The organism is Geobacillus sp. FJAT-46040 (assembly GCF_002335725.1).
GTDB classification, from domain to species: domain Bacteria; phylum Bacillota; class Bacilli; order Bacillales; family Anoxybacillaceae; genus Geobacillus; species Geobacillus thermoleovorans.
Window position 1 is genome coordinate 2,896,447 of the sequence record NZ_NISS01000001.1, and the last position, 95,317, is coordinate 2,991,763.

Annotated in this window: 80 protein-coding genes, 4 tRNA genes, 5 rRNA genes, 1 other RNA gene, 1 pseudogene and 1 other annotated feature; of the genes and pseudogenes, 51 read left to right on the plus strand and 40 right to left on the minus strand. The window is 51.8% G+C overall.

The genetic code is table 11. The features are described from left to right. Window positions 1–210: 210 nt before the first annotated feature. The 11 genes from rrf (CD000_RS15505) to tadA form a co-directional block, all read right to left on the minus strand. Window positions 211–327 (minus strand): 5S ribosomal RNA (rrf, locus tag CD000_RS15505). 551 nt (window positions 328–878) lie between these two features. Next, window positions 879–954, minus strand: a tRNA-Ala gene (locus CD000_RS15515). A 6-nt stretch (window positions 955–960) separates the two neighbouring features. After that, window positions 961–1,034: transfer RNA gene (locus CD000_RS15520), tRNA-Ile, on the minus strand. Between the two features lie 347 nt (window positions 1,035–1,381). Further along, window positions 1,382–2,939: ribosomal RNA gene (locus CD000_RS15525) — 16S ribosomal RNA — on the minus strand. A gap of 246 nt (window positions 2,940–3,185) precedes the next feature. Continuing rightward, complete coding sequence (locus CD000_RS15530; RefSeq protein WP_011229537.1) at window positions 3,186–3,449, minus strand: pro-sigmaK processing inhibitor BofA family protein; 264 nt, start codon at window positions 3,447–3,449, stop codon at window positions 3,186–3,188. A 78-nt stretch (window positions 3,450–3,527) separates the two neighbouring features. Then, on the minus strand, window positions 3,528–3,752 hold the full coding sequence (locus tag CD000_RS15535) for a YaaL family protein (RefSeq protein WP_012820427.1): 225 nt from the start codon (window positions 3,750–3,752) through the stop codon (window positions 3,528–3,530). 23 nt (window positions 3,753–3,775) lie between these two features. After that, window positions 3,776–4,372 carry a recombination mediator RecR gene (gene recR, locus CD000_RS15540; RefSeq protein ID WP_011229535.1) on the minus strand — a complete coding sequence of 199 codons (597 nt, stop codon included), beginning with the start codon at window positions 4,370–4,372 and terminating at the stop codon, window positions 3,776–3,778. Between the two features lie 8 nt (window positions 4,373–4,380). Further along, window positions 4,381–4,704 carry a YbaB/EbfC family nucleoid-associated protein gene (locus tag CD000_RS15545; protein WP_020279743.1) on the minus strand — a complete coding sequence of 108 codons (324 nt, stop codon included), beginning with the start codon at window positions 4,702–4,704 and terminating at the stop codon, window positions 4,381–4,383. 26 nt (window positions 4,705–4,730) lie between these two features. Then, window positions 4,731–6,410: a DNA polymerase III subunit gamma/tau gene (gene dnaX / locus CD000_RS15550; RefSeq protein ID WP_096225983.1), complete on the minus strand. Its 1,680-nt coding sequence runs from the start codon at window positions 6,408–6,410 to the stop codon at window positions 4,731–4,733. A gap of 117 nt (window positions 6,411–6,527) precedes the next feature. After that, an RNA gene (gene ffs / locus CD000_RS15555) (signal recognition particle sRNA large type) lies at window positions 6,528–6,792 on the minus strand. A 38-nt stretch (window positions 6,793–6,830) separates the two neighbouring features. Next, window positions 6,831–7,328, minus strand: coding sequence for a tRNA adenosine(34) deaminase TadA (gene tadA / locus CD000_RS15560; protein WP_011229532.1), 498 nt, complete (start codon window positions 7,326–7,328; stop codon window positions 6,831–6,833). An 85-nt stretch (window positions 7,329–7,413) separates the two neighbouring features. Here tadA and CD000_RS15565 point away from each other — a divergent pair, with 85 nt between their 5' ends. Continuing rightward, the gene (locus CD000_RS15565; protein WP_014194557.1) at window positions 7,414–8,700 is read left to right on the plus strand and encodes a glycoside hydrolase family 18 protein; all 1,287 of its coding nucleotides are present in this window, start codon (window positions 7,414–7,416) and stop codon (window positions 8,698–8,700) included. A 221-nt stretch (window positions 8,701–8,921) separates the two neighbouring features. Here CD000_RS15565 and serS read toward each other — a convergent pair whose 3' ends face one another. The 5 genes from serS to guaB all read right to left on the minus strand — a co-directional run bounded on the left by serS (window position 8,922) and on the right by guaB (window position 15,040). Further along, complete coding sequence (gene serS, locus CD000_RS15570; RefSeq protein ID WP_096225984.1) at window positions 8,922–10,196, minus strand: serine--tRNA ligase; 1,275 nt, start codon at window positions 10,194–10,196, stop codon at window positions 8,922–8,924. A gap of 54 nt (window positions 10,197–10,250) precedes the next feature. Continuing rightward, window positions 10,251–10,471 (minus strand) — a binding site (T-box leader). A 9-nt stretch (window positions 10,472–10,480) separates the two neighbouring features. Beyond that, window positions 10,481–11,071 carry a pyridoxal 5'-phosphate synthase glutaminase subunit PdxT gene (gene pdxT / locus CD000_RS15575; protein ID WP_096225985.1) on the minus strand — a complete coding sequence of 197 codons (591 nt, stop codon included), beginning with the start codon at window positions 11,069–11,071 and terminating at the stop codon, window positions 10,481–10,483. Between the two features lie 24 nt (window positions 11,072–11,095). Further along, a complete protein-coding gene (gene pdxS / locus CD000_RS15580) occupies window positions 11,096–11,980 on the minus strand; it encodes a pyridoxal 5'-phosphate synthase lyase subunit PdxS (protein ID WP_011229527.1) in 885 nt (294 codons plus the stop codon). Between the two features lie 130 nt (window positions 11,981–12,110). Continuing rightward, window positions 12,111–13,469 carry a serine hydrolase gene (locus CD000_RS15585; RefSeq protein ID WP_096225986.1) on the minus strand — a complete coding sequence of 453 codons (1,359 nt, stop codon included), beginning with the start codon at window positions 13,467–13,469 and terminating at the stop codon, window positions 12,111–12,113. Window positions 13,470–13,573: 104 nt separating this feature from the next. After that, a complete protein-coding gene (guaB, locus tag CD000_RS15590) occupies window positions 13,574–15,040 on the minus strand; it encodes an IMP dehydrogenase (protein ID WP_011229525.1) in 1,467 nt (488 codons plus the stop codon). A gap of 125 nt (window positions 15,041–15,165) precedes the next feature. Between guaB and CD000_RS15595 the strand changes: the two genes are divergently transcribed. Next, window positions 15,166–16,143, plus strand: a complete 978-nt coding sequence (locus CD000_RS15595) for a YaaC family protein (protein WP_012820422.1) — start codon at window positions 15,166–15,168, stop codon at window positions 16,141–16,143. 44 nt (window positions 16,144–16,187) lie between these two features. Here CD000_RS15595 and rrf (CD000_RS15600) read toward each other — a convergent pair. The 12 genes from rrf (CD000_RS15600) to dnaA form a co-directional block, all read right to left on the minus strand. Next, window positions 16,188–16,304, minus strand: a 5S ribosomal RNA gene (gene rrf, locus CD000_RS15600). A gap of 351 nt (window positions 16,305–16,655) precedes the next feature. Beyond that, window positions 16,656–19,584: ribosomal RNA gene (locus CD000_RS15610) — 23S ribosomal RNA — on the minus strand. A gap of 248 nt (window positions 19,585–19,832) precedes the next feature. Then, window positions 19,833–19,908: transfer RNA gene (locus CD000_RS15615), tRNA-Ala, on the minus strand. Window positions 19,909–19,914: 6 nt separating this feature from the next. After that, a tRNA-Ile gene (locus CD000_RS15620) sits at window positions 19,915–19,988 on the minus strand. 219 nt (window positions 19,989–20,207) lie between these two features. Continuing rightward, window positions 20,208–21,765, minus strand: a 16S ribosomal RNA gene (locus CD000_RS15625). Together the 16S, 23S and 5S rRNA genes with 2 tRNA genes alongside form the textbook arrangement of a ribosomal RNA operon. A 246-nt stretch (window positions 21,766–22,011) precedes the next feature. Continuing rightward, the gene (locus tag CD000_RS15630) at window positions 22,012–23,079 is read right to left on the minus strand and encodes an HD-GYP domain-containing protein (protein WP_096225988.1); all 1,068 of its coding nucleotides are present in this window, start codon (window positions 23,077–23,079) and stop codon (window positions 22,012–22,014) included. Window positions 23,080–23,224: 145 nt separating this feature from the next. Continuing rightward, on the minus strand, window positions 23,225–25,681 hold the full coding sequence (gene gyrA / locus CD000_RS15635; RefSeq protein WP_096225989.1) for a DNA gyrase subunit A: 2,457 nt from the start codon (window positions 25,679–25,681) through the stop codon (window positions 23,225–23,227). 152 nt (window positions 25,682–25,833) lie between these two features. After that, entirely contained in the window at window positions 25,834–27,756 is a 1,923-nt protein-coding gene (gene gyrB / locus CD000_RS15640) for a DNA topoisomerase (ATP-hydrolyzing) subunit B (protein WP_014194553.1), read from the minus strand. A gap of 46 nt (window positions 27,757–27,802) precedes the next feature. Next, a complete protein-coding gene (gene recF / locus CD000_RS15645) occupies window positions 27,803–28,921 on the minus strand; it encodes a DNA replication/repair protein RecF (protein WP_096225990.1) in 1,119 nt (372 codons plus the stop codon). An 11-nt stretch (window positions 28,922–28,932) separates the two neighbouring features. Next, the gene (yaaA, locus tag CD000_RS15650; protein ID WP_096225991.1) at window positions 28,933–29,163 is read right to left on the minus strand and encodes a S4 domain-containing protein YaaA; all 231 of its coding nucleotides are present in this window, start codon (window positions 29,161–29,163) and stop codon (window positions 28,933–28,935) included. A 188-nt stretch (window positions 29,164–29,351) separates the two neighbouring features. Further along, window positions 29,352–30,488, minus strand: a complete 1,137-nt coding sequence (dnaN, locus tag CD000_RS15655) for a DNA polymerase III subunit beta (protein WP_011229518.1) — start codon at window positions 30,486–30,488, stop codon at window positions 29,352–29,354. A 172-nt stretch (window positions 30,489–30,660) separates the two neighbouring features. Beyond that, the gene (gene dnaA, locus CD000_RS15660; protein WP_011229517.1) at window positions 30,661–32,013 is read right to left on the minus strand and encodes a chromosomal replication initiator protein DnaA; all 1,353 of its coding nucleotides are present in this window, start codon (window positions 32,011–32,013) and stop codon (window positions 30,661–30,663) included. 478 nt (window positions 32,014–32,491) lie between these two features. Between dnaA and rpmH the strand changes: the two genes are divergently transcribed. The 11 genes from rpmH (at window position 32,492) to CD000_RS15715 (ending at window position 42,450) form a co-directional block, all read left to right on the plus strand. After that, window positions 32,492–32,626 (plus strand): 50S ribosomal protein L34, encoded by a 135-nt coding sequence (gene rpmH / locus CD000_RS15665; RefSeq protein ID WP_003253900.1) that lies wholly within the window; start codon window positions 32,492–32,494, stop codon window positions 32,624–32,626. 79 nt (window positions 32,627–32,705) lie between these two features. Further along, complete coding sequence (rnpA, locus tag CD000_RS15670; RefSeq protein ID WP_011232960.1) at window positions 32,706–33,071, plus strand: ribonuclease P protein component; 366 nt, start codon at window positions 32,706–32,708, stop codon at window positions 33,069–33,071. A gap of 72 nt (window positions 33,072–33,143) precedes the next feature. After that, complete coding sequence (gene spoIIIJ / locus CD000_RS15675; RefSeq protein WP_096225992.1) at window positions 33,144–33,908, plus strand: YidC family membrane integrase SpoIIIJ; 765 nt, start codon at window positions 33,144–33,146, stop codon at window positions 33,906–33,908. Then, window positions 33,905–34,561, plus strand: a complete 657-nt coding sequence (gene jag / locus CD000_RS15680) for an RNA-binding cell elongation regulator Jag/EloR (protein WP_096225993.1) — start codon at window positions 33,905–33,907, stop codon at window positions 34,559–34,561. Before spoIIIJ ends, jag begins: the two co-directional genes overlap by 4 nt. 342 nt (window positions 34,562–34,903) lie before the next feature. Then, a complete protein-coding gene (mnmE, locus tag CD000_RS15685; protein ID WP_096225994.1) occupies window positions 34,904–36,292 on the plus strand; it encodes a tRNA uridine-5-carboxymethylaminomethyl(34) synthesis GTPase MnmE in 1,389 nt (462 codons plus the stop codon). An 18-nt stretch (window positions 36,293–36,310) separates the two neighbouring features. Next, window positions 36,311–38,200 carry a tRNA uridine-5-carboxymethylaminomethyl(34) synthesis enzyme MnmG gene (gene mnmG / locus CD000_RS15690; protein WP_011232956.1) on the plus strand — a complete coding sequence of 630 codons (1,890 nt, stop codon included), beginning with the start codon at window positions 36,311–36,313 and terminating at the stop codon, window positions 38,198–38,200. Window positions 38,201–38,223: 23 nt separating this feature from the next. After that, window positions 38,224–38,940 carry a 16S rRNA (guanine(527)-N(7))-methyltransferase RsmG gene (rsmG, locus tag CD000_RS15695; protein ID WP_011232955.1) on the plus strand — a complete coding sequence of 239 codons (717 nt, stop codon included), beginning with the start codon at window positions 38,224–38,226 and terminating at the stop codon, window positions 38,938–38,940. A gap of 159 nt (window positions 38,941–39,099) precedes the next feature. Continuing rightward, window positions 39,100–39,945 (plus strand): nucleoid occlusion protein, encoded by an 846-nt coding sequence (gene noc / locus CD000_RS15700; RefSeq protein ID WP_011232954.1) that lies wholly within the window; start codon window positions 39,100–39,102, stop codon window positions 39,943–39,945. Between the two features lie 125 nt (window positions 39,946–40,070). Continuing rightward, window positions 40,071–40,832, plus strand: a complete 762-nt coding sequence (locus CD000_RS15705; RefSeq protein ID WP_011232953.1) for a ParA family protein — start codon at window positions 40,071–40,073, stop codon at window positions 40,830–40,832. Then, on the plus strand, window positions 40,825–41,694 hold the full coding sequence (locus CD000_RS15710) for a ParB/RepB/Spo0J family partition protein (RefSeq protein WP_096225995.1): 870 nt from the start codon (window positions 40,825–40,827) through the stop codon (window positions 41,692–41,694). Before CD000_RS15705 ends, CD000_RS15710 begins: the two co-directional genes overlap by 8 nt. 54 nt (window positions 41,695–41,748) lie before the next feature. Next, on the plus strand, window positions 41,749–42,450 hold the full coding sequence (locus CD000_RS15715) for a DUF554 domain-containing protein (protein WP_011232951.1): 702 nt from the start codon (window positions 41,749–41,751) through the stop codon (window positions 42,448–42,450). 72 nt (window positions 42,451–42,522) lie between these two features. Here CD000_RS15715 and yyaC read toward each other — a convergent pair whose 3' ends face one another. Then, window positions 42,523–43,146 carry a spore protease YyaC gene (yyaC, locus tag CD000_RS15720; protein ID WP_096225996.1) on the minus strand — a complete coding sequence of 208 codons (624 nt, stop codon included), beginning with the start codon at window positions 43,144–43,146 and terminating at the stop codon, window positions 42,523–42,525. Between the two features lie 186 nt (window positions 43,147–43,332). Between yyaC and CD000_RS15725 the strand changes: the two genes are divergently transcribed. The 21 genes and pseudogenes from CD000_RS15725 (at window position 43,333) to rlmH (ending at window position 63,853) form a co-directional block, all read left to right on the plus strand. Beyond that, window positions 43,333–44,238 (plus strand): mechanosensitive ion channel family protein, encoded by a 906-nt coding sequence (locus CD000_RS15725; protein ID WP_011232949.1) that lies wholly within the window; start codon window positions 43,333–43,335, stop codon window positions 44,236–44,238. A gap of 12 nt (window positions 44,239–44,250) precedes the next feature. Continuing rightward, window positions 44,251–44,448: a DUF951 domain-containing protein gene (locus CD000_RS15730; RefSeq protein ID WP_011232948.1), complete on the plus strand. Its 198-nt coding sequence runs from the start codon at window positions 44,251–44,253 to the stop codon at window positions 44,446–44,448. A 69-nt stretch (window positions 44,449–44,517) separates the two neighbouring features. After that, window positions 44,518–45,234 (plus strand): annotated as a pseudogene (locus CD000_RS15735) (molybdopterin dinucleotide binding domain-containing protein); the annotation flags it as partial. 239 nt (window positions 45,235–45,473) lie between these two features. Further along, on the plus strand, window positions 45,474–46,574 hold the full coding sequence (ychF, locus tag CD000_RS15740) for a redox-regulated ATPase YchF (RefSeq protein ID WP_011232946.1): 1,101 nt from the start codon (window positions 45,474–45,476) through the stop codon (window positions 46,572–46,574). Window positions 46,575–46,864: 290 nt separating this feature from the next. Continuing rightward, entirely contained in the window at window positions 46,865–48,232 is a 1,368-nt protein-coding gene (locus CD000_RS15750; protein ID WP_096225998.1) for an ISLre2-like element ISGsp3 family transposase, read from the plus strand. A gap of 273 nt (window positions 48,233–48,505) precedes the next feature. Further along, complete coding sequence (gene rpsF / locus CD000_RS15755) at window positions 48,506–48,793, plus strand: 30S ribosomal protein S6 (RefSeq protein WP_011232945.1); 288 nt, start codon at window positions 48,506–48,508, stop codon at window positions 48,791–48,793. Window positions 48,794–48,823: 30 nt separating this feature from the next. Next, window positions 48,824–49,318: a single-stranded DNA-binding protein gene (gene ssb / locus CD000_RS15760; RefSeq protein WP_011232944.1), complete on the plus strand. Its 495-nt coding sequence runs from the start codon at window positions 48,824–48,826 to the stop codon at window positions 49,316–49,318. Between the two features lie 97 nt (window positions 49,319–49,415). Continuing rightward, window positions 49,416–49,652, plus strand: coding sequence for a 30S ribosomal protein S18 (gene rpsR / locus CD000_RS15765; protein WP_008880812.1), 237 nt, complete (start codon window positions 49,416–49,418; stop codon window positions 49,650–49,652). A gap of 135 nt (window positions 49,653–49,787) precedes the next feature. Beyond that, window positions 49,788–50,714 carry a YybS family protein gene (locus CD000_RS15770; protein ID WP_096225999.1) on the plus strand — a complete coding sequence of 309 codons (927 nt, stop codon included), beginning with the start codon at window positions 49,788–49,790 and terminating at the stop codon, window positions 50,712–50,714. A gap of 46 nt (window positions 50,715–50,760) precedes the next feature. Further along, window positions 50,761–52,737: a DHH family phosphoesterase gene (locus tag CD000_RS15775; RefSeq protein WP_096226000.1), complete on the plus strand. Its 1,977-nt coding sequence runs from the start codon at window positions 50,761–50,763 to the stop codon at window positions 52,735–52,737. After that, window positions 52,734–53,183 carry a 50S ribosomal protein L9 gene (rplI, locus tag CD000_RS15780; protein ID WP_011232941.1) on the plus strand — a complete coding sequence of 150 codons (450 nt, stop codon included), beginning with the start codon at window positions 52,734–52,736 and terminating at the stop codon, window positions 53,181–53,183. The genes CD000_RS15775 and rplI overlap by 4 nt, the downstream gene beginning before the upstream one ends. A 77-nt stretch (window positions 53,184–53,260) precedes the next feature. Continuing rightward, window positions 53,261–54,625: a replicative DNA helicase gene (gene dnaB, locus CD000_RS15785; RefSeq protein ID WP_011232940.1), complete on the plus strand. Its 1,365-nt coding sequence runs from the start codon at window positions 53,261–53,263 to the stop codon at window positions 54,623–54,625. A 217-nt stretch (window positions 54,626–54,842) separates the two neighbouring features. Continuing rightward, window positions 54,843–56,129: an adenylosuccinate synthase gene (locus CD000_RS15790; protein ID WP_096226001.1), complete on the plus strand. Its 1,287-nt coding sequence runs from the start codon at window positions 54,843–54,845 to the stop codon at window positions 56,127–56,129. 189 nt (window positions 56,130–56,318) lie between these two features. Further along, on the plus strand, window positions 56,319–57,032 hold the full coding sequence (gene yycF, locus CD000_RS15795) for a response regulator YycF (protein WP_011232938.1): 714 nt from the start codon (window positions 56,319–56,321) through the stop codon (window positions 57,030–57,032). A 6-nt stretch (window positions 57,033–57,038) separates the two neighbouring features. Continuing rightward, a complete protein-coding gene (gene walK, locus CD000_RS15800; protein WP_096226002.1) occupies window positions 57,039–58,868 on the plus strand; it encodes a cell wall metabolism sensor histidine kinase WalK in 1,830 nt (609 codons plus the stop codon). Continuing rightward, a complete protein-coding gene (locus CD000_RS15805) occupies window positions 58,861–60,189 on the plus strand; it encodes a YycH family regulatory protein (protein ID WP_096226003.1) in 1,329 nt (442 codons plus the stop codon). Before walK ends, CD000_RS15805 begins: the two co-directional genes overlap by 8 nt. Then, a complete protein-coding gene (locus tag CD000_RS15810) occupies window positions 60,176–60,958 on the plus strand; it encodes a two-component system regulatory protein YycI (RefSeq protein ID WP_096226004.1) in 783 nt (260 codons plus the stop codon). The genes CD000_RS15805 and CD000_RS15810 overlap by 14 nt, the downstream gene beginning before the upstream one ends. Window positions 60,959–60,964: 6 nt before the next feature. Beyond that, entirely contained in the window at window positions 60,965–61,759 is a 795-nt protein-coding gene (locus CD000_RS15815; RefSeq protein WP_011232934.1) for an MBL fold metallo-hydrolase, read from the plus strand. A gap of 101 nt (window positions 61,760–61,860) precedes the next feature. Beyond that, the gene (locus CD000_RS15820; RefSeq protein ID WP_096226005.1) at window positions 61,861–63,081 is read left to right on the plus strand and encodes a S1C family serine protease; all 1,221 of its coding nucleotides are present in this window, start codon (window positions 61,861–61,863) and stop codon (window positions 63,079–63,081) included. A gap of 55 nt (window positions 63,082–63,136) precedes the next feature. Then, entirely contained in the window at window positions 63,137–63,289 is a 153-nt protein-coding gene (locus CD000_RS15825; protein WP_011232932.1) for a CxxH/CxxC protein, read from the plus strand. 84 nt (window positions 63,290–63,373) lie between these two features. Next, window positions 63,374–63,853, plus strand: a complete 480-nt coding sequence (gene rlmH / locus CD000_RS15830) for a 23S rRNA (pseudouridine(1915)-N(3))-methyltransferase RlmH (RefSeq protein ID WP_011232931.1) — start codon at window positions 63,374–63,376, stop codon at window positions 63,851–63,853. A gap of 91 nt (window positions 63,854–63,944) precedes the next feature. Here rlmH and CD000_RS15835 read toward each other — a convergent pair whose 3' ends face one another. Further along, complete coding sequence (locus tag CD000_RS15835; RefSeq protein WP_047817716.1) at window positions 63,945–65,132, minus strand: IS701 family transposase; 1,188 nt, start codon at window positions 65,130–65,132, stop codon at window positions 63,945–63,947. 672 nt (window positions 65,133–65,804) lie between these two features. Between CD000_RS15835 and CD000_RS15840 the strand changes: the two genes are divergently transcribed. Next, entirely contained in the window at window positions 65,805–66,959 is a 1,155-nt protein-coding gene (locus tag CD000_RS15840; RefSeq protein ID WP_096226006.1) for a glycerate kinase, read from the plus strand. 564 nt (window positions 66,960–67,523) lie between these two features. On the opposite strand, the gene manA is transcribed toward CD000_RS15840, so the two are convergent. Both manA and CD000_RS15855 read right to left on the minus strand, forming a co-directional pair. Continuing rightward, the gene (manA, locus tag CD000_RS15850) at window positions 67,524–68,486 is read right to left on the minus strand and encodes a mannose-6-phosphate isomerase, class I (protein WP_096226007.1); all 963 of its coding nucleotides are present in this window, start codon (window positions 68,484–68,486) and stop codon (window positions 67,524–67,526) included. Between the two features lie 191 nt (window positions 68,487–68,677). Next, entirely contained in the window at window positions 68,678–70,204 is a 1,527-nt protein-coding gene (locus tag CD000_RS15855) for an FAD-dependent oxidoreductase (protein ID WP_096226008.1), read from the minus strand. Between the two features lie 184 nt (window positions 70,205–70,388). Here CD000_RS15855 and CD000_RS15860 point away from each other — a divergent pair, with 184 nt between their 5' ends. From CD000_RS15860 to CD000_RS15890, 7 genes are all read left to right on the plus strand, one after another. Next, on the plus strand, window positions 70,389–71,768 hold the full coding sequence (locus CD000_RS15860) for an ATP-binding protein (protein WP_096226009.1): 1,380 nt from the start codon (window positions 70,389–70,391) through the stop codon (window positions 71,766–71,768). Between the two features lie 258 nt (window positions 71,769–72,026). Continuing rightward, window positions 72,027–72,770 (plus strand): TrmH family RNA methyltransferase, encoded by a 744-nt coding sequence (locus tag CD000_RS15865; protein ID WP_011232924.1) that lies wholly within the window; start codon window positions 72,027–72,029, stop codon window positions 72,768–72,770. Window positions 72,771–73,039: 269 nt separating this feature from the next. Beyond that, entirely contained in the window at window positions 73,040–73,945 is a 906-nt protein-coding gene (gene qoxA / locus CD000_RS15870) for a cytochrome aa3 quinol oxidase subunit II (RefSeq protein ID WP_011232923.1), read from the plus strand. A 17-nt stretch (window positions 73,946–73,962) separates the two neighbouring features. Continuing rightward, a complete protein-coding gene (gene qoxB / locus CD000_RS15875; protein ID WP_096226010.1) occupies window positions 73,963–75,909 on the plus strand; it encodes a cytochrome aa3 quinol oxidase subunit I in 1,947 nt (648 codons plus the stop codon). Between the two features lie 3 nt (window positions 75,910–75,912). Then, the gene (gene qoxC, locus CD000_RS15880) at window positions 75,913–76,527 is read left to right on the plus strand and encodes a cytochrome aa3 quinol oxidase subunit III (protein ID WP_096226011.1); all 615 of its coding nucleotides are present in this window, start codon (window positions 75,913–75,915) and stop codon (window positions 76,525–76,527) included. A 1-nt stretch (window position 76,528) separates the two neighbouring features. Continuing rightward, entirely contained in the window at window positions 76,529–76,828 is a 300-nt protein-coding gene (qoxD, locus tag CD000_RS15885) for a cytochrome aa3 quinol oxidase subunit IV (RefSeq protein WP_011232920.1), read from the plus strand. A gap of 173 nt (window positions 76,829–77,001) precedes the next feature. Then, on the plus strand, window positions 77,002–78,249 hold the full coding sequence (locus tag CD000_RS15890; RefSeq protein WP_096225147.1) for an RNA-guided endonuclease InsQ/TnpB family protein: 1,248 nt from the start codon (window positions 77,002–77,004) through the stop codon (window positions 78,247–78,249). A gap of 220 nt (window positions 78,250–78,469) precedes the next feature. Here the strand turns inward: CD000_RS15890 and CD000_RS15895 are convergent, their stop codons facing one another. The 3 genes from CD000_RS15895 to CD000_RS15905 form a co-directional block, all read right to left on the minus strand. Further along, window positions 78,470–79,192, minus strand: a complete 723-nt coding sequence (locus CD000_RS15895; RefSeq protein WP_011232919.1) for an amino acid ABC transporter ATP-binding protein — start codon at window positions 79,190–79,192, stop codon at window positions 78,470–78,472. After that, window positions 79,189–79,845, minus strand: coding sequence for an amino acid ABC transporter permease (locus CD000_RS15900; RefSeq protein WP_047819165.1), 657 nt, complete (start codon window positions 79,843–79,845; stop codon window positions 79,189–79,191). The genes CD000_RS15895 and CD000_RS15900 overlap by 4 nt, the downstream gene beginning before the upstream one ends. A gap of 69 nt (window positions 79,846–79,914) precedes the next feature. Continuing rightward, window positions 79,915–80,739 (minus strand): basic amino acid ABC transporter substrate-binding protein, encoded by an 825-nt coding sequence (locus CD000_RS15905; RefSeq protein ID WP_096226012.1) that lies wholly within the window; start codon window positions 80,737–80,739, stop codon window positions 79,915–79,917. Between the two features lie 407 nt (window positions 80,740–81,146). Here CD000_RS15905 and putP point away from each other — a divergent pair, with 407 nt between their 5' ends. Further along, the gene (gene putP / locus CD000_RS15910; protein ID WP_096226013.1) at window positions 81,147–82,604 is read left to right on the plus strand and encodes a sodium/proline symporter PutP; all 1,458 of its coding nucleotides are present in this window, start codon (window positions 81,147–81,149) and stop codon (window positions 82,602–82,604) included. A gap of 54 nt (window positions 82,605–82,658) precedes the next feature. Here the strand turns inward: putP and CD000_RS15915 are convergent, their stop codons facing one another. The 5 genes from CD000_RS15915 to CD000_RS15935 form a co-directional block, all read right to left on the minus strand. After that, window positions 82,659–83,519 carry a carbon-nitrogen hydrolase family protein gene (locus tag CD000_RS15915; protein ID WP_096226014.1) on the minus strand — a complete coding sequence of 287 codons (861 nt, stop codon included), beginning with the start codon at window positions 83,517–83,519 and terminating at the stop codon, window positions 82,659–82,661. Window positions 83,520–83,789: 270 nt separating this feature from the next. Next, window positions 83,790–84,605: a pyridoxine/pyridoxal/pyridoxamine kinase gene (gene pdxK, locus CD000_RS15920; RefSeq protein ID WP_096226015.1), complete on the minus strand. Its 816-nt coding sequence runs from the start codon at window positions 84,603–84,605 to the stop codon at window positions 83,790–83,792. A gap of 45 nt (window positions 84,606–84,650) precedes the next feature. Continuing rightward, window positions 84,651–85,250, minus strand: a complete 600-nt coding sequence (locus CD000_RS15925; RefSeq protein ID WP_096226016.1) for a Uma2 family endonuclease — start codon at window positions 85,248–85,250, stop codon at window positions 84,651–84,653. A gap of 208 nt (window positions 85,251–85,458) precedes the next feature. After that, window positions 85,459–86,592 carry an alanine dehydrogenase gene (gene ald / locus CD000_RS15930; protein ID WP_096226017.1) on the minus strand — a complete coding sequence of 378 codons (1,134 nt, stop codon included), beginning with the start codon at window positions 86,590–86,592 and terminating at the stop codon, window positions 85,459–85,461. Window positions 86,593–86,709: 117 nt separating this feature from the next. Then, window positions 86,710–87,945 carry a PucR family transcriptional regulator gene (locus tag CD000_RS15935; protein WP_096226018.1) on the minus strand — a complete coding sequence of 412 codons (1,236 nt, stop codon included), beginning with the start codon at window positions 87,943–87,945 and terminating at the stop codon, window positions 86,710–86,712. Window positions 87,946–88,382: 437 nt separating this feature from the next. Between CD000_RS15935 and CD000_RS15940 the strand changes: the two genes are divergently transcribed. The 8 genes from CD000_RS15940 to CD000_RS18270 all read left to right on the plus strand — a co-directional run. Then, window positions 88,383–89,072: a GntR family transcriptional regulator gene (locus CD000_RS15940; protein ID WP_096226019.1), complete on the plus strand. Its 690-nt coding sequence runs from the start codon at window positions 88,383–88,385 to the stop codon at window positions 89,070–89,072. Beyond that, window positions 89,069–90,130, plus strand: coding sequence for a tartrate dehydrogenase (locus tag CD000_RS15945; RefSeq protein WP_094240008.1), 1,062 nt, complete (start codon window positions 89,069–89,071; stop codon window positions 90,128–90,130). Before CD000_RS15940 ends, CD000_RS15945 begins: the two co-directional genes overlap by 4 nt. Before the next feature lie 139 nt (window positions 90,131–90,269). Further along, window positions 90,270–90,746 carry a tripartite tricarboxylate transporter TctB family protein gene (locus tag CD000_RS15950; protein WP_143425254.1) on the plus strand — a complete coding sequence of 159 codons (477 nt, stop codon included), beginning with the start codon at window positions 90,270–90,272 and terminating at the stop codon, window positions 90,744–90,746. An 18-nt stretch (window positions 90,747–90,764) separates the two neighbouring features. Beyond that, the gene (locus CD000_RS15955) at window positions 90,765–92,282 is read left to right on the plus strand and encodes a tripartite tricarboxylate transporter permease (protein WP_096226020.1); all 1,518 of its coding nucleotides are present in this window, start codon (window positions 90,765–90,767) and stop codon (window positions 92,280–92,282) included. A 56-nt stretch (window positions 92,283–92,338) separates the two neighbouring features. Next, window positions 92,339–93,367 (plus strand): Bug family tripartite tricarboxylate transporter substrate binding protein, encoded by a 1,029-nt coding sequence (locus CD000_RS15960; RefSeq protein WP_094239380.1) that lies wholly within the window; start codon window positions 92,339–92,341, stop codon window positions 93,365–93,367. Between the two features lie 202 nt (window positions 93,368–93,569). After that, the gene (locus CD000_RS15965; RefSeq protein WP_096226021.1) at window positions 93,570–94,064 is read left to right on the plus strand and encodes a PTS sugar transporter subunit IIA; all 495 of its coding nucleotides are present in this window, start codon (window positions 93,570–93,572) and stop codon (window positions 94,062–94,064) included. Window positions 94,065–94,082: 18 nt separating this feature from the next. Then, entirely contained in the window at window positions 94,083–94,907 is an 825-nt protein-coding gene (locus CD000_RS15970; protein ID WP_096226022.1) for a PRD domain-containing protein, read from the plus strand. Window positions 94,908–95,090: 183 nt separating this feature from the next. Further along, the coding region (locus tag CD000_RS18270) for a UPF0236 family transposase-like protein (protein WP_033013094.1) at window positions 95,091–95,317 on the plus strand (227 nt) is incomplete at its 3' end.

Here is a 95,317-nt window from a genome sequence, read left to right on the forward strand (position 1 = left end):
TATCGAACAAAGTCTGGCAAACTAATTAATGCTGATGTCAATGGCGCATTAAACATCTTAAAGAAAAGTAAAGCTGTAGACCTGAGTGTCTTATGCTCTAGCGGCGAAGTGGACACGCCTCAAAGAATAAGGATTGCTTGAAGCAGTCAAACTTCTTTGGAAGCCCCCACTTCAAATTTTCGCTAGAAAATTAAGTGGGGGTAGTTCACTGCCTAGCAGCGACCTACTCTTGCAGGGGCGCTGGCCCCAACTACCATCGGCGCTGGAGGGCTTAACTTCCGTGTTCGGGATGGGAACGGGTGTTTCCCCTCCGCCATAGCCACTAGGCAATGATGATCATCTTGGACAGTAATTATTATATCCATCCTGTTGGATTTGTCAACAGGATGTTCACTCCCTCAAAACTAGATAACCGTTGGAAGAAGCCGCTCGGGGTCAAATAACCTTCGCCTTCGGGATTGTAAATCCCTCCAGGCGAAGAACATTTGCCCATCGCGATCGCCACGATGGCGATATTTCGCCGTTGCCCGCAGGACGCGGGCTGCCTTTAGGCGAAATTACGAGCCTCCGCTTTTCCGGTTATCTAGTTTTCAAGGAACGAAGTAGCTCCTTTGAATTCGCTTCTTCGCTGGTTTGCGTCGAGGAATTCGGCTTCTCCGAATCCACTTGTAGACGCAGACGCAAACGAGACTGCTTCTTGAATTTGCTTCTCTGCAGTCTTGTGCCGAGGAATCCATCTTCCTTGAACCTGCTGGAAGACGAAGGCGCAAAGCAGCTCCTTTGAATTCGCTTCTTCGCTGGTTTGCGTCGAGGAATTCGGCTTCTCCGAATCCGCTTGTAGACGCAAAGCGACTTCTTTGAAACCTCTTACCTTGATATGGTGGAGCCTATCGGGATCGAACCGATGACCTCCTGCTTGCAAAGCAGGCGCTCTCCCAGCTGAGCTAAGGCCCCATCCAATGGGCCTAAGTGGACTTGAACCACCGACCTCACGCTTATCAGGCGTGCGCTCTGACCAGCTGAGCTATAGGCCCATATACACATTGCAAGGAACAATAAGTTCCCTCAAAACGAAACAAGGCTGCTGCCTTGAGTCAGCTTCTTTGCGGCCTTGCGCCGAGGAATCCAGCTCCGCTGAATCACTCGCAGACGCAGGCGCAGGCGCAAAACAACCGAGAGAATAACCAATTCCCTCAAAACCAAACAAAACAGCAAGCGTCATTATAATCAAACTGATAGGTTTTGTCAAGAAATTCTGTCTAGCTCCGGCTCGCCGCCGCTCGGGGTCAAATAACCTTCGCCTTCGGGATGTAAACATCCCTCTAGGCGAAGAACATTTGCCCATCGCGGCGAAACGCTCGCCTCCGCTTTTCGTCCTTAGAAAGGAGGTGATCCAGCCGCACCTTCCGGTACGGCTACCTTGTTACGACTTCACCCCAATCACTTGCCCCACCTTCGGCGGCTGGCTCCCGTAAGGGTTACCTCACCGACTTCGGGTGTTGCAAGCTCTCGTGGTGTGACGGGCGGTGTGTACAAGGCCCGGGAACGTATTCACCGCGGCATGCTGATCCGCGATTACTAGCGATTCCGGCTTCATGCAGGCGAGTTGCAGCCTGCAATCCGAACTGAGAGCGGCTTTTTGGGATTCGCTCCCCCTCGCGGGTTCGCAGCCCTTTGTACCGCCCATTGTAGCACGTGTGTAGCCCAGGTCATAAGGGGCATGATGATTTGACGTCATCCCCACCTTCCTCCGACTTGTCGCCGGCAGTCCCTCTAGAGTGCCCACCTTCGTGCTGGCAACTAGAGGCGAGGGTTGCGCTCGTTGCGGGACTTAACCCAACATCTCACGACACGAGCTGACGACAACCATGCACCACCTGTCACCCTGTCCCCCCGAAGGGGGAACGCCCAATCTCTTGGGTTGTCAGGGGATGTCAAGACCTGGTAAGGTTCTTCGCGTTGCTTCGAATTAAACCACATGCTCCACCGCTTGTGCGGGCCCCCGTCAATTCCTTTGAGTTTCAGCCTTGCGGCCGTACTCCCCAGGCGGAGTGCTTATCGCGTTAGCTGCAGCACTAAAGGGTGTGACCCCTCTAACACTTAGCACTCATCGTTTACGGCGTGGACTACCAGGGTATCTAATCCTGTTTGCTCCCCACGCTTTCGCGCCTCAGCGTCAGTTGCAGGCCAGAGAGCCGCCTTCGCCACTGGTGTTCCTCCACATCTCTACGCATTTCACCGCTACACGTGGAATTCCGCTCTCCTCTCCTGCACTCAAGTCCCCCAGTTTCCAATGACCCTCCACGGTTGAGCCGTGGGCTTTCACATCAGACTTAAGAGACCGCCTGCGCGCGCTTTACGCCCAATAATTCCGGACAACGCTCGCCCCCTACGTATTACCGCGGCTGCTGGCACGTAGTTAGCCGGGGCTTCCTCGTGAGGTACCGTCACCGCGCCGCCCTCTTCGAACGGCGCTCCTTCGTCCCTCACAACAGAGCTTTACGACCCGAAGGCCTTCTTCGCTCACGCGGCGTCGCTCCGTCAGGCTTTCGCCCATTGCGGAAGATTCCCTACTGCTGCCTCCCGTAGGAGTCTGGGCCGTGTCTCAGTCCCAGTGTGGCCGGTCACCCTCTCAGGCCGGCTACGCATCGTCGCCTTGGTGAGCCGTTACCTCACCAACTAGCTAATGCGCCGCGGGCCCATCCGCAAGTGACAGCCAAAGGCCGCCTTTCAACCAAAGACCATGCGGTCTTCGGTGTTATCCGGTATTAGCTCCGGTTTCCCGGAGTTATCCCGGTCTTGCGGGCAGGTTGCCCACGTGTTACTCACCCGTCCGCCGCTGACCAAACCAGAGCAAGCTCCGATTTGGTCCGCTCGACTTGCATGTATTAGGCACGCCGCCAGCGTTCGTCCTGAGCCAGGATCAAACTCTCCAAAGAAAGTTGATTGGCTTTTCGGATTGTCCAGCTTCGGCCAAAGCGGCCTCCGCTTTTCTTATGACGCTTGCGTTTTGTTTAGTTTTCAAGGAACTTGTTTATCTTGCACACTTTTATCATTATACATATCATTTAATTTGCTGTCAACATATCTTTCATAAACAGCGGCATTAATTAATATAATGCATTGTCATATAAAAGTCAATAACTTTTAAACAAAAAAATAAAAGGCATCTTGAATAATGATGCCTACAAAATATATCGGTCAATCACGATTAACGCTGCCGCTCCAGGGAGGCCAAGAAATCCGCAAACGATTGAGGTGACGAGGTTAATCGGAATATGGATGTTAAAATGCCCGCCGATGGCGTTGATGACAAACAGCGCGAGCGCCCCAACGATCAGGCGGATAGCAGCGTAGCCGATCAGGCGAAGCGCTTTGAGACGGGCGCCGACGATAAGCAAAACGGCGATAAGCGCTAGCAACACGGTAATGACGACTTTCGGCTCCAACGTTTGAACCCCCTTTTTGCACGCTTGTACTACCAACGTATGAGAAACAGGGGAAAAAAGAACAAAAAAATAAGGAAGTTAACGCACTTCCTTAAGTGTGATGCGGCGGTGCTTCGCTTCGCGGAGGAGGAAAAAATATTTGGCCTCAGCGAGTTGCAATGCGCTCAACACCTCCGGAGACGGATCGACGCTTTTTTCGATGAGTTGTTTCTGCTCAAGCCATTCAGTTCTAGCCTTTTGTAGTTCAGCCATTAACTTCTCATCAAATTGTCTCTTTAGTTTCCCCTTTCGCCGCCATAACAAACCGATCCCCACCTTCTTTCTCTCTATAGCTCACGGCGCCCTTCCAACGCCTTTGATAACGTCACTTCGTCCGCATACTCCAAGTCGCCGCCGACCGGCAAGCCATGGGCGATGCGGGTGACTTTGATTCCTGTCGGCTTCAACAGGCGGGAGATGTACATCGCCGTTGCCTCTCCCTCGATGTTCGGGTCGGTCGCTAAAATCACCTCTTGGACCGTCTCATCCTGCAATCGCGTGAGCAGCTCGGCGATTTTAATATCTTCCGGTCCGATGCCTTCCATCGGCGAGATGGCCCCGTGCAACACGTGGTATAGGCCATTGTATTCTTTCATCCTCTCCATGGCGATGACATCTTTCGGATCCTGAACAACGCAAATCGTCGTCCGGTCGCGCCGCTCGTCTTTGCAGATGTAGCAAGGGTCTGTATCTGTAATATGTCCGCAAATCGTGCAATAATGAATATGCCGCTTGACATCAACGAGCGCTTTGGCAAACTCAAGCACGGTGTCTTCTTTCATCGCCAGCACATGAAATGCAAGGCGGGCAGCCGTTTTCGGGCCGATGCCGGGCAGTTTCATAAAACTGTCAATCAACTTCGATAGCGGTTCTGGATAATGCATACGCCCCCCTAGAACAACCCTGGAATGTTAAGTCCTTTCGTAAACTGCCCCATCATTTCATTAGCCAACTCATCCGCTTTTTTCAACGCATCGTTTGTCGCTGCCAAAATCAAATCTTGCAGCATTTCAATATCGTCTGGGTCGACGACTTCCTCTTTAATTTTTACTTCCAAAATTTGTTTATGACCGTTAGCGACAACGGTCACCATGCCTCCGCCCGCCGTGCCTTCCACCGTTTTTTCCGCCAACTCTTCCTGCGCTTTTTGCATTTCTTTTTGCATTTTTTGCATTTGTTTTAACATTTTTTGCATATTGCCCATTCCGCCACGCATCATCTTGGCATCCTCCTTTAAACGGTTTATTCTTTAATTTCGATCAGCTCTTCGCCAAACAGCCGCTTCGCTTCGGCGATTAACGGATCTTCTTCGCTTTTTTCCACCATGGCGTCCTTATTGCGGATGAACTCTTCTCTTATTTTTCCCCATTCTCCCTCCGGAATGGCTACCATTTCAAAGCGGCGGTTTGTCAGCTCAAACAAAATCGCTTCGACGTTTTCTTTGACCGAACTTGTGGGATCGGTCGCCATTTTGCAGTGGATTTCGTATTTGAATTTTAATACAAACGCTGAGGCGCTCGCTGCAACCGGCTCGCTCTCTTGCAGCAAGGCAGCGTGCGACACTTTATGCTGCCGTTTCAACGTGTCGAGCACATCTGCCCAGCATCCTTTCACCAAAGCTAAATCTTCATGCGTCGCCTGTTTCAACAGCTCGTAAATGCGGCCAACCGGGGCTTTATATCCCCCCGTTTTCATCGGTTTGGACAGTTTTTTCACCGGCGCGGCGGTCGACGGAGGGACAGGCGGTTGTTCCTTCAGGCGCCGCAATTCCGCCTCCAGCGTTTCAATCCGCTTTATCAACGGTTCCAACTCGGAAGCCGACAGCGACGGGGCGGTGGCTGATGGATGGCAAAGTTTCACAAGCGCCACTTCCAACAGAAGGCGCGGGTGGTTTGTCCACTTCATCTCTTGCTGGCTTTTGTTCAGCAACTCGATGGCCTCGTATAAATTGGAAACCGGAATCATTTCCGACAGTGAAGTGAACGCTTCGTCAACGACAGCAATTTGAATCGCTCCCTCCACATAGGGAGCGGTTTTGTACAGCAATAAATCGCGATAGTACAAAATCAAGTCTTCAACCAAACGATGCGGATCTTTCCCTTGCGCCATCATCGTTTCCAACTGCTGAAGAACCGCCGCTGTATCTTTGCGGTGGATGGCTTCGATGAAGCTCGATAAGGCGGCAAATGATGCAGCCCCGGTCATCGCCAGCACGTCGTCGAGCCGAAGTTTCCCGTCGCTGAACGAAATGGCTTGATCAAGCAAGCTGAGCGCATCGCGCATCCCCCCGTCTGCAGCACGGGCGATGGCGGACAATGCCTCATCGGACGCCTCGACACCTTGGGCGCTTGCGACATACTTTAGCCGTGAAACGATCGCCGGAAGCGGGATGCGGCGAAAATCGAACCGTTGGCAGCGGGAAATGATCGTCGTCGGAATTTTGTGCGGCTCGGTCGTGGCCAAAATGAAAATGACGTGTTTCGGCGGCTCCTCCAACGTTTTCAACAGCGCGTTAAACGCACCGATCGACAGCATATGCACCTCGTCGATGATATACACTTTGTAGCGGGCCGACGTCGGCGCAAATTTCACCTTCTCACGGATATCACGAATTTCATCGACGCGGTTGTTGGAAGCAGCGTCAATTTCCAGCACATCGGGAACCGTTCCATTCGTAATGCCGAGGCAAGCTGGACACTCATTGCATGGCTCCGCCGCTGGCGCCTGTTCACAGTTGACCGCCTTGGCGAAAATTTTCGCTGCGCTCGTTTTTCCTGTACCGCGCGGGCCGGAAAATAAGTAAGCGTGCGATATTTTATGTTGAAGCAGGGCGCTTTGCAACGTCTTGGTCACGTGTTCTTGGCCGACCATGTCCGCAAAGCGCTGCGGCCGAAACACGCGATATAACGCTTGGTATGCCACGGAAAACGGCCCTCCTCTTTCTCTCGTCCTATCTATTATATAACTTCCTATTGCAATTTGAAATAACAAAAAACCCACTCGCCATGAGTGGGTTTTGTTCCCTATCGCTATGTAAGGCCGTGCACCTTCTGTCGATTAGCTGCCCCGAGCGTTGCTCAAGCAGTTAGCTCAGCCCAGGCGTCCCCGCGGCACATGGGAGCATCCGCTTACTGCTGCTTCCTTCCGGACCTGACAGGGTTCACGGAATCCCATTGCGCGGGACCCAGACGTCAACACCACTTGCTTGAGACAGGCCTCGCAACAGACTAACCTCGAGAAGGAATTCAGCCTCGCTAGAGCGGATTGCGAGTACAGGGCACCGCTACCTCCCCGCTTAGCACGGCACTATCAGTATAGCTCGTTAGCGGAAAAAATGCAATGTCAATCGACGGAATTTTCGTTGGCACTCCCGCCAACATTTCTCTTTTGTTCGCGCAATCGTCGAAAAAATTGGCTCAACAGCGAACCGCACTCGTCAGCAAGCACCCCGCTTACCACCTTAACCTGATGGTTAAATCGGCTTTCCTGCAATAAGTTCATCAATGTCCCAGCGCACCCTCCCTTTGGGTCAAACGCGCCAAATACAACCCGTTCGATGCGGGAAAGAACAATGGCGCCTGCGCACATGGCACACGGCTCAAGCGTTACGTACAACGTCGCCCGCTCAAGCCGCCATGAACCGGTTGCCCGGCATGCTTCATCGATTGCCAAAATTTCTGCATGAGCGATGGCGCGTTGTTCGGTTTCCCGCAAATTATGAGCGCGGGCGATGACGCGGCCGTCTTGAACGATGACAGCGCCGATCGGCACTTCGCCGATCTGCTCCGCTTTTTTTGCTTCTTCCATTGCCAATCGCATGTAGTACTCGTCGGTGTTCATCGTATACCCCTTCACACAAACGGTCATTTCTCCTTTCTTTTCATCATAGAATATGGAGAATAAAGACGCAACTAGGAGGTCAAGTATGCAAATCCACGTAGTGCAGAGTGGACAAACGTTAAGTGGAATTGCTGAGGCATACGGGACCACGGCGGAAGACATTGTCCGGGCCAACAAGCTTCCAAACCCTGATAAACTCGTTGTCGGTCAGGCGCTCGTGATCCCGATCGTCGGTCGTTTTTACTGGGTGCAGCGCGGCGACACGTTATGGTCGATTGCACGCCGATTTTCGATTCCGATGCAGCGGCTTGCCGAAGTGAATCGCCTCTCCTTAAACGCTCCGCTTAAGGTCGGGCAGCGGCTTTATATACCGCCCGGCGCCAAGCGAAGAGCGGAGTTTAACGCCTATATTGAACCGCGCGGCGCGACTGTCAGCCCAGCGCTGGAGGCGAGCGCTCGCGAAGCCGCTCCGTATTTGACTTATTTGAGTCCTTTTTATTTTGCGATCCGACGCGACGCGACATTGCAAGAGCCGCCGCTTGACGACTTTCCGGATATTGCCCGCGCCAACCGCGTCACGCTCGTTATGGTTGTCGCCAACATTGAAAACGGGCAGTTCAGCGACGAGCTCGGCGCGCTTATGTTAACAAACGAAACGCTGCAAAATCGTCTGCTCGACAACATTGTCGCGACCGCTAGACGGTATGGCTTCCGCGACATCCATTTTGATTTTGAATATTTGCGCCCGGAAGACCGTGAGGCGTATAATGCGTTTTTGCGCAAAGCGAAACGGCGGTTTGCACGAGAAGGGTGGATGATGTCGACCGCCTTGGCGCCGAAAACGAGCGCGACCCAGCGCGGACGTTGGTACGAAGCACACGACTACCGCGCCCATGGACAAATTGTCGACTTTGTCGTGATCATGACGTATGAATGGGGCTACAGCGGCGGGCCGCCGATGCCGGTGTCCCCGATCGGTCCGGTCCGCCGCGTTCTCGAGTACGCCATCTCTGAAATGCCAGCCGGAAAAATTTTGATGGGGCAAAACTTGTATGGCTACGACTGGACGCTGCCATATGTACCCGGCGGCCCGTACGCCCAGGCCATCAGCCCGCAGCAAGCCATCGCCCTCGCCGCAAAGTATAACGTTGCCATCGAATACGATACGGAGGCGCAGGCACCGCATTTTCGCTATCGCGACGAAAACGGACGCGAGCATGAAGTATGGTTTGAGGACGCCCGCTCCATTCAAGCAAAATTTAATCTCGTGAAGGAACTTGGTTTGCGCGGGGTCAGCTATTGGAAACTTGGCATTGATTTTCCACAAAACTGGCTGCTGATCGCTGATCAATTTACTGTTGTAAAAAAATAAAGGCATAAAAAACCCGCCGGTCAACGGCGGGTTTTTTTATGATGGGAAACGGCTTTCGGCGGTCAGCCGTTTCAGATGACAATCTCCTCTTATGCGCGTCAGTCCTCTTCATCATCGTCTTGGCCAAGAACAAGACTTCTTGTTCCTCATTGCCAACGTCATTCACTATAACACGGCAGTCGGGAAAAGTCAACCAACGATTTGCCTCAAGCACCTTTTTTTCAGCGAATGACGTCCCGATTCCCCATGTAAGGACGAAGCGCTTCCGGAACGATGACCGAGCCGTCTTCTTGCTGGTAGTTTTCCAAAATGGCGGCGACCGTCCGCCCAATGGCTAGCCCCGAACCGTTTAATGTATGCACGTACTCCGGTTTCGCTTTTGGATCCCGACGGAAGCGGATGTTGGCACGGCGCGCTTGAAACGCCTCAAAGTTGCTGCACGACGAAATTTCCCGGTACGTTCCGTAACTTGGCAGCCAAACTTCAATATCGTACGTTTTCGCCGCCGAGAATCCAAGGTCTCCGGTGCACAAGGCGACAACGCGGTACGGAAGCCCGAGCCGTTGCAAAATCGTCTCTGCCTGGCGCGTCAGCTTTTCCAATTCATCGTACGAGTCCTCCGGCTTTACGAACTTTACCAGCTCGACTTTATTGAACTGATGCTGACGGATCAGCCCTCTCGTGTCGCGGCCGGCCGACCCGGCTTCCGCGCGGAAGCAGGCGCTGTAGGCCGCATAGTAAATCGGCAAATCATCTGCGGCCAAAATTTCGTCGCGGTGCAGGTTCGTCACCGGCACCTCAGCGGTCGGAATGAGGAAATAATCTTCGCTGTCCAAATGGAACGCATCCTCGGCAAATTTCGGCAACTGTCCGGTTCCGATCATGCTCGCCCGGTTCACTAAATATGGCGGCAACACTTCTTCGTAACCGAATTCATCGAGATGGATGTCAAGCATAAAGTTGATGAGCGCCCGCTCAAGCCGCGCTCCTAACCCTTTATAAAAGACAAATCGGCTTCCCGCCACTTTGGCGGCTCGCTCAAAGTCGAGCAAACCGAGCCGATCGGCGATTTCCCAATGCGGCTTCGGCTCAAAGGAAAACGAACGCGGCTCTCCCCATCTCCGCACTTCCACATTGTCCTCTTCTGATTGGCCGATCGTCACTGATTCGTGCGGCACGTTTGGAATCGACAACAACAAGTCGTCGAGTTCCGCCTCAAGCTGGCGAATTTGTTCATCCATCCGTTTAATGCGGTCACCGACTTCGCGCATTTGGGCAATCAGCGGCTCGGCGTCCTTTTTCTCGCGCTTTAGGACAGCGATTTGCTGCGACACATCGTTGCGCTTGCTTTTCAGCTCTTCGACTTCCGCGATCAAGCGGCGGCGGTCTTTGTCCAATTGTTCAAAGCGGTCGATGTTCGTCAAATCCCCGCCGCGCTGCATTAGTTTTTCTTTCACTTCTTCAAACTGGGTGCGCAATATTTTCATATCCAGCATGGCTTTTACCTCCTTTTCCATTCAATATTATACATAAAAAAGCCCCCGTCCCAAAAAAGGGACGGGAGCCATCCCGCGGTGCCACCCTTATTGAAGGCTTGCTATGCCTTCCCCTTTTGCCGTTAACGGCGGCGGCCGAAAACGCCTACTGGCCCTTTGGGCGTTCAACGTTTTGCTCGAGGATGGATTCACAGGAGCTCCCTGCCGGTTCGCACCGCCCACCGGCTCTCTGATAAGGAAGGCATCCCGCTACTCGTTCCTCTCATCGCTTTCGCTTGATCACTTTACTTGAGGCTTGACGCCATTTTCGCTTCTTTGACCATGTTGAGGAAGTATTGCATCAATCGATGATCGTCGGTCAGCTCTGGGTGGAACGAGCAGCCAAGAAACTGTCCTTGTCGAGCGGCGACAATGCGGTCATTGTATGTCGCCAAGACATCGACCCCGTCCCCGGCCTCCACGATATGCGGAGCGCGGATGAAGACGCCGACAAAGCCATCGCCGACGCCTTTAATCGACAGCTCCGCCTCAAAGCTTTCCCGCTGCCGACCGAACGAGTTCCGCTCCACCGTAATGTCCATCAAACCTAAGTGCGGCTCGTCGTAACCGACGATTCGTTTCGCCAGTAAAATCAGCCCGGCGCACGTGCCGAACATCGGCTTGCCGGCAGCGGCAAATTGCTTGAGCGGCTCCATCAGCCCATAGCGGTCGATGAGCCGCCGCATCGTTGTGCTTTCGCCGCCCGGCAGCACAAGACCGTCCAACTCTTCAAGCTGCTCCGGCTTTTTCACGATGACCGCCTCGGCGCCGCACGCCTCAATGGCGCGAACATGCTCCCGCACAGCTCCTTGCAGTCCAAGTACACCTATTTTCATCGTTGCTTTGCTCCTTTATTTAGCTTACCAGCCGCGTTCTTGCATCCGGTGCTCCGGCAACAATGTCGCGATATCGATGCCGCGCATCGCGCCGCCCAATCCTTTCGACAAGTGTGCGATCAATTCATAGTCTTCGTAATGAGTCGTCGCCTCTACGATCGCGCGCGCGTATTTTTCCGGATTTTCCGATTTGAAAATGCCAGACCCAACAAAGACACCGTCCGCACCCAAGTGCATCATCAAGGCAGCGTCAGCCGGTGTCGCGACACCGCCGGCGGCAAAGTTGACGACCGGCAGGCGGCCAAGCCGCTTGATCTCGCGCAGCACCTCAACCGGAGCCCCGAGCTGTTTCGCCTCAGCGACAAGCTCATCTTCGCTCATGTTGACGACTTTGCGAATTTGCGCGTTCACTTTGCGCATATGGCGCACGGCCTCAACGATGTTGCCTGTCCCCGGCTCTCCTTTCGTCCGCAACATCGATGCCCCTTCTGCAATGCGGCGCGCCGCTTCCCCTAAATCGCGGCAACCGCACACAAATGGAACGGTAAACTGCCGTTTGTCAATATGGAACTCCTCATCAGCCGGCGTTAATACTTCGCTTTCGTCAATGTAGTCGACACCAAGCGCCTCTAAGACACGCGCCTCAACATAGTGACCGATCCGCACTTTCGCCATGACTGGGATCGAAACGGCGTTCATCACTTCTTCGATCACCGTCGGGTCGGCCATGCGCGCGACACCGCCAGCGGCGCGAATGTCCGCCGGGACGCGCTCGAGCGCCATAACCGCGACAGCCCCTGCCGCTTCAGCGATTTTCGCCTGTTCTGCGTTCACGACGTCCATGATGACGCCGCCTTTTTGCATTTCCGCCATGCCGCGTTTGACGCGGTCCGTACCTGTCAATGCCAACGTTGATTCCCCCTATTCCTAATCCTTATGCTTTGCGAGGCATGCAAAAGGACGATTCCACTGTTTTATTTTACCTCAATTTTTACAAAAATCACAATGGAAAAAAGCTCCCCATCAAGGGGAGTCGATTTTACAGCCAGCCTTTCACTGTTTTGGCGACGCTTGTCCATAAATCAACAAACAGTCCGCCGACCGCGCGCATCGAAAGAACAAACCAATTGGCTTTTTCGACTTCAGCTGTTGTGACAAGCGGCACACGGATGTTTTTTTGCATGTCTGGGCTTAAGAAGGCAAGGGAGTCGTCCCCTTTATATTCGAGCGTCATATATCCCACCGTTTCCCCTTTTTTCAAAGGGGCGACTAGCTTTCCTTCTTTTGTCATTTTTTTCTTGTCCAACACATATACAGGTTTGTATTGTTTTTCCTCGCCGCTTTTCACAAGCAGATCCAGATTCTTTCCTGTCGCGACACGAACCTCTTTTTCTTTCCCTTTCACGACCGGAAGTGTTTCTTTTCCTTTCAGCTGGTACCCTTTTGGATAAAGCGTCTCGAGGGAGTATTGGTTAAATCCGTAGTTAAATAGTTTTTCTGTCTCTTTAAAGCGCGCCTCTTTTGTTGTTTTCCCACTCGCATCTTTCGCATTCATGACAACCGAAATCAAGCGGACGCCGTTTCGTTTCGCCGTCCCGGTGAAACAGTTGCCGGCAAATTCCGTATAGCCGGTTTTCAACCCGTCTACACCTTCGTATCCGTACACAAGCCCAGGCAGCATCCAATTCCAGTTGTCCATTTTGATTTCATCTTTTGTTCCTTCCCGGAATACTTTATGAGGAATGCTCGCTGTTTTCAGCACTTCGGGATGATCTTTCAGCAACCGGTAGGCAAGCATCGCCATCGCACGTGCGGACATGACGTTTTCCTCATTTGTGCTTGTCCCTTCTGGATGGAATCCTTTTAAATCCTTATTGCTCAACCCTGTGGCATTGACAAACTTATAATCTTTCAGCCCAAGCTCTTTCGCTTTGTCGTTCATCATTTTCACAAAATTTTTCTCCGATCCAGCGATGATCTCAGCAATCGCGACCGTTGCCCCGTTCGCCGAATAAATGGCCATTGCCTCGTACAGCTCACGCACCGTATACTTGCCATCTTTTCGCAACGGGACATTGGACAGCGCCCGGTCTTGCGACAGCCGGTACACGTAATCGCTTGGCGTGTACATTTGATCCCATTTGACGCGCTTCGCCTTAATGGCGTCAAGAAGCAAATACTCGGTCATCATTTTCGTCATGCTGGCAATCCCAAGCACCGTATCGATATTTTTTTCATACAAAATTCTTCCCGTTTGTGCATCCACTAAAATCGCAGCATCCGCCCGGATGTCAAGCGGGGCGCTTTCCGCCTTCACCGTCTGTTGAAACGGACCAAACGTTAAACAAAGGCAAATCGACAGCAACCAAAACAACCAGTTTTGTTTTCTCCTCCTCACAATGACACCCTCCTCACACAACCGTTATTGTAACATACCGTCGGCCAAAAAAATAGACGGAGGACATGTCTCCGTCAAAGTTGAGCCGATCGGCGCAACTCCGATCAAAAAGCAGAGTAGTTCGGCGCTTCTTTCGTAATTTGCACGTCATGCGGATGGCTTTCACGAAGCCCCGCGCTCGTCATGCGGATAAACTGCGTTTTTTCGCGCAACTCTTCCAAATTGCGGGTTCCACAATAGCCCATGCCGGCGCGCAACCCACCGACAAGCTGATAAATCGTGTCGGCAAGCGGCCCTTTGTATGGAACGCGTCCCTCGATGCCTTCCGGGACAAACTTTTTCGCATCTTCTTGAAAATAGCGGTCTTTGCTGCCGCGCTCCATGGCTGCGACCGATCCCATGCCCCGGTACACCTTAAAGCGGCGGCCTTGGTAAATTTCCGTCTCACCCGGGCTTTCGGAAACACCAGCAAGCAAGCTGCCGAGCATAACCGCATGCGCCCCAGCCGCGATCGCCTTCACAATGTCGCCGGAATATTTGATCCCGCCGTCAGCGATGATCGGGACGCCATGTTTGCGCGCCTCAGTCGCACAGTCGTAGATCGCCGTAATTTGCGGCACACCAACCCCGGCGACAACCCGGGTCGTGCAGATGGACCCCGGACCGATTCCGACTTTAATAATGTTCGCCCCAGCCTCAATCAAGTCGCGCGTCCCTTCAGCTGTCGCGACATTGCCGGCGATGATGTTCAAGTCCGGGTATTGGCGTCGGATGTTGGCCACCGTCTCTAGGACGCCTTTCGAATGGCCGTGCGCCGTGTCAACGACAATGACATCAACCCCTGCCTCAACAAGCTTTTTGACGCGAATCATCGTGTCCGCCGTCACCCCGACGGCCGCCCCGACAATCAGCCTCCCTTTCGCATCTTTCGCCGAATTCGGGAACTCAATGACTTTTTCAATATCCTTGATCGTAATTAATCCCTTCAGCACACCGTTTTCATCAACAAGAGGCAGTTTTTCGACCTTGTGTCGCTGCAAAATTTTCTCTGCTTCCTCCAACGTTGTCCCCACCGGAGCAGTGATCAAGTTTTCCTTCGTCATTACCTCGGAAATTTTAATCGAATAGTCTTGAATGAAACGCAAGTCACGGTTCGTAATAATGCCGACCAATTTTTGCTCCTCGGGGTTGTTGACGATCGGCACCCCCGAGATCCGATATTTACTCATTAAGTGTTCTGCATCATACACTTGATGATCCGGCGTTAGGAAAAACGGGTCCGTAATGACGCCTCGTTCCGACCGTTTCACCTTGTCGACCTGCTCGGCCTGCTGTTCGATCGACATATTTTTGTGAATGATGCCAAGGCCTCCCTGACGCGCCATCGCAATTGCCATCTCCGCTTCGGTGACCGTATCCATCCCAGCGCTGAGAATCGGGATGTTCAACTGCAGCGTATCGCTCAACTTCGTGGTTACATCAACATCGCGCGGCAATACGTCCGACTTCGCTGGGATGAGAAGAACGTCATCAAACGTCAATCCTTCCTTGGCGAATTTCGCTTCCCACATGTTTTCTCCCCCTTGTCCGGAAATATTATTAGTAGCTTAACAACTGGTTAAACTACTGTCAAGGAATCAAGAAAATGTCCAACTTTTCAGTTATTTCAAGACAATTCTATGTAAGGGGGGTAAAAATGTTCGGAAATCACGGTCAACTGTTTCGCCTTTCTGTTTTCCGCTCGGCCGATACTGCGCAGCAATTTTTGCGGCAATGCTATCAACAGCTGCAGCGGGATGACGCCGTCCAACGCAGTTATGCAAACTGTTACCCATTTTTATATTATCTGGAACACGGGCAAAACTTTTACGCCGCTGCCCAGCAGGCGCCGCTGTCCATCAAGCCGGTTCTCTTGTTTTACGGCATGGTGCAGCTCTTAAAAGCATGCCTGCTCACTGTCGACCCCGACTACCCGGAATCAACATCGGTCTTGGCCCATGGTGTATCAGCAAGAAAACGAAAAAAACAGGGCTACGAATTTTTAGATGATGAAGTGAAAATACAAAAAAACGGTTTATTCGCACATTTTTCTGAAAAAATGTTTCATGTGAAACAAGAAGCTGGGGAAAAATTTCGCATGGGCACGCTGTTGCAACGAATTGGCGAGTTGCATGAAACGTTTTTTCTTCTAAGCGGGCGAAAAAAACCGTTATCCTTGCCTGTTGTACATACTGCTTCGCCGCCGATGCTCGCCATCCCAAAAGTGATTTTGGACCACTACCATATGTCGTTGTCCCGCTTTGTCCAATATCTCTGTGAAGAAGGACAAGGAAAGCGGCTTTCGTTCGCCAAAGAAGAAGGAGAATTTCTGTATTTTCATATAGAATCGCCGCTGTCGCCGGCCGGAGAAGGTCCGTTTTTATTCCATCTTGACGGTACACTCCGAATTCCAGTCAAGAAAGAGAAAACATTCTCGCTTCCAGAAATACACGCCCATTACTTGTTGCTGTATAACTTGAGCATGATTTCGCGCTATGAGACGGAATGGTGGAGCGAGCTTCTCCATTCTTACCCAAGCAAGGCATACACTTTTATTCTTGAGTTTCTCTCCGTGTCGGCGGAAAAAGTGCCGTTGCTGCTTCATGAATACTTAATGCGGAAATTTTTGGGTTGAATCAAATCAAAAATCCCCTGCTGTATATACAGCAGGGGATTTTCGCCTAGCAACGACCTACTCTTGCAGGGGCGCTGGCCCCAACTACCATCGGCGCTGGAGGGCTTAACTTCCGTGTTCGGGATGGGAACGGGTGTTTCCCCTCCGCCATAGCCACTAGGCAACAATGGACAAGTCTTGTTATAAGGAAAGTTGACCTGTTGTCAAGACTTTTTCATTCCCTCAAAACTAGATAACCGTGCTCAGGAAGAAGCCGCTCGCCTGCGCTTTTCGCATTGTCCAGCTCCGGCTCGCCGCCGCTCGGGGTCAAATAACCTTCGCCTTCGGGATCGGAAATCCCTGCAGGCGAAGAACATTTGCCCGTCGCGGCGAACCGCTCGCCTGCGCTTTTCTTTGTCCAGTTCCAGCGCCTAGCTCTCTTCTGCCAAATAACCTTCCCCCTCGGGGTGCAAGCACCCCTGCGGGTGAAGAACATTTGGCTTCGAGAGCTAATCGCGGCGCTTTCACTTTTCTAGGTTAAGCCCTCGATCGATTAGTATCCGTCAGCTCCACGTGTCGCCACGCTTCCACCTCGGACCTATCGACCTCGTCATCTTCGAGGGATCTTACCCGCTTTGCGCGGTGGGAAATCTCATCTTGAGGGGGGCTTCACGCTTAGATGCTTTCAGCGCTTATCCCGTCCGCACATAGCTACCCAGCGGTGCCCCTGGCGGGACAACTGGTACACCAGCGGTGCGTCCATCCCGGTCCTCTCGTACTAAGGACAGCTCCTCTCAAATTTCCTCCGCCCGCGACGGATAGGGACCGAACTGTCTCACGACGTTCTGAACCCAGCTCGCGTACCGCTTTAATGGGCGAACAGCCCAACCCTTGGGACCGACTACAGCCCCAGGATGCGATGAGCCGACATCGAGGTGCCAAACCTCCCCGTCGATGTGGACTCTTGGGGGAGATCAGCCTGTTATCCCCGGGGTAGCTTTTATCCGTTGAGCGATGGCCCTTCCATGCGGAACCACCGGATCACTAAGCCCGACTTTCGTCCCTGCTCGACCTGTCCGTCTCGCAGTCAAGCTCCCTTGTGCCTTTGCACTCTCCGAATGATTTCCAACCATTCTGAGGGAACCTTTGGGCGCCTCCGTTACCTTTTGGGAGGCGACCGCCCCAGTCAAACTGCCCACCTGACACTGTCTCCCACCCCGCTAAGGGGTGCGGGTTAGAATTTCAATACCGCCCGGGTGGTATCCCACCGACGCCTCCACCGAAGCTGGCGCTCCGGCTTCCCAGGCTCCCACCTATCCGGTACAAGCGATACCAAAATTCCATATCAGGCTGCAGTAAAGCTCCACGGGGTCTTTCCGTCCTGTCGCGGGTAACCTGCATCTTCACAGGTAGTATAATTTCACCGGGTCTCTCGTTGAGACAGCGCCCAAGTCGTTACACCTTTCGTGCGGGTCGGAACTTACCCGACAAGGAATTTCGCTACCTTAGGACCGTTATAGTTACGGCCGCCGTTTACTGGGGCTTCGGTTCGCACCTTCGCTTCCGCTCAGCGCTCCCCTTAACCTTCCAGCACCGGGCAGGTGTCAGCCCCTATACGTCGCCTTTCGGCTTCGCAGAGACCTGTGTTTTTGATAAACAGTCGCTTGGGCCTTTTCACTGCGGCTCTTCAGGGCTCTTCACCCCAAAGAGCACCCCTTCTCCCGAAGTTACGGGGTCATTTTGCCGAGTTCCTTAACGAGAGTTCTCCCGCGCGCCTTAGGATTCTCTCCTCGCCTACCTGTGTCGGTTTGCGGTACGGGCACCTCTTCCCTCGCTAGAGGCTTTTCTTGGCAGTGTGAAATCGGGGACTTCCGGATCAATCCGTCGCCGTCACCGCTTGGCCTTATGATCCGCGGACTTGCCTGCGGATCAGCCTTGCGGCTTGGACAGGCTCTTCCAGCCGCCTGCTCGCCCTATCCTCCTGCGTCCCCCCATCGCTCAAACGGGAAGAAGGTGGTACAGGAATCTCAACCTGTTGTCCATCACCTACGCCTTTCGGCCTCGGCTTAGGTCCCGACTAACCCTGAGCGGACGAACCTTCCTCAGGAACCCTTAGGCTTTCGGCGCAGAGGATTCTCACCTCTGTTTTCGCTACTCATACCGGCATTCTCACTTCTAAGCGCTCCACCAGTCCTTCCGGTCTGGCTTCTCTGCCCTTAGAACGCTCCCCTACCGATGACCAACGGTCATCCCGCAGCTTCGGCGGCACGTTTAGCCCCGGTACATTTTCGGCGCAGAGTCACTCGACCAGTGAGCTATTACGCACTCTTTAAATGGTGGCTGCTTCTAAGCCAACATCCTGGTTGTCTCGGCAACTCCACATCCTTTTCCACTGAACGTGCACTTTGGGGCCTTAGCTGGCGATCTGGGCTGTTTCCCTCTCGACCACGGATCTTATCACTCGCAGTCTGACTCCCGGGCATAAGTCGTTGGCATTCGGAGTTTGACTGGGTTCGGTAACCCGATGAGGGCCCCTAGCCCAATCAGTGCTCTACCTCCAACACTCTCCATCCCGAGGCTAGCCCTAAAGCTATTTCGGGGAGAACCAGCTATCTCCAAGTTCGATTGGCATTTCACCCCTACCCACACCTCATCCCCGCACTTTTCAACGTGCGTGGGTTCGGGCCTCCAGCCGGTGTTACCCGGCCTTCACCCTGGACATGGGTAGATCACCTGGTTTCGGGTCGACGACGACGTACTTTTCGCCCTATTCAGACTCGCTTTCGCTGCGGCTCCGCCTCTTCGGCTTAACCTCGCACGCCATCGTCACTCGCCGGTTCATTCTACAAAAGGCACGCCATCACCCATCAACGGGCTCTGACTACTTGTAGGCACACGGTTTCAGGTTCTCTTTCACTCCCCTCCCGGGGTGCTTTTCACCTTTCCCTCACGGTACTGGTGCACTATCGGTCACTAGGGAGTATTTAGCCTTGGGAGATGGTCCTCCCTGCTTCCGACGGGATTTCCCGTGTCCCGCCGTACTCAGGATCCGCTCGGGAGGGAACGAAGTTTCGACTACAGGGCTCTCACCTTCTCTGGCCGGCCGTTCCAGACCGGTTCGTCTACCCCGTCCCTTTCTCACTCCCATCGTGAGCGGTCCTACAACCCCAAGAGGACATGCCTCTTGGTTTGGGCTGTTCCCGTTTCGCTCGCCGCTACTTGGGGAATCGCGGTTGCTTTCTTCTCCTCCGGGTACTAAGATGTTTCAGTTCCCCGGGTGTGCCCTCCATGCCCTATGGATTCAGGCATGGATACTGCCCCATTACGGACAGTGGGTTCCCCCATTCGGACATCTCCGGATCAACGCTTGCTTACAGCTCCCCGAAGCGTTTCGGCGTTTGCCCCGTCCTTCATCGGCTCCTAGTGCCAAGGCATCCACCGTGCGCCCTTTCTAGCTTAACCTATCGCGCTCTCGGCTTCTTCCTTTGCTTTATCGGTTATCTAGTTTTCAAGGAACGAAGCTGCTGCCTTGAGTCTGCTTCTTTGCAGCTTTGCGCCGAGGAATCCATCTTCCTTGAACCTGCTGGAAGACGAAGGCGCAAAGTAGCTCCTTTGAATTCGCTTCTTCGCTGGTTTGTGTCGAGGAATTCGGCTTCTCCGAATCCGCTTGTAGACGCAAAGCGACTTCTTTGAAACCTCTTACCTTGATATGGTGGAGCCTATCGGGATCGAACCGATGACCTCCTGCTTGCAAAGCAGGCGCTCTCCCAGCTGAGCTAAGGCCCCATCCAATGGGCCTAAGTGGACTTGAACCACCGACCTCACGCTTATCAGGCGTGCGCTCTGACCAGCTGAGCTATAGGCCCATATACACATTGCAAGGAACAATAAGTTCCCTCAAAACTAAACAAAACAGCAAGCGTCATTATAATCAAACTGATAGGTTTTGTCAAGAAATTCTGTCTAGCTTCGGCTCGCCGCCGCTCGGGGTCAAATAACCTTCGCCTTCGGGATGTAAACATCCCTCTAGGCGAAGAACATTTGCCCATCGCGGCGAAACGCTCGCCTCCGCTTTTCGTCCTTAGAAAGGAGGTGATCCAGCCGCACCTTCCGGTACGGCTACCTTGTTACGACTTCACCCCAATCACTTGCCCCACCTTCGGCGGCTGGCTCCCGTAAGGGTTACCTCACCGACTTCGGGTGTTGCAAGCTCTCGTGGTGTGACGGGCGGTGTGTACAAGGCCCGGGAACGTATTCACCGCGGCATGCTGATCCGCGATTACTAGCGATTCCGGCTTCATGCAGGCGAGTTGCAGCCTGCAATCCGAACTGAGAGCGGCTTTTTGGGATTCGCTCCCCCTCGCGGGTTCGCAGCCCTTTGTACCGCCCATTGTAGCACGTGTGTAGCCCAGGTCATAAGGGGCATGATGATTTGACGTCATCCCCACCTTCCTCCGACTTGTCGCCGGCAGTCCCTCTAGAGTGCCCACCTTCGTGCTGGCAACTAGAGGCGAGGGTTGCGCTCGTTGCGGGACTTAACCCAACATCTCACGACACGAGCTGACGACAACCATGCACCACCTGTCACCCTGTCCCCCCGAAGGGGGAACGCCCAATCTCTTGGGTTGTCAGGGGATGTCAAGACCTGGTAAGGTTCTTCGCGTTGCTTCGAATTAAACCACATGCTCCACCGCTTGTGCGGGCCCCCGTCAATTCCTTTGAGTTTCAGCCTTGCGGCCGTACTCCCCAGGCGGAGTGCTTATCGCGTTAGCTGCAGCACTAAAGGGTGTGACCCCTCTAACACTTAGCACTCATCGTTTACGGCGTGGACTACCAGGGTATCTAATCCTGTTTGCTCCCCACGCTTTCGCGCCTCAGCGTCAGTTGCAGGCCAGAGAGCCGCCTTCGCCACTGGTGTTCCTCCACATCTCTACGCATTTCACCGCTACACGTGGAATTCCGCTCTCCTCTCCTGCACTCAAGTCCCCCAGTTTCCAATGACCCTCCACGGTTGAGCCGTGGGCTTTCACATCAGACTTAAGGAACCGCCTGCGCGCGCTTTACGCCCAATAATTCCGGACAACGCTCGCCCCCTACGTATTACCGCGGCTGCTGGCACGTAGTTAGCCGGGGCTTCCTCGTGAGGTACCGTCACCGCGCCGCCTTGTTCAAACGGCGCTCCTTCGTCCCTCACAACAGAGCTTTACGACCCGAAGGCCTTCTTCGCTCACGCGGCGTCGCTCCGTCAGGCTTTCGCCCATTGCGGAAGATTCCCTACTGCTGCCTCCCGTAGGAGTCTGGGCCGTGTCTCAGTCCCAGTGTGGCCGGTCACCCTCTCAGGCCGGCTACGCATCGTCGCCTTGGTGAGCCGTTACCTCACCAACTAGCTAATGCGCCGCGGGCCCATCCGCAAGTGACAGCCAAAGGCCGCCTTTCAACCAAAGACCATGCGGTCTTCGGTGTTATCCGGTATTAGCTCCGGTTTCCCGGAGTTATCCCGGTCTTGCGGGCAGGTTGCCCACGTGTTACTCACCCGTCCGCCGCTGACCAAACCAGAGCAAGCTCCGATTTGGTCCGCTCGACTTGCATGTATTAGGCACGCCGCCAGCGTTCGTCCTGAGCCAGGATCAAACTCTCCAAAAGAAAGTTGATTGGCTTTTCGCATTGTCCAGCTTCGGCCAAAGCGGCCTCCGCTTTTCTTATGACGCTTGCGTTTTGTTTAGTTTTCAAGGAGCTTTTTCGCTGTCCCTTAATGATGACAGTTATTAAATAATAACCCATGGACAACGAAAAGTCAACAACTTTTTTATTTCTTTACCGTCACAAGCAATGTTGATTGTATCATGTGGATGTTGTTTAGGCAATAGTATTTTTTGGAACTGACACTGATCAACCTTGCACCATTTCCTCGATATATATGTCCCGCTGAACGCTTAGTGACAGCAACTGTCCGGTTTCGATGATCTTGACGATCGGCCGGGCTGGCTCGTCCGAAGGAATAAACATAACTTCAGCCATTTCGCCGTTGGAGAGTTTGACGACGGCTCCTGTTTGTAGGCCGATGAGATTGTTCACCAGCGCGGCGACAGCTTCTGTACTCAGTTTGCCGAACTGCTCCCTTTGCATCGTTTCAATGGCCCGAAACGGCGACTGTTTGCGACGGTATAACCGTTCTGAAGTCATGGCATGGTAGACATCAGCGACGGCAACGATCTGGCTGTAAGGGTGAATTCTTTCTGCTTTTACTCCGAGCGGGTAGCCGCTGCCGTCATTTCGTTCATGATGTTGCAACACAGCAAGTTTTGCCCCATGGTTTAGCGCAGGGATTTTTTGCACCATGCGGTAGCTGAAGACAGGGTGCTGCTTTACTTCATTGAACTCGGCTTCAGTGAGCGCTGACGGATTTGTCAAAATTCTCTTACTTACTTTCGCCATGCCACAGTCTGCTAGCACACCGGCAAGGGCGATTTGGTGGCATTCCCCTTCGCTGTATCCAAGCTGCATGGCCAAAAAGCCCGCGAGCAGCCCGACGCTGACGGCATGATGGTGCAAATATTCGTCCTTTGTTGCGTAATGATGCAACATAAGCAACTCCCGTTTTTGGCCCGCCATTCGTTCAAAAAGCGAAGTGATGACCCCTCTGATTTCGCCGATATCAACCGGCAAACCGGCTTGCCACGATTGAAACCATGTTTTGTATCGTTGGACCGCCTCTAAGTAGAAAGCCATCGGCTGTTTGGCAACCGCCGTTGATGCGGAATCGACGTTGGGAAATGGTTCACCGTTAGCAAGCAATGGTTCAACGTCCACTTCCTCAACGAGGAATTTTTCAAGTACGAGTAGCAACGGTTTCGTGATCACGGTGTTTTTCGGTATAATTGGACGTTTCGTCTTGCCGAGCACATCTTCAGCGAGCACGCATCCTTCGCGAAGCTGGGAGCGTTTCACACGGACCATCGATTAGTGCCCCCTTTGTCTTTTTTTCTCTATATTTCTATCGTAACATGATTTTGGCCGCGATGGCAGGCTTTTGAAACAGAAAAACGACGCCCCGCGCCTATAGGCGAAGCGCCGTTTCCGTTAGGCTGAATGATCTTCTTCTTTATTCCTCGTCCCTTTCTTCCTCAGGCACTTTCGCCACCGTAGCGACGCACTCATGCCCATCTTCGCCAGAGAGGCGAATGAGCTTAACGCCTTGGGCGATTCTTCCCGTCCGAGAAATATCGCTGACGGCAATGCGAATGAGCACGCCGCCGGTCGTGATCACCATGACGTCTTCATTGCCGACGACGGTTGTCACCGCAACGACAGGACCGTTTTTATCCGTGACGTTGCACGTTTTCAATCCTTTGCCCCCGCGGCTTTGCACGCGGTATTCCGAGGCCGGAGTGCGCTTGCCGAACCCTTTTTTCGTGACGACAAGCACATCATGATGGTCTTCTAAAATTTCCATGCCAACTACTTCATCCCCGTCATCAAGCGTGATCGCTTTGACTCCAGTCGCGCTGCGGCCCATCGCCCGCACGTCGGTTTCCGGAAAACGGATGAGCATGCCGTTTTTCGTACCGATGATCAAATGCTTTTTGCCATCCGTCAGCCGGACAGAAATCAGTTCATCCCCTTCGCGCAAATGGATGGCGATAAGCCCGTTGTTGCGAATATGGGCGAACGCTGAAAGCGGGGAACGTTTGGCAATTCCTTGCTTTGTCGCAAACACGAGGTAGCGTTCATCGCTAAACTCGCTTTCAATCGGAATCATGGCGTTGATCCACTCATCTTTATCGAGCTCAAGCAAGTTGATGATCGGCAGCCCTTTGGCTGTGCGGCCGAATTCCGGAATCTCGTAGCCTTTTGCCTGATATACTTTCCCTTTATTCGTGAAAAACAGCACGGTATCATGAGTCGACGTAATGAGCAAATGTTCGACAAAATCGTCTTCCGCCGTATGCATGCCTTGCACGCCCCGTCCGCCGCGTTTTTGGCTCCGGTACGTCGATAAAGGCAAGCGCTTGATGTAGCCTTTATGAGTAAGCGTGATGACGACATGCTCTTGTGGAATTAAATCCTCGTCATCGAACTGCTCAACGGCTCCTGAAACGATTTTCGTGCGCCGCTCATCGTTGAACCGCTCCTTAATTTCGCTCAGTTCATCGCGAATGATTTGCAATACTTTCTCTTCGTCGGCCAATACGCCTCTCAGTTCTGCGATCAGACGGACAAGGTCTTGGTATTCTTGTTCGATTTTTTCCCGCTCAAGGCCGGTTAACCGTTGCAGGCGCATATCCAAAATCGCCTGCGCTTGCCGTTCACTGAGTGAGAACCGCGCCATCAGCCCTTCGCGCGCCGCCTCCGTTGTCTGTGAGCGGCGGATGAGGTCGATCACTTCATCCAAATGGTCAAGGGCGATGCGCAACCCTTCCAGAATGTGAGCACGCGCCTCGGCTTTTTTCAGCTCAAACGCCGTCCGCCGGCGGATGACGGTTTTTTGATGGTTTAAATAATGCTCCAAACACTCTTTTAAGTTCAGCACTTTCGGCTCGCCGTTTACCAAAGCAAGCATGTTGATGCCAAAACTCGTTTGCAATGCCGTATGTTTGTACAAATTGTTCAACACAACCTTCGCGTTGGCATCGCGCCGCACTTCGATAACGATGCGCATGCCGCTCCGATCCGACTCGTCGCGCAAGTCGGTGATGCCGTCAATTTTTTTGTCGCGCACAAGTTCGGCGATCCGCTCGATCAGTTTCGCCTTGTTTACTTGGTAAGGGAGCTCGGTCACAATGATCGTTTCCTTGCCGTTTGGCTGCTGCTCGATTTCGGCCTTGGCGCGCAATGTAATGGAGCCGCGACCCGTTTCGTACGCCTTGCGGATGCCGCTGCGGCCGATAATTTGTCCAGCGGTTGGAAAGTCAGGTCCTGGGATGTATTCCATCAAATCGGCAACCGTCATCTCCGGATTTTGGCTTAATGCCAACAAGGCATCAATCACTTCGCCAAGCTGGTGCGGCGGAATGTTCGTCGCCATTCCGACAGCGATGCCGGATGAACCGTTGACAAGCAAATTAGGAAACCGGGACGGCAGCACGACCGGTTCTTTTTCCGAACCGTCATAGTTGTCTTGATAGTCAATCGTGTCTTTGTTGATATCGCGCAAAAGCTCCATGGCGATTTTCGACATGCGCGCTTCCGTGTAGCGCATCGCTGCTGCCGCGTCGCCGTCAATCGATCCGAAGTTGCCATGTCCGTCGACAAGCATGTAGCGGTAGTTGAAATCTTGCGCCATGCGCACCATCGTGTCATACACGGCGGCATCCCCGTGCGGATGATATTTCCCGATCACTTCGCCGACGATGCGAGCCGACTTTTTATACGGTTTATCGGCAGTCATGCCGAGGTCGTGCATGGCATATAAAATGCGGCGATGCACCGGCTTCAGCCCGTCGCGCACGTCCGGCAGGGCGCGCGAAACGATGACGCTCATCGCATAGTCAAGAAACGAAGAACGCATTTCCTGGCTGATGTTCACTTCGCGGATGCGCGGTTGTTCGTGTTCTGCCATTCGTTCAAACCTCCCTTTGAAACCTCCTCCAGTCCGGACCGCCCGGCCAGGCGGACGCGGACGGACGGCGGGCGCCGCTTCGCTCGCGCGCCGGGTGTCCCCGTCGGCAAGGTGAAGCGAGGAGGGCGGCTGATTCCCTCTTTTTTTTTATCCTAAATGTCCAAGTTTTTCACATAACGGGCATTTTCTTCGATGAACTGGCGGCGCGGCTCAACTTTATCGCCCATTAAAATTTCAAACGTTTCATCTGCGTCAATGGCGTCTTGCAAGCTCACTTGCAGCAACGTTCTCGTTTCCGGATTCATCGTCGTTTCCCAAAGTTGCTCCGGATTCATTTCGCCCAATCCTTTATAGCGTTGAATCGTCGGTTTTGGCTGGTCCGGCAGCTCGGCAAGGATTTTCTCAAGCTGGCGGTCGTTGTAAGCATAACGCACCTGTTTTCCCTGCTCGATTTTATACAGCGGCGGCTGAGCGATATAAATGTAGCCGTGTTCAATCAATTCCCGCATATAACGGTAAAAAAATGTTAAAAGAAGCGTGCGAATATGGGCCCCGTCAACATCGGCGTCGGTCATGATAATGACCTTATGGTAACGCGCCTTTGAGATGTCAAACTCTTCGCCAATGCCCGTGCCAAGGGCGGTAATAATCGCCCGCACCTCATTGTTCGACAAAATTTTGTCCAAGCGCGCTTTTTCCACGTTAAGGATTTTCCCGCGCAGCGGCAAAATCGCTTGGAAATGGCGGTCGCGCCCTTGTTTCGCGGAGCCGCCGGCCGAATCGCCCTCGACGACATACAGCTCGCTGATCGACGGGTCTCTTGACGAACAGTCAGCCAGTTTGCCCGGCAAATTGGAAATTTCAAGCGCACTTTTGCGCCGCGTCAGTTCGCGCGCTTTTTTCGCCGCCAGCCGCGCCCGCGCCGCCATCATGCCTTTTTCGACGATTTTTCGGGCAATCGTCGGATTTTCAAGCAAAAACGTTTCAAATTGTTCGGAAAAGACAGCGTCGGTCACCGTGCGCGCATCGCTGTTGCCGAGCTTCGTTTTCGTTTGCCCTTCAAACTGCGGCGATGGATGCTTGATCGACACGATGGCCGTCAGCCCTTCGCGCACATCTTCGCCAGTCAAATTCGTGTCGTTTTCTTTAAAAATTTGCTGCTTGCGAGCGTAATCATTGATAATGCGCGTCAGCGCCATTTTAAAGCCAGATTCATGTGTGCCGCCTTCATGCGTATGAATGTTGTTGACAAACGAATAAATATTGCTCGTATAGCCGTCGTTGTACTGCAAGGCGATTTCTACGGCAATGCCGTCACGCTCGCCAGCGATATAAATTGGCTCTTCGTGCAGCACTTCTCGTGTTCGGTTCAAATGACGGACGTATGAACGAATGCCGCCTTCGTAAACATATTCGTTTTTTCGGCTGTCAACCCGTTCGTCCGTCAGCGTGATTTTTAAGCCGCGATTTAGAAAGGCGAGCTCACGCAACCGAGTGGCCAGCGTTTCATAGTCAAATTCGGTCGTCTCAGTGAAAATTTCCGGGTCCGGCTTAAAACGGGTCGTCGTTCCGGTCCGGTCTGTCTCGCCGATGACTTGCAAGTCGGTGCACGGTTCTCCGCGCTCGTACCGCTGGTAATGGATTTTTCCATCCCGATAGACGTAAACTTCGAGCCATTCCGATAAGGCGTTGACGACCGAAGCGCCAACGCCGTGCAAGCCGCCGGACACTTTATAGCCCCCTCCGCCAAATTTCCCACCGGCATGAAGGACGGTCATAATGACTTCGACGGCGGGACGCCCGGTCGCCTCGTGAATGTCAACCGGAATGCCACGCCCGTTGTCGGCGACGGTGATGCTGTTGTCTTTGCCGATCGTCACATCGATGTTTGTGCAATAGCCCGCCAACGCCTCGTCGATGCTGTTGTCGACGATTTCCCAAACGAGATGGTGCAGTCCTTTCGGCCCCGTCGAGCCGATGTACATCCCCGGGCGCTTGCGGACCGCTTCAAGGCCTTCAAGCACTTGGATTTGGCTTGCATCGTACGTCTGCTCAACCCGTTGTTCCATTGTCATGCCTGATCACCTACGCTTTCTTTGCAAACGTTCAACGGTCTCGCGGTCAAGAAGGAGCGGTTACCGAACCAGAATGGACTCGATAAATAGCCGCTTCTTGAATGATATCGTGCTTAATGCCGTCAATGCTTGTTGTTGTGACAAAAGTTTGCACTTTTTTCCGGATGGCATCAAGGAGGTGGGTTTGCCGAAAGTCATCAAGTTCTGACAACACATCATCCAGCAATAAAATGGGGTAATCGCCTAACTCGGAAAAGATGAGCTCAAGTTCTGCCAGCTTGACCGCTAGCGCGGTTGTACGTTGTTGCCCCTGGGAACCGAAAGTTTGCACGTTTTTTCCATTCACGAAAAACGCGATGTCATCACGATGCGGGCCGACCAGCGTTGTTCCCCGCTGAACTTCCCGTTCCCTCATGGCGGCGAACGTTTCACTGTATGCTTCTACTATTCTCGACAATTCCGCCTTTTCTGATACGTCGACCGACGGTTCGTATCGGATGCAAAGCTGTTCGGCGCCGCGGCTGATTTCATAGTGGATTGGCATCGCCCATTGCTCAAGCAGCGACAAAAACTGGCGGCGCCGCAGCGTAATTTTGGCCGCCAGCAATACAAGCTGCTCAGTTAACACATCAAGAACCGCCTCATCGCTCCGCTCGCGCGCCTGCATCATTTTTAAGTAATGATTGCGTTGTTGCAGCAGCTTTTGGTATTGGCTCAAATCATGTATATACACAGGCGACACTTGCCCGATTTCCATATCGACAAATCGGCGCCGCACTTGCGGACTTCCCTTGACTAAACTCAAGTCTTCGGGAGCAAACATGACGACATTCAAATGGCCGACGTATTGGCTGAGCCGCTGCTGTTCAATATGGTTACATCTTGCTTTTTTTCCTTTTTTTGAAATAAGCAACTCAAGCGTTAACGACCCGCTTCGTTTTTCCGCTCTTCCTTCTATTTTAGCATACTCTTCATTCCAACGGATAAGGTCTTTATCGTTGGACGTGCGGTGCGACTTCGCCATAGCCAAAACATAAATGGCCTCCATCATGTTCGTCTTTCCTTGGGCATTTTCTCCTAAGATGACGTTCACGCCCTCACCAAAATTCAGCGTTTCATACTCATAATTCCGGTAATTCGTCAACGTTAAGTTGGTCAAAAACACCGAACCTTCACCTACTCCGCTTTTACGACGACGAACATGCCAAACGGTTCAATGTCGATCCGGTCGCCGTCTCTCAGCTTTCGCCCGCGCCGGTTTTCCCGTTCTCCATTGACAAGCACGTGATGTTCCTGCAAAAACCATTTGGCCGCACCGCCAGTATCGATCAATCGCACAAGTTTCAAAAGCTGCCCCAGCGTAATCGTTTCCGTTGTAATCGTCACCCGTTGTTCCATCCGTGTCATCGCTCGCTTTCCTTCAAACTGCCTATTCTTTTATTTTACCGGAAAATCCGCCCACTCGCAAAGAAAGCCGATGGGAAGGATGGGCATAGATGTTGCCCGCCTTCTCATCGGACTTGAGAAAAAGCAGCGTTGTCGGGCTGCTTTTGCCCTTGAAGCTGAATGGTTTTCGCCAATAGGAGGGCGGTGGGTCAATATGTTCTCACCGGCAAAATGAGCTGAAGCATCGAATCGGTATGAAGCGGGCGCAACAGGAACGGCCGCATGGCCCCAGTGAAGCTGATTTGAATGTCTGTTCCATCAAGCGCCCGCAACGCGTCCATCATATATTTCGCGCTGAACGAAATGTTCAACTCTTCCCCTTCAAGAGACTCCGTTTGCAGCTGCTCCGTCACTTTCCCGATCTCCGGAGAAATCGAAGAAATTTCGAGCATTCCTCCAGGAAGCGTCGTCAGTTTCACAACGTTGTTCCTTCCTTCTCGAGCAAGCAAGGACGCTCGGTCGATTGCCTGCAGAAACTCTTTTGTATTGACGATCATGGTCGTTTTGCTTTCTGTTGGAATCAAGCGGGCCGTCTCCGGATAGTTGCCGTCAAGCAGCCGGGAAAAGAAGAGAAGGTGCTCGGCCTTAAATAGCACTTGATTGGCTGTCATGACGATGTCCACCGGGTGGTTGCCGTCATCCAAAATTTTGCTGAGCTCATTAAGACTTTTTCCAGGGATGACGACGTTGTATGATACTTCATTTTCCGACTCAATTTTCACTTTGCGCATGGCTAAGCGATGACTGTCGGTCGCTGTGCAGACAAGCTCGCCATGTTCAACTTTCCAGTTGACACCTGTCAAGATTGGGCGCGTTTCCGATGTAGAAACGGCGAACACCGTTTGCCGAATCACGGTTTTCAATAAATCAGCCGGGATTTGAAACACGTTTTCTTCTTCAATTTGCGGCAGGCGCGGATATTCGTCGGCGTTTAGCCCATTGAGGCGGAATTCTGAGTGCCCCGAGCGGATGATCGTCAAAAAGTTGTCTTCCGTTTCGATTTCCACCGTTTGTTGCGGCAGTTTTTTCACGATTTCAGAGAAAAAGCGCGCCTGCAGTACGATGCTCCCCGGTCTTTTCACGTCAACGAGCAACTTGCCTTCTTTTTCAAGCGGAATAAACGATTCAATTGAAATGTCGGAATCGCTTCCGGTCAGCGTTACTCCCGAGGCGGTTGCTGTTAGTTTGATTCCGGTCAAAATCGGAATCGTCGTTCTTGTCGATACGGCTTTCATCACGTCTTGGACGCTCTTGGCCAACGCTTCGCGGTCAATGGAAATGTTCACGTTGCTGTTCCTCCCCGTTTCTTTAGATCGTCGGAAATAAATTATAAAAATATAAAAATAAAAACCGTAGTACTAGTCGTATGGCTTGTTAGTATGTGGATAAACAAAAAAAGCGAAGCAAGCACAGCCTGTCCACATGTGGATAAGCTGTGCATAAAACCGAGACAGTTGTTCACAGTTGCTTCAGCTTTTCTTGAATCTCTTGTATATGCCTTTGCAGCTGCGTATCGGTTTGCAAAAGCTTTGATATTTTTTCATGGGCGTGGATGACGGTTGTATGATCGCGTCCCCCAAATTCATCGCCGATTTTCGGCAACGAACAGTCGGTCAGTTCGCGGGAGAGATACATGGCAATTTGCCGAGGGAACGCGACCGATTTTGTTCGCTTTTTCGCTTTAAAATCTTCCATCTTGATGTTGAAATGCTGTCCAACAACGCGCTGAATGTCTTGAATCGTGATTACCTTCGGCTTTGCGCTCGGGATGATGTCTTTCAATGCCTCTGCTGCCAAGTCAGCGGTGATCTCTTTGTTGATGAGCGACGAATAAGCGACGACGCGAATGAGAGCGCCCTCAAGCTCGCGGATGTTCGAGTCAATTTGATTGGCGATATAAAGCATTACCTCGTTTGGAATGTCAAACCCCTCCGCCTTCGCCTTTTTGCGGAGGATAGCAATCCGCGTCTCCAAATCAGGCGGCGTAATGTCGGTGATGAGCCCCCACTCAAAGCGCGAACGCAAGCGGTCTTCGAGTGTTGGGATTTCTTTCGGCGGTCGATCGCTTGAGATGACGATTTGCTTGCTCTCCTCGTGCAGCGTATTAAACGTATGGAAAAATTCTTCTTGCGTTTGTTCTTTTCCGGCCAAAAACTGAATATCATCGATCAGTAGGACGTCAACGTTCCGATACTTGTTGCGAAAGTCGTCAGGGCGGTTGTCTCGGATGGCGTTAATAAACTCATTCGTAAATTTCTCTGAAGATAAATAGACCACTTTCGCCGATGGGTTATGTTCAATCACGTAATGGCCGATCGCGTGCATTAAGTGTGTTTTTCCAAGTCCGACGCCGCCATAGATAAACAAGGGGTTGTATGCTTTGGCCGGAGCCTCAGCGACCGCCAGTGAAGCGGCATGGGCGAACCGGTTGCCGGAGCCGATGACAAACGTATCGAACGTGTATTTCGGATTTAACATGCTTTGTGGGAAATCGTTTGTCTCTTCATACGGTTTCCGTTGCTTTTTCTTAGATGACTGGAACTCTAGTTCTTCATCATCCTGATTTGGCGGAATGATAAACTTGACGGCCAATTCTTCGCCCGTGATGGTGTAGATCGTTTCCGCAATCAAATGAGAGTAGCGAGAATCAAGCCAATCTCTAGCAAACTCGTTCGGGGCTACGATGACGAGCGTGTCACCTCGTAAAGAGTGGGCTTTTGTTGACTTGAGCCAAGTTTCAAAGCTCGGCTTGCTGATTTTTTGTTCAATCTCCGCGAGCACGCGATCCCATAAGTCATGGATATTTTCCACCCGTTGCCCCTCCCTTAAGTCAGAGGATGATCGTTTGTTTAAAAAAATAAGTTTGTGGAAAAAGCATATTAAGGAAATAAAGAAGCTTTTCGACAAAATCCACCATCTGTGGGTAACATTATTAACGCGTTGTGAAAAAACTATTCACAATCTATCCACAAAATGTGGATAGACTCCTCTTATCCACATAATTATCCATAGTGAAAACACAATAATAATAGCAAATAAAGCGGCTTGTTGCAACGGGATTTTTTTGATTATCCACAAAATGGACGGGATGTGAAAAAATCATTATCCACACCATTGAACATGTGAAAAAAATGTCGATAAATGTTGTGGATTGTTGATAGGGAGAAAAAATTTATCCACAGCGCTGATCAGAGTTGGAAAAACGAAGAGGCGGTTGACATTTGCTAAGATTGTTCAATATAATGAGAAAGACTGCCCGTAACTGTTATTCCCTAGGGAGGTGTCATAGATGAAACGGACGTATCAACCGAATAGACGGAAACGAAGCAAAGTGCACGGATTCCGCGCGCGCATGAGCACGAGAAACGGCAGAAAAGTGTTGGCGCGCCGCCGCCGCAAAGGAAGAAAAGTTTTGTCTGCATAATAGGCCACTGAAGTTTCAGTGGTCTTTTTTCTCAATATTTTGCCGCCGGGAAATTAGGCAAATGGAGTGTTTGGGGAGAATGAAAAAAAAGTATCGGATCAAGAAAAACGAAGAGTTCCAGGAAGTGTTTCAGAGGGGCGCTTCAACGGCCAACCGCCAGTTTGTCATCTACACGCTTGACCGCCCGGAGCAGCCTTATTTTCGCATCGGGCTGTCTGTCAGCAAAAAACTTGGCAAGGCTGTCGTCCGAAATCGAATCAAGCGCTACATCCGCCAATGCTTCCTCGAATTGAAAGAGGAGATTGCCCCTGGCAAAGACTATGTCGTTATCGCTAGGCAGCCGGTGGCGGAGATGAATTATGCGGAAGTAAAAAAAAGTTTAATCCATGTGCTCCGGAAATCCGGAGGGCTGAAAAAAGGAGGCCAACCGTCGCATTCGGCTTGAAAAAATGCTCCACGCGGCAAAAAAAATGGTAAAATACATACGTGAACTTGTATATGTGGGAGGAAAAAGAAGGTGAAAAGGCGAATTACATTCATTGTATTGCTCAGTGCATTGGCTGCCATGTTGTCTGGATGCACGGAGATTAATGAACCGATCACCCGAGAAAGCAAGGGGTTTTGGAACGAGTATATCGTTTATCCGCTTTCTTGGCTTATTAAATACGTCGCCGAGATGCTTGGCGGAAGCTACGGGCTGTCGATCATTGTCGTTACCATTCTCATCCGCCTGCTCATCTTGCCGCTGATGATTCAACAGACGCGCAATGCGAAGGCGATGCAAGCGCTTCAGCCTGAAATCGAGGCGTTGCGCAAAAAATACAGTTCTAAAGACGCGCAAACTCAACAAAAGCTCCAGCAAGAGATGATGCTCTTATTCCAAAAGCACGGCGTCAACCCAATGGCCGGCTGCTTCCCGATTTTGATCCAGATGCCGATTTTAATTGGATTTTACCATGCCATCATGCGGACGAGAGAAATTGCCCAACATAATTTTTTATGGTTTGACCTTGGCGAAAAAGACCCGTACTACATTTTGCCGGTCATTGCCGGCGTGACGACGTTCATCCAGCAGAAAATCATGATGGCCGGCTCCGCTCAGCAAAATCCACAAATGGCGATGCTGCTTTGGATGATGCCGATTATGATCGTCATTTTCGCGATCAACTTCCCAGCTGCTTTGTCGCTTTACTGGGTCGTCGGAAATATTTTCTCCATTGTGCAAACGTATCTCATTAAAGGGCCGGAGATTGCCGCCCATTCAGGAGGAGCGAAAAAGTGAAAGAAGTGACCGCGACTGCCCGGACAGTCGAAGAGGCGGTGCAGTTGGCGCTCGCGCAGCTTGGCGTGCCTCGAGAGCGTGCGGTTATTGTTGTGCTCGATGAAGGGAAAAGAGGTTGGTTTGGCTTGTTTGGCGGCCGGCCGGCGGTTGTGAAAGCCGTGCTGAAAATCGACCCGGTTGAGGAGACGGTTCGCTTTTTGCAGCAAGTCATCGCGCAAATGGGGGCGGAAGGGACAAGCATCGAAGCCGTCCGCCGCGGCAAGCAGGTGACGCTTCATGTGCACGGGGGGCCGGTCGGTCTATTGATCGGCAAGCACGGGCAAACGTTAAACGCTCTTCAGTTTTTGGCGCAGCTCGTCGCCAACCGCCATGCTGACGAATACGTGTCGATTGCCGTCGATGTCGAAAATTACCGCGAACGAAGGGAAAAGGCGCTGATCGAACTGGCGCACAAGCTGGCCGCCCGGGCGGTGAAGACGGGAAAAGAAGTAAGGTTGGAGCCGTTGCCGGCGCATGAACGGAAGATCATCCATGCAGCGCTGGCTGACAACAAGCACGTCTTGACCTATTCCGTTGGCGTTGATCCGCACCGTTCGATTGTCGTCGCTCCGAAAACAGGCAAAATGTCGCCGAAAAAAGAGGCGCCTCGCTAAACTGTAGAGAGGCGGCCTCTTTTTTTACGGTATCGGCGCCGCCTGGAAGATTGGCGATGGAAATGGGGGAACGCTCCAGCAAGAGCTTCTTCAAATGGGGAAACAGCGCAGCAACGGTCTTTTTTGCCTATCCGTCCAGATGATTGTGAAGCAATCACTAGTTTCCACCAACTTTTTTTGACGGCCGCCGCTTATATTTTTCAACAACCGCGTTGAGCGCGCTGTATTGTTATTCACATGTGGATAAGTTAAAATTGAACTAAGTGAATATGCACAAGGAAAAAAAGCGGCCAAAACGGGCTGTGGATATAGAGAAAGCGGAGCAAAGAGAGGTGAACAGCTTTGACGGAATTTGATACGATCGCCGCCATTTCGACGCCGATGGGCGAAGGGGCGATTGCCATCGTTCGGTTGAGCGGAGATCAAGCGGTTGAGATCGCTGACCAGCTTTTCCGCAGCCCGAGCGGAAAGCGGCTCAAAGACGTTCCATCACACACGATCCACTACGGGCATATCATCGATCCGAAAAGCGGACGGGTCGTTGAAGAAGTAATGGTATCAGTTATGCGCGCACCGAAGACGTTTACGCGCGAGAACGTGGTCGAGATCAACTGCCATGGCGGGTTTGTTTCCGTCAATCGGGTGCTGCAGCTCGTGCTGGCAAACGGGGCGCGGCTCGCCGAGCCGGGGGAGTTTACGAAGCGGGCGTTTTTAAACGGGCGCATCGATTTATCTCAAGCTGAGGCAGTCATCGACCTGATCCGCGCCAAAACCGACCGAGCGATGAACGTCGCCCTACAGCAAATGGAAGGGCGCCTGTCAAAATTGATTCGCGAGTTGCGGCAGACGATTTTGGAGACGCTGGCACATGTTGAAGTCAATATCGATTATCCGGAATACGATGATGTCGAAGAAATGACGCCGCGCCTTTTGCGGGAAAAGGCGGAATATGTGCGCGGGCAAATTGAAAAGCTGCTGTCGACCGCCGCGCAAGGAAAAATATTGCGCGAAGGGCTGGCAACGGTCATCATCGGGCGGCCGAACGTCGGCAAATCGTCGCTTTTGAATGCGCTCGCCCATGAAAATCGGGCGATCGTCACCGATATTCCGGGGACGACGCGCGACGTCATCGAGGAATATGTCAACGTCCGGGGCGTACCGCTTCGCTTGATCGATACGGCTGGCATCCGCGAAACCGAAGATGTCGTCGAACGGATCGGCGTCGAGCGCTCGCAGCAAATGTTGAAGCGGGCCGACTTAATTTTGCTCGTTTTGAATTATCATGAACCGCTGACGGAAGAGGACGAGCGGCTGTTTGCCATGATCGAGGGAATGGACGCCATCGTCATTGTGAATAAAACCGATTTGCCCCGGCGGATCGATATGGAGCGGGTCAAGGAGCTGGCGGCCGGCCGGCCGGTCGTGGGGACATCCCTGTTGCATGAACAAGGAATTGATGAACTGGAGAAGGCGATTGCTGACCTGTTTTTTGGGGGTGAGCTGGAAGCCGGCGATTTGACGTACGTTTCAAACTCTCGCCATATCGCCTTGCTCGAGCAGGCGAAAACAGCGATCGAGGATGCCTTGGCCGGCATTGACGCCGGCATGCCGGTTGATCTCGTCCAAATCGATTTGCGCCGGGCATGGGAGTTGCTTGGCGAAATCATTGGTGATACGGTCCATGAAAGCTTGATTGATCAGCTGTTTGCTCAGTTTTGTTTAGGAAAATAAGCGAGGAGGAAATGCCATATGGATTACCATGGAGGAACGTATGACGTCATTGTCGTTGGCGCTGGCCATGCCGGCTGCGAAGCGGCATTAGCTTCGGCGCGCATCGGGGCGAAGACGCTTGTCATTACGCTCAACCTCGATATGATCGCGTTCATGCCGTGCAACCCGTCGATCGGCGGCCCGGCGAAAGGAATCGTCGTGCGCGAAATCGACGCTCTCGGCGGGGAAATGGCAAAAAACATTGACAAAACATACATTCAAATGCGGATGCTAAACACCGGCAAAGGGCCAGCCGTCCGCGCGCTTCGGGCGCAAGCCGATAAAGTGCTGTACCAGCGGGAAATGAAAAAAACACTCGAAAATCAAGAGAATTTGACGCTTCTGCAAGGAAAAGTCGAGCGGCTGATCGTCGAAGACGGCGTTTGCAAAGGTGTCATCACTCACACGGGGGCGCATTATTACGCCAAGGCGGTCGTCATTACGACCGGGACGTTTTTGCGCGGGGAAATCATCATCGGAGACATTAAATATTCGAGCGGCCCGAACAACCAGCAACCGTCGATTAAGCTGTCCGAGCATTTAGAAGAGCTTGGGTTTGAGCTTGTTCGCTTCAAAACGGGCACGCCGCCGCGCGTCAACAGCCGGACGATCGACTACAGCAAAACGGAAATTCAGCCGGGAGACAAGGAGCCGCGCGCGTTTTCGTACGAGACGACAAAATACATCACTGATCAGCTGCCGTGCTGGCTGACGTACACGACGGAGGAAACACACCGCATCATCGATGAAAACTTGCACTTGTCGCCGATGTACTCCGGCATGATCAAAGGAACCGGGCCGCGCTATTGCCCATCGATCGAGGATAAAGTCGTCCGGTTCCACGATAAGCCGCGCCATCAAATTTTCCTCGAGCCGGAAGGGCGGGAAACAGAAGAAGTGTACGTGCAAGGGTTGTCAACAAGTTTGCCGGAACATATCCAGCGCAAGCTGCTCGAGACGATCCCGGGACTTGAGAAGGCGCAGCTCATGCGGGCTGGCTATGCGATCGAGTATGATGCCATCGTGCCGACGCAGCTATGGCCGACGCTCGAGACGAAGCTTGTGAAAAACTTGTATACCGCAGGGCAAATCAACGGCACGTCCGGCTATGAAGAAGCGGCAGGCCAAGGCATTATGGCCGGCATTAACGCCGCCCACCGTGCGCTCGGCCGCGAAGAAATCATTTTAAGCCGTTCGGATGCCTATATCGGCGTTTTAATCGACGACTTGGTGACGAAAGGGACGAATGAGCCGTACCGCCTGCTGACGTCGCGTGCCGAGTACCGGCTTTTGCTTCGCCATGACAACGCCGATTTGCGCCTGACCGAGCTCGGCTATCGGATCGGTCTCATTTCCGAAGAGCGGTATCAAAAATTTTTGGCGAAAAAAGAGGCGATCGAACGAGAGAAAAAGCGGCTGCAAACGGTGATCATCAAACCGACGCCAAAAGTGCAGGAAGTCATCCGTGAAGCGGGTGGAAGCGAGCTGAAAGACGGCATTCGCGCCGCCGATTTGCTCCGACGCCCGGAGATGACGTACGAGCACATCCGAAAACTGGCGCCGGCTGACGAGGAGATCGCTCCGGAAGTGGCTGAGCAAGTCGAAATTCAAATCAAGTACGAGGGCTACATCCAAAAATCGTTGCAAGAAGTCGAACGGCTCAAAAAAATGGAAAACAAAAAAATCCCGGAAGATATCGATTACGACGCCATCCAAGGGCTTGCAACCGAGGCGCGGCAAAAGCTCAAACAAGTGCGCCCGCTTTCGATCGCCCAGGCGTCGCGCATTTCCGGCGTCAATCCGGCCGATATTTCGATATTATTAGTGTATTTGGAACAAGGAAGAATCGCGCGCGTGTCGAATGAATAAACAATGAGGGAAAGGATTGGCTTATGGAGGCGACACAATTTCAAACCATGCTCGAAGAGAGGGGAATTCTCCTCTCTTCCCGGGCGCTTGCGCAGTTTGAGCGCTATTACGAACTGCTCGTTGAGTGGAACGAGAAAATGAATTTGACCGCTATTACGGACAAGCCCGGCGTCTATGTGAAGCACTTTTTCGACTCGGTGTCCCCGGCTTTTTACTACGACTTTTCAGCGCCGCTTGCGCTTTGCGACGTCGGATCCGGGGCGGGATTTCCGAGCCTTCCGCTCAAAATTTGTTTTCCGCATTTGCGCGTTTCCATCGTTGATTCGCTGCAAAAACGCATCCGTTTTTTAGAGCATCTGATCACCGAGCTCGGGCTTGCGGACGTGGCGCTTTACCACGAACGCGCTGAGACGTTCGCCCGTCAAAAGGGGATGCGCGAATCATTTGACGTCGTCACGGCCAGAGCAGTGGCGCGCATGCCAGTGCTTGTCGAACTTTGCCTTCCGCTCGTGAAAATGGGCGGGACATTCATTGCGATGAAAGCTGCTTCGGCGCTCGAGGAGCTGAAAGAGGGAAACAAGGCGATTTCTGTGCTTGGCGGAGAAGTGACGGCGACGGAAACGTTCACGTTGCCGTTTGACGAAGGCGAACGAACGATCATTTTCATCCAAAAAATGAGAAAAACGCCGAACCAATACCCGCGCAAACCGGGAACGCCGAACAAACAACCGATTCAGTAGCGTCTTTGCGGGCGGGGGAGGGCTTTGCCGGCTGAAAGAGAGAAACAAGCTGTTTCGCTCCCCGCCTTCGTCCCGCGCCAAAAAACCGACCGTAAGGCGGCGTATGCCGGGCGAGACAGAGACATTTTGGCCAAGTATGTCCAAAGGTGGTGTAGGGGGATGAAGCATCCATTTTCGCGCTTGTTCAGCTTTGGAGAAAAAGAACAGGAAGAAATGGAGGAAAAGCAAGAGCGGGAGGAAGTTCGCCACATTCCGGTCAAAAGCATTATTCCGAACCGCTTTCAGCCGCGCACGATGTTTGATGAAGAGAAGATCGACGAGTTGGCGCTGACGATCCGCACGCACGGCATCATCCAGCCGATCGTCGTCCGCGAATGCGGGAACGGACGGTTTGAAATCATCGCCGGCGAGCGGAGATGGAGAGCGGTGCAAAAGCTTGGCTGGACGGAAATCCCCGCGATCATCAAAAACTTAAATGACAAAGAAACCGCCTCCGTCGCCCTCATTGAAAACTTACAGCGCGAAGAGTTGACGCCGATTGAAGAGGCGATGGCGTACGCCAAATTGATCGAGCTCCATGATTTGACGCAAGAAGCGCTCGCTCAGCGGCTCGGCAAAGGACAGTCGACGATCGCCAATAAGCTGCGTCTGCTGAAACTCCCGCAAGAGGTGCAAGAGGCGCTCTTGCAACGGGCGATTACGGAACGTCATGCGCGCGCGTTGATTGCCTTGAAAGATAAAGAAAAACAGCTGAAACTGCTGCAAGAAATCATCGACAAACAGTTGAATGTCAAGCAGACGGAAGATCGGGTGTTAAAGCTGCTCGAGGCGGGGGAACGGAAGCCAAAACCGAAGCGAAAGGCGTTCAGCCGCGATATGCGCATCGCCGTCAACACGATCCGCCAGTCGCTTTCCATGGTCGAAAGCAGCGGGGTGTCCGTTCAATCGGAAGAAGAAGAATTCGATGACTACTATCAAATTACGATTCGAATCGCGAAAAAATAACGAAAGTCACCTTTTGCCTCATCAAGCACTGCTGATGGGGTTTTTTCTTTCAGAAAACAAAGTCATTTTCCTGTTTTCGTGCTAAAATAAAATGGATTGAGGAAGAGATAGAGGTAGGTGGCATCGTGGGAAAAGTCATTGCTATTGCAAACCAAAAAGGCGGAGTTGGAAAAACGACGACGGCGGTCAATTTATCGGCATGTTTGGCGCATCTTGGAAAAAAAGTGCTGCTTGTTGACGCCGATCCGCAAGGAAATGCGACGAGCGGCATCGGCATTGAGCGAGGCGATGTGGACGAATGCATTTACAATGTCATCATTGGCGACATGAAAGCAAAAGATGTCATTCGACCGACGGACATCGAAAATTTATACGTCATTCCAGCGACGATCCAGCTCGCCGGCGCAGAAATTGAGCTCGTCTCGGTCATTTCCCGCGAAATCCGGCTGAGAAACGCGATCGAGCCGCTGAAAGACAAATACGACTTCATTATTATCGATTGTCCTCCTTCGCTCGGCTTGCTGACGCTCAACGCGTTGACAGCGGCCAATTCTGTGCTCATCCCTGTCCAATGCGAATATTATGCGTTAGAAGGGCTCAGCCAGCTGCTTAACACGATCCGGCTTGTGCAGCGGCACTTAAACTATGATTTGCGCCTCGAAGGCGTTCTGTTGACGATGCTTGATGCAAGGACGAATCTAGGCTTGCAGGTCATTCAAGAAGTCAAAAAGTATTTCCGCGAAAAGGTGTACCAGACGATCATCCCGCGAAACGTGCGGCTGAGTGAGGCGCCAAGCCATGGCAAGCCGATCATTTTGTACGATGTGAAATCGCGGGGGGCGGAAGTGTATTTGGAACTGGCGAAGGAGGTGCTTGAACGTGGCTAAAGGTCTCGGCAAAGGCATCAGTGCGCTGTTTGACAACCTTTCTCTCAATGAACTTAATGGGAAAGAGGAAACGGTGCGGGAAGTAAGCATTCACGACCTTCATCCAAACCCGTACCAGCCGCGGAAAACGTTTCAGCCTGAGGCGATTGAGGAGTTGAAGCAATCGATTTTGCAGCACGGCATTTTGCAGCCGCTCATCGTCCGCCGTGTACCGAACGGATTTGAAATCGTCGTTGGTGAACGGCGCTATCGGGCGGCCAAAGAGGCGAATTTGCCGTCAGTGCCGGTCGTGGTGCGCAAGTTGACTGATGAGCAAATGATGGAGTTCGCCCTTCTTGAAAACTTGCAGCGCGAGGATTTGAACCCGATCGAGGAAGCGATGGCGTACAAAATGTTGATGGACAAGCTGCACTTAACCCAGGAGGAAGTCGCGAGCCGTGTTGGGAAGAGCCGTCCGCACATCGCTAATCATTTGCGTTTGTTGTCCCTCCCTTCAGATGTGCAAAAGCTGCTCATTGATGGCACACTTTCGATGGGACATGGCCGCGCGCTTTTAGGGCTGAAACAAAAAAGCAAAATGAAATCGATCGTGGAACGGACGATTCGCGAAGGGTTGAACGTCCGCCAGCTTGAAAAACTGATCCAACAAGCGAACGAAAATGTTTCACGTGAAACATCGAAGCGGAAACCGCCGGAAAAAAGCGTGTTTATTCGGGAAAGCGAATCGTTGCTGCGCGAAAAATTCGGGACGAACGTCACGATTAAACAAACGAGGAAAAGAGGAAAAATTGAAATTGAGTTTTTTTCTCCGGAAGATTTAGAGAGAATATTAGAACTGCTCGATGTGCGGTTCGACGAGTAAGTCGGCCCTTTGATCAAGGCCGGTTTATTTTTTTGCAAGAGAGGGTTGGACATCATGGTGTTGTTAGGAACGATTGTCAATGGAGTGAGCATTATCGCCGGGGCGTTGATTGGAAAATGGCTTCATCGCATCCCCGAGCGAGTGAAGGAAACGGTGATGGGGGGGATTGGGCTTGCGGTGGCGCTGCTTGGCATACAAATGGGAATGAAAAGCGAACAGTTTCTCGTTGTTATTTTCAGCCTTGTTTTCGGCGGCATTCTCGGGGAGTGGTGGAACTGGGAGGAAAAGCTGAACCGGCTCGGTCAATGGCTCGAGGTGAAAGTGAGCGGAAACGGGCAAGGAAGCATCGCTAAAGGGTTTGTCAGCGCAACGTTGTTGTTTGTCATCGGGGCGATGGCCATCGTCGGAGCGCTTGACAGCGGGCTGCGCGGCGACCATAGCGTCTTGTATACGAAATCGATTTTAGACGGCTTTGCCAGTGTCATTTTGACGACGACGCTCGGCATCGGCGTCATCTTCTCCGCCTTGCCGGTCGTTGTTTATGAGGGGAGCATCGCGCTGTTGGCGACGCAAATCGAACGGTTTGTGCCGAAGGAAGTGCTCGATTCGTTCATCGCCGAATCAACGGCGACCGGAGGCATTTTAATTATGGCCATTGGACTCAATATGCTCGGTTTGACGAACATTCGCGTGGCCAATTTGCTGCCGAGCATTCTCATTACGGCAGCCGCCGTTTTCATTCTTTCACTCGTTTAACGACCGGTTGTTTTGGCCGGACAGAAAAGAAATCCCCTCCTTGAACAGCTGACCAAGAGGGGGATTTGCTGCCTACCATAATGAATGCCGGTCTGTTGAGAGCGGAGGGGCAGCGAGCCGCTCTTTTCGGAGGATGAACCGCTCCGCTTCGCAAATGCCATTGGCGATCGTTTTCGCCATATTCATGACAAGATGGAGGCGCGTATTTTGCAGGACGAAAAACTCCATAAACCCGCTGACATTGACAACCCCAGTAATATGGGCGTCGCCGACGGGAAGGAGCTGTTTGTTGACCCCAGCCCCAGGGCGGACGGGTCCTTTGGCAATCGTGATGGCGCCGACGCTTTTCAGCCGCCCGAGGCAGGCATCGACCGCGATCATGAACGGATCGTTATGAATGAGTCGAATGGCTTCTACCTTTTCTTCCAAATTAACGGCATGGATTGGTTCTTCGAGTGTTCCGTACACGTGGAAGCGAGCCAACGGCTTCTCTTTGAGCATCGTGCCGACGAGCGGTCCAAGCGAATCGCCGGTCGAGCGGTCTGTGCCGATGCAAACGATAGCGACCGGCTGAGCGAGCGGGTCGGGAAGCAGTGAGGCGACCCGCCAAGCGATCGACGACACCGCCCCTTGCTCATCGTAAAACACGCGGTCCCTTTCCTCCTTGGATGAGTAAAATATCGATGGTATGCTCATTTGCTTCACTCCTACTTTCGTTTCAAAAGTATTAACAGTATACGGAAAATAAAAGAATGATATACATTTCATTGTTCGTTTTCTTGCCTTTTCTTCGCGATAACGGGATATCGGGCTACAAATCAGCGGCCGGTCTTGTTAAAATAAAAGCGCAGAACAAGAAAAAAGATTGAGGTGTCGCCAACGTTGAACACGATGGAAAAAACGATGAGCCGATTGTTCGCATTTTTGATAGATGAGAAATTGTGGCTCCAGATCGGAAAAGGGACGCTGAAGATTGTTCTTATCCTACTCATATGCGCCATTGCGGTGAAAGTGTTGAAAATTGCCGTTCATAACATGTTCAAAGTGCGACAGAAGGCGCCGATCCGCATTTCCGAACGGCGGGAGGCGACGCTCGTTCGGCTGCTCGACAACGTCATTACGTACGTACTATATTTTATTGCGCTCTTGATGATTTTAGATACGTTTGGCGTTCCCGTCAAAGCGCTGCTCGCCGGGGCTGGGGTCGTCGGGCTGGCCGTGGGTTTTGGCGCACAAAGCTTAGTGAAAGACATCATCACTGGATTTTTCATCATTTTTGAAGACCAGTTCGCGGTCGGCGATTATGTGCGCATTGGCAATTTTGAAGGGTATGTTGAAACGATTGGGCTTCGGGTGACGAAAATTAAAAGTTGGACCGGGGAAGTGCACATTTTGCCAAACGGCAGCATCACTCAAGTGACGAACTATTCACTGCACAACAGCCTCGCTGTCGTTGACGTCAGCATCGCCTATGAAGAAGACATTGAAGAGGCGGAGGAAGCCATCCGCGAGCTTCTTCCGCAGCTGCCGGCGAAGTATGAAGACATGGTCGCCCCGCCGGAATTGCTTGGCGTGCAAAATTTAGCCAGCTCGGAAGTCATATTGCGCATCACGTGCGAAACGAAGCCGATGCGCCATCTGGCGGTCGCTCGGGCGATCCGCAAGGAAGTAAAGCTGCTGTTGGACGAACGGGGAATCGAAATCCCATACCCACGGCTTGTGCTGCATCGCCGCGACGAACAAGAGCAGCCCGAGGCAAAGCCTCAACGGGAGCAATCGTTGTCATAGGGAGGTGGATCGATGGAAGAGAAACAGTTCGGCCTATACGATATCGTCGAAATGAAAAAGCCGCACCCATGTGGAACGAATCGTTGGAAAGTGATTCGCTTGGGCGCTGACATCCGCATTAAATGCGAAGGGTGCGCCCATAGCGTTTTGTTGCCGCGCAAAGAGTTTATCCGCAAAATGAAAAAAGTGCTCGTCAAGCATGAAGAATAAGCAAATGAATCATGGTGGCGAGGCCATGCTCTTTTGTTGCGAAGGGGAAGGAAGAAAATGACGGAAACGATGAACTACGGGCCGAAGCTTGTCGACCCGCCGGGTGAGGCGAAGCCGGACTTGTGGATTTGGACGGAGCTGGCAAAAAGGCTCGGGTTTGGGGATGATTTTGCCTATACGCGTGAGCAGTTTCTTGCGATGGCGCTCCGGCCGTTGGAGCATCACGGCATTACGCTGAAGCGATTGAAAACAGAACACCGCGTCCTTTTGCCTGTCGAACCGGTGCCATGGCGCGACCGCCGGTTTCAAACGCCAAGCGGAAAATACGAATTTACGTCAACCATCGCCAAGAAAAAAGGGATGGATGGCCGGCTGCAAATCATGTATCCGGCCGAATCGGAGGAGTCCAATCCGGCACTAGCCGCCAAATATCCGTATCGGCTGTTGACGATCCATCCGCTCCGTTCGAATCATTCGCAACATTATCCGCTCATCCCAGCGCTTCAGACAGTCCGCATTGAGGTAGCGGCTGATGTTGCTGCGGCAAAGGGTCTTGTCGATGGCGACCGGGCGCGTGTTTACAACGACCGTGGATCGCTCGTGGGAACGGTCAAGGTGCTTGATGGCGCCTACCCAGGCACGATCAACATTGACGAAGGACAATGGGGAGTGTTCGGCGTGCCGGTCAACGTCCTCACGTCCGATTTGGAGTCGGATAACGGCTGCGGCAGCGCGCTGTATGACTGTTTGGTCAATATTGAAAAAGTCACGTCGGAAGCAAAGTAAGCGGTTCACAGTTGCTTCGGATCAGTAGAAAAAAGATATGGTCGACGACAAAATGCGGTTTGAGGCTGTTGATCCGAAAAGATGATTTTGTCATCCAAGTGTTGGGAAAAGGGCGCAAACTTCCGCCTTTTTTGAAGCGGGTGGGAGAGGAAACATTCCCCGCTTGCGGCGCGCTTGTCATTTTCTGCGCCAGCCCATATAATGAGGAAAGATGTGGACGGGAAAGAGGAGTGGAACGAATGGGATTGACAGCAGGAATCGTCGGATTGCCGAACGTCGGCAAATCGACGCTGTTTAACGCCATTACAAAAGCAGGTGCTGAGTCAGCCAACTATCCGTTTTGCACAATTGAGCCGAACGTCGGTGTCGTCGAAGTGCCCGATGAGCGGCTCGATGTATTGACGGAAATGTTTCGGCCGAAGCGGACGGTGCCGACTGTTTTTGAATTTACCGATATCGCGGGCATCGTCAAAGGGGCGAGCAAAGGAGAGGGGCTTGGCAACAAGTTTTTGTCTCACATCCGGCAAGTCGATGCAATTTGCCAAGTCGTCCGCTGCTTCAGTGATGAAAACATCACCCACGTGGCGGGCAAAGTCGACCCGCTCGCCGATATCGAAACGATCAATTTGGAGCTCGTGTTGGCTGATTTAGAAACGATTGACAAACGAATCGAGCGGGTCGGCAAAATCGCCAAGCAAAAGGATAAAGAGGCGGCGTTTGAATACGACATTTTGCGGCGGTTGAAGGAGACGCTCGAAGACGGCAAGCCGGCGCGCACACTCGAGTTCACTGATGAAGAGATGAAAGTCGTCAAGCAGCTGCATTTGTTGACGATAAAGCCGATGCTTTACGTCGCCAATGTCGGCGAGGAAGATATCGCTGACCCTAGCGGCAATCCGTTTGTCAAGGACGTGCGCGAGTTTGCGAAGCGCGACAACGCTGAAGTCATTGTTGTCTGCGCCAAAATCGAAGAGGAAATCGCTGAGTTCAGCGATGAGGAAAAACGGCAATTTTTACAGGAGCTCGGCATCGAGCAGTCCGGCCTTGACCAGCTTATCCGCGCCGCTTACAGCTTGCTCGGATTGGCGACGTTTTTCACCGCCGGCGAGCAGGAGGTGCGGGCGTGGACGTTCCGCAAAGGGATGAAAGCGCCGCAATGCGCCGGCATCATCCATTCCGACTTTGAGCGAGGGTTTATTCGCGCGGAAACGGTGTCGTACGATGACCTTGTCGCGGCTGGATCGATGGCGGCGGCGCGCGAAGCCGGAAAAGTGCGCTTGGAGGGAAAAGACTACGAAGTGCAAGACGGCGACATTATGCATTTCCGGTTCAACGTGTAACCATCGGTTCGAGGGCAGGGCGGATGCAGCAGGTCACGGCATGGGGCCGTTTTTGGCTTGGTCATACGGATGGAAGATGTTTGCGCCGACGGAATGCGGCAGTGTGAGTAAAATATTTGTGGGTGACATTCCGAAATGATCCCCGACGAGGGTTGCGAACTTTTGTTCGCAACGCTCGTCGGGGCCACCAAGCGAAGCGCGGTAGAAAAAAGCAAATGTCATGCAAAAAGGACTCTCTCCCTGCTATGATGGTGATGACCAACATCCATAAAACAGGAGGGAGAGAGTCCATGAAACATCTTACCACAGAATGGCCTTTATTAAAAGAGCTGGAGGAACAATTAGTCAGAACTCTTCAAAAGGTGTTCGCTGTCTTGTTGGCGGCCCTTTTGGAGGAGATTGATCAACAACTGGCGGAAGCGCGGGACAAGCGCCGGTATCAGCTGAAAGACAAACGGCCGACCACGATCCAAACGCTGTTTGGAGAAGTGACGTTTCGACGGAACTACTACTATGATCGGCAGGCGGGGGCGTATACCTTCTTGCTGGATGCCGAACTGGGCTTTGATGGAGCGCAGTCGATCAGCCCTTGCCTCGAGGAAACGGCGGTCGAGTTGGCCGTAGAGTGCTCTTCCTACCGCAAAGCAGCCCGTACGTTGGAGTCGATCGTGGGGTATGCGGTCCTAAGCCACGAGGCGATTCGCCAACTGGTGCTGGAGGCCCCTGTCTCGCTGCACCACCCTGTTTCCCAACGGCACGGCCGAGTGCTGTTTGTGGAGGCGGATGGGCTGTTCATTTCCCGCCAGGGGAAAGGGAAACGGGCGAAAGAAGAGAAAATCCTGGCGGTTCACGAGGGATGGAAACGAAACGGTTCGCAGCTCGAGCTCGTGAACCGGCGCCACTACCTCCATGAAGGGGAGGGAGACGTGTGGGAACGGTTTGAAGAGTGGCTGATGAACGAATATGCCTATGACCCGTGCCGGGACCTTTTGATCATCAACGGCGACGCGGCGTCGTGGATCACAGCCTGCCGGGAGTATTTTGGAAAGCGAGCCTGCTTTCAGCTGGATCGATTTCATGTGGCGCGGGAGCTGCGTCAGTGTCTGTCCGGCCATCCGCGTTGGCGGGAGGTGCGGAAGAAGCTGGCGAAACAAGACGAAGAGGGACTTCTGGTGGAGCTGAACAGCGCGGTCGGCACGTTGGAGGACGAAGCGAAAGAGAAGCAGATGGCTGCCATGATCCGTCGGATCGAGTCGATGCCGGGATGCATCCGGGACTATCGGGAGTGGCTGTCGGAGCAAGGGGTGGAGACGACCGGCATGCGTCCGATGGGCCACGCCGAGAGCGTGATGAGCCGGTTTGCGCATCGGGTGAAATCCCGCCGCAGCTGGAAAGACCAAGGGCTTCGGGCGTTTCTGAGGGCGATGGCAGCCCGAATCGACGGGATTTGGCGGAGAAATGGGCAGTTGGTGGAGGAAGAAGAGACCCGAACGGCAGCCTCGGCCTCGACGAAGTCCAAGCGGGTTGAACAGGCCAAACGGAAGGCAGGACGGTTGTGGGCAGATGTGGTGCGTCAGAATCTACCGTGTCTGCAGCGGTCATCCGGGACGCCGATCCATCAAGCGTTGTCGGCGCTTCGGGATTTTGGTTTGGTGTAAAAAAATGGAATACAATATCATCACTTCAAGATGAGGGATGAGAGTCCGAAAGCGCTTACGATATCAATTCCTGAAAATGGTTCGCTAACTAGTGATTGACAACACCCGTAGTGAACCGAAAAAATGTTCTCCACAAAGTCTTGACTGACTCAATGCGGCAAACTGCCTTGCTTATCGTTGTCGGTCATGGTATAATCAACAAATGTGAGTAATGGTGATTGCTCCTTGCTCTTCGAATGGAAGGGCCGCTTAGACCAAAAGGAGGTGACGAGCGTGAGAAAGTACGAAATCATGTACATCATCCGCCCGAACATGGACGATGAAGCGAGACAAGCTCTCGTGGAACGGTTCAACAACGTGTTGAAAGAAAACGGCGCGGAGATTACGAACGTGACGGATTGGGGCAAGCGCCGCTTAGCCTATGAAATTCAAAAATACCGCGACGGCTATTACATGATCGTCAATGTCGTATCGGAGCCGAAAGCGGTGCAAGAATTCGACCGCTTAGCGCGCATCAGCGAAGACATCATCCGTCATATCGTCGTCAAAGAAGAAGAATAATCTTTTCGACATGATTAAGAGGTGGTTCTGATGATTAACCGCGTCATTTTGGTCGGCAGGTTAACGAGAGATCCGGAGTTGCGTTACACTCCAAGCGGAGTGGCTGTTGCCACGTTTACGCTCGCGGTCAACCGTCCGTTTACAAATCAGCAGGGCGAGCGGGAAACGGATTTTATTCAATGTGTCGTTTGGCGCCGCCAGGCGGAAAACGTCGCCAACTTTTTGAAAAAGGGGAGCTTGGCTGGTGTCGATGGCCGACTGCAAACCCGCAGCTATGAAAATCAAGAAGGTCGGCGCGTGTACGTGACGGAAGTGGTGGCTGATAGCGTCCAATTTCTTGAGCCGAAAGGAACGAGCGAGCAGCGAGGGGCAACAGCAGGCGGCTACTATGGGGATCCATTCCCATTCGGGCAAGATCAGAACCACCAATATCCGAACGAAAAAGGGTTTGGCCGCATCGATGACGATCCTTTCGCCAATGACGGCCAGCCGATCGATATTTCTGATGATGATTTGCCGTTTTAATAAACAAGTCGCTTGAAGCCCCTGTCTCTAAACAACGCGCAGGCAGCGGGCCATTCCACCGATGAGGAAACGATGGCAATGGAAAGGAGGAAATAGCATGGCAGGACGGAAAGGCGGCCGCGGCAAACGCCGCAAAGTATGTTACTTCACGGCGAACAACATTACGCATATCGACTACAAAGATGTCGATTTGCTGAAAAAGTTCATTTCTGAACGCGGCAAAATTTTGCCGCGCCGTGTAACGGGAACGAGCGCGAAATATCAGCGCAAATTGACGGTCGCGATCAAACGCGCGCGCCAAATGGCGCTTCTGCCGTACGTTGCGGACGAGTGAGCCGAAAGCAAGCAGTAAGGGGGGATCCTTACTGCTTTTTTTATCTCCTCTGACTGAGCGGACTCCCACTCCCAAGCAGAGTGAAAGTGGGGAAGGAGGTCAAATCACCAAAAAACAAAGAAAGGGGAACGTCCATTGCGAAAAACGCACGCCCTCACCGAAGCAGCGATTGAGCTCGCACTGTTTGCTGTTTTGTTTTTGCTTGCGCTGTACGCGCCGGTCATTGGGATTGTCGCCGCTTTGTTTTTAGCGCTTCCGTTTATGGTGTTTACGATGCGCCATGGGTGGATTCCAGCTATGTTGCTGCTGGCGGCGGCCCTGGTCATCTCCGGTTTGATCGGCTCGCTTTTGTCGCTGCCGATGGCGCTTATGTTCGGCACCGTCGGCATAGCAGTCGGCGCGATGCTTTCGAAACAGAAAAACCGTTATCTTGTTCTTCTTGTCGGCGCGCTTGTATTTTTGGCGAATATCGTGCTTGATTACATCATCTCGATTCAATTTTTGCACGTCGATATGATCCAAGATACGCTTGCGCTCGTGCGAGAATCGTTTGACACGGCAATGAATCTAATGAAGGGAATGGGACAAGCGCCGCCTTTGGAGATGCAAAGGCAGTTCGAACAAGGGCTGAAGCTGATCGGCTATATGGTTCCGACGCTGTTTGTCATCGCTTCGTTTGCGCTGGCGTACGCGACGATCATCGTCTCGCTGCCGGTGATGAAGAGGCTGAAGCTGCCGGTCGGTTCATGGCCGCCGTTTCGCGAGCTTATGTGGCCGAAAACTGTATTGTGGTTGTATGTCTTTGTGCTCCTTCTCTCCTTGTTCCCGTTCAAAGAAGGATCGTTTGCCTATATCGCCGTGTTGAACTTATCGTATGTGTTGCAGCTGGCGATGATTGTGCAAGGATTTTCGTTTCTTTACTACGCCGCTTACAAAAAAGGGGTTGGCAAAGGTGTGGTGGCGGCAGGGACGGTCGTTTGCTTATTCCTGCCTTTTCTACTTTATCTTGTGGCGATATTCGGTATAATTGATTTAGGATTTGATTTGCGCCGCCGCATATGATAATTGGATAAGGCGAGTCATTTCTTCAGTGTAGGAGCTGACTTGAATGTCCCATTTTTATGAAAGGAAAGCGTATCGCTATCCGTTATATGCGTTAGCCGCCCTGGCGGTGCTTATGGCGATTGGCTTGTTTTACTTCCAATGGCTGCTTGGCCTCGTCGCCCTTCTTGGCGTCGGGTTTGTGCTTTATTATGTCATTGGGGCGCAACGCTCCTTGCATAAAGAGTTGGAGCACTATATTTCCAATTTGTCGCACCGGGTGAAAAAAGTAGGCGAGGAAGCGTTGATGCAAATGCCGATCGGCATTATGCTCATCGATGAAGGGGGAGAAATCGAGTGGTCGAACCGTTTTTTGGCCGCCTGCTTTAAGGAACAGACGCTTGTCGGCCGCTCTCTCGCCGAGCTTTCCGAATCGTTGGCCGCTTTTGTGAAAAGGGGAAAAACGGACGAAGAGATCGTCGAATTGAACGGAAAGCAGCTGAAAGTGGTCATTCGCCGCCCTGAACGGCTTCTTTACTTTTTTGATGTTACTGAGCATTTGGAATTGAAGCGGCAGTACGAAGCGGAACGGCTGGTGCTCGCCATTATTTTTCTTGACAATTATGATGAAATTACGCAAGGGATGGACGATCAGGCAAAAAGCCAACTAAACAGCCTCGTCACTTCCGTGTTGAACCGGTGGGCGAACGACTATGGCATTTTTTTGAAGCGGACGTCATCCGACCGATTTATTGCCGTATTGAACGAACATATTCTTGGGCGGCTCGAGAAAAACAAATTTTCCATTCTCGACGAAGTGCGAGAGCAGACGGCAAAACATCATGCCCAGCTGACGCTGAGCATCGGCATCGGCGCCGGCATGTCCCAGCTCCCGGAGCTCGGGGCGCTCGCTCAATCAAGCTTGGACTTAGCGTTGGGGCGCGGGGGCGATCAAGTCGCGATTAAGCAAGGAAATGGAAAAGTGAAGTTTTACGGCGGCAAAACGAACCCGATGGAAAAGCGGACGCGCGTCCGCGCCCGCGTTATTTCCCATGCGCTTCGCGAACTGATTGCAGGAAGCGACAAAGTGCTCATCATGGGCCATAAATATCCCGATATGGACGCCATGGGAGCGGCGATCGGCGTTTTAAAAGTCGTCCAATCGAACCAAAAGGAAGGGTTTATCGTCGTCGATCCGGCCAAAACGGATGCCGGGGCGCAACGGTTGCTTGAGGAAATGAAAAAACATGCTGAATTATGGTCAAGATGCCTAAAGCCGGAGCAGGCGCTTGAGCTCGTCACCGAGGATACGCTTTTGATCGTCGTCGATACGCATCGTCCGTCGCTCGTCATTGAAGAGCGGCTATTGTATCGCACCGACCATATCGTCGTCATTGATCACCATCGCCGCGGCGAAGAGTTCATTGAGGCGCCGATTCTCGTCTATATGGAGCCTTATGCTTCTTCGACATCGGAACTCGTCACCGAGCTGTTAGAGTACCAACCGAAACGGATGAAGCTGACGATGCTCGAAGCGACCGCCCTGCTTGCCGGCATCGTCGTCGACACGAAAAGCTTTACGCTCCGCACCGGCTCGCGGACGTTCGACGCCGCGTCATACTTGCGCACCCAAGGAGCGGATACGGTGCTTGTGCAAAAATTGCTGCGGGAAAGCATCGCCAACTACGTCAAACGGGCGAAATTGATCGAACGGGCGGTGATCGATGAGCATGGCATCGCCATCGCCAAAGGGGGCGAGAACGAGGTGCACGACCAAGTGTTGATTGCGCAAACGGCCGATACGCTTCTCACTTTAAGCAGCGTCGTTGCTTCGTTCGTCATTTCCAAGCGGTCCGACGGGACGGTCGGCATCAGCGCCCGCTCGCTCGGCGATGTCAACGTGCAAGTCATTATGGAACGGCTTGGTGGAGGCGGACATTTGACAAACGCCGCTGCCCAATTGTCCGAAGTGACGGTGGAAGAGGCGGAGCGGCAGCTGCGTGAAGCCATTCATGACTATTTCGAGGGGGGGAAGCCATCATGAAAGTCATTTTTTTAAAAGATGTGAAAGGAAAAGGGAAAAAAGGGGAAATCAAAGACGTCGCCGACGGTTACGCAAACAACTTTTTGTTCAAACAAGGGCTCGCCATTGAAGCGACGCCGGCGAACATCAAAGCGCTCGAGGCGCAAAAACAAAAAGAGCAGCGCCAAGCGGCGGAAGAACTGGCCAATGCGAAAAAACTGAAAGAAGAGCTCGAGAAGCTGACGGTGGAAATTCCGGCGAAAGCGGGCGAGGGAGGCCGTTTGTTTGGTTCAATCACGAGCAAGCAAATCGCTGAGGCGCTTCAGGCCCAGCACGGCTTGAAGCTTGACAAACGGAAAATCGAGCTTGCTGATGCCATTCGCTCCCTCGGATATACGAATGTGCCGGTGAAGCTCCATCCGGAAGTGACAGCGACCTTAAAAGTGCACGTCAAGGAACAAAAATAACGGCAGCAATGATGCCCCCGCCCGCTATGGCGGGGGCATTATCGACGGAGATGAAACGGGGGAAAGGCGGTGAGACGATGAGCGAACTTTTTTCAGAACGAATTCCTCCGCAAAGCATTGAAGCCGAGCAGGCCGTGCTTGGCGCTGTGTTTTTGGATCCCACTGCGCTGACGCTCGCCTCGGAACGATTAATTCCCGAAGACTTCTACCGCGCGGCCCATCAAAAAATTTTCCACGCCATGCTTCGCGTCGCTGATAAAGGCGAGCCGGTCGATTTAGTGACGGTGACGGCGGAACTGGCCGCTTTGGAGCAGCTGGAGGAAGTGGGCGGTGTCTCCTACTTAAGCGAGCTTGCCGATTCTGTGCCGACAGCGGCCAACGTCGAATACTACGCCCGCATTGTTGAAGAAAAATCATTGCTTCGCCGCCTCATTCGCACGGCGACATCGATTGCCCAAGATGGCTATACAAGGGAAGATGAAATTGACGTTTTGCTCGATGAAGCGGAACGGAAAATTATGGAGGTTTCCCAACGGAAACATTCAGGCGCCTTTAAAAATATTAAAGATGTTCTCGTACAGACGTATGACAACATTGAAATGCTCCATAACCGGAACGGGGACATCACCGGCATCCCGACCGGATTCACTGAACTCGACCGGATGACGTCCGGATTTCAGCGCAGCGACTTGATTATCGTCGCCGCCCGGCCATCGGTCGGGAAGACGGCATTCGCATTAAACATCGCCCAAAATGTGGCGACGAAGACGAACGAAAATGTCGCGATTTTCAGCTTGGAAATGAGCGCCCAGCAGCTTGTGATGCGGATGCTTTGCGCCGAAGGCAACATCAACGCCCAAAACTTGCGCACTGGCAAGCTGACGCCGGAAGATTGGGGCAAGCTGACGATGGCGATGGGCAGTTTGTCAAACGCCGGCATTTATATTGACGATACGCCGAGCATCCGCGTCAGCGACATTCGCGCCAAATGCCGCCGCTTGAAACAGGAAAGCGGCCTCGGCATGGTGGTGATCGATTATTTGCAGCTCATTCAAGGAAGTGGGCGCAACCGGGAAAACCGCCAGCAGGAAGTGTCGGAAATCTCCCGTTCGTTAAAGGCGCTCGCCCGCGAGCTCGAAGTGCCGGTCATCGCTTTGTCACAGCTGTCGCGCAGCGTTGAGCAGCGCCAGGACAAGCGGCCGATGATGTCCGATCTTCGCGAATCGGGGAGCATTGAGCAAGACGCTGATATCGTTGCCTTTTTGTATCGCGACGACTACTACAACAAAGATTCCGAGAACAAAAACATCATCGAAATCATTATCGCCAAACAGCGGAACGGCCCGGTCGGGACGGTGCAGCTCGCCTTTATTAAAGAGTACAATAAATTCGTCAACTTAGAGCGCCGTTTCGATGAGGCGCAAATTCCACCGGGGGCGTAAGACGGACCGCGCTGCCGGCGGCGGGCGCCTTTTTGTTCTTTTGGCCTTTGACTATTTCTTCGTTTACACCCGCGGCGTTAAAGAGGGAGCCTTCCTGATCATTGATAAACGAATAAAAAAGACGATATTTTCTTTTAATGTTCGTGTTTCATTGACTTTATGGCTGAAAACTGGTACACTGACAATGTTTAGACCGAGGAAACTGGAGGTGCTCGCCATGTCGTCAGTCGTTGTTGTCGGCACGCAATGGGGCGATGAAGGGAAAGGGAAAATTACGGACTTTTTATCGAAAAATGCGGAAGTGATTGCCCGGTATCAAGGGGGAAACAATGCCGGACACACGATCGTGTTCAACGGGGAAAAGTATAAGCTGCACTTGATCCCGTCGGGCATTTTTTATAAAGATAAAATTTGCGTCATCGGCAATGGGATGGTCGTCGATCCGAAGGCGCTCGTTGCGGAGCTTTCGTATTTGCACGAGCGCGGCATTTCGACTGATAATTTGCGCATCAGCAACCGCGCTCATGTCATTTTGCCGTATCATTTGAAATTGGACGAGCTTGAGGAAGAGCGGAAAGGGGCAAACAAAATCGGCACGACAAAAAAAGGAATTGGGCCGGCGTACATGGACAAGGCGGCGCGCATCGGCATCCGCATTGTTGATTTGCTTGACCGCGACGTGTTTGCCGAAAAGCTGGAGCGCAACTTGAGGGAGAAAAATACGCTGCTTGAAAAAGTGTACGGGGTCGAAGGCTTCCGGTTGGAGGACATTTTTGAGGAGTATTACGAGTACGGCCAGCACATCGCCAAATACGTCTGCGACACATCGGTCGTATTGAACAATGCGCTCGATGAAGGGCGCCGCGTCTTGTTCGAAGGAGCGCAAGGCGTCATGCTTGACATTGACCAAGGAACGTATCCGTTTGTCACGTCGTCGAATCCAGTCGCTGGCGGGGTCACGATCGGCGCCGGTGTCGGGCCGACGAAAATCAAGCATGTCGTCGGGGTGGCGAAAGCCTATACGACGCGCGTCGGCGACGGGCCGTTCCCGACAGAGCTGCACGATGAAATCGGCGACCGCATTCGCGAAGTCGGCCGCGAGTATGGGACGACGACCGGCCGTCCGCGCCGCGTCGGTTGGTTTGACAGTGTTGTTGTCCGTCATGCCCGCCGGGTGAGCGGCATTACGGACTTGTCGCTTAACTCGATCGATGTGTTGACCGGCATTGAAACGTTGAAAATTTGCGTCGCCTATCGCTACCGCGGCCAAGTGCTCGAAGAATTTCCAGCCAGCTTAAAAGTGTTGGCCGAATGCGAGCCGATTTATGAAGAACTTCCTGGCTGGACGGAAGATATCACCGGGGTGAAAAGTCTAGACGAGCTGCCGGCGAACGCCCGCCATTACGTCGAGCGCATTTCCCAGCTCACCGGCATCCCTCTTTCGATTTTCTCCGTCGGACCGGACCGTTCGCAAACGAACGTCGTCCGCAGCGTCTACGCGTAAGCGGCAACAGTGGACGGTGGCAGGCAGCGTATAAACAAGGCAAACGACAGGCATAGATGCGCGCGCGTCTATGCTTTTTTCTTTGATAGGCTCCTCAAAATGGCAATTCGGCAAAGGATGATTTCATGTTCATAACATGGTAAATTAGTAATGATAGGATTCCATCGCAAAAGGAAGGATGTGAGCGAGATGGAAAAACGCATTTTAGTCGTTGATGATGAAAAACCGATTGCCGATATTTTGCAATTTAATTTGCAAAAAGAAGGATATGAAGTCATTTGCGCCTACGACGGCGAAGAAGCGCTGCAAAAAGTTGAAGAAACGATGCCGGACTTGATTTTATTGGATATTATGTTGCCGTTAAAAGATGGCATGGAAGTATGCCGTGAAGTGCGGAAAAAGTATGATATGCCGATCATTATGCTGACAGCGAAAGATTCCGAGATTGATAAAGTGCTTGGGTTGGAGCTTGGTGCGGACGATTATGTGACAAAGCCGTTCAGCACGCGCGAGCTCCTGGCGCGGGTGAAGGCAAACTTGCGTCGCCATGCGCAAACGGCCAACCAAGAAGAAGGAGAAAACGAAACAAATGAAATCGTCATTGGCCCGCTCGTCATCCGTCCGGACGCGTATGTCGTGCAAAAGCGGGGGGAAACAATTGAACTGACCCACCGCGAATTTGAACTGCTTCATTACTTAGCGAAGCATATCGGCCAAGTGATGACGCGCGAGCATTTGCTGCAAACCGTCTGGGGCTACGATTACTATGGCGATGTGCGCACCGTGGACGTGACGGTAAGACGTCTGCGTGAAAAAATTGAGGACAACCCTTCCCACCCGAATTGGATCGTCACAAGACGGGGAGTCGGCTATTACTTGCGCAATCCGGAACAGGAGTCATGAGCCAGCATGAAAAAAGTAGGTCCATTCCGTTCGATTCATTTTAAGTTTGTCATCATTTATGTATTACTGATTCTCGTCGCCATGCAAATCATCGGCGTGTACTTCGTTCGCAAGCTGGAAACGGAGCTTGTGCAGAACTTTAAAAACTCATTAAACGAACGGGTGACCTTGCTCGCCTATAACGTCGAGCAGGCGATGAATCGGGAGCGCGATGAAAAAAGCCCGACATTGGAAGAAGACATCCGTTCGCTTCTTCATGATTTCGTTTCCCAAGACATTTCCGAAGTGCGCGTCATCGATGAGAAAGGGAAAGTGCTTGCGACATCCAATCCGTATATGCAAAACATCGTCGGAAAGCGGACGACCGAGATTTATGTAAAACGTTCCCTCGTCACCGGCGAAATCGTCGACCGGATGCTGCTCGATTCGAAAACAGGTCATCGCATGTACATTTCGTCGACTCCGATCAAAACGAGCGGCGAAATCAAAGGTGTCATTTACGTCATCGCCTCGATGGAAAACGTCTTTTCGCAAATGCGGCAAATCAATATGATTTTGGCGACCGGGACGGGGATCGCTCTCGCCATTACCGCCGTGCTCGGCATTTTTTTGTCCCGCACGATCACCCGGCCGATTTCCGATATGCGCCGGCAAGCGCTGGCGATGACGAGGGGAGATTTCTCCCGCAAGGTCAAAGTGTACGGCTATGATGAAATCGGCCAATTGGCGATGACGTTCAATAATCTGACCAAAAAACTGCAGGAAGCGCAGGCGACGACGGAAGGGGAACGGCGCAAGCTCGAGTCCATCTTGACGCATATGACTGATGGCGTCATTGCGACCGACCGTCGCGGGCGCGTCATTCTCATTAACGATGCAGCGTTAAACATTTTGAATGTTTCACGTGAAACAGTGCTGTCGAGTTCGATCGTCGACGTGCTTGGCATTGCCGACCAGTATACGTTTGAAACGCTGCTTGAGGAGCGCGATTCGCTCATTTTAGATTTCAGCACGGATGAGGAACTGTATATTTTGCGCGCGTCGTTGTCGGTGATTCAAAAAGAGGGCGGATTTGTCAACGGGTTGATCGTCGTTTTGCACGACATTACCGAACAGGAAAAAATCGACCGCGAGCGGCGGCAGTTTGTCGCCAATGTGTCGCATGAATTGCGCACGCCGCTCACCACGATGAAAAGCTACTTAGAAGCGCTCGCTGACGGCGCTTGGCAAGATAAAGACATCGCGCCGAGGTTCATTCAAGTCGTGCAAAATGAAACGGAACGGATGATTCGGCTTGTCAACGACTTGCTCCATCTGTCCAAGCTCGACAGCAAAGACTACAAGCTGAAGAAAACGTGGATCAATTTTTCAGCTTATTTCCATAAAGTTATTGACCGATTTGAGTTGACGAAAAGCGACAACATCCGGTTCGTTCGCAAAATTCCGCGCGAGGCGATTTTTATTGAAGTTGATGAAGATAAAATTACGCAAGTGTTAGACAACATTATTTCGAACGCTTTGAAGTACTCTCCGCAAGGAGGGACGATTACATTTCGCGTTCGCAAACTTGCTGATGAAATTATTGTCAGCGTCAGCGACGAAGGAGTCGGCATCCCAAAAGCCGACTTGGCAAAAATTTTCGAACGGTTTTACCGGGTCGACAAGGCCAGGTCGCGCAAATTGGGCGGTACGGGGCTTGGGCTGGCCATTGCCAAAGAAGTCGTTCTTGCCCATGGCGGGACGATTTGGGCAGAAAGCAAGGAGCATAAAGGAACGACGATTTATTTTACGCTGCCGCTAGAACGCGAGCAAAAGGATGACTGGTGCGATGTATGAAACGATCAAAACCATCGTGTTGACGTTGCTTGTGCTCATCAGCATTACCTTAACGTTTGCCTTATGGACATATCATCCGAAATACGACGTGCTGCAAAACGACGAATACATTCAACACGTCTCCGTGAGCAATACGCAAGTGGATACAGCGATGGTCGTGCAGCCAAAGCAGATTCTCATTCATAAAAACGGCGTCCCCTATGCTGTGACGAAAGACGAAGAGAAAAATGAAGTGCTGAAAGAAATGAGAAGATGGACGCTTGATGATTTCGAAGATGTTTCGTCTTCTGTTCCGCAAGGGAAGTTTTTATCGTTTTTAAATGGCAAAGAGCGGCTTGAGATCATTTACCCCGATGAGGTGCCGATCGACATATACCGATTGATTTTCACGATCGATGACAGGGGGCTCGACGGCTTGGCGTTTGACCGCCTGCTCGTCCCGCTCGGCGGGAAGGACGAGTTCCCGATCTACTTCATCGCGACCGACAAGCGCAAAATTTACAAAGCGATTGCCAGCGATGCCTCCTTATCGGCGATCGGCCGGCTGGCGAAAGAAGCGAGCCATTTTCCGCGTTATTTCGCTTATCCGGTCAGCGAAACGAAGCAGCTGTATTTGCCGGAAAAAGAAGTGGTGCTCAGCAGTCTGCAATATTATACCGACGAGCTGGACGTAGACAAGTTTAAAGAAGCGCTCTTTAGCGATCCAAGCTTTGTCAAAAAAGATTTGATTCCGTTTGGCGAAGAATATACAGACGGTTCGCGGCTGATGGACGTCGATTTTCTTCAACGGATGCTGCTGTATGTGAATCCAGCGGCGCGCGTCTCGAATATGGGACAAACGGAGCAAGAAACCCATATCATCCAAAAAAGCATTGATTTCGTCAATGAGCATGGCGGTTGGACGGATCTGTATCATTTCGCCCGCTGGAGCGAGGAGGATCGAAAAGTCACGTTCCGGCTTGTCGTCAACGGCTATCCAGTCTTTAATGAATACGGCATGTCAGAAATCGTGGAGACGTGGGGAGCGTCCGATTTGATGAAATACCAGCGTCCGCTCTTCCGCCTTGAAATCGCGGATCGCAACCGCACACCAAAAACGCTGCCGTCCGGCCATGAGGTCGTCAACTGGTTCGAACAGACGAAAGGCGTTCGCAAATCGCTCATCAAAGATATCGCCATCGGCTATGAGCTCATCAAAGATCCGGAGCGGGAAAAAGTCATCCGCCTTGAACCGGCATGGTTCTACTTGTACGGACAAACGTGGAAAAAGGTAAACATGGGCGATGAGGCGGGAGGAGGGGGAACAAATGGACTGGAGTAAAGCGAAGACGATTTTTATTATCGTGTTCCTCATCCTCGACTGCTTTTTAGGCTATCAGTTTATGGAAAAACGAAACAGCAGCCAGCTCGATGTCATTTTGGAAACGACGATTGAAGAGCAGCTTGAGGCGAACGGCATTACGTATGTGGATCTGCCTAAAGAAGTGACGAAAGCGGCGTATGTCAGCGGCAAAAGCCGCTCATTCACCATGGCGGATGTAAAAAAGCTGCCCGGGCAAAAAGTGAAAATCGAAGGAGAAACGAAAGTCAAAGGGACGTTCATCGATCCGGTTGCGCTGCCGATTGACGATCCATACCAGCTGCGTGAGTTTTTGCAGCGCTACATCATCGGCGGCGGGCAATATGCCTTTTGGTCGTTTGATGAAAAACAAGGAATCTTGACCTACTACCAAATGTATGACGGCAAGATGATTTACGGCAATGAAAACAGCAAGCTCGTCATCCATGTCAACGGGAGACGGGAAGCGCTGTCGTATGAACAGACGATGCTCAGCGACTTGGAAAAGTACGAGCGGAAGCAAGATATCGTCCCGGCGATTAAAGCCATTGAGACGTTGTACCGAAAAGGGCATTTGCAGCCGGGCGACCGCGTCACGAAAGTGGAGCTTGGCTATTACGGGCTTGTTCAATTTACTGCATCCCAAGTGTTGACTCCAACTTGGCATATTGTTGTCAATCGGAAGGAAGATTATTTCGTCAATGCGTTTGAAGGGCAAGTGATCAATGATCAAGGAAATGTGCTGGAGTGAAAGAACATGACGATGCGATTTAGTGTGCTGGCCAGCGGCAGCACCGGCAACGCCTTTTACATTGAGACAGACCGCCAGCGCCTGCTTGTTGACGCCGGTTTGAGCGGCAAGCAGCTTGAGGAGTTGTTTGCTGAGATCGGCCGCCATCCAAAGCAGCTTGATGCGTTGCTTGTCACCCATGAACATAGCGACCATATTAAAGGGCTCGGGGTGCTTGCCCGCAAGTATCGGCTGCCGGTGTATGCCAATGAAAAAACGTGGCGGGCGATGGAACAAACGGTCGGCGACATTCCGCCCGAGCAAAAATTTGTCTTTCCGCTCGGCGCGGTAAGGACGTTCGGCGATGTTGACGTCGAATCGTTCGGCGTCTCTCACGACGCCGCCGAACCGATGTTTTACGTTTTCCACTATGAAGGGAAAAAGCTTGCGTTGCTCACCGATACCGGCTATGTGAGCGAGCGGATCAAAAAGACGATTGAAAACGCGGATGTGTTCGTGTTTGAAAGCAATCATGACGTCGGCATGCTGCGGATGGGGAGATATCCATGGAGCGTCAAGCGCCGCATTTTAAGCGATGTCGGCCATATTTCGAATGAGGAAGCGGGTTTGGCGCTTGCTGACGTGATCGGCGACCGGACAAAGCAAATTTATTTGGCCCATTTGAGCCAAGATAACAATATGAAAGAGCTGGCGCGCATGACCGTGACGCAAGTGTTGGAACAGAAAGGCTTAGCGGTCGGCGCCCGCTTTCGTTTGTATGATACCGATCCGCGTCGGGCGACGGCACTAGCGTATGTATAAAGCCCGTTTTGCCGAAACTGAGGGAGACACATTTGTTGGATTTTTTCTCCTGTTTATGATTATAATGAGGGATGGAGACGAATGTGGAAAGGAGGGGGAGCATGGGATACTACGACGACCATTATGAGCCGTACGAACAAACGAGGAGGAAGCGGCGCAGCGGATCGTTTGTTTCCGCGTTTGTCGGCGCCGTGTTAGGAGGGCTGCTCGTCCTCATGTCCATTCCGGCGCTTTCCCGTTGGGATATCCTCCCGTATGATGTTGTGCCGAATCAAAGAGCAGAGGAAGAGCCAAAAACAGAGGAAAATGGAACTCCACCGATTCGGCAGGGTGTTTCCGTAGATGTGACGACGGCGGTGACAAAGGCGATCGACCAAGTGTCGGATGCGGTTGTCGGCGTTGTCAACATTCAAGAAGCCAGCTTCTGGTCGCAAGGAGGCGAGGCTGGCGTCGGATCGGGCGTCATTTACAAGAAAGCGGGAGGCCGGGCGTTTATCGTCACGAACCATCATGTTGTTGAAAACGCCAGTCAGCTCGAAGTGAGCCTCAAAGATGGGACGAGAGTGCCGGCGAAGCTGCTCGGCAGTGATGTGCTTATGGATTTAGCCGTCTTGGAAATTGACGCGAAGCATGTGAAAAAAGTCGCCCAGTTCGGCAACTCCGATACGGTGAAGCCAGGCGAGCCAGTCATTGCCATCGGCAACCCGCTCGGTTTGCAGTTTGCCGGCTCGGTGACACAAGGCATTATTTCCGGAACGAACCGGACGGTCGAAGTCGATTTGGACCAAGACGGCGCTCCAGACTGGAACGCAGAAGTATTGCAGACAGATGCGGCGATCAACCCGGGCAACAGCGGCGGCGCTCTTGTCAATATCAAAGGGCAAGTCATCGGCATCAACTCGATGAAAATCGCCCAAGAGGCGGTTGAAGGCATCGGGTTCGCGATCCCGATCAACACGGCCATTCCGATCATTTCGGACTTGGAAAAATACGGACAAGTGCGCCGTCCGTACATGGGCGTTGAACTTCGCTCGCTGAGCGACATCCCATCGTACCATTTGCAGGCGACGCTCCATTTGCCGCCGAACGTAACGGAAGGAGCGGCGGTCATTCAAGTCGTGCCGATGTCGCCGGCCGCACAGGCGGGCTTAAAACAGTTTGATGTCATCGTGGCGCTTGACGGCGAAAAAATCCGCAACGTGCTTGATTTGCGCAAATATTTGTATACGAAAAAATCGATCGGCGACCGGATGGAAGTCACGTTTTATCGTGATGGGAAAAAACGCACGGTCACGATGAAGCTGGCGCGTGAGTCGTATTAAACGAATGGAGGGAGCGAAAACGCTCCTTCTTTTTTCCACAAGGAGAGGGGCGAGAATGATGATATTCACATGTGAAGAACATGTCGACATCGCCATTGATCAATATGTAGATGAAACGGAACAGGCGCCGGATCTCCTGCCTGTGGACAACAGCGAAAAACAGTGCTATTTTTGCTCGAAACAAGCTGTATATGTCGTAGGAGGATAACAGTTTTTTCACAACATGTGGATATGTGTTGTGTATATGTGGATAAATCTTGTTGATAAGCTGTTTATAAGGCAGGGGTTGTTTGTGCATATTTCCATTGTCGCTGTGGGTAAATTGAAGGAAAAATATTTAATCGCTGGAATTAATGAATATACAAAGCGTCTGTCCGCATACGCCAAAATCGACATCATCGAAGTCGCTGATGAAAAAACGCCGGAGCGGGCGAGCGAACTTGAGGAGGAACAAATCAAAGAGCGCGAGGGAGGACGGCTGCTGGCGAAAATTCCGCATGACGCTCACGTCATCGCGCTCGCGATTGAAGGGAAGATGCAATCGTCCGAGCAATTCGCCGCCCGTCTCGATGAGCTCGCCACCTACGGCAAAAGCAAAGTGGTGTTCGTCATCGGCGGCTCGCTTGGCTTAAGCAAACAAGTGATGGCGCGCGCCGATGAGACCCTGTCGTTTTCGAAAATGACGTTTCCACACCAGCTGATGCGCCTCATTTTGCTCGAGCAAATTTACCGCGCATTTCGCATTAACCGGGGGGAGCCGTATCATAAGTAACGGTAAACCAAAGAAAAAATTTTATAGAACTGTAGATGAGCATTTTTCATTACAATAATTTCCATGGTTAGAGAGACAAACAGGGTACCCCTTACGCGATACGGAGCTGTTTTTTGATCACATCAATGGGAATATCTTGCTTTGCAGCGTCATAAATGAACTCGACGACGCTGTGGTCTTTCCGCGACCGAAGAAGCTCCAGCCCGGTGGAGAGGTTTTGTCGGGATTCGGCGATGCTGTACACGCAGGAGAGCAGCACCACCGCCCAATACCGTTTCACCGCCCGAATGTGGCGAACGCGGTATCCATCCAGCTTCAGTTGATCTTTCGCCTGCCGGAAAAAGCACTCGATCGTCCAGCGCTGGGCGTAGTAACGCAAGATGTCTTCGTCCCCGAGTTCCCGGTCGGTGCTCAAGATGCAATGAAGATGTTCCGGCGCCATCGGCTGATCCGCCTTCCAAGCCAGCAGCACCACCGCGTCATCGAGGCCATGGATGGCCCCCTCATAGCGATACACGCGATAACGCTCCTGCCCCACCGTGACGAGGCGGGTGTCTTTGGACTCGATATAGCGGGCAAACTGCTTGGCTTGGATGGCGATGCCTTTCGGGTAGAGAATCCGGTTCGTCTTGAGCATCGCGATGACATGGAATCCCTGTTTCAGACAGGCTTCGATGAGCTTTTTGGACGGATACCACGAATCCATGAGCACATACACCGGCTGAGCCCGCTTCACCTTGAGCGAGGAAAGCATCTCGATCGCCAGGTCGATCTTGCTTTTTCCCGCTTTCTTGTCATACAGGCGGAACGCAAATGGGAACGCCTGCGTGAAGGTGTGCACCATCAGCCAAACGAGCGAATGCCCCCAGACCGATTGATGATCTTTATGCGAGTAGTGCCAGTCGCACCCTTGAATGGCGTGCACAGCCCGTGACGAAGGCTTTGTTTTTTGGCAAATCGTATCATCAATCGAAACAAAAAGGGGTTGATTCTTCCGTTTGGCCAGTCGTTCGACCTGGGAAAGGATCCACTCTTGAAGCTTCCCAAGCAGCCTTTCCTCGTTCCAAGGGCTTTTCGTGAAAAAGTGACTGAGCGTCGTTCGATGATTCGGATGAAAGCTCCAGTAATGAATATCAGTCAATGTTCCCGAGAATCCCTTGGTGGTCAAGGCATCGACAATATGAATGAGATGCTTGATGACCGGTTTGGAAAGCTGCAGCGTCAACCCCAGCGTGAAGAAAAACTTGTGGATTCCTTGGTGATGTGCTAATCTATTCATGAGACATGAACCTCCTTGTGTGAATGGGTTTTGAACACATCTATTTTACCCAAGGAGTCCGGTTCATGTCTCCTTTTTTGTTTAGTTGTCAATTTATGTCAGTGAATTTGCTCATCTACAGTACTATATAACCAATTCTGAAAATAGAAAAAAAGCGGCTGTCTCCGTCTTTTTTTGTCGAAATTTGACATCATGAGCGATGCCGCTAGATCCTGCCTCTTTCGTTGTATATAATACGAGCGGCGAAAGGACGGGGATCAAACATCGATCGTTCCATCAGCACCATCGGGCGGGGACGAGAGACCGCGAGTTTCTGGAAATCAAATGTACGCCGGACTGAGGGCGCTGCACTTCCGAGCTGAGCCTATGGAAAATCGCGGCGACGGAAGTGCGCAGCGTTGCCTTCGTTGATCGCGGTCAAGACTGTTTCAACGGTCATTGGCCCATTCGGCATCTATCTGTTTGCCTGCCCGATAAAGGAAACGGCATTTTCGTTGGTGAAAACAATAGTAGGGGGCGACCGCCGCTCTGACCGCGATGGCCATCGTCTGGGCCGCTGCGGCCTAGTGGCTTGCGCCGCACGGATATGAATCCACTGTTCGTGCGGCCGGCTGCGTTTGCATCGTTATGGCCATGTGTCGCCCTGTTTCACGACATCGAGGAGGGAAAAAGATGAAGGTCGTCATTGCCCCAGATTCGTTTAAAGAAAGCCTCTCGGCGCTCGAAGTCGCCGAGGCGGTGGAACGCGGGTTCCGGTCGGTGTTTCCAGAAGCTGAGTACGTGAAAGTGCCGATGGCCGATGGCGGGGAAGGGACGGTGCAGTCGCTTGTTGATGCGACTGGCGGCCGCATCGTGGAAGTGAACGTGACCGGACCGCTCGGTGAGCCGGTGCGGGCGTTTTTTGGCTTGCTCGGCGACGGGAAGACAGCGGTCATCGAGATGGCGGCTGCCTCGGGGCTGCACCTTGTCCCACGCGACCGGCGTAATCCATTGGTGACGACGACACGGGGGACGGGAGAACTGATCCGAGCAGCGCTTGACGCCGGCGCCACTCATTTGATTATCGGCATTGGCGGCAGCGCGACAAACGATGGCGGGGCCGGCATGGTGCAGGCGCTTGGGGGAAGGCTTTTGGACGAAGACGGCCGGGACATCGGTCCGGGAGGCGGAGCGCTCGCTTATTTGCAGTCGATCGACTTGTCCGGGCTCGATCCGCGTCTAGAGAACGTGCGCATTGATGTCGCATGCGATGTCGATAATCCGCTCACCGGACCGAGAGGCGCGTCCGCCATTTTCGGCCCGCAAAAGGGGGCGACACCGGATATGGTCGCGGTTCTCGACCAGAACTTGACGCACTATGCCGACGTCATCAGCCGCGAACTCGGCAAACAAGTCGGCGACATTCCCGGCGCCGGCGCGGCTGGAGGCTTGGGAGCGGGGTTGCTTGCGTTTCTCCCGGCTGAGCTGAAGCGCGGCGTTGATATTGTGATCGAGACGGTTCAGCTCGCGGAGCGCGTCAAAGGCGCCGATTTAGTCATTACTGGTGAAGGACGGATCGACGGACAGACGATATTCGGAAAAACGCCGATTGGTGTCGCCAAAACGGCGAAGCAGTTCGGCGTCCCGGTCATCGGCATCGCCGGTTCGTTAGGCGACGACAGTGCGGTCGTCTTAGACCATGGCATTGACGCCCTCTTTACAATTGTTCCCGGCGTCATTCCGCTTGAGAAAGCGTTCGAGCAGGCGGAACAGTATGTGACGCAAACGGCGCGGCATATTGCCTCTGTGTATCGTCTCGGTCAAATGAAAGGGACATCTTTCTCCTAAGCGGGGAAGATGATGGGATTTCTTCATCCTATTTCGCGCAGGAGACTCCCACTTCAACGACCAAAGGGAGTAAGTGGGAGAGGAATGCGCGTTCCCCTTTTCTTTTGTGTATGATATAATAAAGGCGTGGAGAAAACCGTTTAATAAAGGCACTCCAATCACGGCTACTCGATGTATGGAGTTGGTTACAGGAAACGTTGTAACCGTAAAACATCGAGCGTAGATCCGTCTGTTGTGTGTGGAAGCCAAGTACTGCCAACAGACACACCGAGAGAATCGGTAACGATGCAGGCATGACCTGCGTCGTTGGGTAGTTGTCAACCTGCCCTGATGCAACCCCAAGTCAAGGAAGGAGGACGAAGTCCGCTTGTACTTCTGGGGAGTTGCAAGCCCCCACTTCAAGCGTTAGCTAAGTGGGGGTAGTTGACGGGTGAAATCCTATTGTTGAACGGCATGTTCTGTTCAGCCGTCCCCTTCTCGGGTGGACAATAGAAAAAGGTGTCCCAAAGGCAAGAGGACACCTTTTTTGTATGTTGCAACCCATTGGTTGAGGAAGTCAGTCGTTTATTTGCCTGTCCGCGGCCACGACGCGATCGCCTGGAGGGAGCCGCGAATGGTGAAACGGCCGAATTGATGCGGCAAAATGAAATGGTCGCCCCGGCGAAGCAAGTATGTCTGTCCTTTGCGGACAAGCTCGCCTTCGCCTTCGAGGATGCTGACGATGAGAAACGGTTTTGCCTGCTCTGATTCGAACGCGCCGCGGACGTCCCATTTTTGGACGCCGAAGTAGTCTCCTTCCACGAAGGTCGTCACCGTCGCGCCGGGAAATTCGGCGACATGGGGGTGGACATCGATGTCGCGATGCGGGACGGTCGTGACGTCAATCGCTTTCTCGAGATGAAGCTCGCGCTTCCGCCCTTGGCTGTCGACGCGGTCGTAATCGTAGACGCGGTAGGTTGTATCTGAGCTTTGCTGCGTCTCAAGGACGATCGTCCCTTCGCAAAGGGCGTGGATCGTGCCGCTTGGGACATAGAAGAAGTCGCCGGGGCGGATCGGCACTTTCCGAAGTAAACGATCCCATTCCCCCGCTTCCATCATCGCGCGCAGCTCTTCTTTCGTTTCTGCATAATGGCCGTAAATCAACTGAGCGCCCGGCTTGCAGTCGATGATGTACCAACACTCCGTTTTGCCGAGTTCTCCGCCTTCATGCGTTTTGGCGTATTCATCGTCCGGGTGGACTTGGACTGACAAGTCGGCGTTGGCGTCCAAAATTTTGGTCAACAGCGGGAAGCGGTCAGACGGGAAGTGGCCGAACAAATCGCGGCGTTCCTCCCATAATTGTCCGAGCGTCATCCCGGCAAACGGTCCGCGGGCGACGACCGTCTGCCCGTGCGGATGGGCGGACACCGCCCAGCATTCCCCTGTTTGCGAAGACGGAATGTCGTAGCCGAATCGTTCGGCGAGCTTCGTGCCGCCCCAAATCCGTTCTTGGAAGACAGGGGTGAGAAAAATCGGTTCAAGGTCCATGCGTCATCCCTCCCGAAAACATCATACAACATGCAGTCCACTCTCATTTTCATCTTATCATGAAATGCGCGATCGGCAAATGAAAACGATAAGGGGGTTAGGAACATACGCTCCCAACCCCCATTGGAACTCAAGGTCGACATGCCGATTGCGACGATGTTCTGCACGCGCCGCCGTCCTGCGTCAGCGCGTCACTTCGCGTCATCAAGTTCAATGCGCGCGAGCGGCTGTTTCGCCGGTCCTTCGATAACATCGCCATCGATCGAGAAGCGCGAGCCATGACATGGGCAGTCCCATGTCCGGTCGCCGCTGTTCCACTCCAGCTCGCAACCCATATGGGTGCACGTCGTGTCGACGACATGGAGCACCCCGGCTTCGTCCTTATAGGCGCCAGCCCGCTTTCCGTTGACCGAGACAACCGCCCCTTCTCCGCGCGCCAAATCTTGCGGCCGGCGGACAACCGGTTCGATCTTTCCCTCCAGCAAATGTTTGGCGACGTCAAGGTTTGTCGTGAAAAACTGCTTCATGCTTGGATCAGCGTAAAAGCGCGACGGAGAGTACAAGTCGCGGTATCGGTTGTCGCGGTCGAGAATGAGGTCAGACAAAAGCATCCCGGCGACCGTCCCGTTCGTCATCCCCCACTTCCGGTACCCTGTCGCGACATAAATGTTTGGCGTCCCTGCCGTCATCGGGCCGATATATGGCAATTTATCAAGCGTCGTCAAGTCTTGGGCCGACCAACGGTAACGAATGTCTTTTACCGTAAACAACTGCGAGGCGAACGAGGACAACGCCTCATAATGGCGCATTGTCGGCACCCCTTGGCCGGTCTTATGGTTTTCCCCGCCGATGAGAATAAGCGTCTCGCCATTTGCCGCTGCGGAACGGACCGAGCGCTTCGGGTTGTCGGCGCTCAAGTACATGCCTCCCGGGTATGGCTCTGCAGCTGTGATGGCAATGACATACGAGCGCTCAGCATACATGCGGGAAAAATAAAATCCGCCGTCATAAAACGGAAAGTGGGAACAGACGGCGACGTGGTCGCATGTGACCCGCCGTTTGCTGCGCGTCACGACGGACAGCCGCTCTCCTTGTTCAATGTCGGCGACCGGCGTGTGCTCGTAAATGATGCCGCCGGCCTGTTTGATGGCTTCGACCAGTCTGACCAAATATTTGAGCGGATGAAACTGCGCTTGCTTCCTCATCACGACGGCCGCTGTGACCGGCAGCGGGAGCGGAATCGATTCGACAAAAGCGCCGTCAATTCCTAGACGCTCGTACGCTTGCCATTCTTTTACTAATTTTTGTAATGATGAAGAAGACGTCGTATATATGTAGGCGTCTTGTTCGCAAAAATCGCAGTCGATCCCGTGCTGCTCGATCGTGCGGCGGACGAAGCCAAGTGCGTCCATGCAGGCGTCATAATATAGGCGCGCCTTTTCCGCCCCAAAGTGGTTTAGGAATTCATCGTACACCAAATCGTGCTGGGCAGTCAGCTTCGCCGTTGTATGGCCGGTCGTTCCGTTCAACAGCCGGTCCGCTTCGAGAAGGGCGACGCGCACACCTTGCGTCGCCAGTAAATAAGCGGTTGTAATGCCGGAAATGCCGCCGCCTACAACCACGACGTCGACCGAAACGTCTTCTTCGAGCTTCGGGAAGGACGGAAGCGGCACGGAATCACGCCAATACGGCTCTATGACCGAAGGGAGGGATGACATACGGATGCCTCCTTGCCTGTCAATAGTGGTTTTCCATAGTTTGCTCTTTGCCATGGACCGTTATTCCACATATCCACAACCGTTTTCTTTTTTTGGCAACTATCCGCAAGGAGAAGGAAAGATGGTACAATAGAAAAAGAGAATCAAACTGTTTTGCAAAAATAACGTCAAAGGAAGATCGGGAGTGAATAAATATACAAATTCGTTTCATGAACGCCCCCATGCGCTGGCAGACAGCCTGATTTTAGAGCATTACAGCTTAAGTGAGCTCAATTTCGAGACCGTCAGCCATTACCGCGAGCGGTTTGCTCGGGTGAAACCGGGCCATCCGTGGAACGGGCTCGAGACAAAAGAATTTTTATACAAAATCGGCGCGTGGGGCAAGCTGCGCGACAGCAGCAAAGAAGGGCTGACGCTCGCGGGATTGTTGATGTTCAGTGAGGAGCGGATCATCACCGAGGTGCTGCCGCAATACTTTTTGGAATATCGAGAGCACACTGACGGTGAAGCGGCAGGATGGACGAAGCGGTTCACATCACAAGACGGCACATGGTCGGGCAACATTTACGATTTTTATTTTCGCGTGTTGGCTGAGCTGGAGCGTCACGTTTGGTCGGATGAAGGGCGCGCTCTGCTTGGCGAGGCGCTCGTCAATGCGCTCGTTCATGCCGATTATGGGGAGGAAGGCGGCATCACCGTCGAAAAAGAGGATCGTTCATTTCGCTTTGCCAACCCGGGACGGTTTCGCATCCCGATTGAAGCGGCAATGGCGGGGCATACGAGCAATTTGCGCAACCCGAATATTTTTAAAATGTTTTTGCTGATCGACGTATGCAAACGCGCGGGATCGGGCCTCAAGCGAATGTGCGATATGCAGGAACAGGCGCTTGCTTGCCCGATCGATATCTCGCAGCAAACGAATCCAGACCGTACAATCGTTGTGTTGTGTCCGCTGCAATTTCCAGCTGAAATTAGCGCAACAATGGAAACAGAACCGGCTGGACAGCTGGAACAGTCGGAACCCGAATGGCTGGATCCGGACAGCGGACAGGAAACCGAGAGCTTCATAACTAACGAACTAAACTTCGTAAGTATAGACACCAACTCCGTTAACAACGAAGAAAACTCCTTAAATATAACCAAAAACTCCGTAAACATCGGGTCGAACTCCATAAAAAATGAGTCTGACTCCGTAAATATAACGTCGAGCTCTATAAATAAAGAGTTGAAGTTCGTAAATAGCTTGCTTAGCTCCGTAAACAACGACATCAGTATGCATGACAGCAACGAAAAAGGGGAAACGATCGACGAACGGCTATGGAAGATGGCAGAATTGGCACGGCGAAAAAAACGGTTGGCTCCAGCGGTCATGGAACAATTGATCGTTCGGTTATGCCGCGAGCGGCCGCTGCGTCTGAAAGAGCTGGCAGAGCTGCTCGAACGGACGCCGGATGGATTGCGCAACAATTATTTAGGAAAGCTGTTGGAGGAAGGGAAAATCCGCTTAAAATACCCGGATCAGCCGAATCATCCGCGCCAAGCCTACATAGCGGTTGATGAATGAAAGGATTGGAGGGTGAAAGCGAGTCATGATCCAAACGGAAATAGACCGATCGGAAGGATGGGGTCTGCGATTGCACATTTCCTGCTTTTTGTTTTAGAAAGAGGGTGTCCCGCAAGGATGGGGACACCCCCTCTTTTGATCGGACTTGTCATCCAGCTTGCTTTTCTTCGGCTTGGCCATGCTGAATTGCCTTGGCATCCTGTCATTTTGTACAATGGGAAACACAGAATACGCTAGGCTTGGAAAGGGGGATGCGTTGTGGAAGAACGGGAAGCGACATCATTTTTGGAACAGCTGCGGCAAGAAGGGCTGATCACCGAATCGACGCGTCCGGTTTGGGAAATGATTTTGCCAAGGCGGCTTCGGCGGATGTATGAGGTTTTGAATGAGCGCACCCGCTATATTACCGTCTTGATCGAAGCGGTCGATGACCCGCATAACCAAGCGGCGGTGCTGCGGACGGCTGAAGCGTTTGGCGTTCAAGACGTTCATATCGTGACGGGAAAGGCGCCGTTTTCGCCGAACCGGCTTGTGACGCGCTATGCTGATCAGTGGCTGACGCTCCACCATAAGCCAGATATCAAAACGGCCATTGCCGATTTGAAAAGTCAAGGGTATCAAGTGTATGCAAGCTATCTTGGTGAGGAGACGATTCCGGTTTCCGACATCGATCTGTCCCAACCGACAGCGCTGTTGTTTGGCAACGAGCATAGCGGCGTGTCGGAAGAGGCGCTCCGCTTGGCGGACGGAACGTTTGTCATTCCGATGTACGGCTTTGTGCAAAGCTTTAACATTTCCGTCGCCGCTGCGTTAGCGCTCTATGATGTCACCGAGCGGGCGCGCCGCCAGGCCGGCCGACACTACTATTTATTGCCTGAAGAGAAAAAGGCGTTGTATGAACAATGGATGTGGCAAACGTTAAACCCACGCATTCGCAAACAGTTGCAGCAACAAGGATATGCCATTCAAACGAACGAAGGACAGCTGGGTTCTTTTTCATAAGGAATTCAGCTGTCTTGTTTTATGGCGGGCTTTTCCGCAACTCTCCTTTCTCATCAATATTTCCTTTCTCATCAATATTTCCCTAAACGAGGAAAACAAGTGGCGATTTCTTGAACAATGATTGAACATTTGGTGACAAATGTTTTGCCGATTTATGAACTTTTTCGCTCATTCGTTTCAAACATTTTCAATTTTGATATGGTAGAAACAAAAGAAAATGCATGGAAGGCCCCGAAATGGTTGGGGCGGAAGAGGGAGGACCGATAGCGATGAAACGGGCGAGATGGCGCGCGGTGCTGGTTTTGCCGTTTTTGTTTTTGCTTGGGGGCTGCGTGGAGCGCACGGCCGTGCTCAATCCGCAAGGGCCGGTGGCGCGCATGCAGTATGATTTGATCATGTGGTCTGTCGGCTTTATGTTGTTCATTATTGTTGTTGTATTTACGTTATTTGCCGTTTTTCTCATTCGTTATCGCGAGAAGCCGGAAAATGCCGGCTATGAGCCGCCGGATGAGGAAGGGAACACGTTGCTTGAAGTCGTCTGGACGGCCATTCCAATTTTGATTGTCGCTGCGCTCGCTGTTCCAACAGTGAAGGCGACGTTTGCGTTGGAAAAGCCGCCGACCGAGAAAGTGAAACCGATCACGATCCATGTGACGGCGGCGAACTGGAAATGGATTTTCAGCTATCCGGAAGAAAACATTGAAACGGTCAACTACGTCCATATTCCAGCCGGTGTGCCGGTCAAGTTTAAGCTGACTTCGGTCGGGCCGATGAACTCGTTTTGGGTGCCGGAATTAGGTGGGCAAAAATATGCGATGGACGGCATGGAGACAGAGCTGATTTTGCAAGCCGATAAGCCCGGCTCCTACATGGGGCGGAGCGCCAACTTTTCCGGGGAAAAGTTCGCCCATATGGAGTTTGAAGTCGTCGCACAAACGGGAACGGACTTCCGCAAATGGGTGAATGAAGTGAAACAAACCGCCCCGAAGCTCGATGAGAAAAAATATACACAAATTTTAAAACCGGGGCTTGTTGGGCGAATGACGTTTTCGAACACCCACTTACAATGGATTGACCATGCGAAACAAAACAGCCATCATGCAGATCGAAAGCCAATGAGAAACGACGATCAAAGCGATGAAGCGATGACAAACAGTCACCATCATGGGGAGTAGGAAAGGGGGAACGAAGGATGAAGTGGAGCGAGTTTTTCGTAACCGGAGAGCCGCTCATTTACGCGGCTGATGTCGCGATCGTTTTAACGATAATCGGCATTGTGTTCGTCTTGACGTATTTTAAAAAATGGAAATGGCTGTGGAACGAATGGCTCACGACGGTGGATCATAAAAAGATTGGCGTCATGTACATTATTTGCGCAGTTTTGATGCTCTTCCGCGGCGGCGTCGATGCGCTTTTGATGCGGGCGCAGCTGACCGCGCCGAACATGAAGTTTCTTGACGCGCAACATTACAATGAAATATTTACGACGCACGGGACGATTATGATCTTGTTTATGGCGATGCCGTTCATCATCGGTTTGATGAACATTGTCGTTCCGCTGCAAATCGGGGCGCGCGATGTCGCGTTTCCATATTTGAATGCGTTAAGCTTTTGGCTCTTTTTCTTCGGTGCGTTGCTGTTTAACATTTCATTCGTCATCGGCGGATCGCCGGATGCCGGTTGGACGGCGTACTTCCCGCTTGCCGGCAACGAATTCAGCCCTGGCGTCGGCAACAACTATTACGCTGTCGCTTTACAAATTTCCGGGATCGGAACATTGATGACCGGGATCAACTTCCTTGTCACGATTTTAAAAATGCGCGCGCCGGGCATGACATTGATGCGCATGCCGATGTTTACGTGGACGATTCTCATCACATGCGTGCTCATTATTTTCGCCTTCCCGGTGTTGACGGTCGCCTTGGCGCTCATGACGTTTGACCGGCTGTTTGATACGCAGTTTTTCACGATGGCCAACGGCGGCATGTCGATGCTCTGGGCGAACTTGTTCTGGATTTGGGGCCATCCGGAAGTGTATATCGTCATTTTGCCGGCGTTCGGCATTTTCTCGGAAGTGGTCAGCACGTTTGCGCAGAAACGGCTGTTCGGTTATAAGGCGATGGTCGGTTCGATCGTGGGCATTGCGTTTTTAAGCTTTATCGTCTGGGTGCACCACTTCTTTACGATGGGCGCAGGGCCGGCCGTGAACTCTGCCTTCTCGATCACGACGATGGCGATCGCGATCCCGACCGGGGTGAAAATTTTTAACTGGCTGTTTACGATCCGAAAAGGGAAAATTCGTTTTACAACCGCGATGCTTTGGTCGCTGGCGTTTATTCCGAACTTTGTCATCGGCGGCGTGACAGGCGTGATGCTGGCAATGGCCGCGGCCAATTATCAATACCATAACAGCTATTTTCTGATTGCCCATTTCCATTACGTGTTGATCGCGGGTACGGTGTTCGCCTGCTTTGCCGGTTTGCATTATTGGTATCCGAAAATGTTCGGCCATATCTTGAATGAACGGCTTGGCAAGTGGACGTTTTGGCTGTTTATGATCGGCTTTAACATCTGCTTCTTCCCGATGTATTTCCTAGGATTGATGGGGATGACGCGCCGCATGTACACGTACTCGGCTGGTCTCGGCTGGACGCCGCTCAACGTCGTTGCGACGGTCGGGGCGGTGTTGATGGGCATCGGGTTTATCGTGCTTTGTTACAACATTTATTACAGCGCCCGCTACGGCGAGCGCGACATGACCGGCGACCCGTGGAACGGACGGACGCTTGAGTGGGCGACCGCGTCGCCGCCGGTGCATTACAATTTCCCGGTGACGCCGGTTGTCGAAGATGTGGACGCGTATTGGGTGATGAAGAAAAAGTATGGCGGCTTCCACGTGAAAGAAGAAGACTTGAAGCCGATCCATATGCCAAGCAACTCAGGACGCCCGTTTTGGATGTCGGTGGCGTTTTTCGTCGCCGGGTTCGGCCTTGTGTTCAAGTGGTTTGCGTTGGCTATCGTTGGTGCGTTGTTCATTGTGCTTGGATTGATTCTCCGCTCATTTGAAGACGATGATGGCTACCATATTCCGGTTGACGAAATCAAACGGATGGAACGAGCGGCGCGGAAGGGGGCGTGACGAATGGGAGAAGCTGCACATCGCTATGAGGAAACGGTGCCGCTGGAGTATCGGACGCAAGAAAGTCGGTTGAACATATTGGGTTTCTGGATTTTCCTCGGGGCGGAAGTCGCGCTGTTTGCGACGCTGTTTGCGACGTATCTCGTCTTGTTCCAACGGACCGGCTCGGGGCCGACGGCAGCGGAGCTGTTTGAGGTAAAAGACGTTTTGATCGGAACGTTGTTGCTGTTGACGAGCAGTTTCACATGTGGGTTGGCCATTTTTGAAATGCGCCGCGGCCGCATGAGCGGGCTGATTGCCTGGCTGCTCGTGACGCTTCTGCTTGGGGTGGGGTTTATTACGGTTGAAATTCGCGAGTTCATCCATTACGTCCATGAAGGAGCGACGATGCAGACGAGCGCATTTTTATCAAGCTTTTTCGTGCTCGTCGGCACGCACGGCGCCCACGTCAGTGTAGGAATTGGCTGGATGATTTTGATCATCATCCAGCTTCTCCAACGCGGGTTGACGGCGAAAACGGCCCGGAAAGTGTTTATCGTCAGTTTGTACTGGCACTTTTTAGACGTTGTTTGGATTTTCATCTTCACGCTCGTCTATTTGTTAGGGATGGTGATCTAACATGGGCGCAAACAGCCATCGCGAATCATTTCCGTGGAAACATATCATTGGGTTTTTGTTGTCGCTCGTCTTGACGTTTGCGGCTCTTTGGGTGGCGCTCTCGTCTGGGCTGCCGCTTAAAGCCGTGATCGTCATCATCGTCTTGTTCGCGATCATCCAAGCGAGCTTGCAGCTGTTTCTATTCATGCACGTCAACGAAAGCGACAGCGGCAAAGTGCAAACGTTCAACATGGTATACAGCTTCTTTATTGCTGTTGTCGTTGTCGCCGGTTCGATTTGGGTGATGCAGTTTGTGTTGTAAAGCGAGGCTGGCCGGGGTTCGGCCGGCTTTTTATCTTAATTAGGCGAGAAGACTCCCACTTCAACAAAGCGAAGCGGAGTAAGTGGGAGATGAATCGCCTTAACTATATTTTGCTGAAAATAGGATAGATTCAGTAAAATATAGTATAATATAGTTAGATGGGAGGTGAAAACATGTATTTTTGTATCAAACAACAGCTAAATGGTTTGACCAAAGAAGAATACTTGACTCTTCGAGAACTGTGCCATATTGCCAAGAACATGTACAACGTCGGATTGTACAATGTCAGACAATACTATTTTGAACACAAGGAATTTCTTAATTATGAGAAAAATTATCATCTTGCAAAAACTAACGAAAACTATAAGCTGTTAAACAGCAACATGGCACAGCAAATTTTAAAAAAGGTCAATGAAGCCTTTAAATCTTTCTTTGGTTTGATCAGTCTTGCCAAACAAGGAAAATATGACCACAAGGCTATCAGTATTCCAAAATATCTTAAAAAAGATGGCTTTCATTCACTGATCATTGGCCAGATTCGTATAGACGGCAACAAATTCACGATACCGTATTCTCGCCTATTTAAAAAGACTCACAAGCCTATCACGATAACGATTCCGCCTGTGTTACTGGACAAAAAGATTAAGCAGATTGAAATCATTCCTAAGCATCATGCCAGGTTCTTTGAGATTCAGTACAAATATGAAATGCCTGAAGATCAAAGAGAATTAAATGACCAAAAAGCACTGGCAATTGATTTAGGATTAAACAATGTTGCCACTTGTGTCACATCAGACGGCAGATCATTCATCATTGATGGGCGGAGATTAAAAAGTATAAATCAATGGTTTAACAAAGAAAATGCCAGACTTCAAAGCATAAAAGATAAGCAAAAAATCAAAGGCACCACTCGTAAACAGGCTTTGCTTGCTATGAATCGCAATAATAAAGTGAATGATTATATCAACAAGACTTGCCGTTACATCATTAACTACTGTATTGAAAATCAAATTGGCAAACTTGTCATTGGCTATGCGGAAACATGGCAACGCAATATGAATCTAGGAAAAAAGACAAATCAAAACTTTGTCAATATTCCTCTCGGTAACATAAAAGAAAAACTAGAATATCTTTGTGAATTTTACGGCATTGAATTCTTGAAACAGGAAGAATCCTATACGTCTCAAGCCAGCTTTTTTGACGGCGATGAGATTCCTGAATATAATGCCGACAATCCAAAAGAATATAAGTTCAGCGGCAAACGTATTAAGCGCGGCTTGTATCGAACAAAGTCTGGCAAACTAATTAATGCTGATGTCAATGGCGCATTAAACATCTTAAAGAAAAGTAAAGCTGTAGACCTGAGTGTCTTATGCTCTAGCGGCGAAGTGGACACGCCTCAAAGAATAAGGATTGCTTGAAGCAGTCAAACTTCTTTGGAAGCCCCCACTTCAAATTTTCGCTAGAAAATTAAGTGGGGGTAGTTCACGTTCAGAAGGGCTTTTGTGGTGTCATAGATGCCTGAAATGGGGGAGCCGTTGACGGAACATTGAAGAGATGGAGAGGCAACGTGGTTGCATTATAGGGGGCATGATATGTGCCTAAAAAAGTCGTCTTGCCTCAAACAGGCAAGACGACGTTTTACAGCACTTTTGATAAAAACGCTTTCGTCCGCTCATGCTGCGGGTGGTCGAACAAGTCTTCCGGCTTCCCTTCCTCGACAATGTAGCCGCCGTCCATAAACAGGACGCGGTCGCCGACTTCACGGGCAAAGCCCATCTCGTGGGTGACGACGACCATCGTCATCCCTTCATTGGCCAGCTGCTTCATGACCGAGAGCACTTCCCCGACCATTTCCGGGTCAAGCGCTGACGTCGGCTCGTCAAACAGCATGATTTTCGGTTCCATGGCCAATGCCCGGGCGATGGCGACGCGCTGCGCCTGTCCACCGGAGAGGGAGTCCGGGTAGACGTGCGCTTTGTCTTGCAGCCCGACTTTGGCGAGCAGCTCCATCGCCTTCGCTTCCGCTTTTTCACGCGGCCATTTCCGCACTTTCATCGGTGCCAGCGTGATATTGTTCAGCACCGTCATATGCGGAAACAAGTTAAAGCGCTGGAACACCATTCCGACTTCTTCCCGCACTTTATTTAAGTTCGTGTCTTTCGCCTTTAAATTAATGCCGTCAATAATAATTTCACCTTCATCGAAATCCTCAAGCAAGTTTAAACAGCGTAAAAACGTCGATTTTCCCGACCCCGATGGGCCGATGACGACCACGACTTCTCCTTCGCGAATATGGACATCGATTCCTTTTAAAACTTGGAGCGAACCGAACGATTTTTTCAGCTGGCGTACGTCAATCATTGGGTCGAATACTTCCTTTCAAGATAGTGTGACAGTTTGCTTAACGAAAGCGTTAAGAGCAAATAGATGAACGCCACTGTTAAATACGGCTCCCAAACGCGGTAATACTCACCCGCGGCCGCTTTCCCCCAATACATGATTTCCGGGGCGGCGATGACCATCCCAAGCGACGAATCTTTAATTAAGACGATAAACTCGTTCGCAAACGGCGGAATCATTCGCTTTAACGCCTGCGGCAAAATAATGTAGCGCATCGCCTGCGCATGCGTCATCCCAAGCGAGCGGGCCGCTTCCATTTGCCCTTTGTCGATCGACTGGATGCCGGCGCGGAAAATCTCGGCCACATACGCGGCCGAGTTGAGCGACAGCGAGACGGCCAGGGAAGCGACGGCATTTGGCTGGGCGAAAAAGAGCGGCATGGCGCCGAAATGGACGAGCAAAATTTGCACGACAAGCGGCGTACCGCGGAAAAAGTGAATGTACCACGAAAACGGCAAACGAATAATCGGGTTGGACGACATTTTGCCAAGGCCGATGAACAGGCCGAGAATGAGGCCGAACACGATGCCGGCTAATGATACGCCGATCGTTACGAGCAGCCCTTGCCAAAAGTAAGGGGCGTATTCAACAATAATATCAAAACGAAAATCCATCGATCTCACCTTTCTCTAAGAAAAATGCGTAACTTGCTAGCAGTTACGCATTTTTCTATGTTCGTGCGCTTATTGTTGTTGTTTTAAGCCTTCCATATTCGGTTCTTTGCCAAACCATTTTTTGTAAATCTCTGCATATTTGCCGCTGTCGATCACTTTTTGCAATGCTTCGTCCACTTTGGCTTTCAATTCGCTGTCTTTCGGGAAGATCATGCCGTAGTATTCCGAAGCGAAGTTTTGTGGATCTTCAATGACTTGCAATTTTTTGTCCGGATTGTTTTTCACGTATTCGTTTGCCACCGCGTTGTCCGTGATGACAGCATCAACACCGCCGTTTAGCAGTTCCATAATGGCAACAACACTCGTTTCGAATTTTTTAATATGATCGCCTTTGCCAAATAGCTTCTCCGCAGCTTCTTGACCGGTTGTCGCGTTTTGAACGCCGATCGTTTTCCCTTTTAAGTCAAGGGCGTTTTTCACCGGGCTGCCTTGTTTGACTAAGATGACTTGTGTTGCTTCAAAGTACGGAGCTGAGAAATCATAAGATTGTTTCCGCTCGTCCGTAATCGTAATGCCGGAAATGCCCATGTCGATTTCTTTGCTTTGCAATGCGGCAAACAGCGGATCCCAGCCGATGTTTCGCAATTCGTAGTCAAGACCGGCTTCTTTCATAATAGCATCGAGAAGATCGACGTCGAAGCCGACAATTTTTCCTTTATCCATATATTCGAACGGAGCAAACGCCGCATCTGTCCCGACGACGATTTTTTTCTTTGCTTCCCCGCCGCCGCCCGATGACGAGCTTGTTTCCGTTGACTTGCCGCCGCAGGCAGCGAGCGCCATAAACAACGCAGCAACGACCGCTACGATCAAACCTTTCTTCATTTTTAACATCCTATAAAATCCCCCTTTGGAATCATTGTCGATGAACGATTATCATACTATCAATATTTTTGTTATTATGCAATAGGTTTTATAAAAATAATTGTTTGAACATTTTGGTACTGCCGTATAAATGGGGAAAAGGCGCATTTTCCAATGTTTTTCGCCAAATTAACTGAAGGGCATATGGCTAATATCATTTCGTGTGCATTTTTATAAAATAATTTTTTATGTATAAAAAGACATAAACGATTGATTTTGAATTTACAGAATATTATACCAGGAAGAGGGTAGAGTTGGCAAAGGTTTTGTCAATTTGTTTATTATAGCGGTATGGAAAAATAAATACTATTGTGTAAATACTATCAATTTCGTTATGATGAAAGTGGTGACAAGACAGTAGAGGAAGGAGAGTCCATATGGTTTTATTTTCCGTCATTGTGTATTTAGTCGGCATGCTTTGGATCGGCTATTGGGCGTATAAACGGACGTCGAATTTGTCCGATTATATGCTTGGCGGCCGGACGCTCGGACCGGCGGTGACCGCGCTCAGCGCCGGGGCTTCCGACATGAGCGGCTGGCTGCTCATGGGGCTGCCGGGGGCGATGTATATCGATGGAGTGAGCGCCGCATGGATCGTCATCGGCTTGACGCTTGGCGCTTATGCAAACTGGCTGTTCGTTGCGCCGCGCTTGCGCGTCTATACAGAAGTGGCGAACGATTCGATTACGATTCCAGAGTTTTTAGAAAACCGATTCGGGGATGCCACGAAATTGTTGCGCATGGTGTCTGGCATTGTCATTATGGTCTTTTTTACGTTTTATGTATCGTCCGGCCTTGTTTCAGGGGGCGTTCTGTTTGAAAACTCGTTTGGTGTCAGCTACCATACGGGCTTGTGGATCGTTGGCGGCGTTGTCGTCGCTTACACGCTGTTTGGCGGCTTTTTGGCCGTCAGCTGGACGGACTTTGTGCAAGGGACGATTATGTTCATTGCGTTGATTCTGGTGCCGGTGGTGACGCTGTTCCATACAGGCGGGCCAGTAGATACGATTGAGACGATCCGCGACATCGATCCCAACTTGTTGAACTTGTGGAAAGGAACGAGTGTTCTTGGCATCATTTCGTTATTCGCCTGGGGGCTCGGCTATTTTGGCCAGCCGCACATTATCGTCCGCTTTATGGCGATCAAGTCGGTCAAAGAAATGAAAAGCGCCCGGCGCATCGGCATGGGTTGGATGATTTTCTCGGTTGTCGGAGCGATGTTGACGGGTCTTTTTGGAATCGCTTACTTTTCGCAGCGCGGCATGAAACTTGATGATCCTGAAACGGTATTTATTAAGCTCGGTCAAATTTTGTTCCATCCGATTATTACCGGGTTTTTGCTGGCGGCGATTTTAGCCGCGATTATGAGCACCATTTCATCCCAGCTGCTCGTCACCTCGAGCTCGCTGACCGAAGACTTGTATAAAGTCGTGTTCCGCCGCGCGGCTTCGGATAAGGAGCTTGTCTTCGTCGGGCGTTTGTCGGTGCTCATTGTCGCCATTGTCGCAACGGCGCTGGCGTACACGAAAAACGACACGATTTTAAACTTGGTCGGCTATGCGTGGGCTGGATTTGGCGCATCGTTTGGCCCAGTCATTTTGCTTAGCTTATGCTGGCGGCGGATGACGAAATGGGGGGCGCTCGCCGGCATGGTCGCTGGGGCATTGACGGTCATTCTTTGGACGCAATCCGCCTACTTAAAAGGGCTGTTGTATGAAATGATCCCCGGTTTTGCCGCCAGCTTGGCAGCGATTGTGATCGTCAGCTTGCTGACGAAGGAGCCAGAAGGGAAAGTAGCTGAACAATTTGATCGATTCAAGCAGTTGCTGTCCTAAAAATAGGCAAAAGGGTGTCCCCTTGCGCAGGGGCACCCTTTTTGTCGTTTAGGACTATTTCACTTGATTCCAATCCGGGTACAAGTCGATGCGCCGGTCGCGCCATGTCGCGACCGATCCTTTTTCCCGCACTTTGCGAAGAAGCGATAAGTCGAGGTCAGCCGTAATGACCATGTCGTCGTTGATCTCGCCGGCCGCAAGCACGCCGCCGGGTGGGAACGGGATGTCGTTGGGCGTGACGACGGCCGCTTGGCCGAAATTGGCGCGCATAAAGTCGACCGTCGGAAGCGACCCGACCGTGCCGGTCGTGACGACATACACTTCGTTTTCGATGGCCCGCGCGTGGCAGCAATACCGTACGCGGTAAAACCCGTGCCGGTCATCGGTGCACGACGGACAGAAGATGACATCTGCCCCTTTGGCGCGCGCCATACGAACGATTTCCGGAAACTCGATGTCATAGCACGTCAAAATGGCGATCGTCGCTTTGTCCGTTTCAAACACATGCACGCCGTCGCCTGGAGCGATATTCCACTCGTTCACTTCCGTCGGGGTGATGTGCAATTTCGCCTGCTGATGGATGTGCCCATCCGGCGTGAATAAATGAGCGACATTGTACAGCTTGCCGTTTTGGCGGATGACATGCGTGCCGCCGATCAAATACATGCCGGTGTCTTTGGCGAGCGACACAAACAGTTCAGTGTATTTTTCGGTATAATTCGGCAAGTCATCAATCGTTGCTTGCCGTCCGTCATCAAGTGGAATGGAAAGCAATTGGGTCGTGAAAAATTCTGGGAACAAGACGAACTCGGCGTCAAACTCTTGCGCCGTTTTGACGTAATGCGTCACTTGCGCGGCAAACTCGTCAAACGAACGGATGGTGTGAAGATGATATTGGACAGCCGAGACGCGCAATGGCGGCACCTTCCTTTCTATATAAGTTGAATTTATGTTTTACAGTGAATCCATTCAATAATCTCGTCTTATCCCACTATGAATAACATAATTATAAGCATTCAAAGGCACGAAAATCTTTATTGCTGCTTATATATTTCCATATGGCATCTATTTTAGCACCATGCAAACCGTTTGGAGGCATTTGATTTTTCGATATGCGCAGGCCCCGCTCCCTTCCTATTTCAAGGAGGGGAGTTGCGGAAAAAGACAAGGACGAGGTCTTGTCTATTATTGTTCGCCGTAGCGGCGGTACGCACCGTGATGTGTGGGCCCGACGTATTCGTTGAGCGGGAACGAGTGGCGGATGGCGGCGGTGATGAACGCTTTTGCCGTCGCAATGGCGTCTTTCACCGGCCGGCCTTTCGCCAGTTCGGCGGCGATGGCCGCCGAGAACGTGCAGCCTGCTCCGTGCGTATACGTCGTGTCAATCCGCTCCGATTCGAGGAGTTCAAACGTTTTGCCGTCGTAAAGGACGTCAACCGCATAGTCATGCGGAATTTTCCGCCCGCCTTTGACGATGACATATTGGGCCCCGAGTTCATGAATGCGCCCGGCCGCTTCCTTCATGTCCTCGATCGTTTCAATGCGCGGCAAGCCGGAAAGCTGCGCTGCTTCGAACAAGTTTGGCGTCACGACCATCGCTTTTGGCACGAGCGTTTCCCGGTAGCAAACCGTATTTTCCGGATGGAGCGGCTCATCCGCCCCTTTGCACACCATAACCGGGTCGATGACGGCGTTTTTCAATCCATGTTTTTCAATGGTGCGCGCCGCTAATTCAATGATATCCGTCGTTGGAAGCATCCCCGTTTTGAGAGCATCAACGCCGACGCCGACGATGATCGTCTCAAGCTGGGCTTCGATCGTCGCTAAGTCCACCGGAAACACTTGATGCGCCCACTGGTTGTGCGGGTCCATGGCGACGATTGTCGTGATCGCCGTCATTCCGTAAACGCCAAGCTCTTGGAACGTTTTTAAGTCCGCCTGCAGCCCGGCGCCGCCGCTGCTGTCCGACCCGGCGATCGTCAATGCTTTTGGCATCGTCATCGTCATCACTCCTTTGTTCTACAAGATTATACCATGAAGCCGCCCTCAAGGACGAAATAGTTGTTCCACATCAACAGAAAAGCCATCCAGCACACGTGAACATGCCATGCCGGTTTCTTTCCAGACGCCGGCTTGTTCATATTGTCCATTGTCATTGAGCGAGTAGATTTGCACAACACGATGCATGGGGTTCACGATCCAGTATTCATAGACTCCGTATTGCATATACAAATTCAATTTGAACACGAGATCGTACGCCTGGTTGGAAGGGCTTAAAATCTCGATGATCAGCGTTGGGACGCCGACAAATTTTGTATCCGTTAATCCACTTCGATCACAGATCACGGTTAAATCAGGGACGACAATTTTCTTGCCTTCGATTCGTTCGTTCTTTAGTTCGATATCAAACGGGGCATGAAACACTTCACACGGCTTTCCTTCTAAAAAATGGAACAGTTGGACGTGCAGCCGTCCCGATATGCGTTGGTGCTGGGTCGAAGGGGAGGGAGACATGAACACGGAGCCATCAATGTATTCTAAAATACGATCAGTTGTTTCCCGCATGCGATAAAATTCTTCAAGCGATACCGCCTGTTTTCCCGGAACGTTCACGAAATCACCTTCTTTCCCGTTTTCTATTTTCATTATACACTGGCCGCTTTGTCGAACGAAAATGATTTGGCATAACGCAACGGGTGACATACTCCCGCCGCCTGCGCTCACTTGCAGAAATGGCGGCCTTGTCGGTTTAGGACGATAAAAAAAAGCCGCCCGCTATGAGCGGGCGATCATGGGAATGGACAATGATGAACAGGCGGCCGGCAGCGCGCGTTGTCGGCCGCGTCCATCATGGTTAGTTGGCGGCCAACGTTTTCCCGAGCGCTTCGCGGGCCGGGACGTAGCGGTAACCGAGGTCGCGGGCGACCGCTTCGTACGTAATTTCGCCGTTGGCGACGTTGACGCCAAGCTCAAGCGCCGGGTTGTCTGTAATGGCTTGGATGACGCCTTTATTGGCAATTTGCAAGGCGTATGGCATGGTGACGTTCGTCAAGGCGATCGTTGAAGTGCGCGGGACGGCGCCAGGCATGTTGGCGACCGCATAATGAACGACGCCGTGTTTGACGTACGTCGGGTTGTCATGTGTTGTGACGTGGTCGCTCGTCTCGACAATGCCCCCTTGGTCGATGGCGACATCGACGATGACCGAACCCGGTTTCATCGCTTTCACCATATCCTCGGTGACGAGCTTCGGCGCCCGCGCCCCTGGGATGAGGACAGCGCCGATGACAAGGTCGGCCTCTGCGACCGCCTCGGCAATGTTCATCGGGTTGGACATGAGCGTCGTAATTTGGTTGCCGAAAATGTCGTCAAGCTCGCGCAGGCGATCCGCGTTCAAGTCGATAATCGTGACATCTGCCCCGAGGCCGACGGCGACTTTCGCTGCGTTCGTGCCGACGACTCCGCCGCCGATGATGACTACTTTGCCGCGGGCGACGCCTGGGACGCCGCCAAGCAAAATGCCTTTGCCGCCGTACGGCTTTTCCAAAAATTGCGCCCCGATTTGCGCCGCCATCCGTCCGGCGACTTCGCTCATCGGCGTCAACAGCGGCAGCGTGCGGCCGACTTGCACCGTCTCATAGGCAATGGCGATGACGCCGCTTTCTTTTAAGGCGCGCGTCAACTCTGGGTCGGCGGCCAAATGCAAATAGGTGAACAAAATGAGACCTGGGCGGAAATAGCCGTATTCGCTTGGCAGCGGCTCTTTCACTTTCATCACCATATCGGCTTGCGCCCACACATCTTCCGCTCGCTCGATGATTTGTGCTCCGGCACGGGCGTAATCGCTGTCGCTGAAACCGCTTCCAACCCCTGCCTCTTTCTCAATGAGCACCGTATGTCCTGCCTGAACGAACGACAATACGCCAGCCGGCGTAATGGCGACACGGTTTTCGTTATTTTTGATTTCCTTTGGCACTCCAATAATCATGGATATCGTTCCTCCTCGTCAGAAGTGGCCTTACTTATAGTATAAAAGAGACGGAACGGGCCGGGCATTGTTCAAAAAAGAGAAAGAAGCGCCCGGTTTTTGTGGATTTCCACAAATTCAACCGCGCGCTTCGTATTTCGCTAATTTAATATCGATGTATAATTTGATTTTTTGATTCATGTCATTGAGATCAAGCTCGGCGATGTCGGCAATCCGTTTGAGCCGATAAGCAAGCGTGTTCGGGTGAACGTTGAGGACGTCGGCGGTTTCTTGCACATTTTCGTTATGGTCAAAAAATGTTTCAAACGTTTTCACCAAGCCGCTGTGATGTTTGCGGTCATAGGCTTGCAATTTCTCAAGCGCCGGGTTGGTCCAGCCTCCTTGCCGTTTTTTTTCAAGCAAAAAGTCAAAAAATTGGTAAATACCGAGTTGGGCGTAGCCGTAGACGCCGTTGATGTCATCCCCAAGCTTCTCCTTCAGCGCCAGGACGGCGAGCGCTTCGCGGTAGCTTTTTTCAATGAGGCGATAGGCACCGTACACGCCGCCAAATCCGCACTGCACATCGTGGATGTGAAATCGTTCTTTCATTTTGGCGGCGAACGATTCGATGAATGCACTCAGCTCTTTCAGCGGCTGGTCAGTTTTGGGCGCCCCAAGCAAAATCACATCGCGGCCGTCGGTCGTATAAAGAAGGAGCGGGAGTTGCTGAGTCGTCTGCAAGAGATAAGAAATTTGCCGCTCCATTTCGGCGGTCAAATCAGCGGCAAAGCGGAAGACGACAACGGCAAACTGCGGTGCGGTCGGGATTTGCATGGCAGCGAGATGGGCGCGAATCTCGTCTTCGGCCGCGATATGGCTCGTCAGCAACTTCCAAAACAGCTCCTGCACCCGCTCTTCTTTTTTGTTTTTGCGCATATACAGCTGCAACACTTTGTTTTTCGCTGCCTTGGCGGCGAGCTTGAGCCATTCCATCTCCTCAGGCGACAGCGTCCGGTTTGTTTCGAGCACCCAGATGAAACCGATCACCTCATCGTTTTTCCAGATCGACACAGCGACGCGGCTGCCGAGGCCCACGTCTGGAATCGGCGGCACGCGCACCGGTTCGCGGCTTTTGAGCAGCGCCGGGATGGCGCCTTGTTTCCATAAGCTGTTGATCACTTTTTCCGGAACGCGCCGGCTGATGATCGTCGCCGTCCGCGCCGGATCGGTGTAATCGTCATGGGCGCTGTAGGCGATGAGCCGATGGTTCGCATCTTCGATCGTCACCGGGCATTTCAGCACGTCGCTGACGCGGTCGGCAAACTCTTCAAGGCTGTCAAATTCGCCGCGGAACGGGTCGGTGTACGAGGGCATATCGGTGTTTTCCCCCCAGCATAAAATTATGAGACGAAAAGCATCGCATTTAAGCAGCAGTCATTAGCCGCCTCTGGTTAAACATTTCCTCACAATTCTATGAACGGTTTCATCATAACTTATGCGCCGTCAGCTGTAAATCAACACGTATGGGTATATTTTGAGGTGACTCAATACGGTCCTGTTTAAACGAGGGCACGCGCCTGAGATTTGTATGATCTTCCTGCTTTTGTTCGCTATCCTTGTGAAATGGCGGGGACGGTGTATTATCGTTTATTTTAGGTTAAGGGAATGATCTATCCCCGAAAGACAAGAATTTATTTCCAAATATTTAATAATTTCATAATATAAAAACATTTTATTGACGAAAGAGGATACGTCAAATAAAATGGACTTAGGTTATATCTGTCGACAGTCGACAAAGTAGGTGAAGGTAAATGAGTCAGGATCAACCGGACCGATCCGCTCCTTTTTACGAGCAAATTTATCATTTATTGCGCAAGAAAATTCTTCAAGGAGAATTCAAGCCTGGACAACGTATCTACGAAGCAAAGCTGGCCAGAGAGTTAAATGTAAGTAGAAGTCCGGTGCGAGAGGCTGTAAGGGCGCTTGAAAAAGAGGGATTGCTCCAGATTGATCATAAATCGCGGATCACTGTGTACGAACCGACGATGAGGAATGTGGAGGAGATTTATCAATGCCGCATGTCCCTTGAATCATTGGCTGTTAAACTGGCCTGCGAACGGATGTCTGCCTCTCAATTGGATGAGATTGAGGAAGTGCTTTACCAAACAGAACGAAATATTATAATCGGGGATCTTGAATCCGTGATTGCATTCAACGCCCAGTTCCACGATTGTATTGTTTTGTTCAGCGGTAATAGCGAACTAGGAAAGTTGCTAGGAGGACTTAGGTCGCTAACGTATTACTATCGGACGCTGAACGTGCACGGGCCAGGGAGGGCAAACCAAATTTTAGAAGAGCACAAGCAAATTTTTTTTAAAATGAAAGAACGAAAAGCGGATGAAGCGGCGGAAGAAATGAAAGTGCATATTGAACATGACTTGCTTCACTTAAAAAACTTGTTAGCAAAGGAATGCGAACAAGCAAGGGGGAAGAAATCCTGAAACAATGGGACATCGCCGTCATTCCAGGTGACGGCATCGGCAAGGAGGTCGTGCCTGCGGCGTTGGATGTGCTGCAGGCGGTCGCGGATGTTCATGGAGGGATCTCTTTTTCCTTTACGGAATTTCCATGGAACTGCGATTACTATGTTGAACACGGCCAAATGATGCCAGATGATGGGCTTGAGACGTTGCGGAACTTTGACGCCATTTTCCTTGGAGCGGTCGGCAATCCGAAGCTTGTCCCTGACCATATTTCGTTATGGGGGCTGCTTCTGAAAATCCGCCGCGAATTTGAACAGGTGATCAACATCCGCCCGGCGAAATATTTTCGCGGATTGTCGTCGCCGCTTGCCGAACCGCGCGAGTTTGATTTCATCGTCGTCCGCGAAAACAGCGAAGGGGAATATAGCGAAGTCGGCGGGCGCATCCACCGCGGGGAAGACGAAATCGCCATTCAAAACGCTGTCTTTACCCGCAAAGGGACGGAGCGGGCGATGCGTTATGCGTTCGAGCTGGCGCGGAAGCGGAAACGGCATGTGACGAGCGCGACGAAATCGAACGGCATTTTCCATACGATGCCGTTTTGGGATGAAGTGTTCGCCGACGTCAAGCGCGACTACCCGGATGTCGCGACCGCGTCGTACCATATTGATGCATTGGCCGCCTTTTTCGTGACAAGGCCGCATACGTTTGACGTCGTTGTCGCGAGCAACTTGTTTGGCGACATTTTGACGGATCTTGGCGGCGCTATTATGGGCAGCATCGGCATCGCCCCGGCAGCGAACATCAACGTCAACGGCAAGTACCCGTCCATGTTTGAGCCGGTGCACGGCTCGGCGCCGGACATTTACGGCAAAGGCATCGCCAACCCGATCGGGCAAATTTGGACGGCGAAACTGATGCTTGACCATTTCGGCGAAGAAGAGCTCGGCGCCCTTTTGTTGCAAACGATTGAGGATGTCACCGCTGACGGCATCAAAACGCCGGATCTCGGCGGCACGGCGACGACAAAGGAAGTGACGGAAGAAATTTGCCGGCGGTTACGGGCGTCTCAATAATGTGAAAGGCTCAATCTGTGTCAATAAGGAGGTGAAAACCTAGTTGTCGCATTTCCGATCGGAGCGAAAAGAGAGCCCAAATGAGGCGGCTGAACTGTTTGGACGATGGCTCTCCTTTCTTTGCCCGAGTGTGAATGCGATGAAACAGCTAGGGAAAAGGATGAGGATTATATCCGCAGACCGCATTGGTGGGATTGTCACCATTTTGGCAGGCGGAATCGCGCTGGCTGAGGCTGCACGTTTATACCCGACTCGGACGAGTATGTTGGTTGGCGATCATACAATGCCTGCTGTTGTTGGCTTCCTTATGGTTGTTTTAGGTATTTCACTCCTCTTCACAAAGGGTGAGTCGTTTGACGCAGAGTTTCCCGACCGAAAGACAATGTTGAGCATCATTGGCACGCTTGGACTTTTGTTCGTTTACTGGATTTTATTTCAGTTTGTCGGCTACGTTGTCAGTACGTTGATTGTTTCTGTTTTGCTGTTCCGAATAATCGGTTCGTATCCGTTTTTCCCTAAGGCGTTGCTGTTGGGCGCCTTGTTGACAACGTTTTTGTACGTTGCTTTCGTCTATTTATTATCCATTCCGTTCCCTAAAGGAATGATTGGGATATAGGGCAGGAGGGACATAGGCATGGAAGCATTGAGCATGCTTTTATCAGGGTTTTCAGAAGCGTTTGCCCCATTAAACTTGCTTGCTGCTCTCATTGGGGCGTTCATCGGCACTTTAGTCGGCATGTTGCCGGGGCTCGGCCCGACATCAGCGATTGCAATTTTGCTTCCTTTAACAACAGTACTCGATCCGACCCAAGGGATTATTATGCTCGCCGGCATTTATTACGGAGCGATGTACGGGGGATCGACAACGGCCATCTTGCTCAACATTCCCGGAGAAGTATCATCCGTCCCAACTTGCCTTGATGGTTATCCGATGGCCAAACAAGGAAGGGGAGGCGCCGCGCTTGGCATTGCCGCCATTGCTTCTTTCATCGCGGGGATCATCGGAGTGATCGGTTTAGTGTTTTTCGCTCCGTTGTTGGCTGATCAAGCGCTAAAGTTTGGACCGCCCGAATATTTTTCGTTAATGTTGTTAGCGCTTACAGTTGTTGTCAGCCTTGCAGGGAATTCCTTGCTGAAAGGACTGATTATGGGGCTGTTTGGCTATTTGCTAGCTATGGTCGGTATGGGGCCTTCAGGGCAAGTCCGTTTTGATTTCGGTATTAATGCGTTAAGCGCCGGATTCGATATGATCAGCATTATTATCGGTCTGTTCGCTGTTACAGAAGTGCTAAAAGGGATAGAAGAAAAACATGCCGCCATTTCGGCGAACAACATTGGGAGTGTATATCCCAAGTGGCTTGATTTCAAGCAAAGTCTCCCGTCTATCATGCGGGGGAGTTTCATTGGCTTTTTGCTCGGTCTTTTGCCAGGGTGTTCGACAGCCGTCTCCACCTTTTTAGCCTATGATGTAGAAAAGAAAGTATCTAAAAATAGAGAGAACTTTGGAAAAGGTGCCATTCAAGGGGTAGCGGCGCCGGAATCGGCAAACAACGCCACGAGTTCGGCAGGATTTATTCCTTTATTTGCCCTGGGAATACCAAGCTCTGCTCCACTGGCCATTTTGTTGGCTGGGCTCATGATTTACGGATTGGCCCCGGGTCCGGTATTGTTTGAACAAAATGGAAGTTTCGTCTGGACAGTGATCGCCAGCATGTTTATCGGAAACGTCATGCTGCTCATTCTCAACCTTCCACTAGTCGGTTTTTGGGCCAAGTTGACGCAAATTCCGTTTGGGGTGATCAGCCCGATTGTTCTCGTCCTTTGCTTTGTCGGTTCTTACACTGTCAGAAATAACGTATTGGATGTGTTTGTGACGATCTTGTTTGGTATACTCGGGTACATTTTTCATAAATACCGTTGGCCCGTCGTTCCGTTGATTTTATGTTATATTCTTGGGCCAATGCTCGAACAATCTTTTGTTCAATCGCTATCGATGTCAGGAGGCAGCTTTTCCATTTTTGTGGAACGTCCGCTTTCTTTGTCAATTTTAATCGGTGCTGCCATTCTTCTCGTTGTTTCACTTGCCCTGGTTCGACGCACGAAGTCGAGTGCCAAGCAGGCGGTCGGTTCAGATGTAGACATCGCTGGCTAATACGCTGGCGATGAAATAAATAAAATAAATGAAATTAGTAGGGGGGAATTTTCAGCATGAAGAGAATGAAAAAGGTTGCGAATTTATTGGCAAGTGTTGTTTTGCTAGGAGTGCTAGCAGCTGGTTGCTCGCAGGAAACGGCAAAGAACAGTCCAGCTGGGTCAAGCGAAAAAGAGATAAAGTATCCGACAAAGCCAATTGAAATCACCGTTCCGTTTGCTGCTGGCGGGGGAACGGATTTAAATGCAAGGGCGATGAGTGAATACTTAAGCGAGAAGTGGGGGCAACCAATTAACGTTGTCAATAAACCGGGGGCAGGTGGAGCCACCGGTACGTTGGAAGTGCTGAAAAAAGGGTCAAAAGATGGCTATTCAATCTTGACACAAAGCGCTTCCGCCGGCTCAGCGCTTTTTGCGGGAAATCCGAATTTGCCATTTAAACTCGATGACTTACGCTTTATCGCCAGATTGGCTGTTGACCCGCTTGCTTATGTAGTAAAAGCCGATGCTCCTTGGAACAATTTAAAAGAGTTTAGCGAGTGGGTAAAACAAAACCCGGATAAATTGACGTTCGCCAGCAATGGCACAACTGCTATTGCAACGTTTGGCGTCATCCAATGGATGGACAGCATTGGCGCTGATTTTTCAAAAGCTAAGCTTGTTATGACAAACGGCTCCGGAGACGCGCTTCCGAAAGTTGCTGGCGGACACATTGTGCTCGGAGTGCAAGGGGTCAGCGAGGTCGCCAACCTAGTCAAAGCAGGAAAACTGAAAATATTAGGCATCGCTTCGTCGGAGCGAAGCCCTTATTTTCCGGATGTCCCAACACTTGAAGAGCAAGGGATTACAGGGGTTACTGTCACTCAATGGTATGGGGTTTCCGCGCCGAAAGAAGTTCCGGACGAAATCGTGAAAAAGTGGGAAAAATCAATTGAAGAAATGCTCAATGATCCTAAGTACCAAGAGAAACTGAAATCGATTGTTGTTCAACCGTCTTATTTGAACTCTGAAGATTTTACAAAATATGTGAAAGACGAAGTCGAACAATTTAAACAAATTGCCAATGAAAAGGGGTTAATCAAGTAAAACGAATATAGCCTATTTGACAAATGCGGCGTCTTTCTCTACCTTAAAAGGAGAGGTCTCATGCCAGGAAAGACGCCGCCTATGGACCTAAAGCGGCTCTGTTTGCGGTGCTTTAGGTCTTTTTTATGTCTTCTAATTTCACGTGCAACAAAAGTAAGTAGAGAAGCTTATTGTGATTTTAGAAAAGAAAGGATGACGCCCGTTGTTCAAAAAATGGTTTGGCAAGCAGCAGCTGAAAGAGGAGACGATCACCGCGCCGCTTGACGGAACGATTGTGCCGCTTGAAGACGTGCCGGATCCGGTGTTTGCGCAAAACATGATGGGCGATGGCATCGCCATCGACCCGGCGGATGGGGATGTCGTCGCTCCGGTGGACGGGGAAATCGTCCAACTCTTTCCGACGAAACACGCCATCGGCTTGCGTTCGGCAGCGGGTGTGGAGCTGCTCATCCATGTCGGCATCGACACCGTGTCGATGAACGGGGAAGGGTTTACCGCTTATGTCAAAGCCGGCGACCGAGTGAAGCGGGGCGATCGGCTTCTTTCTGTCGACTTGCCACTTGTGCGCGAGAAAGCGAAAAGCGCGGTGACGCCCATCATCATTACGAACGGGGATGCCCTCAAAAGCCTTGAGAGAAAGGCCGAGGCATCAGCCAAAAAAGGCGAGACGGTCTTATTTCATGTGAAAATGAAATAAGGGCGGCAGGGAGGACATATGGCGTTTCGCATCCATAAGATTTTAAACAACAACGCTGTTGTCGTGCTCGACGAAGGCAAAGAGAAAATTGTCATGGGCCCGGGGATTGCGTTTCAAAAGCGGAAAAACGATCTCATCCCCCCGGGCCGCATTGAGAAAATTTTCGTCATGGAAGAAGAAAATGAGAAGTTCCAGCAATTGCTTCGCACGTTGCCAGAAGAACATATCGATATTGCCGAAGAAATTATCAGCTATGCGGAAGACAAACTGCAAGCACCGCTCAACGACCATATTCATATTGCGCTGACTGACCATTTGTCGTTTGCCATCGAGCGGTTGAAGCAAGGTTACCGCATTCAAAACAAATTGCTCAATGAAATTAAAGTGCTATATAAGGCGGAGTATGAAATTGGGCTATGGGCGAAACAGTTGATCAAAGAGCGGCTTGGCATCGAGATTCCCGATGACGAGGTGGCCCATATCGCCCTTCATATTCATACGGCGAAACTCGATGCCGCCAGCATGAACAAAACGATGCGCGAGACGACGCTCATTCATGAATTCGTTGACCTTATCCAAACGGAGCTCGGCATATCGATCGATAAGGAAAGCATTTCATACCAGCGGCTGCTCACTCATTTGCGCTTTGCCTTAAGCCGCATCGAAAACGGGGAGCCGATTCATTCGATGGATGAGGAGATGCTTGCGCTCATTCAGACAAAATATGCAAGGGAATGGGCGTGTACACAAAAAGCGGCAAGCTATGCAGAGAAGGAATATGGCATCCGTTTTCCGGAGGAGGAACTCGCCTATATCGTCCTCCATATCCAACGGTTGGTGTGAGTAAAATATTTGTGGGTGACATTCCGAAATGATCCCCGACGAGGGTTGCGAACTTTTGTTCGCAACGCTCGTCGGGGCCACCAAGCGAAGCGCGGTAGAAAAAAGCAAATGTCATGCAAAAAGGACTCTCTCCCTGCTATGATGGTGATGACCAACATCCATAAAACAGGAGGGAGAGAGTCCATGAAACATCTTACCACAGAATGGCCTTTATTAAAAGAGCTGGAGGAACAATTAGTCAGAACTCTTCAAAAGGTGTTCGCTGTCTTGTTGGCGGCCCTTTTGGAGGAGATTGATCAACAACTGGCGGAAGCGCGGGACAAGCGCCGGTATCAGCTGAAAGACAAACGGCCGACCACGATCCAAACGCTGTTTGGAGAAGTGACGTTTCGACGGAACTACTACTATGA

Excerpts from the sequence above, each read along its gene's own strand:
- CD000_RS15790 (WP_096226001.1), top strand. The coding sequence starts at position 54,843 with ATGTCGTCAGTCGTTGTTGTCGGCACGCAATGGGGCGATGAAGGGAAA.
- CD000_RS15545 (WP_020279743.1), bottom strand. The coding sequence starts at position 4,704 with ATGCGTGGCGGAATGGGCAATATGCAAAAAATGTTAAAACAAATGCAA.
- CD000_RS15820 (WP_096226005.1), top strand. The coding sequence starts at position 61,861 with ATGGGATACTACGACGACCATTATGAGCCGTACGAACAAACGAGGAGG.
- CD000_RS15855 (WP_096226008.1), bottom strand. The coding sequence starts at position 70,204 with ATGTCATCCCTCCCTTCGGTCATAGAGCCGTATTGGCGTGATTCCGTG.
- tadA (WP_011229532.1), bottom strand. The coding sequence starts at position 7,328 with ATGAACACCGACGAGTACTACATGCGATTGGCAATGGAAGAAGCAAAA.
- CD000_RS15960 (WP_094239380.1), top strand. The coding sequence starts at position 92,339 with ATGAAGAGAATGAAAAAGGTTGCGAATTTATTGGCAAGTGTTGTTTTG.
- yyaC (WP_096225996.1), bottom strand. The coding sequence starts at position 43,146 with ATGAGCATACCATCGATATTTTACTCATCCAAGGAGGAAAGGGACCGC.
- CD000_RS15950 (WP_143425254.1), top strand. The coding sequence starts at position 90,270 with ATGAAACAGCTAGGGAAAAGGATGAGGATTATATCCGCAGACCGCATT.
- mnmG (WP_011232956.1), top strand. The coding sequence starts at position 36,311 with ATGGATTACCATGGAGGAACGTATGACGTCATTGTCGTTGGCGCTGGC.
- CD000_RS15835 (WP_047817716.1), bottom strand. The coding sequence starts at position 65,132 with ATGAATAGATTAGCACATCACCAAGGAATCCACAAGTTTTTCTTCACG.
- manA (WP_096226007.1), bottom strand. The coding sequence starts at position 68,486 with ATGGACCTTGAACCGATTTTTCTCACCCCTGTCTTCCAAGAACGGATT.
- pdxK (WP_096226015.1), bottom strand. The coding sequence starts at position 84,605 with ATGACGATGCCAAAAGCATTGACGATCGCCGGGTCGGACAGCAGCGGC.
- CD000_RS15970 (WP_096226022.1), top strand. The coding sequence starts at position 94,083 with ATGGCGTTTCGCATCCATAAGATTTTAAACAACAACGCTGTTGTCGTG.
- CD000_RS15940 (WP_096226019.1), top strand. The coding sequence starts at position 88,383 with ATGAGTCAGGATCAACCGGACCGATCCGCTCCTTTTTACGAGCAAATT.
- rpmH (WP_003253900.1), top strand. The coding sequence starts at position 32,492 with ATGAAACGGACGTATCAACCGAATAGACGGAAACGAAGCAAAGTGCAC.
- CD000_RS15895 (WP_011232919.1), bottom strand. The coding sequence starts at position 79,192 with ATGATTGACGTACGCCAGCTGAAAAAATCGTTCGGTTCGCTCCAAGTT.
- CD000_RS15810 (WP_096226004.1), top strand. The coding sequence starts at position 60,176 with ATGGACTGGAGTAAAGCGAAGACGATTTTTATTATCGTGTTCCTCATC.
- serS (WP_096225984.1), bottom strand. The coding sequence starts at position 10,196 with ATGCTGGATATGAAAATATTGCGCACCCAGTTTGAAGAAGTGAAAGAA.
- rnpA (WP_011232960.1), top strand. The coding sequence starts at position 32,706 with ATGAAAAAAAAGTATCGGATCAAGAAAAACGAAGAGTTCCAGGAAGTG.
- CD000_RS15805 (WP_096226003.1), top strand. The coding sequence starts at position 58,861 with ATGTATGAAACGATCAAAACCATCGTGTTGACGTTGCTTGTGCTCATC.
- CD000_RS15730 (WP_011232948.1), top strand. The coding sequence starts at position 44,251 with ATGGAAGAGAAACAGTTCGGCCTATACGATATCGTCGAAATGAAAAAG.
- CD000_RS15825 (WP_011232932.1), top strand. The coding sequence starts at position 63,137 with ATGATGATATTCACATGTGAAGAACATGTCGACATCGCCATTGATCAA.
- CD000_RS15955 (WP_096226020.1), top strand. The coding sequence starts at position 90,765 with ATGGAAGCATTGAGCATGCTTTTATCAGGGTTTTCAGAAGCGTTTGCC.
- CD000_RS15925 (WP_096226016.1), bottom strand. The coding sequence starts at position 85,250 with ATGAAAATAGAAAACGGGAAAGAAGGTGATTTCGTGAACGTTCCGGGA.
- ychF (WP_011232946.1), top strand. The coding sequence starts at position 45,474 with ATGGGATTGACAGCAGGAATCGTCGGATTGCCGAACGTCGGCAAATCG.
- gyrB (WP_014194553.1), bottom strand. The coding sequence starts at position 27,756 with ATGACAATGGAACAACGGGTTGAGCAGACGTACGATGCAAGCCAAATC.
- CD000_RS15840 (WP_096226006.1), top strand. The coding sequence starts at position 65,805 with ATGAAGGTCGTCATTGCCCCAGATTCGTTTAAAGAAAGCCTCTCGGCG.
- CD000_RS15630 (WP_096225988.1), bottom strand. The coding sequence starts at position 23,079 with ATGGTCCGTGTGAAACGCTCCCAGCTTCGCGAAGGATGCGTGCTCGCT.
- CD000_RS15750 (WP_096225998.1), top strand. The coding sequence starts at position 46,865 with ATGAAACATCTTACCACAGAATGGCCTTTATTAAAAGAGCTGGAGGAA.
- ssb (WP_011232944.1), top strand. The coding sequence starts at position 48,824 with ATGATTAACCGCGTCATTTTGGTCGGCAGGTTAACGAGAGATCCGGAG.
- rplI (WP_011232941.1), top strand. The coding sequence starts at position 52,734 with ATGAAAGTCATTTTTTTAAAAGATGTGAAAGGAAAAGGGAAAAAAGGG.
- guaB (WP_011229525.1), bottom strand. The coding sequence starts at position 15,040 with ATGTGGGAAGCGAAATTCGCCAAGGAAGGATTGACGTTTGATGACGTT.
- rpsR (WP_008880812.1), top strand. The coding sequence starts at position 49,416 with ATGGCAGGACGGAAAGGCGGCCGCGGCAAACGCCGCAAAGTATGTTAC.
- noc (WP_011232954.1), top strand. The coding sequence starts at position 39,100 with ATGAAGCATCCATTTTCGCGCTTGTTCAGCTTTGGAGAAAAAGAACAG.
- CD000_RS15775 (WP_096226000.1), top strand. The coding sequence starts at position 50,761 with ATGTCCCATTTTTATGAAAGGAAAGCGTATCGCTATCCGTTATATGCG.
- ald (WP_096226017.1), bottom strand. The coding sequence starts at position 86,592 with ATGATTATTGGAGTGCCAAAGGAAATCAAAAATAACGAAAACCGTGTC.
- putP (WP_096226013.1), top strand. The coding sequence starts at position 81,147 with ATGGTTTTATTTTCCGTCATTGTGTATTTAGTCGGCATGCTTTGGATC.
- rsmG (WP_011232955.1), top strand. The coding sequence starts at position 38,224 with ATGGAGGCGACACAATTTCAAACCATGCTCGAAGAGAGGGGAATTCTC.
- qoxC (WP_096226011.1), top strand. The coding sequence starts at position 75,913 with ATGGGAGAAGCTGCACATCGCTATGAGGAAACGGTGCCGCTGGAGTAT.
- dnaB (WP_011232940.1), top strand. The coding sequence starts at position 53,261 with ATGAGCGAACTTTTTTCAGAACGAATTCCTCCGCAAAGCATTGAAGCC.
- CD000_RS15565 (WP_014194557.1), top strand. The coding sequence starts at position 7,414 with ATGCAAATCCACGTAGTGCAGAGTGGACAAACGTTAAGTGGAATTGCT.
- CD000_RS15890 (WP_096225147.1), top strand. The coding sequence starts at position 77,002 with ATGTATTTTTGTATCAAACAACAGCTAAATGGTTTGACCAAAGAAGAA.
- pdxT (WP_096225985.1), bottom strand. The coding sequence starts at position 11,071 with ATGAAAATAGGTGTACTTGGACTGCAAGGAGCTGTGCGGGAGCATGTT.
- qoxD (WP_011232920.1), top strand. The coding sequence starts at position 76,529 with ATGGGCGCAAACAGCCATCGCGAATCATTTCCGTGGAAACATATCATT.
- walK (WP_096226002.1), top strand. The coding sequence starts at position 57,039 with ATGAAAAAAGTAGGTCCATTCCGTTCGATTCATTTTAAGTTTGTCATC.
- CD000_RS15815 (WP_011232934.1), top strand. The coding sequence starts at position 60,965 with ATGACGATGCGATTTAGTGTGCTGGCCAGCGGCAGCACCGGCAACGCC.
- yycF (WP_011232938.1), top strand. The coding sequence starts at position 56,319 with ATGGAAAAACGCATTTTAGTCGTTGATGATGAAAAACCGATTGCCGAT.
- CD000_RS15900 (WP_047819165.1), bottom strand. The coding sequence starts at position 79,845 with ATGGATTTTCGTTTTGATATTATTGTTGAATACGCCCCTTACTTTTGG.
- recR (WP_011229535.1), bottom strand. The coding sequence starts at position 4,372 with ATGCATTATCCAGAACCGCTATCGAAGTTGATTGACAGTTTTATGAAA.
- qoxA (WP_011232923.1), top strand. The coding sequence starts at position 73,040 with ATGAAACGGGCGAGATGGCGCGCGGTGCTGGTTTTGCCGTTTTTGTTT.
- yaaA (WP_096225991.1), bottom strand. The coding sequence starts at position 29,163 with ATGACACGGATGGAACAACGGGTGACGATTACAACGGAAACGATTACG.
- qoxB (WP_096226010.1), top strand. The coding sequence starts at position 73,963 with ATGAAGTGGAGCGAGTTTTTCGTAACCGGAGAGCCGCTCATTTACGCG.
- CD000_RS15905 (WP_096226012.1), bottom strand. The coding sequence starts at position 80,739 with ATGTTAAAAATGAAGAAAGGTTTGATCGTAGCGGTCGTTGCTGCGTTG.
- CD000_RS15595 (WP_012820422.1), top strand. The coding sequence starts at position 15,166 with ATGTTCGGAAATCACGGTCAACTGTTTCGCCTTTCTGTTTTCCGCTCG.
- gyrA (WP_096225989.1), bottom strand. The coding sequence starts at position 25,681 with ATGGCAGAACACGAACAACCGCGCATCCGCGAAGTGAACATCAGCCAG.
- CD000_RS15715 (WP_011232951.1), top strand. The coding sequence starts at position 41,749 with ATGGTGTTGTTAGGAACGATTGTCAATGGAGTGAGCATTATCGCCGGG.
- CD000_RS15935 (WP_096226018.1), bottom strand. The coding sequence starts at position 87,945 with ATGCCCTCGTACACCGACCCGTTCCGCGGCGAATTTGACAGCCTTGAA.